This is a genomic window from Mesorhizobium sp. 131-2-1 (assembly GCF_016756535.1).
Lineage (GTDB): Bacteria > Pseudomonadota > Alphaproteobacteria > Rhizobiales > Rhizobiaceae > Mesorhizobium.
On the sequence record NZ_AP023247.1, the window covers coordinates 5,329,167 to 5,444,509 of the forward strand.

Sequence of the window (115,343 nt, forward strand, 5' to 3'; positions counted from 1 at the left end):
TGTCCGAAAGATCCTGCAGCGGATAGGCGCAGACGCGGCGGTTGACCTCATGATCGACCGGGCGGCCCTCCGCGTCGATGAAATAGCAGAGCACGTCGCCGACAGCGCCCGCCGCCTGCAATTCCTCGAGCTCGCTGGGCTTGATGAAGCCGTAATTGGCGATCGGGCTGGTGCCGGAGAACGCGCCGACGCTGAGCACGGCGATGTTGGCGCGCCGGGCGCGGAAGACGACGTCCTGCACGCTGCGCTGGCTCATGAAGGCATCGCGCTGCTCCGGCCTGTCGGCATAGACCGGCACGGGCAGCAGATAGCATTCGGCGCCGATCTTCTCGGCGAACTCCCAGGCGCTCTCGGTCGGGTTGAGCGGCTGCGCGTGGGTGAGGCCGCCAAGCATCGAGACCACGGTGGTCCTGGCAATCGGCCGCCGGGGCAGTTCGTTGATGGCGAATTTCAGCGTGCGGCCCCAGCCGAGCGCGATGACGTCGCCTGGATTGACGTTGTCGGCCAGATAGGCTGCCGCGGCATGGCCGATCATCAGCGGGGCGTTGCTCCTGTCCGCGGCCGACGGCACGACCACGGCCTGGCTCAAGCCAAAGCGCTGCTTCAGGCTCTCCTCGAGTTGCACGCATTCCACGACGCTGTCGCGGATGCGGAACTGGACTACGCCCTCCTCGCGGGCGGCGGAGAGGATGCGATGCACCTTGATGCGGCCGATGCCGAGGATCTCCGAGATGCGCTCCTGCGTCAGGCCCTCGACATAATAGTGCCAGGCGGCGCGGGCCTTGAGCTCGGCATCCGGAAAGCGCGAGGCCTTGTCGTTCTCGATCACCGCCATCCTTTGCCCTCCTGCCGCTGTCGCCAGTCCCGGTCGTCTTGCTCCACCCACGACCTGAACGGCACCGGCTTCGGACCAGAAATCCGATTCCGGTCTCGCATCATGCCTTGCCCTCCCTAGGGCAATCCGGCGGGTGGCGCAAACCGCCGCCGAACGGCGCGACGGCCCTTGACAATTTTCTGATGAACAGTTTAGCTGAACAAAATTGCATATCAAAGATAAATTGTTCACAAGGGAGGATGCCTGGTGAACAAGAGCGGACGGCGACGCATCGCCCGTCCGTCGACGGAGGAGACGAAGTGGCTGTGAGCAACGATGCAAGCGAGCTGAAGGCCGCGACGAGCGCGCAAGGCGCGACCGGCGCGAAGCTTTCGGCGCTGTTCGCCGGAACCATGGGGCCGCTGATCGGGCTGGCGCTGCTGTGCCTGGCGCTGACGCTGACCACCGACACCTTCCTGACGGTACGAAACATTCTCAACGTGCTCGACCAGATCACCGTGCTCGGCATCATGGCGATCGGCATGACGCTGGTCATCCTGATCGGCGGAATCGATCTTTCGGTCGGCTCGGTGCTGGCGCTGGCCTCGATGGTGATGGGCTTCGTCGCCCACCCCGACTATCTCAATCTCGGCATGCCGGTCGGCGTTGCCGCCGCGCTCGTCGTCGCCGGCCTCTGCGGCCTCGTTTCGGGCCTGCTGGTGACGGTGACCAGGCTGCCACCCTTCATCGCGACGCTCGCCATGATGTCGGTGGCGCGCGGCCTTGCCAACATGATCACCGACGGCTCGCAGATCGTCGGCTTCCCCGACTGGTTCACCAACCTGTCGATCATCCGCCATTTCGGCTTCCTGTCGGTCACCGTCGGGCTGATGATCGTGCTGGCGATCGTCTTCGCCATCTTCCTCAACTACCGCGCCACCGGCCGCAGCCTCTATGCCATCGGCGGCAGCGCCGAGGTCGCGCGGCTGTCCGGCATTCCGGTGAAGTCGCTGACCAACTGGGTCTATGCGATCTGCGGCGTGCTGGCCGGGCTTGCCGGCATCGTGCTCGCCGCAAGGCTCGATTCCGTGCAGCCAAGCTCCGGCCTGGGTTACGAGCTCGACACGATCGCGGCCGTGGTGATCGGCGGCGCCAGCCTTTCAGGCGGCGTCGGCTCGATCGGCGGCACGGCGGTCGGCGTGCTGATCATCGGCGTGCTGCGCAACGGCCTCAACCTGCTCGGCGTCTCGCCCTTCATCCAGCAGGTGGTGATCGGCGTGGTGATCGCGCTTGCCGTCGCCACCGACACTTGGCGGCGCAGAGCGCAGTGAGGAGCCGGGCGCAATGAGAATTCGCCCGGACCTCCGGGCGATAGACGGATCGGTCGATCCGAGACTGGGAATGTTCGGCCAAGGGGCGCCGTGGTGCGCGGGCGGAACAGATTGAATATCAACGGAGGAAAACCATGCTGACCAAACGTTCACTCTTGCTTGCCGCCGCGGCCATCGTACCGCTGCTTGGCTTGTCCGACTTCGCTTCGGCCAAGGACGCCAAGAAGCTCGGACTGGCTGTCGCCAACCTGCAGGCCGACTTCTTCAACCAGATCAAGCAGTCGGTCGAAGCCTATGCCAAGGAGAAGGGCATCGAGGTGGTCACCGTCGACGCCAAGGGCGATTCGGCAACCCAGGTCAGCCAGGTGCAGGACCTGATCACGCAGAACATCGACGCGCTGATCTACATCCCGGCCGGCGCCACCGCCGCCACCGTGCCGACCAAGACGGCGAAGGCCGCCGGCATCCCGGTGGTCAATGTCGACCGCAACGCCGACGGCGCGCCGGGCGACACCTTCATCGCCACCAACAGTGTCGCCTCTGCCCAGGGCGTGTGCGACTACATCGCCAAGCAGGCCGGCGGCAAGGGCGAGATGATCATCATCCATGGCCAGAAGGGCACGACGCCGGAAGTCGACCGCTCGAAGGGCTGCGGCGAAGCGCTCAAGGCCTATCCCGACATCAAGGTGGTCGGCGAGCTGTGGAGCGAAGGCTGGCACCAGGACGAAGGCTTCAAGCTGACGCAGGACCTGCTGCAGTCGCATCCCGACGTGTCGATCGTCTTCGGCCAGGCCGACGCGCTGGCGCTGGGCGCCGCGCAAGCGGTCAAGGTCGCCAATCCCGGCCACAAGGTCTGGGTTGCCGGCTTCGATGGCGACGTCGCGGCACTGAAGGCCTTGAAGGACGGCGTGTTCGACGTCACCGCCACCCAGCAGACGCAGGGCATGGGCCGGCTTTCGGTCGACGCGGCGATCAAGCTGGTGGCCGGCGAGAAGATCCCCGCCGAGCAGCTGCAGGAAGCGACGCTGACCACCAAGGACAATGTCGCGCAGTTCATCGCCAAGCATCCGTAAGGACTGACACCCCTCTAGAGAGAGCCACGATGTCCCCTGACCCTCGCCAAAGCGGGAGCCCGCATAACGGGCTCTTCGTCAACGGCCTCTGCAAAAGCTATGGACCGGTGCAGGTCCTGGCCGATGCGAGCTTCGAGGTGCGGCCGGGCGAGGTCGTGGCGCTGCTAGGCGAGAACGGCGCCGGCAAGTCGACCGTCTCCAACATCATCGCCGGCTCGACCAAGCTCGATGCCGGCACCATCATCTGGCGGGGGAAGCCCTACTCCCCCGCCAACCCCGCCGCGGCCATCGAGGCCGGTGTCGGCATGATCCATCAGGAATTGAAGCTGCTGCCGGACCTGTCGGTGGCGGAGAATGTCTATGTCGGGCGCCTGCCGATGCGCGGCGGCCGCATCGACCGGGCGACCATGAACGCCAAGGCCTCGGCGCAATTGAAGCGCCTCGGCCTCGACGTCTCACCGGAGCGCAAGGTGCGCACGCTGCGCGTCGCCGCCCAGCAACAGGTCGAGATCGCCAAGGCGCTGACGCTGAATGCCGAGCTGCTGATCCTCGACGAACCGACGGCCGCACTCGGCGGCGAGGAGACGGAACTGCTGTTCCAGCAGATCCGCAAGCTCAAGGCCGAAGGCATGTCCTTCATCTACATCAGCCATCGCCTCGACGAGATCGCGCAAATCGCTGACCGCGTGGTGGTGATGCGCGACGGCCGCATCGTCGCCCGGCACGAGCGCGCCGACATCCCGGTGCGCACCGTGGTCGAGCAGATGGTCGGGCGCAGCGTCGAGCGCATGTTCCCGAAGCTCTCGCCGCCGCGCGACGAGACGCTGCTCGAGGTCGAGAACTTGTCCTCGCCGGAAAAGAGCTTCAATGCCGTCAGCTTCTCGGTGAAGGCCGGCGAGATCCTCGGCATCGCCGGGTTGATCGGCGCCGGACGCACCGAGCTGGTGCGGGCGATCGCCGGCGCCGACCCGATCTCTTCCGGTGCAGTGCGGGTGGCCGGCCAGCCTGTTCATCTCAGCGGCCCAGCCGCGGCGATCAAGGCCGGCGTGGTGCTGGTACCTGAGGACCGCAAGGCGCAGGGCGTGGTGCTGGAACAGACGATCGGCGAGAACCTGGCATTCGGCAATTTCGACCATGTCGCGCCGAAGGGCTGGGTGTTTCCAAAGGCAGTGCAAAAGTTTGCCGAGGCCGGCATCTCCCGGCTCGGCGTCAAGGGAAGACCCAACCAGGCGGTCTCAAAACTTTCCGGCGGCAACCAGCAGAAGGTGATCATCGCCAAATGGGTGTCGCGGCCACCCAAGGTGTTCATCCTGGACGAGCCGACGCGCGGCATCGACGTTGGAGCCCGCGCGGCGATCTATGACGTCATCGCCGACCTCGCCCGCTCCGGCATGGCGGTGGTGGTGGTGAGCTCGGATCTCGAGGAGGTGCTGGGGCTCTCGCACCGTGTGCTGGTGCTGAGCCGCGGCCGCCAGCGCGGCATCCTCGAGCGCAGCGAAGCCAGCAATGTCGCGGTCATGGAGCTTGCGACGAGCTGAGGTCGACGAGAGGAACCCGGGAATCGAAACATTGCGCAGCAGGTGATACCCTCCCAGGCACCGGACCGCGCGGGGCGCCAACAAAGCGTTGGCGCCCCTTGATTTGGGGAGAGCCGGGAGGAGGGAAGCAATGACCAAACTATTCGATCTTCAGGGCGACGTGGCGCTGGTGACGGGCGCCGGCAGCGGCATCGGCCAGGCGATCGCCATCGGACTCGCGGAAGCCGGCGCCGACGTCGCCTGCTTCGGCCACAGCTCGAAGGGCGGGCTGGAAGAGACCGCGCAAAAGATATCGGAGCTCGGCCGCAAGGCGCTGGTGCTGACCGGCTCGGTGACCTCCGAAAGCGATCTTTCGGCGGCGATCGAGCGCCTGGAGAAAGAACTCGGCGCGCTCACCATTGCCGTCAACAATGCCGGCATCGCCGGCGCCGAACCTGCCGAGACGCTGCCGCTGGAGAAATGGCAGAAGATCTATGACGTCAATGTCAGCGGCGTGTTCCTGTCCTGCCAGGCAGAGGCGCGCGTCATGCTGCCGCGGCGCAAAGGCTCGATCATCAACATCGCCTCGATGTCGGGTTCGATCGTCAATCGCGGGCTGACGCAGGCGCACTACAATTCCTCGAAGGCCGCCGTCATCCACATGTCGAAGAGCCTCGCCATGGAGTGGGCCGACCGCGGGTTGCGCGTCAATGTGGTTAGCCCCGGCTATACGCTGACGCCGATGAACAAGCGGCCGGAAGTGGCCGAGCAGATAAAGATCTTCAAGCGCGACACGCCGATGGGTCGCATGGCAACGCCGGAAGAAATGGTCGGGCCGACCGTGTTCCTGGCGGCGCGCGCGTCGAGTTTCGTCACCGGCATCGACCTCATCGTCGATGGCGGCTTCGTCTGCTGGTAGGAGAAGAAATGCAGAAGCGTTTTGAGGAAAAGACGGCAGTCGTCACGGGCGCCAGCGGCGGCATCGGCGCGGCCATGGCAAAGCGCTTCGCAGCGGAAGGCGCCGCGGTGGTCGTCAGCGCCATCGACCCGCGCGTCGACGAAGTCGCCGCCAGCCTCAAGGCATCGGGCGCGAAGGTCGCCGCGATGCGGATGGACGTGACGAAGAAGGACGAGGTCGCGGCACTCTACGACCTCGCCGAAAAGGAATTCGGCCGCGTCGACATTTCCGTGCAAAACGCCGGCGTCATCACCATCGCGAAGATCGAGGCGATGACGGAAGCCGAATGGGACAAGGTGATGGCGGTGAACACCAAGGGCGTGTTCCTGTGCTGCCAGGAGGCGATCGGGCGCATGCGCAAACACGGCGAAGGCGGCCGGCTGATCAACACGGCGTCGGGCCAGGCACGGCAGGGTTTCATCTATACGCCGCACTACGCGGCCTCGAAGTTCGGCGTCGTCGGCATAACCCAGAGCCTCGCCAAGGAAGTGGCCAAGGAGAAGATCACCGTCAACGCCATCTGTCCGGGCATCATCGACACCGACATGTGGGCCTACAACGACAGCGCCTGGGGCAAGCTGCTCGGCGACTACAAGCCCGGCGAGCTGATGGCCGAATGGGTGAAGAACATCCCGATGGGCCGCGCCGGCAGCGGCGAGGACGTCTCCGGTCTGGTGAGTTTCCTCGCCAGCAACGACGCCGCCTACATCACCGGCCAGACGATCAATGTCGACGGCGGCCTGATCATGTCGTGAGGCCGTCAGATTGCGCCCTGCTCAGTGAGTTTGTGCGTTGCACGACATGAACCTTGGTATATATAATTTCATCCTATGAAACGGCTTCGGCGCGCCAATGGGCTCGCGAACCGATAATCGGGGTGATGAGCCATCGATGGCGTACATGTCTGAGAACGTCGCAACCGCGGCGATCGATCCGCAGGTGGCTGCTTCGGCAGTCACTCACCTGATCTCATGACCCGGCCCCGTCCCGCACAGCATCTTCGTCAGATTTGCCATCAACCTGTCGCGCCGATTTCATCGACGATTGCGATATGGCGCCGACGCGCTTGCGCAGCGACCGGCTTTTCCAACACAATCATAAAAAGACCAGAAGAAGGGAACGACCGATAATCTTCACCAGAGCTTGACAGGAGAACAAGCATGTCACTTCGGAGCATGATTTCGACAGTATCAATGGGAGCCCTGACGCTTGCCTTGGCAAGCGCACTGACACCGGCGGCGCAAGCGGCCGTGCCTGAATCCAGCGACCCGATCAAGATCGCGCTGTTCGACTGGACCAGCGTCAACCTCAACGCCAAGATCCTCGGCGGCATCCTCGAAAAGCTCGGCTACACGGTCGAATACCCGACCGCAGATTACCTCTCCAGCCTGACCACCGGCCTCACCAATGGCGACCTCGATGTCGGCTTGGAATACTGGGACACGACGGCCGGCGAAGCCATGAAGGCCTCCGACGCCACCGAGCAGACGGAACGGCTGGGCAAGCTCGGCCCCAAGGCCAAGGAGGAATGGTGGTTCCCGGAATACATGAAGGAAAAATGCCCCGGCCTGCCCAACTGGGAAGCTCTGAAGGACCCGAAATGCGCCGAGGCCTTCTCGACGGCCGAGACAACGCCGAAGGGCCGCTATCTCGGCGGTCCGGTGACCTGGGAAGGCTTTGACGACGAACGCGTCGAGGCGCTGAAACTGCCCTTCACCGTCATCCATGCCGGCACCGACGCGGCGATGTTCGCCGAGCTGGACTCCGCCTACCAGCGCAAGGCGCCGATCATGCTGTGGATCTATTCGCCGCACTGGGCGCCGGCCAAATACAAGGGCGAGTGGGTGCAATTCCCCGAATACACGCCGGAGTGCTACACCGACCCGAAGTGGGGCACCAACCCGGACGCCAAATATGACTGCGGCAAGCCACATGGCGAGATCTGGAAATATGCCTGGGGCGGCATGCAGGAGAAGTGGCCGGTCGCCTACAAGGTGGCCAAGGCCTATACGATCGACACCGACGAGCTCAACAAGATGAGCGGCGACATCGACCTCAACGGCAAGACGCCGGAAGAGGTCGCCGCCGCCTGGATCGCCGCCCACGAAGCCGACTGGAAAGCCTGGGCGCAGTGATCGTTCCGGCTGGAAATAGCAAGACCCGGCCGGCCATGGCCGGGTCTCTACTCCCTATTCCAGAAGGACGCGTGCATGAGCGAAGCGACTGAACCGCAGGCAGCCGGCGCGCCAAAGGAGACGCGGCCGATCAAGCTCGCCTGCCGCAATGTCTGGAAACTGTTCGGCGCCAATGCCGAGAGCTTCATCCGCGAGCGCAACGGCAAAGCCAGTCCTGCCGACATGGCCGCGGTCGGGTTGGTTGGCGCGGTGCGCGCCGTCGATCTCGAAATCCGCCAGGGCGAGATTTTCATCATCATGGGGCTGTCCGGCTCCGGCAAGTCGACGCTGGTGCGCTGCATGTCGCGGCTGGTCGAGCCGAGCCACGGCAAGGTCGAATTCGAAGGCAAGGACCTGCTCAAGATCTCCGATGCGGCGCTGATCGAGCTGAGGCGCCACCGCATGGGCATGGTGTTCCAGAATTTCGCGCTCTTGCCGCATCTCAACGTGCTCGACAACATCGCCTTTCCGCTCAGCATCCAGGGGCAGGACCGGGCAACACGCGAGGCGCGCGCCCGCGAGGTGATCGAGCTTGTCGGCCTGCGTGGCCGCGAGCATTTCTATCCACGCGAGCTTTCGGGCGGCCAGCAGCAGCGCGTCGGCATCGCCCGCAGCCTCGCCACCAAGCCGGAGATCTGGTTCCTCGACGAGCCGTTCTCGGCGCTCGATCCGCTGATCCGACGCGAGATGCAGGATGAGCTGACGCGGCTGCAGACGATGCTGCACAAGACCATCGTCTTCATCACCCATGATTTCGACGAGGCAATAAGGCTGGCCGACCGCATCGCCATCATGAAGGATGGCGAGGTCATCCAGACCGGCACGCCGGAGGAACTGGTGGTCAATCCGGCAACCGACTATGTCGCCGAATTCACCCGCGACGTCGACCGCGCCAAGGTGATCTCGGCAAGGAGCCTAATGCGCGCCTGCGGCGGCGCCGAGCATGGCGGCACGGTTTCGCCCGAAGCCAAGATCGCCAGCTTCTCTGCCAGCATCGTCGCCGCCGGCAAGCCCTTCGCGGTGGTCAACGGCAGCGGCAAGCCGATCGGCGAGGTGACGCCGCAAGCGGTGATCGATCTGCTGGCCGGCATCGAGCGCAGCGGGGCTGGCGCATGACGGTGACGGCCAGCGCCAGTGAATCCAGGCCGCCGGTCCAGCGATGGCTGATGATCTGGGCCCTGGCGCTTCTCGCGGTGCTGGTTGTCTTCCTGCTGCAGGACAGCGTGCCGTGGGCGGTCAATTATCCGGCCGATGCCGTCGTGCCGGTCGCCGACTGGATCGGCGCGCTGATGAGCTGGATAAAGTCCAACCTGTCCTGGCTGACGCGCTCGATCACCGCCGTGCTCGGCGTGCCGCTCGACTTCGCGCTCGATCTTCTGGCCAAGAACTTCAAGATCGGCCACGGTCCGGACGCCTTCACCCTGCCGCGCCTGTCCTGGGTCGGCGTCTGCGCGGTGGCGTTCCTCGCCGGCCGCTCGGCCGGCGGCTGGAAGTTGGGCGTGCTGGTCGGCGGCTGCTTTGCCTATGTCGCGCTATTCGGCCAATGGACCAGCGCGATGCTGACGCTGGCGCTGATCTCGATCGCGGTGCCGTTCTGCATCGTCACCGGGCTGTTCGTCGGCATCTGGGCCTGGCGGAAGCCCTGGGCCGAGAGGCTCGTCGTCTCCCCTGCCCTCGATTTGATGCAGACCATTCCGACCTTCGCCTATCTGATCCCGATGCTGCTCCTGTTCGGCAACAGCCCGGTGTCGGCCATGATCGCCACCGCCATCTTCGCCACGCCGCCGATGGTCAGGGCAACCACGCTCGGCCTGCAGCGCGTGCCGTCCGAGATCGACGAATTCAGCGAGATGGCCGGCTGCACGGCCAGGCAGAAGCTGTGGCGAGTGCTTCTGCCTTCGGCGCGGCCGACGCTGATGGTCGGCGTCAACCAGGTGATCATGCTGGCGCTCAACATGGTGATCATCGCCTCGATGATCGGCGCCGGCGGCCTCGGCTACGACGTGCTCCTGGCACTTAGAGCCCTGAAGGTCGGCGAAGCGATGGAGGCCGGCCTCGCCATCGTGGCTCTGGCTATCGCGCTCGACCGGCTGAGCCAGGCGATCGCCCACAACCATGCGATGGGCCAGACGCATCAGGCGGCGAGCCCGATCTTCTGGCGGCGCTATCCCAACCTGACGCTGGCGGTTCTCATCCTTGCCGCCACCACGCTCCTCAGCCTGTTCGTGCCGGCCTTCGCGGCGGTGCCGAAGGCGATGACGCTGACCACTGCGCCGCTTTGGAAGGCGGCGGTGAACTGGGTGACGATCAATTTCTTCGACACGATCGAGGCCTTCCGCGTAGCGCTGATCCTCAATGTGCTCAATCCGGTGCGGGCCTTTTGCGAAGGCTTTCCGTGGCTTGGCGCGGTGTTCCTGCTAGGCCTTGCCGGCTACCAGCTCGGTGGCTTGCGGCTTGCCGCGCTGGTGGCGGGGCTGACCGGCTTCTGCGCCGTCACCGGGCTTTGGGAAAAGACCATGGCAACGGTCTATCTCTGCGGCATCTCGGCCTTCATCTCATGCCTGATCGGCATTCCAATAGGTCTTGCCGCCGCGCGCAGCGACCGTTTCGAGAAGATCGTCACGCCGATCATCGACACGCTGCAGGTGTTGCCGTCCTTCTGCTTCATCATTCCGGTAGTGATGCTGTTCCGCGTCGGCGACGTCACCGCGATGATCGCAACGATCGCCTTCGCCGTGGTGCCGGCGATACGCTACACCAACCACGGCATCCGCCAGGTGCCGCCGGCGCTGATCGAGGCGGCGAAGGTCTCCGGCTGCACGCCGCGCCAGACCTTCTTCCGCGTACAGCTGCCGCTGGCGCTGCCCGAGATCATGCTCGGCGTCAACCAGACCATCCTGATGGCGCTGGCGATGATCATCATCTGCGCCATGGTCGGCACGCGCGATCTCGGCCAGGAAGTGTTCATCGCGCTGTCCAAGGCCGATTCCGGCCGCGGCATCGTGGCGGGCCTGGCGATTGCCTTCATCGGCATCGTCGCCGATCGGCTGTTCAATGCCTGGACAGCGAAGGCCAGGGCGAGGCTGGGCTAAAGCCCAAACCGCCGAAACCACCCAAAGGAGAGAGAATATGACCAGCCGGATAGCCAGCTGCGCCTGCGGCCAATTGCAGATCCGCTGCCCGCAGGAGCCCGACATCATTTCGCTTTGCCATTGCCTGGACTGTCAGCGGCGGACCGGCAGCCCGTTTGGTATCGCGGCCTTCTTCGATGCCGCCGCGACCGAGGTCACCGGATCGTCACGGACATTCCAGCGCAACTCCGACAGCGGATTTCCGATCGCGTTCCACTTCTGCGAGACGTGCGGCTCGACGGTGTTCTGGTATCCCTCGCGCGTGCCGGCGGCGGTCGCCGTTGCCGTCGGCTGTTTTGCCGACCCGTCCTTCCCGGCGCCGACGCGGGCCGTCTACGACAAGCGCCGGCACGGCTGGGTCGCCGTGCCTGCCTGATGGCAAACGCACCGAGACGTGAACGCGCTACTCCGCCGCGACGCCTTTCACCTCCAGATAGCTCTCCATGGAATCGTCCAGCGCCTGCAGCCAGGGCGTATGGTGCAGCGGCGCCATGGTGCCGGTCATCAGCGAGCGGTAGGCGTGGTCGCGGAAGCTCATGATGTCCTCCACCTTGTGGTGCTCCCACTCCATGAAGGTGTGATTGACCGCCTCGACATCGAAGCCCGGATAGTCTGTCTGGTCCATCAGTTCCTTGGTGTAGTCGCCCTGGAACCAGATCATCTGTTCGGCGTCTTCCAGCGTCTCCTCGCGCGCGCGCCACTTGGCGCTATGCTCGGCCATCGCCTCGGCGGAAGGCAGCTTGATGCGGCCCATGATGACGTCGCGCGCGTACCAGGCCTGCGCGTCGAACATGTTGAAGGTGTAGAACTGGTCCTGCATGCCGATGTAGAACAGCTTCGGATTCTTCTCCCAGACGACGCCCTCATAAAGATCGAGCGGCCACATGCGGTTGGCGGTCTTGAGCTTGAGGTCGTCGGTGAGGAAGGGGAAGGAATGCAGGTAGCCGGTGCACAGGATGATGGCGTCGACCTCCTTGGTGGTGCCATCCTTGAAATGCGCGGTCTTGCCGACGACCTTCTGCAGCAGCGGCACTTCCTTCCAGTTCTCCGGCCATTTGAAGCCCATCGGCTTGGAGCGGTAGCTGGAGGTGATCGATTTGGCGCCGTATTTGTAGCATTGCGAACCAATGTCCTCGGCCGAGTAGGAACGGCCGATGATCAATATGTCCTTGCCCTTGAACTCCATGGCATCGCGGAAATCGTGGCTGTGCAGGATGCGGCCGTTGAAGGTCGAGAAGCCTTCGAAATAGGGCACGTTGGGCACCGAGAAATGGCCGGAGGCGACGACGACATTGTCGAACTCTTCCGAGTAGGTGACATCGTTGCTGCGGTCATGCGCGGTAACGGTGAATTTCTTCGTCGCGTCGGAATAGGTGACCATGCGCACCGGCGTGTTGAAGCGCACCCATTTGCGCACGCCTGACTTTTCGACGCGGCCCTTGATGTAGTCCCAGAGCACGGCGCGCGGCGGATAGGAAGCGATCGGCCGGCCGAAATGCTCCTCGAACGTGTAGTCGGCGAATTCGAGGCATTCCTTCGGCCCGTTCGACCAGAGATAGCGGTACATCGAGCCATGCACGGGGTCGCCATGCTCGTCGAGCCCGGTACGCCAGGTGTAGTTCCACAGCCCGCCCCAGTCGGACTGCTTCTCGAAGCAGACGACTTCCGGAATCTCGGCGCCCTTGTCGGCGGCCGATTTGAAGGCTCGAAGCTGAGCCAAACCCGAGGGTCCAGCTCCAATGACGGCAACGCGACTGTTCATGGCGGGTCTCCCGTTCTCATTTCCCTAGCGAAACAAATTTCACTGTCAGTGACAGTAATTGGCCCTCTTGTGCTGTCAATAACCAACTGCGTGAACGGTGTTGGCGTGCAGCGGATTTCACCCGGAAAACCGGCGATGGACAAGTTGGCGAGGAATGACCCTGCGACATAAGATGGCTTGCCGTCGCGGTTGCCCTCTTGTATCGCCGCCGAATATGTTCACCATGAGTGAAATTCTCGCAGAATCTGGGGGCGACATGGCGAAGAAGACTTCCGATCTCAAGCACGCTGCCGGCGCCGCCAAGGACAAGCCCTCGCCGAAGGGGGTGTCGGCCGACGGGCGCACGATCCGCACGCTGCTGACCCAGAACCCGCACGCCATTCGCGACACGCGCGAGAAGGTGCTGGAAGTGGCGATCGGGCGCGAGGTGCGGGCGTTCCGCAAGAAGCTCGGCATCACCGTCGCTGACCTGGCGGTCGCCACCGACATTTCGCTCGGCATGCTGTCGAAGATCGAGAACGGCATCACCTCGCCGTCGCTAACGACGCTGCAGGCGCTGTCGCGCGCGCTCGGCGTTCCTGTCACCGCCTTCTTCCGCCGCTTCGAGGAGGAGCATAGCGCCGTCTTCGTCAAGGCCGGCGAAGGCCTCGATGTCGAGCGCCGCGGCACGCGCGCCGGCCACCAGTACAATCTGCTCGGCCATATCGGCTCCAACACCAGCGGCGTCGTCGTCGAGCCCTATCTGATCACGCTGACCGAGGATTCGGACGTCTTCCCGACCTTCCAGCACGCAGGCATGGAGTTCCTCTACATGCTGGAGGGCGAGGTGGTGTACCGGCACGGCAGCAATCTCTATCCGATGAAGCCCGGCGACAGCCTGTTCTTCGACGCCGACGCACCGCACGGACCGGAACAGCTGACGCGGCTGCCGATGCGCTATCTGTCGATCATCTGCTATCCGCAGAGCAGCGCTGGGTGAGGTGTACCGACATTCGGGTGAGGCCGGCCTGCAAATGCCGGCTTCCTGCGCTTCCGGTGCTCACGTACGAAAGTACGCTCCGCTCCGGTTCTCGCATGCCACCATTTTCGACTCGGCCTGACCTGAAATCTCGAGACACCTCAGTCCGGCCCGAAACCCGGGCTGGTCGGGCTGCCGTCGTCAAGCTTCGACAGCCACTCGACCAGCGTCGGGCGATAGCGGGTCAGGCCCTTGTAGGTGGCGAGTTCTTCGGGCAGGTCGCGGATGACGCGGTGCAGGCGCCTTGCCCATTTGGGTTGCGTGACCAACTCATCCATCTTGATCAGGTAGCAGCGGATCGGGAAAACGATGCCGTTCGAGCGCGGCAGCCGCCAGAAGCTCTGCAATTCGACGCGCAGATGTACCTTGTCGCCGACATTCTCCGGCGTCACCGTCGCGCGGTCGGGACCCCATTTGTGGTAGTTCTCCGGGCTGGTGTCGAGGCGCGGATTGATGGTCATCGTCCAGTTCAGGCGCCGCGCCGGCTTGCCCTGCTGGATGTTGGTGAGGAACTTCAGCGCGCGGATGAAAATCCCCTTCTCATGCGCCAGCGGCACCGGCGCGTGCCATTCGAAGAAATTCATGCCGATGTCGAAATCAAGCGACCAGTCGGCCTGGGTGGTGACCATGCCGGCATCCATCCACAGATTGCCGTCGCGCTGGTCGAGGATGCAGAAATCACCCTGGCTCTGGCGGGTGATGTATTCCATCGGGCCATAGGGCAGCGTCGAGGTGTCGCCGAAGGTGAAGGTGTCGTCGATGCCGAGCGGCCGGTTGATCCAGCGCCAGCGGTCGCCGTCGCGCGTCAGCGTGAAGTGCTCGGGATAACCGAGCGCCTGCTGCTCCATCAGAAGCTCGAGCAGGTCCCAGCCGGCCAGCGTCATATGCGGCAGCGACTGGCAGCGCAGCGGATCCTCGGCCAGCACCAGGGCGCGGTCCTGCATCTCGGCGACATAGTGCTCGTCGACGTCGATCAGGTTCTCAAGCACGCTGCCTTTCGGTCCGACGACATGCGGCTCGATGTTGACCGCATACATATAGCTGTCTTCGTTGAACGGGAACGGAAAGCGCCTGATGTGCTCGGGGCTGTTCCTGAACGTGAAGTCGTCGCGGAAGGTTTCCTTGCGAAAGGTGATGCCCAAGCTCGCCTCCTATCTTTCCAAGACCAGCGACTTGCCCTCGAAGCGTGAGACGCAAGGCATGATCTTGCAGCCGGAGCGATGGTCTTCCTCGCTCAGCCAGTGATCGTTGTGGATGAACTTGCCGTCATGCGAGATGACATTGGTCTCGCACTGGCCGCAGACGCCGCCGCGGCAGAGATAGGGCGGATCGACGCCCGCCGCCTCGATCGCTTCGAGCAGGCTCTGCTGTGAACCGACACGGATGGTCTTGCCGCTGACGGCCAGCGCCACATCGAACGGCGCGCCCGGCTGCGGCGCCGCGAAATGCTCGAAATGCACGGTCTCCGACGGCCAGCCGAGAGCGGCCGCGCGGTCGCGCACCCAGTTGATCATGCCGGCTGGGCCGCAGACATAGAGATTCGTGCCGAGCGGCTGCGTGGAGAGCAGACGGTCGAGATCGATGCGCTCGTCGCGATCGTCGTGATAGAGCTTCACCCGGCGGTCGTAGCGTTGCTGCAGGACATCGGCATAGGTACCGAGCGAAGCCGTGCGGCAGGTGTAGTGCAGTTCGAAATTGCCGCCGGACCCCGCCAGCTGCGCGGTCTGCGCCATGAACGGCGTGATGCCGATGCCGCCGGCCAGCATCAGGTGCTTCTTTGCCCTGAGATCGAGCGAGAACAGGTTGACCGGATAGCTGATCACCATCTCCAGGCCGGGCTTGACGGACCTGTGCATGAACAGCGAGCCGCCGCGACCGACATCGTCGCGCCGCACCGAGATCGTGTACTCCCTGGTGTCGAGCGGCGAGCCCATCAGCGAATAGGGATTGAGCCTGGTGCGATCGCCGTCGCGCATCTCGACCACGACGTGGGCGCCGCCGGAAAAGGTCGGCAGCAGCTCGCCGTCGCGGCGGCGGAAATGGAAGCGGGTGACCAGGTCGTTGACCGGGACGACATCGCTCACCACGACGTCGAGCTTGGTGGTGCCGGTGCTCATGGGAAGGCCTCCTCCATCGGAGGAATCTCTGTGCGATCCTCGGCGTTGATGCACACTCCCTGGAAGGCGGCGAGGCGCCGCGAATAGTGGTCGCGCACCAGAAGCAGCAGGCCGCAATGCGCGCACAGCGCCGGCTGCGTCGTCACATTCTCGGTGATGCCCTTGCAGTGCACGCATTGCATGCGGCGCGCCAGCGAGCCGCGATGCTCGGTCTGCATGGAGGTGTGGTCTATGCCGGCCTCGAGCGCCACCTGCATGGCCTGGCCGATCAGCCCTTCTGTCCCGCAGAGATAGAGGCGCAGGCCCATATGGGCGTTGGTCAGTGTCTGCTTCAGCCGCGGCAGCAGGCTGGCGAAGGATGGCGGCATGTGGAGCTGTGCCGGCTTCAGGGCTTCGAGAGCGGCAATGTGCTTGCCGTCGGAACCCGGAATGAAGACGATCTCGGCGCCGTCGAAGAAGCCGGCCGGCGCCTTGCCAGCCATGTCAAGGATCGCGAGCGCGCCTTCGGCATCCGCCACGAAAAGATGGTGCTTGCCGGGCTGCGGAGACAGGGTTCCGTAAACGGGCCGGCTGATGATCGTCTTGGCTGCCATTCTTCCTTCGTGCCTTAAAAACCCCTCCCGTTGATAATGCCTCAGCCCTTGGCGGTGCGCTTGGTTTTCTTGGGATCGTCGAACGGCAATGGCTGCGCGGTCGCCTTGATCGGGCCGCTCCTGTTGCGGATCTCAAGCCTGGTGTCCTTGACCGCGCAGTCGACATCAAGGCGGGCGATGCCCATCGATTTCTCGACCAGCGGCGAATACATGGCGCAGGTCACCACACCGACCTTCTTGCCGTCGCGGTAGACCGGCGCGCCTTCGTCGGCCGGCTCCTTGCCGTCGAGCAGAACGCCGTAGATCTTGAAGCGCTCCTTGCCTTTCAGGCGATAGTGCTCCTCGGCGCCGCGGAAGCCGGTCTTGCCGGGACTGACGGTGAAGTCGAGGCCGAGTTCCCACAGCGTGTCGCCGGGGCCTTCACTGTCGAACGGGTATTTCTGCGAATTGTCGTAGGGGTAGAACAGCAGGTAGCTCTCGACGCGCAGCATATCGAGCGTGGTGAAGCGGCAGGGGATAATGCCTGCGCTCTTGCCCTCGTCGAGGATCCTGTCCCAGATCGTGCCGGCATCCTGGCCACGGCAGAAGATCTCGTAGCCGCGCTCACCGGTATAGCCGGTGCGCGAGATCATCACCGGGAAACCGAACAGTTGTGTCTGCATGTGGTGGAAATAGTTGAGGTCGCGGATGCCCGGCACGTGCTTGGCGAGATAGTCGACCGCAGTCGGCCCCTGCAGCGACAGGTCGTGCAGATTGTCGTCGAAGCGCAGCGAGACGTCGCGGCCCATGGCGGCGCGCTGCAATTCCTCATGGCCGGTGCCCGAGCCGTGCACGACCATCCAGGAGTTCGGACTGATGCGGTAGATGATGCAGTCGTCGGTGAACTTGCCGGCCTCGTTCAGCATGCAGGCATAGGCCGACTTGCCGGGATAAATCTTCTCCACATCGCGCGTGGTGGCGAGGTCGATGAGGTGCGCGGCATGCGGCCCGGTGATGTGGACCTTCTTCAGGCCGGAGACATCCATCAGCCCGGCCTTGGTGCGGATGGCGACATATTCCTCGTCGGCGTCCTTGTCGTAGGTCCAGGCGGTGCCCATGCCGCTCCAGTCCTCGAGCTTCGAGCCGAGCGCGCGGTGGCGGTCCGCCAAGGTCGAAAATCTCCAGGATGCCGTCATCCGATCGTCCTCCGTCCGAAAGTCATTGCTGTTCCCTGCCCCTTGGCCCGATGGCTGGAGCTTTGAGCGAATATTGATCGCAAACACCGGAGCGCCGCAATCCCCTGCAAGCAAATAATTTCATTGTCAGGCAAAATTGTTGACACGAAACGAACGGTTCACAAATCGTAAATGCGGCTTGACAATTCCGGAATTCGGTCGGAATTTATGAAAAAAATTTCACTCTCTTGAAAGAGAGGGACGCCCGCTCGATTCGGGGCCGGACGTCGAGAGAAGGGGAAAAACCGATGTCCGACCTGCAGCAGCGCATCGAAGCGCTGTACCGTTCCGACGTGCGCGGATCCGCGCTGCTCATCATCTGCCTGTGGGCGACAATCCTCTTCGTCCTCATCATGACATGGCCATACATTCCAGACGCCGGCATCAAGCTCGTCGTCGCGATCGCCGCCGCCGCCGTGCTGATCTTCAACACGGCCGCCATCCTGGCCATGGTCAACCACTACAAGGAAGACAAGGACTTCATCTACGGGCTCGACATCAAGAACGCCGACGCTTTCCGCAACCGCAAGTCCTGAGGGGTAGTAAAGCATGTCCCGCTACACACCGCCGGAACAGAGCAAAGCCGGCCAGATCCTCGACATCGCCGTCGTCGTGGTCGCCATTTTCGTCGCCCTTTGGCTGCCGCTGAAACTCGGCCTCGCGGGAGCGGCGAAATCCATCGATCCGCTCGACGCCAAGACCTGGGACGCGCTTGGCCAGAACGCCACCATGGCCTCGATCTGGGAGAAACTCGGCTACACGCCCGAGACCGCGCACGACATCATCCAGAACCGGTTCCATTATGTGATCGACTGGCCGACGCTGATCATCATGGCGGCGGTTCTGATCGGCTATTTCGTGTTCCTGTTCCGCGCATCGGACCGTGAATATCGCGACGTCATCAAAGAAAAGTTCGACGACAAGTAATCCGGGGACACGATCATGTGGATACCGCTCTCTTACGCATGCTGGGGCATCTCGATCGTGCTTGCGCTGTGGATGCTCTACGACTGGTTCAAGATCGATACCACCTACCCCGAGGAGGTCCTGACCTCGTCGCGCGAAGGCGAGCTTGAGGCCGTTTCCGAAAAGCACCGGATCTGAGCGGGGATTGATCGATGACGGTCGCGCTTGACAACACCACCACCATTCACGGCGACAGGGTCTCGCTGCTCCGGGTGCTCGGCCCCGCCCATGTCTGGGCGCTCGGCGTCGGCATCGTGCTGGTCGGCGAATTCACCGGCTGGAACTTCGCCGCCGACAAGGGCGGCGCGCTGGCCGCGCTGATCGTCTGCTGGCTCGTCGGCCTGCTCTACACCTCGGTCGCGATGATCGATTCCGAGGTGACGTCGACCGTCGCCGCCGCCGGCGGCCAGTACGCACAGGCCAAGCACATCGTCGGGCCGCTGATGGCGTTCAATGTCGCGCTCTTCCTGGTGTTCGCCTACACGATGCTGGAAGTCTCGGACGCGATCCTGCTCGGCGACACGATCGTCGCCAAGGCCGGGGTCGAGGGCCTGACCCACAATTCCTTCATCGCCGCCACCATCGTGGTGTTGGCATGGCTCAACTATCGCGGCGTGCTGATGACGCTCAACGTCAACTTCATCATCACCGCGATCGCCTATGTCTCGATCGTCATCCTGTTCTTCTCGGTAAGCCCGTGGACGCAAGGGGCTGTGCTGAAGCTCAACGAACTGGTCACCCCCGGCAATGCGCTGCCCTATGGCTGGATCGGCGTGATCGCCGCCTTCCAGTTCGGCATCTGGTACTATCTTGGCATCGAGGGCACCACGCAGGCGGCCGAGGAAGTGCGCTCTCCGGCCCGCTCGCTGCCCTACGGCACCATGGCCGGCATGATCACGCTTCTGATCGCCGCCGCGATGACCTGGTATGTCTGCGCCTCGATGATGCCGTGGGAATATCTCGGCATCACCTATTACCCGCTGTGGGACGCCGGCAAGCTGACCGGCAGCCCGCTGCTCGAGAACCTCTTGTTCATCGCGACGCTGCTTGCAGCACTGGCGTCGGCCAATGGCTGTATCAACGACGCGGCGCGCGCCTGGTTCTCGCTCGGCCGCGACCGCTATCTGCCGATCTGGTTCTCGGCGGTGCATCCGAAATACCGCACGCCGTACCGCTCGATCCTGTTCCTGCTGCCGATCGCCCTTGCCTTCGCCTTCATCGCCGACCTCAACCAGGCGATCACCTTCTCGATCCTGTCGGGCGTGCTGCAATACACCTTCATGAGCATCAACATCCTGATGTTCCGCAAGAAGTGGCCGCTCGGCTCGATCCGCCGCGGCTACACGCATCCGTTCCATCCGCTGCCGGCGATCGTCTTGTTCTGCCTGTGCGTGGTCACCTTCTTCGCCATCTTCCTCGGCTTCGGCTCGCAGCTGATCGCGATGACCATCTTCTATTTCCTGATCTCGCTGTGGTTCCACTTCTACCGCTACAAATTCGTGCGCCGCGGCGACCAGTTCACCATGCCGTGGCCGAAGCCGCAGGGCTATTGAGTGGAAAGAAGGCCCGCCGGCCGACGGCGGGCCTGGCGTGTCCGAGATGTCTGAGTTGACGTCAGCTTTGTTTGCCGGGGCGATTGCGTTCGCCGTCGTCGCCCACCTCGCCTGGCTCGCGCGCAACAGCCGCGACCGGGCCAGGGCGGCGCTTGCCGCCGACACGGCCAATGTTGGCGCTGTCGTCGCCGACGCCGTCGATGTCTCGGATGGCACGGCGGGCGTCGCCACCTGGGCAGGGACCTGGAACAGGCAACGCGTGCAGGTACGCACAATCGTCGACACGCTGGCGACCAGGAAGCTTCCGGTGCGCTGGCTCAGCATCTCGATCACCGAACCGGTCGATGTGCCTGCTACCTTCGACATGATGATGCGGCCGGGCTCGGCGACCACCTTCTCCAATTTCGATCATCTCGATCACACACTGCCGAAGGCCATCGGCTTTCCCGTCGAGGCGGTGCTGCGCACGGATCGCAAGGGTGTCACCTTCCCGCTGGACATCGTCGCCGGCCATCTTGGCATCTTCGCCGAGGGGCGCGCCAAGGAACTGCTCCTCACGCCGAAGGGCGTGCGCATCGTCTGGCTGCTGGCCGAGGCGGAGCGGGCGCGCTACGGGGTGTTCCGGCAGGCCGCATTCGGCGACGCCGGACTCGATCCGGCGCTGGTCGAAAGGCTGCTGCACTCGGCATTGGCGCTTCGCGATGCGATCAACGAGCGCAAACGGCAGGCCGCATGACCGACAGAACCGCCTCCCCTTCCCCGACGAATCCGTATCTGGTGCTCGGCGCGGCGGTCGTGCTGCCGGGGAGCGGACACGTCATCCTTGGCGTACCGACGCGCGGCCTGCAGTTCCTGTTCTTCATGGTGATCCTGGCCTGGGTCACCACCAAGGTCGCGCCGCCCGACGCCAGCTTCGTCGGCCGCCATGCCGGCGGCTTCCTGATCTATGCGCTATCGATCCTCGACGCCTACAGGATCGCCCGTATCCGCTACGCGCAATGGGCTCACAAGGATCGCCAGGGCGATGAAGGCGCGGGCAGCGGCGTAGGGCCGCATGCGTAACTAGAGGAAAATTTTTTTCATATGGTTGAATTCCAATCCCTCATTCGGTACATCAAATGGAAGCCATAAACATCGGAGGCTGACATGTGTGGAATTGTCGGATTGTTCCTGAAGGACAAGTCGCTGGAGCCCAAGCTTGGCGCGATGCTGTCTGAGATGCTGATCTGCCTTACCGACCGTGGACCGGACAGTGCCGGCATCGCCATCTATGGCGCCGCGACCGGCAACGAGGCCAAGATCACCATCCAGTCCGCGAAACCGGAACGCGACTTCCACGGCCTCGACGCCGAGCTTGCCAAAGCAATCGGCGCGCCGGTGAGCGTCGCGGTCAAGTCGACGCACGCGGTGATCAGGACCACGCCGGACAAGGTCGACGCCGCGCGTGAGGCACTGCAATCGCTTCGGCCCGATATCCGCATCACGGGCGCCGGCGAAGCCGTCGAGATCTACAAGGAAGTCGGCCTACCGGAAGCCGTCGTCGAGCGCTTCGGCGTCCGCTCGATGACGGGCACGCACGGCATCGGCCATACCCGCATGGCGACGGAATCGGCGGTGACGACGATGGGCGCGCATCCGTTCTCGACTGGCGCCGACCAGTGCCTGGTGCACAATGGCTCGCTGTCTAACCACAACAATGTGCGGCGCGAGCTGGTGCGCGAAGGCATGAAATTCGAGACCGAGAACGATACCGAAGTGGCGGCCGCCTATCTCTCCTCCAAGATCGCGCATGGCAAAAACCTCGGCGAGGCGCTGGAGGGCACGCTCTCCGACCTCGATGGCTTCTTCACCTTCGTCGTCGGTACCAAGAATGGCTTTGGCGTGGTGCGCGACCCGATCGCCTGCAAGCCCGCGGTCATGGCCGAGACCGACCAGTATGTCGCCTTCGGCTCGGAATATCGCGCGCTCACCAAACTGCCCGGCATAGACAATGCGAGGGTGTGGGAACCCGAGCCCGCAACCGTCTATTTCTGGGAGCATTGAGTTCATGCCGGCAACCAAGATGTCCACCGCCAAGCGCGACCAAAGCCATGCCAGGGTGTTCGACCTTGCCGAGCTGTCGCTGCGCGAGTTGAACCAGGCGCTGCATCAGCTGACCCCCGGCTCGAACGAAACGGCCTGGGAAGTGCTCAACCCCAAGGGCAGTCATTCGGTCGCCGTCGGCGTCGACCAGCCGGTCGCCATCGATGTGCGCGGCAGCGTCGGCTACTATTGCGGCGGCATGAATGCCGGCGGCGCGATCACCGTGCATGGTTCGGCCGGTCCCGGCGTCGGCGAGAACATGATGTCGGGCTCGATCGTCGTCAAAGGCGACGCCAGCCAGTACGCCGGCGCAACGGGCCGCGGCGGGCTGCTGGTCATCGAAGGCAACGCCTCATCGCGCTGCGGCATCTCAATGAAGGGCATCGACATCGTCGTGCATGGCAATATCGGCCACATGTCGGCCTTCATGGCGCAGTCGGGCAATCTGGTTGTGCTGGGCGACGCCGGCGATGCTCTCGGCGATTCCATCTACGAGGCGCGGTTGTTCGTGCGCGGCAAGGTCGAAAGCCTTGGCGCCGACTGCATCGCCAAGGAGATGCGGCCGGAGCATCTGGAATTCCTGCAGGGCCTGCTCGACCGCGCCGGCGTCACTGGCGTCAAGCCGTCGGAGTTCAAGCGCTACGGCTCGGCGCGCACGCTCTACAATTTCAATATCGACAACGCCGACGCGTATTGAGGCAGCATGACCTACAAGAACCCGCCGACGACGCCGCGCAAATCCGCGACCTTCGACGACTACACGCTTTCCGAAATCCGCCGCGCCGCCGCCACAGGCATCTATGACATCCGCGGCGCCGGCGCCAAGCGCAAGCTGCCGCATTTCGACGACCTGCTGTTCCTCGGCGCCTCGATCTCGCGCTATCCGCTGGAAGGCTATCGCGAGCGCTGCGACACCAGCGTGGTGCTGGGCACGCGCCATGCCAAGAAGCCGATCGAGCTGAAGATCCCGATCACCATTGCCGGCATGAGCTTCGGCTCGCTGTCCGGCCCGGCCAAGGAAGCGCTCGGCCGCGGCGCCACGCTCTCCGGCACCTCGACCACCACCGGCGACGGCGGCATGACCGAGGAAGAGCGCGGCCATTCCAAGCAGCTGGTCTATCAGTACCTGCCGTCGCGCTACGGCATGAACCCGCGCGACCTGCGCCGCGCCGACGCCATCGAGGTGGTCGTCGGCCAGGGCGCCAAGCCAGGCGGCGGCGGCATGCTGCTCGGCCAAAAAATCTCCGACCGCGTCGCCGAGATGCGTACGCTACCCAAGGGTATCGACCAGCGCTCGGCCTCGCGCCATCCCGACTGGACGGGGCCCGACGATCTCGAGATCAAGATCCTCGAGCTGCGCGAGATCACCGACTGGGAGAAGCCGATCTACGTCAAGGTCGGCGGCGCCCGCCCCTACTACGACACCGCGCTCGCGGTGAAGGCCGGCGCCGATGTCGTCGTGGTCGACGGCATGCAGGGCGGCACCGCCGCCACCCAGGAAGTGTTCATCGAGAATGTCGGCCAGCCGACGCTTGCCTGCATCAGGCCGGCGGTGCAGGCGCTGCAAGACCTCGGCATGCACCGCAAGGTGCAGTTGATCGTCTCCGGCGGCATCCGCAACGGCGCCGATGTCGCCAAGGCGCTGGCGCTCGGCGTCGACGCTGTTTCGATCGGTACGGCCGCGCTCGTCGCGCTCGGCGACAACGACCCGCGCTGGGAGGCGGAGTACAATGCGCTCGGCTCCACCGCCGGCGCCTACGACGATTGGCACGAGGGCCGCGACCCGGCCGGCATCACCACGCAGGACCCCGAGCTGATGAAGCGGGTCGACCCGATCACGGCCGGACGGCGGCTGGCGAACTACCTGAAGGTGATGACGCTGGAGGCGCAGACGATCGCGCGCGCCTGCGGCAAGAACAGCCTGCACAATCTCGAGCCGGAAGATCTCGTCGCGCTCACCATCGAAGCCGCCGCCATGGCCGGCGTGCCGCTCGCCGGCACCAACTGGATACCGGGGAAGAACGGCTTCTAACACATCACCAAAAATACCATCTGCGAGGAACTATAATGGGGAACGATCTCGCCGCTTTCGCCAAAGAGAAAGGCGTCAAATACTTCATGATCTCCTACACCGACCTGTTCGGTGGGCAGCGCGCCAAGCTGGTGCCTGCACAGGCGATCTCGGACATGCAGAAGGACGGCGCCGGCTTTGCCGGCTTCGCCACCTGGCTCGACATGACGCCGGCGCATCCGGACATGCTGGCGGTGCCAGATCCGGATTCGGTGATCCAATTGCCGTGGAAGCCGGAGGTCGCCTGGGTCGCGGCCAACTGCGTGATGGAAGACGAGCTCGTCGCCCAGGCACCGCGCAACACGCTGAAGCGGCTGATCGCCGAAGCCGCCGGCGACGGCATGCATGTCAAGACCGGCGTCGAGGCCGAGTTCTTCCTGATCTCGCCCGACGGCAGCGCCATCTCCGACCAGTACGACACCGCCTCGAAGCCCTGCTACGACCAGCAGGCGGTGATGCGCCGCTACGACGTCATCGCCGAAATCTGCGACCACATGCTGGCGCTCGGCTGGAGCCCGTACCAGAACGACCATGAGGACGCCAACGGCCAGTTCGAGATGAACTGGGCCTTCGACGACGCGCTGGCGACCGCCGACAAGCACTCCTTCTTCAAGTTCATGGTCAAGTCGGTGGCGGAGAAACACGGCCTGCGCGCGACCTTCATGCCGAAGCCGTTCCAGGGCCTGACCGGCAATGGCTGCCACGCGCATATCTCGGTGTGGGACAAGGCCGGCAAGACCAACGTCTTCGCCGACAATGCGATGGAGCTCGGCCTGTCCGCCAAGGGCAAGAACTTCCTCGGCGGCATCATGAAGCACGCCTCGGCCCTGGCCGCGATCACCAACCCGACGGTCAATTCCTACAAGCGCATCAACGCGCCGCGCACCATCTCTGGCGCGACCTGGGCGCCGAACACGGTGACCTGGACCGGCAACAACCGCACCCACATGGTGCGCGTGCCCGGCCCCGGCCGCTTCGAGCTGCGTCTGCCGGACGGCGCCGCCAACCCGTACCTGTTGCAGGCCGTCATCATCGCCGCTGGCCTCGACGGCATCCGCTCCAAGGCCGACCCCGGCAAGCGCTACGACATCGACATGTACCAGCATGGCCACACGGTGAAGGGCGCGCCGAAGCTGCCGCTCAACCTGCTCGACGCGCTGCGCGAATTCGACAAGGACAAATCGCTGAAGGCGGCGCTGGGTGAGGAATTCTCGTCGGCCTACCTAAAGCTGAAGCACCAGGAATGGAATTCCTATGCTTCGCACTTCACGCAGTGGGAGCGCGACCACACGCTGGACATCTAGCCTACCCAGCGGTGCGAGCGACCTCGGAATGACCTTATGAAATATTCGATCTTCTCGCTCGCCCGCGCCGCCCTGTCCGGGCACAAGAACTGGCAGCGCACCTGGCGCGACGCCAGCCCGAAGGATCGCTACGACGTGGTGATCATCGGCGGCGGCGGCCATGGGCTGGCGACAGCATGGTTCCTTGCCAGCGAGTTCGGCATCCGCAATGTCGCCGTGCTCGAAAAGGGCTGGATCGGTTCCGGCAATGCCGGCCGCAACACCACCATCATCCGCTCCAATTACGGCCTGCCCGGCAACACCGGCTTCTACGAATTGTCGATGAAGCTGTGGGAGCGGATGGAGCAGGACCTCAATTACAACGCGATGGTCAGCCAGCGCGGCGTCATCAACCTCTACCATTCCGACGCCCAGCGCGACGCCTATGCACGGCGCGGCAACACTATGCGCATCAACGGCATCGACGCCGAGTTGCTCGACCTCGCCGCGGTCAAGAAGATGATGCCGTTCCTGAACTTCGACAATGCGCGCTTTCCCGTGCAGGGCGGGCTCCTGCAGCGGCGCGGTGGCACGGCGCGGCACGACGCCGTGGTCTGGGGTTATGCGCATGCGGCCAGCGAACTCGGCGTCGACATCATCCAGAATTGCGAGGTCATCGGCTTCGTACGCGACGCCAACGGCAAGGTGACCGGCGTCGAGACCTCGCGCGGGCGGATCGGCGCCGGCAAGGTCGGCATGGCAGTCGCCGGGTCCTCATCGCGGGTCGCGGCGATGGCGGACCTGCGCCTGCCGATCGAAAGCCATGTGCTGCAGGCCTTCGTCTCGGAAGCGATCAAGCCGCTCTTGCCCAATGTCATGACCTTCGGCGCCGGCCACTTCTACGTCAGCCAGTCCGACAAGGGCGGGCTGGTCTTCGGCGGCGACATCGACGGCTACAATTCCTACGCCCAGCGCGGCAACCTGCCGGTCATGGAGGACGTCTGCGAGGGCGGCATGGCGCTGATCCCGATGATCGGTCGCGTGCGGCTGCTGCGCCAGTGGGGCGGCATCATGGACATGTCGATGGACGGCACGCCGATCATCGACAAGAGCCCGGTGGACGGACTCTATCTCAACGCCGGCTGGTGCTATGGCGGCTTCAAGGCGACGCCTGGCTCAGGCCTGGTCTTTGCTCATCTTCTCGCCCGCGACGAATCCCACAAGGAGGCCGCGCGCTTCCGGCTCGACCGGTTCCAGCGTGGCGCCATGATCGACGAAAAGGGCCAGGGCGCCCAACCGAACCTGCACTGAAGGCCCTGCCATGCGCATAGTCTGTCCCTTCTGCGGCGAACGCGAACTCGGCGAGTTCACCTATCTCGGCGATGCCAAGCCACAACGGCCGGCGGCGGATGCCGGTGAGGACGCGGTCTATGACTACGTCTATCTGCGCGACAACATCGCCGGCGCAATGAGCGAGCACTGGTACCATGGCGGCGGCTGCCGGGCCTGGCTGAAGGTCACCCGAAATACGCTGACGCACGAGATTTCGGCCGTCGAGCCGGCGGCCGGCGCCGGCGCGGCAAAGGTGGGCGCGTGATGGTGGGCGGCGCGCAGACACACCGGCTGGCATCCGGCGGCCTCATCGACCGCTCGACGCCGCTCAGCTTCCGCTTCGACGGCAGGACCCTGCTCGGCTTCCAGGGCGATACGCTGGCCTCGGCGCTGGTCGCAAACGGCGTCAAGCTGGTCGGCCGCTCGTTCAAGTATCATCGCCCGCGCGGCATTCTCACCGCAGGCTCGGAAGAGCCCAACGCGCTGGTCGAATTGCGCAGCGGCGCAAGGCGCGAGCCGAACACCAAGGCGACGACGGCGGAGCTCTATGACGGCCTCGAGGCCGCCAGCCAGAACCGCTGGCCGTCGCTGCGCTTCGATGTGATGTCGGTCAACCAGCTGTTCGCGCCGATCTTTGTCGCCGGCTTCTACTACAAGACCTTCATGTGGCCGGCAAAATTCTGGGAAGCGGTCTACGAGCCGGCAATCCGCCGCGCCGCCGGCCTTGGACGTGCCGCCGGCATCGCCGACCCCGACCACTACGACAAGGCCTGGGCGCATTGCGACGTGCTGATCGCAGGCTCCGGCCCGGCGGGTCTGGCAGCCGCGCTCGCTGCCGGTCGCAGCGGCGCGCGCGTCATCCTTTGCGAGGAGGATTTTGTCCCGGGCGGCCGCCTGCTTGCCGATGGCGGCACGATCGACGGGCTATCGGCGGCGGACTGGATTTCGCGCACGCTCGCCGAACTTGCCGCGCTTCCCGATGTCCGGATCATGACGCGCACGACGATGTTCGGCGTCTATGACGGCGGCACCTACGGCGCGATCGAGCGCGTCAATGACCATCTGCCGGTTCCGCCTGAACATCAGGTGCGGCAGCGGCTGTGGCGGATCGTGGCGAAGCGCAGCATTGTTGCGGCAGGCGCGATCGAGCGGCCGATCGTCTTTGCCGGCAATGACACGCCGGGCGTGATGATGGCTTCCGCGGTGCGGAGCTATATCGGCCGCTATGCGGCCGCGCCGGCAAAACGCATCGCCCTGTTCACCAACAATGAGGATGGCTGGCGCACGGTCGAGACGGCGCTCGCCGGTGGCCTTCAGATCGCCGCCGTGATCGAAGCGCGGCCGGACGTGTCTGCCGCCCACCGCTCGCTCGCTTCCAAGAACGGCTTCACGGTGCTGCACGGCTCGGTCAGCGGCGTCGACGGCGGCAAGGACGGTGTGAGCAAGATTTCGGTCGCGCTGACCGGCGGCGCCCGCGCCGAAGTCGAGGCCGACGGGCTTGCCGTCTCCGGCGGCTGGAATCCTTCGGTCGGGCTCACCTCCTATCATCGCGGCCGGCCGAAATGGCGTGACGACATCGCCGCCTTCGTGCCGGATGGCGCGCCGCCCGGCATGGTGGCGGCGGGTGCGGCCAACGGCGCCTTCGGCCTTGGCGCCTGCCTGCGCGAAGGATTCGAGGCCGGCGCTGCCGCGGCATCTGATGCCGGGCGCAGTGGCGGCACGGGCTCGATGCCGGTCGCCGACGATGAGACCTTTTCGCTCACCCCGCTCTGGCATGTCGCCGGCAAGGGCAAGGCCTTCGTCGACCAGCAGCACGACGTCACCGCTTCGGACGTCGAGTTGGCGCAGCGGGAAGGTTTCGAATCGGTCGAGCACCTGAAGCGCTACACCACTCTCGGCATGGCCACCGACCAGGGCAAGACTTCCAACATCGCCGGGCTCGCCATCATAGCGGCGGTGAGCGGCAAATCGATCCCCGAAACCGGCACGACGATCTACCGGCCGCCTTACGTGCCCGTCGCCATCGGCGCCTTCGCCGGCCACCATCGCGACGAGACTTTCCACGCAACCCGGCTGACGCCGTCGCATCACTGGGCGGCCGAACAGGGCGCCGTGTTCGTCGACACCGGCCTGTGGAAGCGTGCGCAATGGTATCCGCGCGCCGGCGAGAAGGACTGGCTGGAATCGGTGACCCGCGAGGTCAAGGCGGTGCGCGGCGGCGTCGGCTTCTGCGATGTCTCGACGCTCGGCAAGATCGACGTGCACGGCCCTGACGCCGGCACCTTCCTAGACCGCGTCTATATCAACTCGTTCTCCAACCTCGCCGTCGGCAAGGCGCGCTACGGTCTGATGCTGCGCGAGGATGGCATCGTCTATGACGACGGCACGACCTCGCGACTGGCCGAGGATCATTATTTCCTCACCACCACGACCGCCAAGGCGGGACTGGTGATGCAGCACCTCGAGTTCTGCCGGCAAGTGCTGTTTCCCGAACTCGACGTGCAACTCACGTCTGTCTCCGACCAGTGGGCACAGTTCTCGATCGCAGGACCGAGCGCGCGGGAATTGCTGAAGCAGGTCGTTGATGAGTCCGAGGACCTGTCGAACGAAGGTTTTCCGTTCATGGGTGCGCGCGAAGTCAAACTGCGCGGCGGCATCAAGGGGCGGCTGTTCCGCATCTCCTTCTCCGGCGAGATGGCGTTCGAGATTTCGGTGCCTGCCCGCTATGGCGAGGCGCTTGTGCGCAATCTGATGATCGCGGGAAAACCCTTGGGCGTGACGCCCTACGGCACCGAGGCGCTCGGTGTCATGCGCGTCGAGAAGGGCCATGTCGCCGGGCCGGAGCTGAATGGCACCACGACCGCCGCCGATCTCGGCCTCGGCAAGATGATGTCGACCAAAAAGGATTTTGTCGGCCGCGTCATGGCCGGCCGCGAGGCGCTGGTGGCGCCGGACCGGCAGGTTGTCGTCGGTATCAAGCCGATCGACAATGCGCGTCGCCTGCGCTCAGGCGCGCACATCATTCCGAAGGGCGAGGTTCCTGGCCCGGGCAACGACCAGGGCTATGTCACCTCGGTCTGCTTCTCGCCGACACTCGACCAATGGATCGGACTCGGCCTGGTCGAACGCGGGCGCGAGCGCATCGGCGAGACCGTGCGCGCGCACGACCCGCTGCGCGGCGAGGAGTATGAGGTCGAGCTCTGCAATCCCGTCTTCCACGATCCGGATGGAGGGCGCCAGCGTGGCTGAGTTTTCCTGGGATATCCGCAGCCCGCTCGATCGCACGCTCGTCGCCGGGCCATATGGTGGGCATGGCGATGCCGGCGTGTCGCTGACCGAGATCCGCAATTTCGATCTCGTCCAGGTGATGGCGCGACGCGGCAAGGAGATGGCCAAGGCGGCGACGGCCTGCTTCGGTGTCACAGCACCCGAAACGCCGAAGGCGGTCGGCACCGCCGACGCGACACTGATCTGGTCGGGGCCGGATCAGTTTCTTGTCCTGTCGAAGGGCGGCAGGCATGGGATGGAGGCGCTTGCGCTTGTCTTTGCCGGTTCCGCTTCGCTTTCCGACCAGTCGCATGCGCGAGCGCTGATCAGCGTATCCGGGGAGAAGGCGCGCGCCATGCTGGCCAAACTGTCGTCAATCGATCTGCATGCGGCAGCGTTTCCGGTTGGCGCCGCAGCCGCGACTTCGATCGATCACACCAGCGTCACGCTCTGGCGCGGCAACGACCGGGACGGACAGGCCGTGTTCAATCTGCTGGTGTTCGCGACCTTCGCCGAAAGCCTGTGGCACACGATGCTCGACTCGGCGGCGGAGTATGGGATTGCGATCGGGCATTCGGAGGAAATGGCGTAGCGCATTGCGCGCCTCCCCTTCTCCCCTTGTGGGAGAAGGTGGATCGGCGCGCAGCGCCGAGACGGATGAGGGGTGTTCCAGCGGAATGAGACGTCGGCTTTCCCTGGAGGACTCCTCATCCGTCGCCTTCGGCGACGCCTTCTCCCACGAGGGGAGAAGGGGGAGCCAGCACACCTTGGCCTTGCCAAACGCCATCGCGCTGCTATTCTTGCTGCTAAAATAATTTCACACACAGGCAAACTTGTTTCTCGAATTGCAGAGGTGAGATGAGCCAGTCGCCCTATCCCGCCGTCGCCTCCGGGCCACCCCGGCCGAGCCTGATCCTCAGGCCCGGACAAATTGCGCTGCCGGCCGGCATGGAGCGCTACACGGTGCAGGGCAATGGCGCGGCGCTGATCGACATCGAGGCCGGCGACACCGTCAGCGTACGCAATGTCGAAGGCGGGCAAGCCTGCGAATTGCTCGCCTGGGGCGAAGACGGCGTCACCGATCCCGGCATTTTCGGTGAGACCGCGAACAGCAATGCCGCCGGCATCAAGGCGCTGCTCGTCGAAGGTGATGACAGCCTGTCGGCGCTGCGTCTCGGCCTGCAGCGCCGACAGGTGCAGCTCGACCAGCCGAAAGCCGTTCGAGTCTTCAGCGGCGCGACGCCCGCCGGCACAGAGCAGAGCTTTGCCGTACAGCGCGACGGCGCGATGCTGATCGCCGCGCCCGGCGGGCCGATGCTGGTCGACGGCCATGACACCGCGACACCGCTTACCATCATCGTGCGCCGCGCCACAGTCCGCCTCAAGGCGAAGTCGCGGCTTGCCGATCCGCTCGCCGATCCAGTGCTCGACCTCCGCGTGCATTCGGCCACCGCCGAATCCTATTTCGTCAAGGCCGGCGACTATCTGCAGATCATCGATGTCGACGGCCGCCAGTGCACCGACTTCCAGTGTTTTTCGGCGCGCAAGCTGGACAAGGGCCACGACCATCCGCTCGACGTGACGACGACCCGTACGCTGATGGGCGCGGCCTATCCGATGCCCGGCCTGCATTCGAAATATTACGACCAGGACATGGAGCCGCTGGTCGAGGTGGTGCAGGACACATGCGGACGCCACGACGCCTTCGCACTCGCCTGCGCCGCCAAATACTATGACGACATCGGTTATCCCGGTCACACCAACTGCTCGGAGAATTTCAACCGGGCGCTCTCGGACAAAGGCGTAAATCCCCGCGCGGGCTGGATGGCGATCAACTTCTTCTTCAACACGGCGATCGACGCGCATGGCGTGATGGTGTCGGACGAGCCTTGGTCGCGGCCGGGCGACTATGTACTCTTACGCGCGCTGACCGACATCGTCTGCGTGTCCTCGGCCTGCCCGGACGACACGACGCCCGCCAATGGCTGGAACCTGACCGACATCCATGTGCGCACCTATTCCGGCCAGCACAAATTCTCGCGAGCGATCGCCAGACGCATGACGCCCGATTCGGAACCCAAAATGACCCGCGAGACAGCCTTTCATTCGAGCTTTGCCAAGCACACGCGCGACTTCGTCGAGTACAGGGGCTACTGGCTCGCCAACTCCTTCGCCAAGGAAGGTCCCATTGCCGAATACTGGGCCTGCCGCCAGGCCGCCGTGATCATGGATCTCTCGCCGCTGCGCAAGTTCGAGGTCACCGGGCCGGATTCCGAAGCGCTGCTGCAGTACACGCTGACCCGCGACGTCAAGAAGATCGGCGTCGGCCAGGTTGTCTATACCGCGATGTGCTACGAGCATGGCGGCATGATCGACGACGGCACCCTGCTGAGGCTCGGCAAGGACAATTTCCGCTGGGTCGGCGGCGACGACCTGTCCGGCGAATGGCTGCGCGAGACGGCGAAGAAGCTCGGCCTCAACGTGCTGGTGCGCTCCTCCACCGACCAGATGCACAACATCGCCGTGCAGGGACCGAAGAGCCGCGATATCCTCAAGGAGGTCGTCTGGACCTCGCCGCTCCAGCCTTCGATCGGCGAGCTCGAATGGTTCCGCTTCGCGGTCGCCCGCATCGGCGGCAGCAACGGCGTTCCCGTCGTCGTTTCCCGCACCGGCTACACGGGCGAGCTCGGCTACGAGGTCTGGTGCCATCCGCGCGACGCCGAAAAAGTGTTCGACGCGATCTGGGAGGCCGGCCAGCCGCATGGGCTGAAGCCAATGGGCCTGCAGGGGCTCGACATGGTGCGCATCGAGGCCGGGCTGATCTTCGCCGGCTACGAGTTCTCCGACCAGACCGATCCGTTCGAGGCCGGCATCGGCTTCACCGTGCCGCTGAAGACCAAGACCGACGACTTCATCGGCCGCGACGCGCTGATCCGGCGCAAGGAAAATCCGCAGACGAAACTGGTCGGCCTCGACATCGACGCTAACATCCCTGTCGGTCATGGCGACTGCGTGCATGTCGGTCGCGCCCAGATCGGCGTCGTCACCTCCGGCATGCGCTCGCCGCTGCTCGGCAAGACCATCGCCTTGGCTCGGCTCGACGTCACCCATGCCGACATCGGCACGGAAGTCGAGATCGGCAAGCTCGATGGCCATGCCAAGCGGCTGCCGGCGCGAGTCGTGCCCTTCGCGCACTACGACCCGCAGAAGACGAAACCGCGCTCCTGATCACCGTCTCCAAGGCCTGATCCGGCCGTCTTGGTGCCCGTCGCAGTGGCATCCGTGCCATGTTTCGCAAGCGTGATGTGCACGGCGCCACAAAACGCTTGACGTGAAAGCGCGCCGGATCAATCTTCACTCTTAAGAAAAAAATACGACTGAGTGGAAACATTACGGTCGGGACGGTCATGTTGCCGGGGGGAAGCTTCGCGTAGCCGAGGCACGCCGGCGGGGAACAGCAAAAAAGGGGAATTCATACATATGAGCACGATAAGCACGGCCCTGGAGCAGCCTGCGGAAGGCAAGCTGCTCAGGCACATCGACTGGCGTGGCGCCTTCTGGGTGGCAAGCGGCGTTCCCGCCCTCGTCCTGTTCTCGATCGGCGGCATTGCCGGCACGACCGGAACGCTGGCCTTCGTGATCTGGACGGTGTCCATGATCATGGGCTTCCTGCAGTCCTTCACCTATGCAGAAATCGCCGGCCTGTTCCCGAACAAGTCCGGCGGCGCCTCGATCTACGGCGCCACCGCCTGGCTGCGTTACTCGAAATTCATCGCGCCGCTTTCGGTGTGGTGCAACTGGTTCGCCTGGTCGCCGGTGCTGTCGCTCGGCTGCTCGATCGCCGCCGCCTATATCCTCAACGCGCTGGCGCCAATCCCGCTCTTCAGCGAGACCTCGCCGGAAGTGGTCGCCTACATCGCCGCGCATGCCGGGACGGCGCCCGCCGACGCCATCACGGCGGTGGCGGCTGCCGCCACGCCGGCGATCCGCACCTGGTCGCTGTGGGGACACACGCTAGGCCCGGTGTCCTTCACCTTCAACGCGACCTTCTTCATCGGCGCGGTGCTGATGCTGATCATCTTCTCGATCCAGCATCGCGGCATCCTCGGCACGGCCAATGTGCAGAAATATATCGGCCTGCTGGTTATCGTCCCGATGCTGATCGTCGGTGTCGTGCCGATCGTCACCGGCCAGATCAACTGGGCGAACTTCTCGCCGCTGGTGCCGCTGGCGGCCGCATACGCGCCGGATCCCGGCGCCTGGAACATCGCCGGCTGGACGCTGGTGCTCGGCGGCATGTTCATCGCCGCCTGGTCGACTTACGGCTTCGAGACCGCCGTCTGCTATACGTCGGAGTTCAAGAACCCCGGCACCGACACTTTCAAGGCGATCTTCTATTCCGGCCTGCTCTGCATGCTGCTGTTCATCCTGGTGCCGTTCACCTTCCAGGGCGTGCTGGGCCTCAACGGCATGCTGGCGACGCCGATCGTCGACGGCTCGGGCGTGGCGGACGCGCTGGCCGGCATGGTCGGTGGCGGCAAGATCATCCACAGCCTGCTGGTCATGCTGATGATCCTGGCGCTGGTGCTCTGCATCATGACGGCGATGGCCGGCTCCTCGCGCACGCTCTACCAGGGCTCGGTCGACGGCTGGCTGCCGCGCTATCTCAGCCACGTCAACGAGCATGGCGCGCCGACGCGGGCGATGTGGACCGACCTCGTCTTCAACCTGATCGTGCTGGCCATTGCCTCGGCCGACGCGACGAGCTTCTTCTTCATTCTCGCCGTGTCGAACTGCGGCTACATCATCTTCAACTTCCTCAACCTCAATGCCGGCTGGATCCACCGCATCGACAACGGCCATATCGCGCGGCCGTGGCGGGCGCCGACCTGGCTGCTCGGCATCGGGGCGATCTTCGCCTATGTCAACGCCGTCTTCATGGGCGCCGGCGCCAAGGTGTGGAACCCGATGGCGCTGTGGGCGGGCCTGATTACCGCGGCTCTGATCATCCCGGTGTTCTGCTTCCGCCACTACATCCAGGACGGCGGCAAGTTCCCCGACCACATGCTGGCCGATCTCGGCATGGCGGGAGCCGACCTCTCGGTCAAGAAGGCGGGCATGCTGCCCTACCTGACGCTCGCCGCCGGCGTGGCGGTGATGCTGATCGCCAACTGGCTGTTCGTCATCTGACGTGGCGACTGAAATGTGCGGGCGCGCTTCGGCGCGCCCGAACTTTTTCGTCCAACGGCCTCCCGTCAGCCTGCTTTGCGGATCGTCGTCTCGTCGAAGAACCGGTTGGGCGGCCGCTTCAGGCCGAGATTCTCGCGCAGCGTCGATCCTTCATATTCGCGCCGGAAGATGCCGCGCCGCTGCAGCTCCGGCACCACCTTCCCGGCGAAATCGTCCAGTCCGGCGGGCAGATAGGGGAACATGACGTTGAACCCGTCGGAGCCGTCGGTGTGCAGCCACTCCTCCATCTCGTCGGCGATGGTTCTCGGCGTGCCGACAAAGGCGAGACCCGAATAGCCGCCAAGCCGCTGGGCAAGCTGGCGGACGGTCAGGTTCTCCTTGCGCGCCAGCTCGATGACGCGCTCGCGGCTGCTCTTCGAAGCATTGGTGTCCGGTATCTCCGGCAGGGCCGCGTCCGGATCGAAACCCGACGCATCATGTCCAAGAGCGATCGACAGCGAGGCAATGCCGCTCTCATAGTAGACGAGACTGTCGAGCTTCGCCCGCCTGGCCCGTGCCTCCTCGACGCTGTCGCCGACGATGACGAAGGCGCCGGGCAGGATCTTGATGTCGTCGCGCGAGCGGCCAAGCTTTTGCGCGCGCCCCTTGACGTCGGCAAAGAAGCGCTGGCCTGACGCGAGATCGGGCGGCGCCGCGAAGATCACCTCTGCCGTTTCGGCGGCCAGTTGCCGTCCCGCCTCGGACGCGCCGGCCTGGACGATGACCGGCCAGCCCTGAACGGGGCGCGCGATGTTGAGCGGACCGCGCACCGACAGGTGCTCGCCCTTATGGTCGAGCACATGCAGCCTGGACGGATCGAAGTAGAGACCGCTCTCGGCATCGCGGATGAAGGCATCGTCAGCAAAACTGTCCCACAGCCCCGTCACGACATCATAGAATTCCCGCGCCCGAAGATAGCGCTCGTCGTGCTCGACATGCTCGTCGAGGCCGAAGTTCAGCGCGGCGTCCGGATTGGATGTCGTGACGATGTTCCAGCCGGCGCGGCCGCCGCTGATATGGTCGAGCGAGGCGAAGCGGCGAGCGATATGGTAGGGCGCGTCGAAGGTCGTCGAGGCGGTGGCGACCAGGCCGATATGGTCGGTGACGGCGGCCAGCGCCGACAAGAGCGTGAACGGCTCGAAGGAGGTGACCGTGTGGCTGCGCCGCAGCGCCTCGATCGGCATGTTGAGCACGGCCAGATGGTCGGCCATGAAGAAGGCGTCGAACTTCGCCGCTTCGAGCGTCTGCGCGAAGCGCTTCAGATGCGCGAAATTGAAGTTGGCGTCGGGATAGGCGCCCGGATAGCGCCAGGCGCCGGTGTGGAGACTGACCGGCCGCATGAAGGCGCCGAGCCGCAATTGCCGTTTTTCTGCCATGGGACCCAATCCATCGATGACGAGCGTCGCCGCTCCCATATCGCCCGAGGATCGGCCTGCATCAGCCCGCTGGAAAGGAATTCTGTTTTGCGAAGCCGCCACTGGCGAGCATTTTTCGCTCCGCCGGGCTCAAGGGAATGCGGATCATCCGCCATCGTCGCCGATGGCGGATGATCCGGGTTGCCACCATCTATTCCGCGGCCAGCGCCAGTTGCGGCTCTTCGTTGTTCTGCACCAGTTCGGACTCGGGCCCCTTGCCCTCGACCCCGGCCTTCTTCGGCTCACGACCGAAGAACAGGGCATAGCCTGCCGGCAGCACCAGGATGGTGAGCACGGTGGCGACCAGGATGCCGCCCATCATGGCGTAGGCGAGCGGCCCCCAGAAGACGGCGCGCGAGATCGGGATCAGCGCCAGTACCGCCGTCATCGCGGTCAGCACGATCGGCCGGAAACGACGGACCGCCGATCCAATGATCGCCTCCGAGCGCTCCATGCCCTTGGCTATGTCCTGGTCGATCTGGTCGACCAGGATGATCGAGTTGCGCATGATGATGCCGAGCAGCGCGATGACGCCGAGGATGGCGACGAAACCGAACGGCGCGCCGCTGATCAGCAGCGCTGCAGCCGCCCCGATGATGCCGAGCGGACCGGTGGCCAGCACCAGCATCGCCTTGCCGAAATGCTGCAGCTGGATCATCAGCAGCACAACGATGATGGCCAGCATGATCGGCGCCTTGGCGGCGATCGAGGCCTGGCTTTCGGCGGAATCTTCCGCCCCGCCCTGGATCTCGATCTTGTAGCCGGGTGCAAGGCCCGCACGCAGGTCCTGCATGTCGTTGTACATCTTGGTGACGACATCGTTCGACTGCACGCCGTCCGGCAGCGTGGCGCGCACCGAGATGGTCGGCAGGCGGTCGCGCCGCCATTCGATGCCCTGCTCCAGCACCGGAACGACCTTGGCCACCTGCGACAGCGGCACCGAGCCGCCGAAGTCGGTCGGGATGTAGACGGAGTCGACCGAGGACAGCAGCTTGCGGGTCGCCTCCGGCTCACGCGCGACGATGGAGACCGTCTCCTCGCCGTCACGGAAGTCGTCGAGCGGCGCGCCGGACATGGTGGCCTGCAGCATCTGGCGGATGCGCTGCGAGGAGACGCCCAGCGCCCTGGCGCGGTCCTGGTCGATGACCAGCTTCATCGCCGGCACCGGCTCCAGCCAGTCGTCATGGACGGCGCCAAGCAGCGGATTGGCCTGGAACTTCGCCTTCACCTCGTCGGCGATGCGGCGCACTTCCTGGCGGTCCGGACCCATGACGCGCATCTGCACCGGCCAGCCAGTCGGCGGACCGAGGAACAGGCGATCGACCTTGGAACGGATCGAGGGGAAATCCTGCGCCAGGATGGAGCGCAGCTTGAGGATGAGCCGCTCGCGCGCCGGCTCGTCCTTGGCCATCACCAGGAGCTGGGCGAAGTTCGGGTTCCTGAGCTGCTGGTCGAGCGGCAGGAAGAAGCGCGGCGCGCCCTCGCCGATATAGGTGGCGATGAAGCGCTTGTCCTGGTCGTCCATCATCTTGGCTTCAAGCGACTTGGCCTGCGCCTCGACCTCCTTGATCGAAGTGCCTTCCGGCAGCCAGAGATCAACCAGGATTTCCGGCCGCGACGACTGCGGGAAGAAATTCTGCGGGATGAACTGGAACGCCCACAGGCTGGTGGCGAAGGTCACCAGCGTCATCACCAGCACGATGATGCGGTGGCGCACGGCCCAGCCCACCGTGCCGCGAAGGCGCCGGTAGAAGCCGGTGTCGAAGGCATCGTGATGATTGCCGGCATGCTTGCGCTGCTTGAGGATCATGTAGCCGAGCCACGGCGTGAAATAGACCGCGACGAACCACGACACGACCAGCGCGATGCCGACGACGTAGAACAGCGTGCGCACATATTCGCCGGCGGTGGAGGCGGCGAAGCCGACCGGGATGAAGCCGGCGGTGGTGATCAGCGTGCCGGTGAGCATCGGGAAGGCGGTCGAAGAGTAGGCGAAGCTCGCCGCCTCGATCTTGACCAGCCCCTCCTCCAGCTTTCGCTCCATCATCTCGACGACGATCATGGCGTCGTCGACGAGCAGGCCAAGCGCGATGATCAGCGCGCCCAGCGAAATGCGCTGCAGGTCGATGCCGAGCTCGTACATGATGGCGAAGGTGGCGGCGAGCACCAGCGGAATGGCGATGGCGATAACCAGACCCGAGCGCCAGCCGATCGACAGCAGCGAAACGGCAAGAACGATCAGCAACGCCTCGCCGAGCGCCTCCATGAACTCCTTCACGGCATCGCGCACAACCTCCGGCTGGTCGGAGATCTGGTCGACCGCGACACCATAGGGCAGGCCTTCCTCGAAGCGCTGATAGGTCGCCTCGACATCCTTGCCGACATCGGTGACGTTGAAGCCCTTGGCCATGACGACGCCGAGCTGGACGCTCTCATGGCCGTTGAAGCGATACTTGCGCTGGAACGGATCCTCCAGCCCGGAAGAGACGGTGGCGATGTCGCCGAGCCGTGTCACCTGGTTGCCGGCGCGCAGGCGCAGTTCCCTGATGTCGGCCGCCCTGGTGACGTCACCCTCGACCGAGATGCGCACGGAGCGCTGTCCGGTGTCGACCGAGCCCGCCGGATCGACATTGTTCTGGCCCTTGATCGCGTTCTGCAGGTCGGTCAGCGTCAGGCCGCGCTCGGCCAAGGCCTTGGACGAGACGTCGATATAGATCTTCTCCGGCTGGTCGCCGATGATGACGGCCTTCTCGACGCCCGGCGTCGTCAACAGCATGTCGCGCGCCTGGATGGCGAACTTCTTCAGCTCAGGATAGCTGTAGCCATCGCCGCTGATTGAATGCAGCGTGATGAAGGTGTCGCCGAACTCGTCGTTGAAATACGGGCCAAGCAGTCCCTGCGGCAGGTCACCGGCGATATCGCCGACCTTCTTGCGCACCTGGTAGAAGGCATCCTTCACCTGCTCGGCATTGGTGTCACCCTTCACCTGGAGGGTGATGATGGCGCTGCCGGCGCGGGTGTAGGAGCGGACGAAATCGAGATGCGGCGTTTCCTGCAGCTTGCGCTCGATCTTGTTGACGACCTGGTCCTCCATCTCCTGGATCGAGGCGCCCGGCCAGACGGCCTGGACGACCATGACGCGGAAGGTGAAGTCCGGGTCTTCCTTCTGGCCCATGCGCATCAGGCCGAGCGCGCCGGCAAGGATGATCAGGCCGAACAGGAAGCGCGCGATGCTCGGGTGGCCGATTGCCCAGCGCGAAAGATTGAAGGGGCGCTTCTCAGTGCTGTCGGTGGTCATCGGCGTCAGTCCATTCCGATTGATCGGCAAGGCACGCATTCGGCGTGCCGCGAGATTTCCGATGCTGGCTTCCGGGCGGCGAGGCTTTCCGAGGCGGAGAGACACTCGTCGCGGTGGGACGCGAGGATCGATGTGGGGGTTACATCAACCTGACGTCTCGACAGCCGGGCGCTCGCCGCCCGGAAACCATGGTCCGCTCGCGCCTAGGCGATGACGAGCGGGATTTTCATTCGCCTGGGCCTCAGCGCAGGCTGCTGGTGAGGTCGCCTTTGTCGTCGGCCGACGCGGACTGCTGCGCCGCGGCGCCGGAGAGCTTGACCTTGAGGTTCTCGGTCATGAACTGGGTGCCGGCGGCAACCACGACGTCGCCCTGCTTCAGCCCGTCGGCGACATTGACGCCGTCGGCGGTGAAATCGCCGACCTTGACCTGGCGCTGATGAACCGTGTCGCTGGTGCGGTCGACGGTCCAGACGATCTTCTGGCCGTCCTTCTCGGCCAGCGCGCTGAGCGGGATCGACACCATCTGCTGCCGGCTCGCCACCGAGGCTTCGATATTTGCGGTCATGCCGAGCAGCACGCGCGGATCGTTGGGCAGCGAAACGCGGACGGCGAAGGTGCGGGACTGCGGATCGGCGCTGCCGGCGACTTCGCGGACCTTGCCGGCAAGGGTGAGTGCATCGTCGGACCAGAAGCCCGCCTTGACGTCCTTGCCCGGCCGGAATTCGGCGATGTCCATCTCGGGAACCGCGATCAGCACTTCCTTCTCGCCATCGACGGCAACTGTCATCACCGGCGTGCCGGCGCCGACCACCTGGCCGATGTCGGCGCTGATGGCGGTGACGATACCGTCCTCGCCCGCCTTGAGATCAGTGTAGCCGACCTGGTTCTTCGCCTGTGCAAGCGTCGAGCGGGCGGCATCGCGGGTCGCCACGGCCTGATCATAGGTCAGCGTCGCCTGGTCGAGCTGCGACTTCGATGCAAAGTTCTTGGTGAAGAGCTGCTCGGTCCGCTTCTTGGCGAGATCGACCGTCTCGACCTGGCGATCGGCGGCCTCGAGGCTCGCCTCGGCGCTCTTGACCGAAAGATCATAGTCGGTGGGATCGATGCGGGCGAGCACGTCGCCCGAGTTCACATGCTGGCCGATATTGACGAGGCGCTCGGTGACCTTGCCTGCGACGCGGAAGCCAAGGTTCATCTCGGTACGGGCGCGCACCGAGCCGGAATAGTCGAGCTCGCGGGTGGTCTGGGCACCACCGATCTCGACAACCTTGACCGGCCGGATGATCTCCTTGATCTCGACCTTCTCTTGGCTGCATCCGGCAAGGCCGAGGGCGGCGACGATCAGGCCAGCGACTGGCAGCCTGCGGATGATGGAACTGGACAAAGACACTTTGGCACTCCTGACTGGAGATGATCTGTCGGCCGGCGCCCTGCGGGCGGCGGCTATTTCTTCAAGGCTTTGATGGCGTAGTCGATGAGGTCGTCGGGCATCGCCCGGTTGGTCTTGGCAAGGCACTGCGCCACCATCTGCGGGTGGCACAGGATGACGGTGGCGGCGCCGAAGCAGCGCGAGGCGATCACCGGGTCCTGCTCCCTGAACTCGCCGGCTTCGATGCCCTGGCGGATCACCTCGGCAAACAGATCGTGGATGCTGTCGACATGCTTGTCGATGACGCCCCAGTCGCGTTCGAGGGCGACGACGACCATCTCGTGGACCTTCTGGTCATCGAGCATGACTTCCATGGTCATCTGGTACTGCGCGTGCACGTAGCGGCGCAGCCGCTCCTCGGCGCTGATCGGCAGGCGCGAAATCTCGTAGGCCATCTTGTAGCTGGCGCCGAGCATACGGCCGCAGACGGCCTGGTGGATTTCGACCTTGGAGGCAAAGAAGCGATAGATGTTGGCCGGCGACATGCCGAGCTCGCGGGCGATGTCGGCGACGTTGGTCTTGCCGTAGCCGTAGTGCCGGAACAGGCGCTCGGCGCAATCGAGAATGCGCGTCACATTTTCCTGGCGGGCTGGGTCGACCACGATGTTGGCGGCTTCGGACATTAGCTCTCTGTCAAATAACGAGTGACGAATTTCAATTTTCATCACTCGTAAATCGAAAGAGGGGAGATGTCAACGCAGATTCGACGTACGCGTACAATTGGTGACAGATGGTGACAGTCGCTATGATGGCAATGACCGACATCAGCGATTAGCCAACGGCGCTGATCCGGTAGTCATCCTAGGGCGAAGCAAGGAGCGAAGCGACGCGGCGCAGACCCTGGGATCCATGCCGTGACGTCGGCCAAAGAATGCAGCGGATCAATAAGTTAGACTGCTCAACGATCGCGATCCGCGGCGCGCCATTCTCCACCGCCGGTGCACTGCCGCGAGGTCACGGCATGGATCCTTGGGTCTTCGCTCCGCTTCGCGTCGCTACGCCCAAGGATGACGACTTCGCGAGCGGATGAGGCTAACAATAGATGTCACGGCCACGGCGGAAGGAACGAACTACGTCCCCTTCGCCATCTCCCGCAGCCTGAATTTCTGGATCTTCCCCGTCGAGGTCTTCGGAATCTCGGCGAACACCACCGCTTTCGGCACCTTGAAGCGGGCGAGCAGCGCGCGGCAGTGCTCGATGATCTCGGCCTCGGTCGCGCTCTTGCCGGGTTTCAGCTCGACATAGGCGACCGGCACTTCGCCCCATTTGTCATCGGACTTCGCGACGACACCGCAGGAGGCGACGGCGGCATGCTTGTAGAGCGCATCCTCGACCTCGATGGAGGAGATGTTCTCGCCGCCGGAGATGATGATGTCCTTGGAGCGGTCCTTGAGCTGGATGTAGCCGTCGGGATGCATGACGCCGAGATCGCCGGAATGGAACCAGCCGCCGGCAAAGGCCTCGTCGGTAGCCTTCCTGTTCTTCAGATAGCCCTTCATGACGATGTTGCCGCGGAACATGACCTCGCCGATCGTCTCGCCGTCCGCCGGTGTCTCCGTCATCGTCTCCGCGTCCATCACCGTCAGGCCCTCGAGCGCCGCATAGCGCACGCCCTGGCGCGCCTTCTTCGCGGTTCGTGGTCCCTTCTCGAGCTCGTCCCACTCATTGTGCCATTCGTTGACAACCGCCGGACCGTAGGTCTCGGTGAGGCCGTAGAGATGGGTGACGGCAAAGCCGGCATCGGCCATGCCCGAGAGCACCGCTTCCGGCGGCGGGGCGGCCGCCGTGTTGAAGGTGACGGTCTGCGCGAACTCGCGCTTGTCCTCGTCCCGGGCGTTGATCAGCACCGACATCACGATCGGCGCGCCGCAGAGGTGGGTGACGCCGTGGTCGGCAATCGCGTCATAGATCGGCTTCGCCCGCACCCAGCGCAGGCAGACATGGGTGCCGGCCTGGACGGCCAGCGTCCAGGGGAAGCACCAGCCGTTGCAGTGGAACATCGGCAGCGTCCACAGATAGACCGCGTGCTTGGCCATGCCGGCATGGATGGTGTTGGTGTAGGCCATCAGGGCCGCGCCGCGATGATGGTAGACGACGCCCTTGGGATTTCCCGTCGTGCCGGACGTGTAGTTGAGCGAGATGGCGTCCCATTCGTCGTCGGGCATCGACCAGGCGAAATCCTCGCCGCCGCCGGAGACGAAAGCCTCGTAGTCGAGCGTGCCGATCCGCTCGCCCTTCGGATAGGGAGCGTCGGTGGCATAGTCGGGATCGTCATAGTCGATGACCAAAGGCTTGGCCTTCGCCAATGCCAGCGCCTGACTGACCACGCCGGAGAATTCACGGTCGACAATCAGCACCTTGGTGTCGGCGTGGTCGAGCTGGAAAGCAATGACCGCGGCATCGAGCCGTGTGTTGAGCGAATGCAGCACCGCCCTGGTCATCGGCACGCCGAAATGCGCTTCCAGCATCGGCGGCGTGTTCGACAGCATCACCGTCACCGTATCGCCCTTGCCGATGCCGCGCCTCGCCAGCGCCGAGGCGAGCTTCAGCGAGCGCCGCCAGAAGTCTCGATAGGTGATGCGCTGGCTGCCATGGATGATGGCGACTTGGTCGGGATAGGTCTTTGCCGCCCGCTCCAGATAGGTGAGCGGCGTCAGCGGCTGGTGGTTGGCGGCGTTCCTGTCGAGATCCTGTTCGTAGGGATTGCCCATCCCATCCTCCCCAATGTCTATAATCAACTTCTAATCACAGGCTCCACGCCTCGTCACCACCAACGATGCCACGACAGGGCGCTTTTGGCACAATGATGATCTAGATTTCGCAGGCGAAAGGGAAACGCATACCTCCGCCCGGTTTGACTTTTGTCGAGAGCCGTGAATAATGTCAGCCGAGGAGATGCCATGGCGATCCGACCGGCAGAACAGCTTATCCATAAGGCCGCCTGGCTTTACTACGCGCACGGCCTGCGCCAGGACGAGGTCGCGACCCAGCTCAAGATTTCACGCGCTTCGGTCGCCATGTATCTGCGCAAGGCGCGCGAGACTGGCATCGTCAACATCTCGACCTCGACGCAGTTGTTCACCGACGACGTCATGGCGCGCAAGTTGGAAGATGCGCTGGAGCTCGACGCCGTCTGGATCGCGCCGGAGAATGCCTATGTCGTCGACCCGTCGACCGACATCGCCGTGCTGGCGGCCGGCGTCTTTCTCGAGCTGGTGAACAAGGGCGATCGCATCGGCGTCGCCTGGGGCCGTACCGTCTACACCATCGCCGACATCATGTCGTTCGCCGACCTGCAGGATGTGACGGTGGTGCAGCTCTGCGGCAATCTCGGCGCCCCCTACTCCTACCGGCCCGACCAGTGCACGATGGAGATCGCCCGGCGCCTCAACGCCAAAGGGCTGAACTTCTACGCACCGCTGGTGCTGTCGACGGAAGAGCTGGCGCGCGCCCTGCGCGCCGAGCCGGTGATCCGCGAGCAATTGGCCGGCATCAGCGATTGCAACCTCGCGCTCTTTTCCGTCGGCACCGTCGACGCCGACAGCCATGTCGTCAAATGCGGCGCGCTGACGGTCAATGAAATGGCAGCGCTGCGCAAGGAGGGGGCGGCCGGCGTCATTGCCGGGCAGATCATCGACGCCGGCGGCAAGGCGCTCGACTGCAGCTACAACCGCAGGGTCATCTCCGCCGAGCTCGCCTCGCTCGGTGCCATCGAAAAACGTCTGATGGTCGTGCAGGAGGACAGCAAGTTCGAGCCGCTGCTCGCGGCACTCGCCGGAAGGCTTTGCACGCATCTGGTGGTCGGCGCGCGCATGGCGCAGCGGCTGCTGGAACATGCCGGAGCGGTGACCCAAAAAGCTTCCTAGACAAACACCCCTCGCCGCCGGCGCATTGTCATCAAAGCGTCGCGGCATTCCTGTTCACAGCAATCAAAGACAAACGAAGCGGACGAAGCGACTATGAAGAATTTGTGGAATGACGGCGACGCCGAAAAGATGGTTGCCGACTATGCGAAGAAGGGCGTCGCCCGCGACCTGGCGCTGCGCGTCTACACGACGCGCCTGCTTGGCGGCGAGCCGCGGCTGGTGCTGCATGGCGGCGGCAACACCTCGTGCAAGACCAAGGCCACCGATCTCGTCGGCGACGAATGGGATGTGCTCTGCGTCAAGGGCAGCGGCTGGGACATGGCCGTCATCGAGCCGCAAGGCCTGCCGGCGGTGAAGATGGGCGCGCTCCTCAAGGCGCGCGCGCTGGAGAGGCTCGCCGACGAGGACATGGTGGCGCTGCAGCGCGCCAACCTCATCGACCCCGCCTCCCCCAATCCGTCGGTCGAAACGTTGCTGCACGCCTTCCTGCCGCACAAATTCGTCGACCACACGCATTCGACCGCCATCCTCGCCATCGTCGACCAGGAGGACAGCGAGCCGCTGGTGAGAAAAGTATTCGGCGCGAAGATGGGCTACGTGCCCTACATCATGCCGGGCTTCGACCTGGCTAAGGCGGCGGGCGACGTCTTCGATGCCGACCCCAGCGTCGAGGGCCTGATCCTCGACAAGCACGGCATCTTCACCTTCGGCGACGATGCCAGGCAGGCCTACGACCGGATGATCCACTATGTGACCGTCGCCGAGGAGTATGTCGCGAAGAACGGCAAGCCAAAGACGGCCAAGGCGGCGCTACCGGCCAAGCTCGCCAAGCCTGGCGACATCGCACCGGCGCTGCGCGGCGCGGTGGCCGTGGCGCGCGGCGAAGGCCGCTTCGACCGCATGATCAGCGACTTCCGCACCTCCGACGCGATCGTCGATTTCATCAACTCGGCCGGGATCGCCGACTATGCCGGCCGCGGCGTCTCGACGCCGGATCTCTCGATCCGCATCAAGACCGGGCCGATGGCGGTGCCGGCACCGGACGCCGACAGGATCGGCGACTACAAGGCCGTCATCCGCAGCCATGTCGAGACCTTCGCCAAGGATTATCGCGCCTATTTCGAGACCAATGACGCGCTGGACGACGTCAAGCGCACCATGCTCGATCCGATGCCGCGCCTGACGCTGGTGCCTGGCCTCGGCATGTTCGGGCACGGCCGCACGCTGAAGGACGCCAAGATCGCCTCCGACGTCGGCGAGATGTGGATCGAGGCGGTGCGCGGCGCCGAGGCCATCGGCCATTTCCACCCGCTGTCCAAGGCCGACCTCTTCCCGCTCGAATACTGGTCGCTGGAACAGGCCAAGCTTGCCTCCAACAAGCCGAAGCCGCTGACCGGCCAGGTGGTGCTGGTGACCGGCGGCGCCGGCGCGATCGGCGCGGCGACGGCGAAACTGTTCGCTGACAATGGCGCGCATGCCGTCATCGTCGACCTCGATCCGGCCAAGGCAGCGGAAGCGGCCAAGAAGGCCGGCAACGGCTCGATCGGCGTCGGCGCCGACATCACCAATCCGGCCGAGTTGCGCGCCGCATTCGACAGAGCGGTCACCGTCTATGGCGGCCTCGACATCCTCGTCTCCAATGCCGGCGCGGCCTGGGAAGGCCGCATCGGCGAGCTCGACGACGCTACTTTGCGCAAGAGCTTCGAACTCAACTTCTTCGCCCACCAGTCGGCGGCGCAGAACGCGGTGCGCATCATGCTGGAACAAGGCACCGGCGGCGTGCTTTTGTTCAACACCTCCAAGCAGGCGATCAACCCAGGTCCGAAATTCGGCGCTTACGGCATCCCGAAGGCGGCGACGCTGTTCCTGTCCAGGCAGTATGCGCTGGACTACGGCGCGCACGGCATCCGCTCGAACGCGGTCAATGCCGACCGCATCCGCTCCGGGCTTCTGACCGACGCCATGATCGCCAGCCGCTCGGGCGCGCGCGGCGTGTCGGAGAAGGATTACATGTCCGGCAATCTGCTCGGCCAGGAGGTGACGGCCGAGGACGTGGCGCAGGCCTTCCTGCACCAGGCGCTGGCCGACCGCACCACCGCCGACGTGACGACCGTCGACGGCGGCAACATCGCCGCGGCGCTGCGCTAGCGGCAAGAGCATCGCGAACGACAAGGAGCGGCCCGCGTGCCGCTCTTTCTTTTTGCGCGCGGACCAAATTCGCGACCGTCTTGCAATCGCCCTCGCCAAACCATCAAAAATCCCGCTTCGGATCGTTGCTGGCGGGTTGAACCTCACCGTCGAATTTTAGGCCTTTCAACACCGGATATTTGGAGACAGTCGTGGCCGCGAAAAAATTGCGTATTGCCGTGCTCTATGGCGGTCGTTCCGCCGAGCATGAGGTGTCGGTGCTTTCGGCGACCAATGTCATGCGTGCATTGGAGCCGGCGAAATACGACGCCCTCCCTGTCTTCGTCACCCGCGACGGACGATGGCTGCTCAGCCGCTTCGAGGACGGCACGCTGGCGGCGCCTTCCGGCGGCACGGAGATCTCCCTGGTGCCGGGCGGACATGGACGGATGCTGGCGATCCCGGCCGAGGGCACCCCCTACGCGTTGCCCAGTATCGATATTCTGTTTCCCGTCCTGCACGGCCTGCATGGCGAGGACGGCGCGGTGCAGGGGCTGGCGGAAGTGGCGCAGGTGCCGCTCGCCGGCTGCGGCATCCTCGGGTCGGCGACAGCGCTCGACAAGGACATCGCCAAGCGGCTTCTGAAGGCGGCGGGACTGCCCGTCGCCCGCTCGGTGACGATCCATGAGGGTGTGGCGCCTTCCCTCGCCGCGCTGCAAGATCAGCTTGGCCTGCCGCTCTTCATCAAGCCGGCGCGGCAAGGCTCGTCAGTCGGAGTCGCAAAGGTCAATGCCAGCCAGGAATTCGATCGAGCGCTTGCGGAAGCCTTCCTGCACGATCGCAAGCTGTTGGCGGAGGAATTCGTCCGTGGCCGCGAGATTGAGTTTAGCGTGCTGGAGGATCCCGCGGGCGGACTCTTCGTCTCGCGGCCGGGCGAGATCGTGCCGGCGGAAAGCCACGGCTTCTACAACTACAATGCCAAATATATCGACGAGAATGGCGCGGCATTGATCGTGCCGGCCGAACTGCCGCCTCAGATCGAGGAAGCCATGCGTGACATGGCCGCAAAGGCCTTCAGGGCCGTCGGTTGTGACGGCATGGCGCGTGTCGACTTTTTCCTGTTGCCGGACATGACGTTCCTCATCAACGAGCTCAACACCATTCCCGGCTTCACCGACATCAGCATGTATGCCAAGGCGATGGCGGCAAGCGGCGTCAGCTACCCGGAAGTCATCGACAGGCTGGTGGCGCATGGGCTGGCGCGCGCCGGCCGCTCGGTCTGAAGACAACGCCCGTCGGATGGACGAACAAAAAGAGCGGCCCGCGGGCCGCTCCTTTCTCTTTGCCGATAGGCCGAGGTCACTTGGCGTTCGGGTTCGGCATCCAGGCGGGCATCGCGACATCGGCATGGGCGAACTGCGGCAGCTTGGCCGACAGGTCCTCCATGTTCTTGATATCCTTGTCGACAAGCTCCTTCTGGGTGATCAGCGTCGGCGGCACGATGACGTTGTGGCCGGGATCCTCGCCGGCCAATAGCTGCGCCAGCGCGCGCACCGAGACCTGGCCGACGACGGCCGGGTTGGTGGCGGCGGTGGCGGCCCAGGCGCTGTCCGGCTCGCGCATCGCGGAGATGTCCGAGGTCGAGATGTCGGCCGAATAGATCTTGATGTCCTTGTTCAGCCCCGCCTCGTCGACCGCGATCTTCACGCCCTTGGCGAACTCGTCATAGGGCGCGAACATCACCTTGATATCGGGATGGGCCGACAGCACCGAACGCGCCTGGTTGGCGACGGAGTTGGCGATCGGGTTGTCGAGCGTGCCGAACATGGCGACCTCGCTGATGCCCGAATGCTTCTTCTTGACGTCGACCCAGGTCTCGTTGCGGCGGTCGAGCGGCGCGATGCCGGCGACATAGACATAGCCGGCCTTCCAGCTGTCGCCATTATCCGTGACCGCCTGCTCCAGCGCCAGCCGCGCAAGGTCGCGGTCGGACTGCTCGATCTGCGGGATCTTCGGGTTCTCGACATTGACGTCGAAGGCGACGACCTTGATGCCGGCGTCGACCGCGCGCTGGGCTGCGTCCTTCATCGATTCCGTCAGGCCGTGCTGGATGATGATGCCCTGAACGCCGAGCGCGATGGCCTGGTCGACCATGTCGGCCTGAAGGGCCGCGTCCTGGCGGCTGTCGAGCACGCGCAGGTCGACGCCGAGCGCCTTGGCCTGCGCTTCGACGCCGGAGAGATAGGCCTGGAAGAAGTCGCCGGTCGACAGATAGCGCACCAGCGCGATCTTGACGCCAGGCTTGTCCAAGGGCGCCGGCTTGTCGGCGGCAAGCGCCGGGGCCTGCATCAGCATCGTGGCGCCGGCAAGCCCTAGCGCCATTTTTCCTAGAAGTCTTCTTGTGATGTTCATGTCGTTTTCCTCCACTGTTTTGACCGGTCGAAATCCTATTTCCTGCCCCTGCCGGAAAGGGCGAAGGTGAAGACAAGGGCGACGACGAGAACCCCGCCCTTGACGAAATCCTGCGTGTAGTAGGGCGCGTTCATCATCGTCAGGCCCTGCAGCAGCACGCCGACGAACACGGCGCCGACGGCCGTGCCGAAGGCGTTGGGCTTGGCCGCGCCAAGCACCGCGTAGCCGATGAGGGCTGCCGCCACCGCGTCGAGCAGCAGATTGTTGCCGGAGGCGATGTCGCCGCGGCCGAGCCGGGCGGCGAGCAGGATGCCGCCGATCGAGGCAAAGACGCCCGAAATGACATAGGCCCAGATCTTGTAGGCCTTGACCGGCGCGCCGGCGAGCTCGGCGGCGCGCTCGTTGCTGCCGACCGCATACATCATGCGGCCAAAGCGCGTGTATTCGAGGAAGAACCAGATCAGCAGCGCCAGCACGATCAGCACCACGACCGACACCGGAACGAGGTTGGGCACGAAGAAATCGAAGCGATGGCGGCCGAGCGCCAGGAAGGCCTCGCCGAACTTGCCGTTGGCGACCGAGCCGTCGGGCATGGTCATGCCGGTGGCGATCGAGCGGCCTTCGGTCGGGATGCGCTGCAGGCCGACGAGCAGGAACATCATGCCGAGCGTGGCGAGCAGGTCCGGCACCCGCATGTAGACGATCAGCCAGCCATTGATCAGCCCGACGACGGCGCCGATGAGCAGGCAGACGACGACCGCGACGACAGCGTTCTGCTCCAGCACCACCATGACATAGGCGGCCGCCATCATGGCGCTGGTGGCGACCGAGCCGATCGACAGGTCGAAGCCGCCGACGACCAAAGTGGCGGTGACGCCAAGCGCCAGCACGCCGGTGATGGCGACCGACTGGAAGATGAAGACCGCGCTCTGCGGAGAGACGAAGCCGTCGGCGGCGACCGCGAAATAGGCGATCAGGCCGAACAGAAGGACGATGAAGCCGTAGCGGATGGCATGGTCACGCACCATCATGCAGCGCACTCCGGCGCTGTCGCCGTGTCAGTCCAACTCATGCCCGCTCCATTCCTGTCCATGCTCTCACGCCGCGCTGTGCAGCGGGCCGCCGGCCACTTCGGCAAGCAGCCGCTCGAGATCGATGTCTTCGTTCCTATGCTCGCCGACGATCGTCTGTTCCGACATCACCAGGATGCGGTCGGCCGTCTCGAGCGCCTCGTCGAGCTCGGTGACGAAGAGCAGCGTGGCGCGGCCGTCGGCGCTGGCCCGAAGCTTGGCGGCGATGTCGCGGCGAGCCGAGATGTCGACGCCCTGGAAGGGTTCGTCGAGGATGAAGAGCCTGGCCGGCTGCGACATCCAGCGGCCGACCATCACCTTCTGCTGGTTGCCGCCGGAGAGTGCGCCCATCTCGTCCTTCTCGGAGCGGCAGACGATGGCGAGTTCCTCGATCTGGCGACGGGCGGCGGCGCGTTCGATGCGGCGCTTGAGAACACCAAGGCCGGACATGCGCTTGAGGAACGGCAGGCTGACGTTGCGCTCGATGTTGAAGTCGCCGACGATGCCGCTGGTGGCGCGGTCCTTGGCGACAAGGAATACGCCGGCGGCAATCGCCTCGCCGGCCGACGACGGGGCGTATGGCCTGCCGTCCATGGTCATGGCGCCGGACAGTGGCCGGCGCACGCCGAACAAGGTCTCAGCCAACGCCGTCTTGCCGACGCCGACGAGCCCGGTGACGGCGACGACCTCGCCGGCGCCAAGCGTCAGCGAGAACGGCCGCGCGCCAGGCGCCAGCCGCAGCCCGTCGACGGTCAGAACCGGGTGCGCCGAATTCCTGGCGACGACACGGTCGAGATGGATCTTGCGGCCGAGCATGGCGTTGACCGCGCCCTCGTAGTCGAGCGGCTTGTTGTCGAACACGCCACTCACCACGCCGTCGCGCATCGAGACGATGCGGTCGGCGAGGCGGCGGATGTCGGACATGCGGTGCGAGATGTAGAGGATCGCCACGCCTTGTTCGCGCAGCCTGTCGATCAGCTGGAACAGCCGGTCGGCCTCGGCACTGGACAGCGACGAGGTCGGCTCGTCGAGGATCAGCACTTTCGGCCGGTGCGCCATGGCCCGAGCTATCGCCACCATCTGGCGGTCGGCCAGCGACAGGTCGCTGACGCGGGCCTTGAGGTCGATGGCGAGCCCCATGCGATCGGCGACCACCTTGGCCTCGCGGCGCACCCGGCCCGGATTGAAGAACGTCGGCACGCCGCTGCCGCTCAAGCGGTCCAGCGTCAGGTTGGTGGCGACGTCGAGGTCGGCGACGACGCCGTCATTGATATTCTGATGCACGGTGACGACACCGGCGCGGATCGCCTCGGCCGGCGTGTTCGGCGCGAAGTCCTGGCCGGCGAGCTGCATCGTGCCGCCACCGCGCTCGTAGACGCCGCTGATGATCTTGACCAGGGTGGATTTGCCGGCGCCGTTGGCGCCCATCAGCACGGTGACTTCGCCCGCATGCAGTTCGAGCGAGATGCCGCCAAGCACCTCGATATGGCCAAAGGATTTCCTTAAGCCGTCCACGCGGAACACGGCATCAGTGCCCATTCATTCCTCCCTGACCCTGACGCTATGGGCTAGATCGGCAATTGTCAACACGATTGACAATTGCCAGCATGCTTCCTAGCTTGGCCCCGCCGCCATGGCTCCTCTATGATTTGAGCATCTGAGCGGGAGAGGTGAGGATGACTGGGAAATTGCCCTTCGAAGCACTATCGGTCGAAACGCTGCCGGCGCGCCTCGGCGCCAACGAGGCCGTCACCGCGCAGATCGGCAAGGACACCCGAAGCTGGAGGGTGCGCGAGGTCGGCGACGGCAATCTGAACCTGGTGTTCATCGTCGAGGGCGACAAAGGCGCGGTCGTCGTCAAGCAGGCCCTGCCCTATGTGCGGCTGGTCGGCGACAGCTGGCCGCTGCCGTTGAAGCGCTCCTTCTTCGAGTATCACGCGCTGACGAGGCAGCAGGCGCGGGCGCCGGGTTCGGTGCCGGCGATCCACCATTTCGACGAAAGCCAGGCGCTGATCGTCATGGAGTACCTGTCGCCGCACATCATCCTCAGGCGCGCGCTGATCGAGGGCCGGCAGCTGCCGAACATTGCGCGCGACATCGGCCTGTTCATGGCCCGCACCCTGTTCCGCGGCTCCGACCTGTCGATGGTGACGCGGGAGCGCAAGGCGGACCTGGCGCTGTTTGCCGACAATGTCGAGCTTTGCGACATCACCGAGAACCTGGTGTTCACCGACCCCTATTTCGACGCCAAGATGAACCGTCACACCAGCCCGCAGCTCGATGGGCTGGTCGCCGAATTGCGCGCCGACCGCGACCTCAAGGTCGAGGCGCAGCGGCTGAAGCATCTGTTCGCCGCCAACGCCGAAACGCTGTTGCATGGCGACCTGCATTCGGGCTCGATCATGGTCACCGACAAAGAAACCCGGATGATCGATCCCGAGTTCGCCTTCTACGGCCCGGTCGCCTTCGACGTCGGCATGCTGCTCGCCAATTTCTGGATGGCCTTCTTCTCGCAGCGCGGCCATGAGGAGAAGGGCAAGCGCGACGCCATGCGCACCTATCTGCTCGAGGTCACCACCGAGACCTGGGCGGTGTTCCGCGCCGAGTTCTCGCAGCTGTGGCGCACCGAGCGCACCGGTATGCTCTATCACAAAAGCCTGTTCGAGGATCAGGGCGACAGGCTGGGCGCCGAGCAGGCGCTCGACCACATGCTGCATGAAATCTGGACCGACCTGCTCGGCTTTGCCGGCATCGAGGTGCACCGTCGCATCCTCGGCCTCGCCCACAATGCCGACTTCGAGACCATTGCCGATCAGGACCTGCGCGCCACATGCGAGGCGAAGGCGCTGAAGTTCGGCCGTCACATCGCCGTCAACCGGCGCCAGATCCACAGCATCGACGAGGTCAACGCTCTGGCCGCGCTGATCGAACAGGAGAACGGGATTTGAACGTCGGCGACCGCCATTACCGGACCATCTGGCTGAGCGATGACGGCCGCTCCGTCGAGATCATCGACCAGCGTTGGCTGCCGCATGAGTTCCGCGTCGAGAGGATCGGCACGGTTGCCGGCGTCGCCACCGCGATCCGCGACATGTGGGTGCGCGGCGCGCCGCTGATCGGCGTCACCGCCGCCTATGGCGCCGCCATCCAGATGGCGGACGATCCGTCGGACGCGGCGCTCGACGCGGTCTGGGAAACATTGCACAAGACGCGGCCGACGGCGATCAACCTGCGTTGGGCGCTCGACGAGATGCGGCGCTTCCTTCGGCCGCTGCCGCCCGAACAGCGCGCCAAGGCCGCCTACCGGCGCGCCGCCGAGATCGCCGATGAGGATGTCGGGCTGAACCGCGCCATCGGCGAGAACGGGCTTGCCATCATCAAGCAAATCGCGGCGCGCAAGCAGCCGGGCGAGACGGTCAACATCCTGACCCACTGCAATGCCGGCTGGCTGGCCACCGTCGACTACGGCACCGCCACCGCGCCGATCTATCTCGCCACCGAGGCCGGCATTCCCGTCCATATCTATGTCGACGAGACGCGGCCGCGCAACCAGGGCGCCCAGCTGACCGCCTGGGAGATGGCCGGCCACGGCGTGCCGCACACGCTGATCGTCGACAATGCCGGCGGACACCTGATGCAGCGCGGCCAGGTCGACATGGTGATCGTCGGCACCGACCGCACCACCGCCGACGGCGACGTCTGCAACAAGATCGGCACCTATCTCAAGGCGCTCGCCGCGGCCGACAACGACGTGCCGTTCTACGTCGCGCTGCCCTCGCCGACCATCGACTGGACAGTGGGCGACGGGCTTGCCGAGATCCCGATCGAGGAGCGCTCCGGCGACGAGGTGTCGCTGGTCTGGGGCAAGAACGCCAAGGGCGAGATCACCCAGGTGCGGGTCTCGCCGGAAGCAACGCCGGCGGCAAACCCCGCCTTCGACGTGACGCCGGCGCGGCTGGTCACCGGCCTGATCACCGAACGCGGCGTCGCCAAGGCCTCGCGCGAGGGCCTGAAGGCGATGTTCCCCGAACGCGGGTGAAGGCTGATCTCCCCCTGCGCTTCGTCATCCTCGGGCTTGACCCGAGGATCCATGCCGCGACGGTCGCCGAAGGGTGCAACGGAGCAGAATTCTTAACCGTTACAATGCCTTAGCGTCACGGCATGGATCCTAGGGTCTGCGCGCGTCGCTTCGCTCCTTGCTTCGCCCTAGGATGACGACCGAGATGTGATCGCCAATTGACAGAGCCGCAGCGTCCTTCCATAAGAACCGCCGTCAATGTTCTCAGGGCGGGGTGAAAGTCCCCACCGGCGGTAAGGGTCTCGACCCAAGCCCGCGAGCGCCTTCCGGTGACAGAAGGGTCAGCAGATCCGGTGCGATTCCGGAGCCGACGGTCACAGTCCGGATGGAAGAGAACGAACGGAAGGACGGGCCGCTCGCGCGGGCCGGGTTTTCGTATCGTGCGTCCTGATTCTGGTTCGAAACGGAAGGATGGACCCATGAATCAGCATTCCCCAAAAGACTATGAAATCGTTCGCGTCGCCGTCATTCGGGCGCGCTGGCATGCCGACATCGTCGACCAGTGCGTGACGGCGTTCGAGGCGGAGCTTGCCGTTCTCGGCGGCGGCCGCTTCGCGGTCGACGTCTTCGACGTGCCCGGTGCCTACGAGATCCCGCTGCATGCCAAGACCTTGGTCGAGACCGGCCGTTACGCCGCGATCCTCGGCGCCGCCTTCGTCGTGAATGGCGGCATCTACCGGCACGATTTTGTCGCCGGCGCCGTCCTCGAGGGCATGATGACCGTGCAGTTGGCGACCGGCGTGCCGGTGCTGTCGGCGGTGCTCACGCCGCATAATTTTCACGACAGCGCCGAGCATCACCGCTTCTTCTTCGAGCACTTCCAGGTCAAGGGCAAGGAAGCGGCCAATGCCTGCGTGCATATCCTTGCAGCGCGTGAAAAGATCGCGGCGTGAAGCGCCGTTGCTGGGTGGAAATCCCGGTAACAGCCTGTAATATCCCGGAAAAACCGAAGTCGGGAGGATGCCGGTGCAGACCAAGAAGATCATCAACGACGGCAACCGTTCCGTCGACGAGATGCTGGAAGGGATACTCGCCGCGCATCCTCGCCACCTCAGAAGCGTGGACGGCAGCCCACGCTCGATCATCGCCCGTGACGGGCCGCGGCCAGGCAAGGTTGGGCTCGTCATCGGCGGCGGCTCGGGCCACGAGCCGACCTTTCTAGGCTTCGTCGGTAAGGGGCTGGCGGACGCCGCGGCCATCGGCAACGTCTTTGCCTCGCCGCCGCCGGACCCGATCCTCGAATGCGCCAAGGCAGTGAGTGGCGGCGCCGGCGTGTTGTTCATGTACGGCAACTATGCCGGCGACGTGATGAATTTCGACATGGCGGCCGAGATGGCGGCGATGGACGACATCGAGGTGCGCACGGTGCTGACCACCGACGACGTGGCCTCGGCGCCGCGCGACCAGCGGCAGAAGCGGCGCGGCGTCGCCGGCAACTTCTTCATCTTCAAGGCGGCGGGCGCGGCCTGCGACCGCATGCTCTCCTTCGACGAGGTCGAGCGGGTCGCCCGCAAGGCCAACGACCACACCTTCACCATGGGCGTGGCGCTGTCGCCCTGCTCGCTGCCGCAGACACGGCGGCCGAATTTCGAGATCGGCGCGGACGAGATGGAGATCGGCATGGGCATCCATGGCGAGCCGGGCATCGCGCGCGGCAAGCTCAAGACCGCCGACGAGATCACCGACGAGATGCTGGACAAGATCCTCGCCGAGATGGCGCCGTCGCGCGGCGACAAGGTCGCCGTGCTGGTCAACTCGCTCGGCTCGACGCCGTTGATGGAGCTCTACATCATGAACCGGCGAGTCAAGCAGCGGCTCGACGACATCGGCGTTTCGGTGCATGCGACCTGGGTCGGCAATTACTGCACCTCGCTCGAAATGGCCGGCGCCTCGGTGACGCTGGAGCATCTCGACGGCGAGTTGCAGACCTTGCTCGACCACCCTTGCGACTGCGCCATGTTCCGCGCCGGCTGAGGAACTCTCCATGACCGCCATCGGAACGGCAGAGCTGAAAAAAATGTTCGACGCCATCGCCGCGGCGATCGAGGCCGACAAGGACCGGCTCTGCCGGCTCGATGGCGTCATCGGCGACGCCGATCACGGCATTGCCATGGCACTCGGCTTCGGGGCGGTGCGCGATGCGCTGGCGGCGCTCGACCTTTCTGCGATCGAGCCGACGGCGCTGCTCAACACCGCGGCGAAATCCTTCCTCAATGCCGTCGGCGCCTCGTCGGGCCCGCTCTACGCGACCGCCTTCATGCGCGCCGCCGCCGCTGTCAAAGGCAAGGCGACGCTGGCGGCCGACGATGTGGTCGCCATGGTCCAGGCGATGGCGCAAGGCATCAAGGATCGCGGCAAGGCCGAGATCGGCGAAAAGACGATGATCGATGCCTGGCAACCGGCGGCCGAGGCGGCGGCCGCCGCGCATGCCGCCGGCCAAAGCCTGGCTGAGAGCCTGCAGGCCGCGCTGACCGCCGCCGAGCGCGGTGCGGAAGCGACCAAGGACATGATCGCGGCCAAGGGCCGCTCCTCGCGGCTCGGCGAGCGCTCGCTCGGCCATATCGATCCGGGTGCTGCCTCGGCCGTCACCGTCATCGCAGCTATCCGGAAAAGCCTGGGTTAGCCCTTCGCCGCGTCGAGCCTGTTGATCGCCTGGACGTTGCCGGCCGACGGACCCTTGTCGTCGAACTCCGAGGCGAGCCAGGTATCGACGATCGCCTTGGCCAGTTCCGGACCGATCACGCGGGCGCCCATGGTGATGATCTGGGCGTTGTTGGATTTCGCCGCGCGCTCGGCCGAATAGGTGTCGTGGGTGAGCGCGGCGCGGATGCCCGGCACCTTGTTGGCCGAGATCGAAACGCCGATGCCTGTGCCGCAGAACAGGATGCCGCGATCGTTTTCGCCGTCGACGATCGTCTGCGCAAGTTTCTGCGACAGGTCGGCATAGTAGCCGGCCTGGCTGAGGTCGCTGACGGTAAGGCCGGATTTGGTGGCGAGGTGGGCGGCGATAACGTCGAGCAGCGGCTTGCCGGCGCTGTCGGCTCCAATGGCTATTCTCATGGTCGTGTCCTTTCCTGGTCGAATGGTTTCAGATCGCCGCCGAGGCGCGCTGGAGGATGTCGATGTAGCCTTCCGCCTGCCAGGCGGAGCGGCCGATGAAGAGACCGTCGATGTTTGGCTGGCCGACCAGCTCGGCGGCATTGCCGGGGTTGACGCTGCCGCCATAGAGCACCGGCGGCACCGAAGGCAGCAGGCCGCCGGCGACCTTTTTGATCAGCGCCTGCTGTCTGTCGGCATAGTCGGAGCTGGCCGGAATGCCCTTGTCGCCGATCGCCCAGACCGGCTCATAGGCGAACAGGACTTTTGCTCCCCTCGCCTCGCCTTCGAGGAATTGCAGCGCGCCTTCGACCTGCGCGGTCAAAACGGCATCGGCCTTGCCGCTCTCGCGCTCGGCCAGTGTCTCGCCGACGCAGATCAGCGGGATTAGGCCGTGCTTCACCGCCGCCGCAGTCTTCAGACCTACAGTGTGGTCGGTCTCGCCGAAATGCTCGCGCCGCTCGCTGTGGCCGAGCTCGACCAGATCGAGGCCGCAATCGCCGAGCATCAGCGGCGAGATCTCGCCGGTCCAGGCGCCGGCATCGGCCCAATGCATGTTCTGGGCGCCGACCTTGATGCGCGTCGACGCCAACACCTGCTTGACCTCGCGCACCGCCGTGAAAGGCGGGATGACGAAGGGCTGGATGCGCCCGTCGAACCCCGGCACGAAGCCGGCAAGCACCTGGGCGAAGTCGAGCGCCTCGCCAAGCGTCTTGTTCATCTTCCAGCTTGTACCGACCCAGTAGACCACGCGTAGCGCTCCCTTATTCCTTGCCGTCGACAACCGTCAGTGAGACTCCGGCGACCTCCAGCGCATCACGCACGGGCTGGCTGAGCTCGCTGCCGGTGAAGACCGTGTCGAACGCCCTGAGGTCGGTGAGGAAATGCAGCGCCGTGCGGCCGAACTTGCCGTGATCGACCAGCAGGTATTTGCGCCCGGCCGCCGCCATCATCAGGCGCTTGGTCTGCACCACCTCCTCGTCCTGGTGGAAGGCCGAGGCGCCGTGAATGGCTGAAGACGACAGGAAGGCGACGTCGGCGCGCAGCGATTTCAGCGTCTCCTCGGCAAGCAGGCCGAAGAAGCCGTGGAACTTCTTGCTGTACTGGCCGCCAAGCGCGATCAGCGTGATGCCGGCGACACCGGCAAGGTCCTGGATGACGGCAAGATTGTTGGAGATGACCGTCAGAGGGCGAAGGTCGGCGAGGTGCCCGGCGATGCCGCCAGCCGTCGAGCCGTCGTCGATGATCACCGTCTGGCCGGGCTCGATCATAGCGACGGCGGCGGCGGCAAGACGTCGCTTTTCGTCGATCGCCTGTTTCTGCCGATAGCGGAAATCGCTCTCGAACAGGCCGCTCGGCTGGATCGAGGCGCCGCCGCGCACCTTCCGCAGGAAGCCGCTCTCCTCCAGTTCGTCGAGGTCGCGATGCACGGTCATCTTGGAAACGCCGAAGCGCGCGGCGAGATCCTCGACGGAGGCCGTGCCGGCCTCCATCAGGAAATCCATGACGCCTTGCCGGCGGCTGTCGCTCTTCATAGCGCAATCTCTCCGCGATCCTGGCGTGCTTTGATCCCCTGTCGATATATAGCAACCGATGTCGCATTCATACCAAAATATCTGTGATAATGTGACAATCTCGTGGGATTTTCTTTCGCTGGAGATTGCCGCCCTGTAACAAGAATTGCTCCCTGCGACGCGCCGGACTGTTGCGGTCCGGCGGGATTCCGGCCAGAAGCATCGACGGGCTGGACGACGGTCGAACAGCCAGCAACCGAATTCGAAACCAGTTACGGGAGACTATTGGGTGGCTCGCATCACACTGAGACAATTGCTCGACCATGCCGCCGAACACGGCTATGGCGTGCCGGCCTTCAACATGAACAACATGGAGCAGGGCCTCGCCATCATGGAGGCGGCCGAGGAGACCAAGTCGCCAGTCATCCTGCAGGCCAGCCGCGGCGCACGCGCCTACGCCAATGACGTGGTGCTGGCCAAGCTGATCGACGCGCTGGTCGAAATCCACCCCGACATCCCGGTCTGCATGCATCTCGACCACGGCAACAATGAAGCGACCTGCGTCACCGCGATCCAGTACGGCTTCACCTCGGTGATGATGGACGGCTCGCTGAAGGAGGACGGCAAATCGCCGGCCGACTACGCCTACAATTCCGGCATCACGCGGCGCGTCGTCGACATGGCGCATTGGGGCGGCGTCTCGGTCGAAGGCGAGATCGGCGTGCTCGGCTCGCTTGAGAGCGGCGGCGGCGAGCAGGAAGACGGCCACGGCGTCGAAGGCGCGCTCAGCCACGACCAGCTTTTGACCGACCCGGAACAGGCTGTGCAGTTCGTCAAGGACACGCATGTCGACGCGCTGGCGGTGGCGATGGGCACCAGCCACGGCGCCTACAAATTCTCGCGCAAGCCGGACGGCGCGGTGCTGGCCATGAACGTGATCGAGGAGATACACCGCCGCCTGCCGAACATGCATCTGGTCATGCACGGCTCGTCGTCGGTGCCTGAGGATCTGCAGGAGATCATCAACAAGTATGGCGGCCAGATGAAGCCGACCTGGGGCGTTCCCGTCGAGGAGATTCAGCGCGGCATCAAGCACGGCGTGCGCAAGATCAACATCGACACCGACAACCGCATGGCGCTGACCGGCGCGATCCGCAAGGTGCTGACCGAGAACCCGTCGGAGTTTGATCCGCGCAAATATCTGACGCCGGCGATGGCGGCGATGAGGAAGCTCTGCAAGCAGCGCTTCGAGGAGTTCGGCACCGCCGGCAATGCGCAGAAGATCAAGCCACTGCCGGTCTCGGAAATGGCCAAGCGCTACAAGTCTGGCAGCCTCGACCCGAAGTTCGGCTGAGTTCTGTCCTGACCGATTCAAAAGGGGGCGTGAGCCGCAGCGGCTCGCGCCCTTTTACTTTGCCCTCAGATCCGCCCTGCCTGCATCGATGAACGGCGCCCAGTAGTCGACCGATTCACGGATCATGGCGACGACCTGGTGATCGACCGGCTCGCGCTCGCGGAACGACAGTTCCAGGCAGATCTCGTTGTCGGTGCCGCCGCCACGCCGCACCGTCTCCAGGAATTTCTCCGGCGTGATGCGGCCATCCTTGTTGTAGGCGGCGGTAAAAGGCCAGTGGCCGCCCTTGTTCATCGACGACTGCTTGATGTGGATGATCGGCGATTGCCTCGGGAAGGCCTCGGCCCAGGCATAGGGATCGATGTCGGCCGGGTTGCTCGACGTGACGTCGCCATGGTCGATGTCGACCATCATCTTCAGCGGGATGGCGAGGCCAGCGGCTTCGATCTCCTCATGCAGCGCCCGGCAGCTTTCAATGGTATGGCCGAATTCGCGGCCGACTGACATCGGCTCCCAGAACAGATAGCTCAGCCCGGCCGCCTTGGCATGCTCGGCGACCTCGCGCCAGCACTCCATCGCGATGTCGAGCAGCCGGGCGCGGCGCTCGGGATCGTCGTAGTCCCGGTGGGTGAAGATGGCGAACTGCGTGCCCATGCCGCTGGCGCCGAGTTCGGCCGAGATGTCGGCGAAGGTCTTGAACCAGTCGACATAGTAGCGGCGCACATCGGCGTCGGGATGACCGAAATGGTTCAGCCGCCCGTAAGGGCCGGTCATGCCCGAGGTGACGCGCACGCCGGTGCGAGCAAGCGCGGCCTGGAACAGGCGGACGAATTTCGCGATGGTCGCAGCCGGCCAGCCGGGATTGACGAACTCATGCGTGAGCTGAACGTCCCTGATGCCGATGCCATAGGCGATCGCATCGATCAGATCGTCCGGATCAGCGAAGCGGTTGACCAGCGGATTGGTGTTGAGGGAAAGCGTGAAGGCCAAATCGAGACTCCCGTTCAGGCTGGCCTGACGACATCGCGCCCGACGCGGTGATCCAGCTCGCTGATGCCGGGTGCCGTCATTGCAGCGTGGTTCCACTGCGCCGGTTGAGCTCCTGACGGTATTTCTCGGCGTCCCAGTTCAAGAGCTCGCCATTCTGCTCGACACTCAGATAGTTGATGCGCGCCGCCGGATCGACGCGGATGGCGACATCGGCAAGGCAGCGCGCCATCGCCTCGGCGCCGGCATTGGCATCGCGGCGCATCAGTATCCCCTTGCCGGGAAAGAGGATGGAGGCCGGTGCCGGCTGCCCGGCTGCGGCTATCCGCGCCACGACAGCCGCGGCATTCTCGTTCGGACCGGCGATCACCGATCCGACGCCGAGGAAGATCACATGATCCGGATAGAGACTGCCGGACGCGGCGATGCGGCAACTGGCAAGATCGGTGGCGGCGGCATGCGCCTCGACAGCAATGGGGAGCCGGTAGCCGCTGCCCATGGCGAGCCGGATCAGAGCGTCGAGGTCGGGCGCCGGCGCCTTGCGCGGCGTCCGGGCGAGCAGCCCGGTGACGCGCCTCAGCAGCAGGTTTGCTTCGACGACGGTGTCGGCGGCAACGACCAGCCCATGATTGCCAAGCACCAGCACATCGGTGCGCGGTTTCAGCCGTTCGGCGATGCCCTGTGCCAGCGGCAGCCCTGGGCGGCGATAGGGCACGAAGGCCCAGTCGAGGCCGCGCAGCCGCTCCTCCAGCAAGGTCTCGGCATTGGCCTGCACGGCGATGGCTATGGTCTCGACGCAATGGACATGGACGACGATCTTCTGCGGCAGCAGCGCATGCACCGTGGTCTCGATGGACGGCCGCAGGCGATGCGGATTGAGATGCGCCGGGGTGAATTGATCGGCCTTCTCGGCTTCCGGGCTCTTGCGGGCCACCGCATCGAGCAGGGGCGCCAGTTCCACCGGCACCATAATGTCGGCGGTGGCTGCATTCATCAGCCAGGTGCCGGAGGCCTTGATCCACAGCAGGCCTGCCTCTTTGAGCGAGGTGTTGCCGCCGGCGCCTTGGACCAGCAAGGGATCCGCGCCAACGCTGGCCGACAGCACGCGCAGTGCCTGCAGCTCGGCGGCTTCGTGATCGACACGTGCAGCCATCAGCCGGCCTTTGCCAATCGGTTCGCGCACCAGTCCTCGAAGGCCGCCCGCTCCGCGGCCGAGAGATGCAGGGCGTGCTTGGTGCGTCGGTCGAGGATGTCGGCAGCAGTCAACGCCCACTCATGCTCGAACAGGTAGTTCGCCTCGCGTTCGAAGAAATCCTTGCCGAAGCGCCGCCCGAGCTGATCGAGCGAGCCGGCGTTGCCAACCAGGGCGCGTGTGCGCGTGCCGTAGAGCCGGCCGTAATGCTTGAGCAGCGAGGCCGGCATCCAGGGATAGTCGCGGCCGAGATCGCCGAGGAACTGCTCGAAGTCGGCGTCGGCGATGTCGCCGCCCGGCAGATGCGCACCGGAAGTCCACGCCTTGCCCATCTTCGGAAAGAACGGCTGGATGCGGTCGAGCGCGTGCTCGGCGAGCTTGCGGAAGGTGGTGATCTTGCCGCCGAAAACGGAGAGCAGCGGCGCCTGCCCGGTCGGCGCGTCGAGCTCGAAAATGTAGTCGCGCGTCACCGCGCTCGGATTGTCGGCGTTGTCGTCGTAAAGCGGCCTGACGCCGGAGAACGAGTAGACGACGTCGCCGCGCGTCAGCCCGCGCTTGAAGTAGCGGTTGACGACCTTGATCAGGTAATCGATCTCGCTCTCGTCCGCCGTCACGTCTTCCGGCCGTCCGTCATAGGGGATGTCGGTGGTGCCGATCAGCGCCAGATCGTTCTGATAGGGGTTGATGAAGATGACGCGCTTGTCGTTGTTCTGGACGAGATAGGCCTGCCGCCCTTCCCAGAATTTCGGAACGACGATATGGCTGCCCTTGACCAGGCGGACGTTGCGCTTGGAATTTTGCCCGGCGACGCGGTTGACGACGTCGTTGACCCAGGGGCCGGCGGCATTGATCAGCGCCCTTGCCCGCACCGTGGTCTTCACACCGATCCTGCCGTCGCGCATCTCGACGACCCATAGGCCGTCCTCGCGACGGGCGGCGGTGCAGGCGGTGCGGGTGAAGACCTTCGCCCCGCGCTCCCCCGCGTCCAGGGCATTGATGACGACGAGGCGGGCATCGTCGACCCAGCAATCGGAATATTCGAAGCCGCGCTTGAAGGCATCCTTGATCGGCGCGCCCTCGGGCGCGGATCGCAAGTTCAGCGTGCGCGTGGCCGGCAGCCGCTTGCGGCCGCCGAGATGGTCGTAGAGGAACAGGCCGATGCGGACCAGCCAGGCCGGGCGGTCGTCGGGACTGTGCGGCAGCACGAAGCGCATCGGCCAGATGATGTGGGGCGCGGATTCGAGCAGCACCTCGCGCTCGATCAGCGCCTCGCGCACCAGGCGGAACTCGTAATATTCGAGATAGCGCAGGCCACCATGGACCAGCTTGCCGGAACGCGAGCTTGTGCCTTCAGCGAGATCGTCCTTCTCGCACAGGATGACGGACAGCCCACGGCCGGCGGCGTCGCGCGCGATGCCGGCGCCGTTGACGCCGCCACCGATGACGAAAAGATCGACAATGTCGCCGTCACCGCTCATTTCGCCGAACCCTCTCCAAAACGCTCCATGGCGGTCAGCACGGATTGACCGGCGGCAGGCCGGCAAGATAGCGGCGCACTTCCTCGGCCGCCTGCTCGGCCGCGTAGGTGACGGTGCGCACCGACGCGCCGGCGATATGCGGGGTCAGCGTCACATTTGGCAGCTGAAGCAGCAGCCAGTCGGAAGGCACGGGCTCGACGGCGAAGGTCTCCAACATGGCACTGGCGATGCGGCCGGAGACCAGCGCCTCGTAGAGGGCGTCATAATCGACCAGCGGCCCGCGCGCCGTGTTGATGAAGATCACGCCGGGCTTCATGCCGGCCATGGTGTCCTTGTTGATCAGGCCACGGGTTTCCGCGGTCACCCGGGAATGCAGGGTGACCACGTCGGAGCGCGACAGAAGATCATCGAGAGGCACCAGCTCGACGCCGGCATTGCGGTCGTCCGCGCTCAACTGAACATAGGGATCGCAGACCAGGACGCGGCAGCCGAAAGCGCGCAGCAGACGCACCACCTTGGTGCCGATATTGCCGTAGCCGATGACGCCGACGGTCATCTCGCTGAGCTCGCGGCCGGTGCGGTCGGCGCGGTAGAGATCGCCGCGCCATTCGCCCTTGCGCAAGGCCTCGTGGCCGACGCGGATTAGTCGGGTCTCGGCCAGGATGGCGCCGATGGTGAACTCGGCGACGGCGCTCGCGTTGCGGCCGGGAACGTTGACCACACGGATGTCGTGAGCCTTGGCGGCCGCCATGTCGATGTTGATCGGACCGCCGCGCGACACGGCGACCAGCTTAAGCCCCGGCAGGCGCCCCATCATTGCTTCGGAGAGCGGCGCGAGCTGGGTGACCAGGATCTCGGCGTCACCGATGAAATCGACCACCTCGTCCGGGTGGCCGAAATACTCCTTCACCTTGTCGAGGCCGAGCGCGGCGTTGCCGAATTCCATCGGCTCGTCGGGCCATGCTGTCTCCAGCGTGCGGATATCGAGGCTGTTGCCGCAAGCTTTCTCGATCTGCGTCCGAAAAACCTCCGGAAGCATGAAACGGTCGCCGATGATCGCAATTTTCCTGTGCATGCTCGACTTCTCAATTTGCCTTCGTCGCGGCCATCGACCGCCAGACCGGACGCAGCGCCTCATGCGCCATTGTGTAGGATGGCGCCATTTTGTCGTAGATGGCGGCGAGTTCCGGGTCGCTCGGCTCAGCCTCGCCAAGCAGGGGCGTGACCCATTCGGCGACGCAATCGTCCATCGACCGGTAGAGGCCGAGGCAGACCGCCGCGATCATCGCGGCACCCGCAGCGCCCGCCTCCTCGCGCTCGCTGGTGCGCGTGGCGGCGCCGACGGCGGCGCCGAGGATCTTGCGCAAGGCCGGGCTGCGCGCCGCGCCGCCGGTAAGGCGGATCTCGCGCGGCAGCGGGCCCATGGCGGCGTAGCAATCGCGCGAAGCGAAGGCTAATCCCTCGAAGACGGCGCGTACCATGTCGGCATAGCCGTGGCGCGAGGAAATGCCGACGAAGCCCGCCCTGGCATTGGCATCGACGAAGGGGCCACGCTCGCCGGCCTCCGACACATAGGGCTGGTAGATCAGCGACGCCGGCTTCGACGACGATATCCAGCCGTCGACCAGCGCGATCATCTCGCCGTTCGAGCGCGAGATGCCTTGCGAGGCAAGGATGCCGGAGGCGAGGCCGAGCACCCAGTCGATGTTGAGCGTCGCCGCCATGTTGGATTGTAGCTGTGCGAAGACGCCGGGCGCCGGCATGGTCATGGTGTAGCCGGTCTTGGCCTCATTGAGCTGCACCTCGTCCGGCGTCTCGGCAAGCCGCATATGCATGCCAGTGGAGCCGATGATGGTGCAGCCAGGCTTGTTTTTTCGGTCGAACAGGCCGGCGCCGAGCGCGGTGCAGACGACGTCGACATAGGTCAGCACGACCGGCGTGCCGGCGGTGAGCCCGGTCGCGTCGGCCGCAGCCTTCGACAAGCCGGCACTGTGCCTGGTGCCGTCGACGATCGGCGGCAGCAGATGCCTGAGGTCGGCGACGCCGAGCACATCGAGCACCTCGTCGCTGTAGTCGCGCGTGCGGAAATCGCCGAAGGTGAACGTCCCTTCCGACGGGTCGGTGGCGCGCTCGCCGGTCAGCTTGAAATACAGCCAGTCCTTGCAGTGGAACGCCGTCGCGGCCCTCGCAAGCATGGCCGGCATGTTGCGCTTCATGAAAACGAACTGCGATCCCTGCTGGCAGGCGGCGAGCCCGCTGCCGGTCTTTTCGAAACGCAGCCGGTCCTCCGGCCGGGCGCGCATCTCCTCGACGATGTTGGCGGCGCGTGCGTCGAGCCACAACCAGCCCTTGGCAACCGGCTCGCCAGCCTTGTCGATCAGCCAGGTGCCGTCGCCCTGCCCGGTCACGGCAATGGCGATCACCCTATCGGCGAGGTTCGGCACCTTGTCGGCCAGCTGGCGCAAAGTGGTCGCCGCGTCGACCCAGGTGCGCGCCAGATCCTGCTCGGCGCCGCCGCCCGGCAGCGTCTCGTAGCGGTTCGGCAGCGCGGCGGCCGCAATCTGCCGGCCCGCCCTGTCGAAGGCGACGGACTTGATGACAGACGTGCCGGCGTCGACGCCGATCAGCACATCCCGCATCAGGCAAGCTCCATCCCGTGCGAAATCGCCTTGCCGTCGGCCTGGTCGAAGACGTGCAGGTTCTTCGGATCGATGCTGACATTGATCGGCTGGCCGAGCTCGAGGCGGGTGCGGTCGTGCTCGACCAGCACCAGCGAGCCGCCAGCGAAATCGGCGGCAATATGCGTCTGGTCGCCGAGCCATTGATTGGCGGAGACGGTGGCCGGCACGCCGTCCTTCGAGCGTCGCACGGCATAAGGCCTGACGCCGATGACAACGCGCTCGCGGGCAAGCAGCTGGTCGCGCACCGGGCCGCTGAAGGCGTCCTTGTCGTAGTCGAGCGACAGGCCGTCCGGGAGCCTCAGGCTGATTTTGCCGGCGGCCGAGCCGACAAAGGCCTCGAACACATTCATCGGCGGCTCGCCGACGAAGGTGCCGGTGAACAGGTTCGCCGGCCGCCGCTTGATCATGTCGGGCGTGTCGAACTGCTGCAGCACGCCGCCCTCCATCACCGCGATGCGGTCGGCGAGCGCGTTGGCCTCGGTCTGGTCATGGGTGACGAGGATCGCGGTCAGGCCGCGCTCCTTGATGAAGTGCTTGATGCGGCCGCGCAGCACGGCGCGCAGCTGCGGCTCGAGCTGGCCCATCGGCTCGTCGAGCAGATGCAGGTCGGCATTGCGGATCAGCGCCCGGCCGAGGCTGGCGCGCTGCTGCTGGCCACCGGAGATCGAACTCGGATAGCGCTCGAGGATGTCCTCGATCTCGAGCAGCTTGGCGATGCTGGCGACCTTGGCGTCGACGTCGCTCTTCGAAAGCCTGGCCGCCTTCAGCGCGAAGGCCATGTTCTCGCGCACGGTGAGCGGCGGATAGAGCGAATAGCCCTCGAAGGCCATCGCCACGTTGCGCTTGACCGGCGCCAGCGTGTGCACCTTGCGGCCGGCGACCGAGATCGCGCCGCGCGAGACCTCCTCGAAGCCGGCGATCATGCGCAGCGTCGAGGTCTTGCCGCAGCCCGACGAGCCGAGCAGCGCCACGATCTCGCCCCTGGCGATGTCCATCGTCAGCTGCTTGACCGCATGCACGCCGCGGTCGATCGGGCCGTAGAACTTGTCGACGCCGGAAATGGTGAGGGCGGTGGCGCTCATGCCGCTTCTCCGCTGCGCAAGTTGACGACCTTGTTGGCGCCGATGCGCTCGCCGCTCGCACGATCGAACAGCAGCGCGCTCTTGCCATCGACGGCGATGTCCGCCTTGCCCTCGGCCTGGCCCGGCGTTCCAGCCGGGCGGGAGACCAGGATTTCGCGGCCGCGCACGGTGCGCACCAAAGTGACGATCTTTTCGTTGAGTGGAGTCTCGGCCTCGACCGTCACCGGAACGGCGCCGGGCGTGCCCTCGCCGACGAAGCTCAGCGCCTCGGGCCGCAGACCGATGATGCAGTCGCGGCCGACCGCCGCCTCATAGGCGCCGGCAAGATGAACCTGGACGTTCGACAGGCCGACAAAGATGCCCTTGGCGTCACGGGCCGGCTTGACGTCGAGCAGGTTGATGGTCGGGTCGCCGAACAACCTGGCGATCTCGACGTTGGCCGGCTCGCCATAGATCTGCTCGGGCGTGCCGAGCTGCCGGATGACGCCCTGCGACATCACCGCGATGCGGTTGCCGAGCGCCATCGCCTCCTTGTAGTCCTGGGTGACGTAGACGACGGTCGCGCCGCGGTCATGCAGGAGCCGCGGCAGTTCGAGCCGCATCTCAAAGCGCAGTTTGGCATCGACGTTGCGCAGGGGATCGTCGAGCAGGAGCAGCGGCGGCGAACCGACCAGCGCGCGGGCAAGCGCGGTGCGCTGCTTCTGGCCGTTGGACAGCGCGCGCGGCTTGTGGCTCAGCACATGGTCGATCTTGAGCAGCTTGGCGACGCTCTCGACGCCGGACTTGATCGTACCCTGCGAGGAATGCCTGGCCTCCAGCGGCGTTGCGATGTTGTCGAAGGCGGTCATATGCGGGAACAGCGCGAAATTCTGGAACGCCATGCCGACGCCGCGGAATTCGGCGTCGACGTCGGTCATGTCCTCGCCGCCGATCAGGATCTTGCCCTCGTCGGGGTCGATGACGCCGGCGACCATGCGCAGCAGCACCGTCTTGCCGGCGCCGGAAGGTCCGAACAGCACCAGCGTTTCGCCGTCGGCGACGGTCAGCGACAGATTGTCGAGGACTGTCTGGCTCTTGTAGCGCTTGACGACATTCCTGAGTTCGAGGCTGGCCATCAGAGCTACCCTTTCACGGCGCCGAGCGAGAGGCCTTCGACGAGATAGCGCTGCGCGTAGAGCGCCAGCGCCAGCGTCGGCGTGATCGACAGCACGATCGCGGCCGAGATCTGGCCGTATTGAATGCCGGACGAGGTGATGAAGGCGAGCGCGCCCACCGTCACCGGCTGCTTGTCGGCGGAGGCGAGCACCAACGCGAAGACGAAATTGTTCCAGGCGAAGATGAAGGCGAGCAGGCCGGCGGCGGCGATGCCGGGGCCGGCAAGCGGCAGCGCGATCTTGCGGAAGGTGGCGAACCAGGAATGGCCCCCGATGCGATAGGCGTATTCGATGTCGGCCGGAATGTCCTCGAAATAGCCGCGCACGATCCACAGGATGAGCGGCAGGCAGATCAACTGGTAGACCCAGATCAGCCCGATATAGGTGTTGGCGAGCCCGAGCTTCTGGAAATACAGGGTGAGCGGCAAAAGCACCAGCAGCGCCGGCGCGAAGCGGAACGACAGCAACGTGAAGGCGATGTCCTCCGAGCCGCGGAACTTGTGGCGGGCAAAGGCATAGGCCGCGGGCACGCCGAGCACGAGCGCCAGCGCGACCGAGGTCACCGACAGGAATACCGAGTTCCAGAGGTTGCGCATGAAGGCGATGTCGAGCGTACCGGCCGCCGTCACCAGCTTGCCGGTGATCAGCGCCGTGTAGTTGGCGAGCGTCGGCTCGAAGATCAGCTGCGGCGGGATGCGCAGGATCGTCTCGTTGGTCTGGAACGACATCATGAAGATCCAGACGATCGGGAACATGAAGAAGATCACCACCAGCGTCAGTGCTGCGCCGCGCAGGATGCGTTCGAGAAGCGAGGTGTGCTCCATCCCGGCCTCCTATGCCTGGCCGCGGGCGCGTTCGCGCAGCCGGAGCCAGTTCTTGATGAAGATGTTGGAGAGGAAATAGGTGATCGCCCACAGGATGATCATCAGCGCCGCCGAGCGGCCGACATTGGTCGACTGGAAGAAGTTGAGATAGGCCTCGACCTGGAACACGGTCAGCGTGTCGCCGGGCCCTCCCTGGGTCATCGCGTAGATGATGTCGAACTGCTGGATGGAATCGAGCAGGCGGAACAGCGTCGCCGTCAGGATGTAGGGCGTCAGCATCGGCAAAGTGATGCGGAAGAAGACGAAGCTCCTCGGCACGCCGTCAAGCGCGGCCGCCTCGAAGGGCTGCGTCGGCAGGCTGCGCAGGCCGGCGAGCAGAAGGATCATGATGAAGGGTGTGTAGACCCAGATGTCGACCAGCACGACGGTGAGCAGCGCCGTCGACGGCGAGGACGCCCAGCGGAAATCCTGCAAGCCGATGAGGCTGGCAAGATAGCTCAGCACGCCGAAGCCCGGATTGGTCATCAGCTTCCACATCAAGGCGGCGAGCGCCGGCGCCGTCATCAGCGGCATCAACAGCATGATCGAGATGAAATTGTTCAGCGTCGAGCGCTTCTGCAACAGCATGGCGATGCCGAGGCCGAGCAGCAGCTCGAGCACGACGGTGATGCCGGCGTAGAGCAGCGACACCTCAAGCGTGTTCCAGAACTTCGGGTCGGTGAAGAAGGAGATGTAGTTGTCGCCCCAGTTGAACTGCCTGGCCCAGGGCTGGCTCAGCCGGTAACGCTGGAAGGAATAGACCACCGAGGTCAGGAACGGGATCAGGATGCCGATGCAGACCAGAAGCGCCGGCAGGCTGAGGAGATAGGGCAGCACCCGCTTGCTGATCCTGAAGCCGGAGGGTCTGTGGATTGTCGTCGCCGCGGTCATCGCGCTGTTCCGTTCTCCCGGTTGCTCCGCCCTGCCGGCCGCCCAAGGGAGCAAGGCGGCCGGACGGGCGAGATGGCGGTGCCATCTGGCACCGCCTCGCGATTTTTGTCGAGATCGAGGCCGGCCCGCATTGCGAGCCGGCCGCCGTCCGCTATCAGCCGAGCCCGGCTTCCTTGAGCTGGCCGTTGATGCTTTCGGCCAGCTTGTCGAGGCCTTCGTCGACCGGCACTTCCTTGGCCACCATCTTCTGCAGCGTCGCCGCCCATTCGGTGGTGAGGTCGAAGAACAGCGGCTGCGCCGTGAACTTGATACTGGCGCCGGGCGCCGAGGCGTCGAACATCTCGACATAGCCCGGATAGCTCTTGTTCAGCTTCTCACGGAACATCTCGTCCTTCCAGACCGACTGCCGGACCGGGTTGACGAAGTCCATCTTGGTGGCGCCGAACAGGCAGTGGTCGAGCCCGGAGGCCCACTGCATGAAGTACCAGGTGGCGTCCTTGTCCTTGGAGAAGTTGGACATCGACAGCGACCAGATCCAGATGTTGGGCGTCGGAGCCTTGGCCGCCGGATTGGCCTTGAAGCCGGCGAAGGCGAGCTGGCCGGCCATCTTGTTGGTGCCGCCATTCATGAAGTAGCCGAGGATGTCGGCGTCGAAGATCATCGCCGAGGCGCCGGCGCCGAGATCGGTGCCGACCTGGTACCAGGTGTAGGTCGACCAGTCCTTCGGACCGCTCTCCTGGATCATTTGCACCCACTGCTTGTGGAAGGCCTTGGATTCGGTGGTGTTCATTGCGGCGGACAGCTTGCCGTCGGCCGACACGTTCAGGTCCTTCTGGTCGAAATTGGCGTAGGCCGACAGGAAGCCCGGATGGATCGTCGCCCAGGAGCGCGAGCCACGCACGCCGATGCCGTAGACGCCGCCACCGACATCCTTGGTGAGCTTGGCGGCCGCGGCCACCATCTCGTCCATGCTGCCGGGAACCTTGACGCCGGCCTTGTCGAACATCGCCTTGTTATAGGTGATGTTGTTCTGCTCGAAGCCCCACGGAATGCACCACTGCTTGGCGTCCTCCGAACCCAGCGCCCCACCCGGCTTGCCGTTCCAGGCGCAGGAATTCTTGACGCCGGGCAGGAAGTCGTCCCAGGCATATTTCGGATTGGTCTTGGCCGGGTCCTTGATCCATTCGTTGAGGTCGGTGATCCAGCCGGCCGGGCCATAGGTCCAGGTCATGTACGCGCCGGTCATGAAGGCGTCGTATTCGGAGGAGCTGGCCGAGAGCGCCGCGGTGACCTTGTCGAAATAGACGTCCTCCGGGAACACGTCATAGACGACGTCCATGCCGGTCAGCTGCTTGAAGTTGTCGAGGTCGGCGATCATCGCATCAGCGTAGGGATGCTTGTTGAGCAAGAGCTTGATGGTCTTGCCCTTGTGCGCCTGCCAGTCGAAATCGGCGGCGAGCGCGCGCGTCTGGCCCAGATTGAGCAGAACACCAGCGGTGCTTGCGGCAAGGCCCATGGCGCCCAGCCCCCTGATCAGTCCACGGCGGTCGACTTGTCCACGCAAGAACGCGTCGATCAGGTCTTTTTCTTTCTCATGCATGTCCTCTTCTCCTCCACAGGGTAGTTTCAACCAAAGCGGTGCCGGCTACCCGACCGGCGTCTGTTCCACGAGCGATCGCGCCGTCCGCTCGTCGGTTATCAGGCCCTTGAGATACCGGCCCTCCAGCACTGACTTGATGGCGCGAACCTTCACCTTGCCGCCGGCGACGGCGACGATCCTGCGGTTGGCAATGTCCTCGCGGGCGAGCGCCAGGGCGCGGCTGGAAACCGTGGTCGCCACCGGCTTGCCGGCCTCATCGAAGAAATGGCCGAGCAGTTCGCCGACGGCGCCGTTGCGGCGGGTCTCCTCCATCTCGCCCTTGTCGATCATGCCGGTGGCGACCAGCGAGGCTTCCTGCTCGGCCGTGCCGATGCCGGCCAGCAGCAGGTCGGCGGACTTGGCGAGATCGAAGACCTCGCTAACGCCCTTCTGGCCGAGCAGCACGGCGCGGTCCTCGACCGTGTTGGCGAACATCGGCACCGGCATGACATAGGCTTCGGCGCCGGTGCGCTCGGCAAGGCGGTGGATGACGTCGTGCGGATTGGCCGAGAACTTGCGCGTCAGGCCGCCGAGCAGCGAGACGAAGCGGATTCCGTCGGCCGAGATGCGCGGCAGGTATTCGACGCAGGCGGCAAGCGTGCGGCCATGGCCAACGCCGATGAGGGTGCCCTCGCCGCGCTCGATCTCGCGCTTGAGGAATTGCGCGCCGGCGATGCCCAGCGCCTTGAGCGGCAGGTCCTCCGGATCGAAGTCCGGCACCACTTCGCAATAGTCGAGACCGTAGCGGCCGGACAGCTCGTCCTCCAGCGCCACGCATTCGGAAATCTCGCCGTCGATATAGACCTTAACCAGCCCTTCCTGGTTGGCCTTGGTGATGAGGCGGTGCGCCTTGAGGCTGGTCAGCCCGAGCCGCTTGGCGACCTCCGCCTGGGTCAGGCCGCCGGCATAGTGAAGCCAGGCGGCGCGGGCGGCCATGCTGGTCTCATCGTCGCGCAGGAGGCCGTTGCCCAATCCAACCATTTCCGCCCTTTTGATATTTTTATCAGTTGCTGCAAAATTTTTCACAAGGCTTGGCCGGAGTCAAGCGGCGCTTGTGTGAAATCGCATTGCAGGAGCGAACGGCAGGCAGGCTCCGCGCTTCTCGTCACGCACGGTTGGAAACAGCCCGAGGCGGTCCGGCCTTCAGCGGAAGCGCCGGATTGGTTGCGAGGTGGAACAGTTTGGGCAGGTAGGCGGAAAGGCGTCCCAGGCGACGGCCCGACAGGGCGGCTACTCGCCCGCCTTGAGCGCTTCGCTGTCGGCCCGGATCAGCTTGATATCGGCCCCCGCCGCCCAGGAGGCGATATCCTCCCGGCGCAGAGCCGCTGCCATCATGTCGGGAAAATGATCCGGCGTGCATGCAAAGACCGGAATGCCGAGCGAAGCGACCGAGCCGGCCATCGCGGGATCATAGCCGGGACGGCCCTGATCGGTCAGCGCCAGCAGCACGACGACATTGACGCCCGAGCGGACCAGCGCGGCCAGCCGCTGCAGAAGCTCCTGGCCGTTGCCGCCTTCGTAGAGGTCGGTGATCAAAATGAAATGCGCCTTGGTCGGCCGTTCGATCCGCTCGGCGCAATAGGCGACCGCCTGGTTGATGTCTGTACCGCCGCCAAGCTGGACGCCGAACAGCACCTCGACCGGATCGCTGAGCTCCTCCGTCAGGTCGACGATCGCCGTGTCGAAGCAGACCAGCTTGGTGCGCACCACCGGCAGCGAAGCCATCACGGCGGCGAAGATCGAAGCGTAGATGACCGAGCTTGCCATCGAGCCCGACTGGTCGACGCACAGGACGACTTCGTCGAGATCGATCAGCCGGCGCTGGCGGCGCATGAAGCCGACCAGCCTTTCCGGCACGACGGTCTTGTGGTCCGGCTGATAATGGCGAAGGTTCGCCGTGATGGTGCGCGGCCAGTCGATGTCGCGCTGCCGCGGCCGGTTGGTGCGCCGCGACCGGTCGAGCGCGCCGCGGATCGCCTCGGCGGTCTTCTGCTCGAGGCGCTGCATCAGCTTGGCGACGATGTCGGAGATGATCGAGCGGGCGATGTCCTTGGTCTTGTCCGGCATCGCCGAACGCAGCGAGATCAGATCGGCGACGAGATTGACGTCCGCCTCGATCGCCTTAAGGAATTCCGGCTCCATCAGCATCTGCTTCAGGTTCAGCCGCTCGAATGCGTCCTTCTGCACGACCTGGACGACCTGTTCGGGAAAGAACGAGCGGATATCGCCCATCCATTGCGCGACACGCGGCGCCGAGCGGCCGAGACCACCGCGCCGCTTGCGCTGGTCGGCGGCCGTTTCGCCGCTGCCGTCGCCGTAAAGCGCGTCGAGCGCCGCCGAAAGCCGCCGATCCTCCGCCGACATGGCCGATGATGTTTCATCGTCGGCGCCGATCGCCAGCCGCCAACGGCGTTCCCGTTCGTCTCCCGTGGGAGCGAGGTCCGGCCCGATCGGTTCATCATCCATGGCTGGGCTCCCCGGCGAGCAGCTTCCCGAGGAGACCAAAATGCCTGCGCCAGGCCTCACCACCATCAGGCGCCGGCGTCAGCCCGGCGGGCAGGCTCGCTCTTTTGCCCAGCACGGCCTCGATCAGGCGCCGGCGCTCCATGCTGTCGAGGTTGGAGAAGACGCGGCGCAGCAAGGGCAGATGGGCGACGAAGGCCTTTTCGTCGAGTGAGGCCAGCCACGCATCGACGGCGCCACGCAGCCCCTCGTCATAGATCAGTTTTTGACCGGCGCCGCTGAAGAAGCCCTCGAAGAAGGCGGCCGCGTCGATGACCGGCGTCCCAGGCGACAGGCGCCTTGCCAAAAGGTTGGCTGCGCCCTCTGCGGACAGCCGCCCGGCCTCGTAGAGCAGATGCGCGGCGCAACCGGCAACGAGCGCCGTCGAGCGCGACGACTCGAGCACGGCTGCCAGGCCGCCGCGCCAAGCATCCACGACATCCTCGCCCGGCTCCACCAGCTTGATCGCCTCGTCGGCCTTGCGCAGCGCGCCCATCAGCGCCGCTGCGGCCTGCGCGTCGAGATCGCGCGCGGCGTAAGGCAGCGCGATCGAGCCTTCGATGATCAGCCGTTCCAGCAGGCCGGCAAGGCGCTCGGTTTCGGTCTTGCGCGCTTCGCCATAGCGAATGATGTCGGCGAGCGGCGGCACCGAGGCCAGGAGCTCCAAACACTCGCTGCTGTGTGCCGCCTTTTCCTCGAGGGCAGCAAGGCCAGCCGCCGATGCCTCGCTCAGCGCTGCCGTAATCGCGCTCTGGACCAGCGTGGCCAGGGTATCGAGCGAAGGGGCGGCGCCGATCATCTGGACCAGGCGGCCATTCGCGGCTTTCTCGATGGTCGGCCCGTAGACCAGGTTCTCGACCAGGCGAACCGCATATTCGGGCTGCCAGGCCAGCATCCACCGCTCTCGGAAAGTGCCGCGGCTGCGGCCAACATCGGTCAGCCTGCCCCAGTTGACGCCAAGCACGTTCAGCCGGTGCAGCAGCGTCGAGCGGAAGAGCCCGCTCTCGCTGCGCAGGTCGACGGAAAGTTCCCGCTCGAGCGCTTCGGGCTTCAGCCGCGCCGCCCTCTGATTCCGCTGCAGATCGTCGATCAGCGGCGCAAGGGGCGTGTCGGGCGGAATTTCGCCTACATCGGCGCCGAGCAGCAGTTCGGCTTCGACCATCTTCCACAGCAGGGCCTCGCCGTTGAAGAGGGCTGAAATCGAGGCGTCGCGCAGTTCCTCGAAGCCCGGCTTCGGCCGTTCGCGGATGGCGGCGAGCGCGCGCGCCAGACGCTCTGCCTCGATCAGCGATGCGGTGGAAATCATGTGGCCCTTGGCGCGAAGCACCGCGGCGATACGCGCGAGCCACAGGATGGAGGAGTCACCCTCCCCGCGGGTCTGCCACAGATGCTTGCACCAGCCTGGCGCGACGACGCCGGCGCCATAGCCGTAGCCCAGCGCCAGGCGCGGCCCCGTCCACGGCGCGAAGGTCATCATGGTCTTACGCCGGCCGATGCCCTTGAGCAGCGCCTGGTCGCTCTTTTGCGTGTGCGCCGCCCGCAAAGCGGGCACATGCCACGCGCCGCAGACGACGGCCAGCGGCCCCTCGAACTCCTTTCGCGCGGCGGCGATCTCCAGCCGCATATGCGCCTCGCGCATCGCCTCGAACCTGCCGATCGACGTCTCGCCATCGCGCAGCGTCGTCATCGCGTCGGCGATGGCCGCGAATATCGGGCCGGGTTCGGGGTTCTGCTCGATGATATCCGACCACCAGCTTTCGCCATCCTCATAGCCGGCGGCGCGCGCCAAGGTGCCGATCGGATCGTGAATCCGCGAGGCTTCTTCGCCCTGCGCTTCCGTGACGTCTGCTTCGGCGGCATCGGTGTCTTCCGGGCCGTCGGGCGCCTTCTCGGCCAGCCGCGCGGCGGACGGAAGATCGATGAAGCGCAGCGCCGCCTTGTTGGCGACGGCCCACAGGGCCGCCTGGTATTCGGGTGAGAATTCGGCGAAGGGCCAGAAGCTGGTCGAGGCCGGATCGTCCTCCGGATAGCAAAGCAGCGCCACCGGCGGCTTCATCTCGGCGCTGGCAAGCAGCGGCAGCAGCGGCGAGGCATCCACCGGCCCTTCGATCAGCACCGCGACAGGCTGCAATTCCTGCAACGCCTTGACCAGGCTCTCGGCGGAGCCTGGTCCATGGTGGCGAATGCCGAAATAGCTGATGCCGGCCTGCGTCATGGCTCAGACGGCCGCGTTTAGCGCCGCGTAATAGCCGGCATAGTCCGGCCGCTTCTTCAGCACCGTCTCCAGATATTCCTCGAGCACGACCTTGTCCTGGACCGGATCCTTGACGATCGCGCCGACAAGGCTGGGCGCCAGGCCTTCGGCGCCAAGCTTGCCGCCGTCGAACCATGCCGCCTGGCTGAGGCCGCTGATGACGGTTGCGATCGCTTCAGCGGTGGACAGCGAACCCGACGGCGTCTTCAGCGTCACCTTGCCGTCGGCGGTCGCGCCGGAGCGCAGCTCGCGGAAAATGGTGAGCACGCGGGCGATCTCCTCGCCGACATTCTTCGGCACCGGCAGGTCCAGTCCGCCGGCCATCTCGCCGACGCGCCTGGAGACGATGGAGACTTCTTCCGCCATGTCCTCGGGCAGAGGCAGCACCACGACGTTGAAGCGGCGCTTCAACGCCGAGGAGAGTTCGTTGACACCCTTGTCGCGATTGTTGGCGGTGGCGATGATATTGAAGCCGCGCTGCGCGTAGATCGAGGTGTTCAGCTCCGGCACCGGCATCATCTTTTCCGACAGCACGGTGATCAAGGTGTCCTGCACGTCGGAGCCCATGCGCGTCAGCTCTTCCAGGCGGCAGAGCTTGCCCTCCTGCATGGCGCGGTAGAGCGGGGTCGGCACCAGCGCCTCCTGGCTCGGACCCTTCGCCAGCAGCTGGGCGTAGTTCCAGCCGTAGCGGATCTGGTTCTCGTCGGTGCCGGCGGTGCACTGCACGATCAGCGTCGAGTTTCCCATGATGGCCGCGGCAAGATGCTCCGAGACCCAGGATTTCGCTGTTCCGGGAACGCCGAGCAGCAGCAGCGCACGATCAGTCGCGAGCGTGGCGACCGCGGTTTCCATCAATTGCCGTCGGCCGACATATTTGGGCGTGACAAGCGTGCCGTCGCCCGCCTTGCCGCCCATCAGATAGGTCAGCACGGCCTTGGGCGACAGGCTCCAGCCGGCGGGTTTCTGGCGGTCGTCGCCGCGCGCAAGCGCTTGCAGTTCGGAGGCATAGACCTGCTCGGCCGGGAGGCGGATGGCTGCGTTCATGCGATCTTCTCCGGGTTGATCATCTGTCAGATTGGGAAGGATTTTCGGTCAGTGCCGCGTTGAGCCGCAGCAGGCCGAGCGATGGGGATGCCGGCGGCAGGCCCGCGGCGACGACGTCGCCGATCAGTTTTTCCGCCGTCGCGGGCGTGGCGAGAAAGCCCATGGCCTCGAGATACTGTTCGGCGCTTCGTTTCATGACGTCGTTATCTCCAGCGACTGCGGAGCGCAGCGCCGAAAGCGTCTTGCCCTGTGTCAGGTCGTCCCATTCCAGCCAGCCTGCTTCCGCGCCTTCGACCAGGTTGAGTACGGCCAGATTTTGCGCATCTTTGAGAATCTGCCTGAACAGGAGACGCTTCCTGCCGCTGTCCAAACGCAACATTAGCTGAAGGACGAGAAGCGCCGGTTTGCCGCCTTCGGCGATAAGTATATCCGCCAAACAGGCCACCGCCGCATCGCTGCCGGACACCGAGACCATTAGAACGAGAAAACGATCGGCATTGTCATCGACGCCGAACTGCCATGCGCCGATGAAATCGGGCTCTGTCTTACCGAAATGGGCAGTGAGATCGCCGAAAAAGCAGGATGCGAACAAGTCGGCGCGACGGGCTTGTTGCGCCGGCGACTTGAGTTTTATCGGTGCGTAGGTGGTGCGGCGACGAATGAAGCCGGACTTACCTTCCTCGATGAAAGCGGCGAGCTCGGCTGTCGGATCTTGCGACCCACCATCCGCCGGATTGCCATGCTCCCCCAACCTTGCCAGGAGCCGACCGGCCATTTCGCGCACCTTGCCGGAGCGATCGGCGGACAGGCTCTTCAGGAACGGCACGTCATCGGCACCCAGGCCGAAGCGCAAGAGTTCAATAAGCGCAAGCCTGACCTCGGCGGGCTCGCTTGCCCCTTTTGTCTCGATAAGAGTCCTCGCCAAGGCAGGCATGGTGCGCCTTAGATCGACCAAAGCAGTACGGCGCGCCGCGGGATAGAAATCATCCCAGGTCTCCGCCGTCAGTTGCTCGCGTCGGGACTGCTTTTCGCCATCCGCGCCTGCCTGCCAGTCGACCCAGAGAGCATAGACCTCCGGACTTTCCGGATATGACGCGGCGGGCATCCAATCCATCGGATGCAGCGCGAAGCCGCGGCTGGCGACGAGCGTGGCCACCCGTGTCTTGAGCCTCGCATCGGCTGCATACTTCAGTGCCCCGCGCAGCAACGGCCGCAGCCGCTCGGGGAGCGTCGGCAAAGCCAACACCGGTAGCGGCGGACGGCGTTTCAAGGTTTTCGGCGCTGCCGGCCGAAGCGCGACATCGAGCGCCTGCGCGGCAATCGCCAACAGCCGCCGTTCCTGCTCGTCCGCGTCGGCGCCTGCGGCGATATCCTTCCACTCGACAGGCGCCAGTTCAAAAGCGGGGCCGCCCGAAATCCAGCCGTCGCGCAATCTCGCCAGCCCTGCCTGCTCGAGTTCGTTCATGACAGGTCGAGCCTCCCCATGTTGCTCTGCGACGCAAGAAGCTCGAGCCTGGCGCCGTTCCAGAGCGCCGCCGTGGCCGCGAGGTCGAGACCGAGCAAGGTCTGGTTGACCGAGCCCGCGAGAGGCAGAGCGATGCCATGCGGATCGCCTGCTGCCTGCCACCAGGCGCCGTCCTTCTCGTCCAGCGCGATCACGCCAGCCGGCAGGATCACCGGGCAATCCGAGAGCCATGGCGCGCCATCCTGGAAAGCGGCATAGGCGGCAAGCGGATCGCCGGCAGTCTGCCCGGTGAAGGCCGGCCAAGCGGCGGCTGCCGCATCGCCGAGCCGCTCCGCGACCAGGGCCCGCAGCGGATTGCGCGATGGATAGAATACGAGCCTGGCCTTGAAGCGATCTCCCGGCGCGAAGGCGCCGGACCGCCGCCCGGCCGAAGCCGGGAAGAAATCGAGCAGGACGGCAAATCGCGGCGTCGGGCTCTTCAGATCGAGCAGCCATGTCGCATGGCTGACGAGACCGTCGCGGCGGGTTTCGATCTTTTCGCCGAGTACCTCCCAGTCGCTTTCGACCTGAACGGCATCGGGGTTGGCGAGGGCCTGCTCGCGAGTCTCCGATGTCGACACAAGTCGTTTCAGCTCGGCATCGTCGGGCGTGGCGCGCCAGGCCTTGGCGAGCAGCACCAGCTTGCCCAGCTCGCGGATCGCGGCATCCGGCTTCTCCTCGCCGCGCAGCGCCATCAGCCGTGCCGGCAGCTCGTCGATGCGGCCGGCGAGCGCGGTCGCCTTGAGGTCGACCAGCCTGGCTGCGATCCGCCGGCAGCGCTCGCTGCAGGCGTCGACGAATCCGGCAAGGCCGAGCCGAAGCTGGTCGGCTATCCACTGGTCGAGCTCATCGAGCGCCGCCGAGACGGCGCTGCGCGTGTCCTCTGCGCGCTTGCGCTGTGCCGCCTCGCGGCGTTCGGCGGCCGCGGCGTCCTCGACCGGGGCGCTTTCCTCCGGCCGCGCCGCCTCGTCGATGCTTTTGCCTTCCGCACGTGCTGGTGCTTGTGCCGGCGGCTGCCCCGGCTTGCGGCGCCGGCCAAGCCAGTCGTTGACCCAGTCCGGTGTCTGATCGACGCGATCGAAGCTGGCCGGCGCCGTGGCGCCGATCCACATCAGCCCAAGTATGTGCTTGCACGGGAATTTTCGCGACGGACAGGTGCATTTGTAGCCATGGTCGCCGGTATCGAATGCGACACGATAGGGATTCGATCCCGAGCCCTGGCATTCGCCCCAGATGAGCCCCAGTTGCTCATTTGTCTCGAGCCGTGGCCAGTTCGACCGCTTGGTCAGCTTGGAGGCGGCGCTGAGCGAGGCCTGGTCAGGGGCAAGCGCTTCAATGGTTTTCAGGTCCAGTTGCAAGCCGCGCCTCTCATGATCCCCGAAGCATGATTCCGCGACGATAGATAACCGTTTGCGGCGCGCTGGTGTAGCTCCAGCCGCTGCAAAGTTGATGACTTGTCTAACGTTCCGTTTTCCTGATCCTCTACCCTACGACCATGCTGGGACTGTGGTGGCGGCCTCAAACGACGCCCGCGCCGCGGACGAGGTCGACGAAGCGGCCGAAGATCTCCGTATGGCGGTCGACGTCAGCCTGCGAGGTCGCCGGGCACGTCAGGAACATGGTGTGGAACGGCGTCACCAGTATGCCCTCGTTCATGTAGAAGGCATGCAGCAGCGTTTCGAGATCGCCGCGCCGGCCGGCAATGACGTCGGCGCCGGTTTTCGGCGGCGCGGGCATGAACATGATCTCGGCGCGGGCGCCGATCTGCGTCACATGCCAGGGCAATTTGTTGTCGCTGATGATCCCGCGCGCCGCTTCTGCCAAACGCGAGGCGTTGGCGATCATGACCTCGAAATTGGCCGGGGTGAGCACCTCCTCCAGCACCGCGCGCATGGTGGCGACGGTGAGCGCATTGCCGGCCAGCGTGCCGCCGATGCCGAGATGCGCCGACTGGCGCACGCGCGGATTGACCATCGGCACGATCGCCCACAGCCGCTCGGCGATCTCCCGCGAAACGCCGAAGATACCGGCCGGAATGCCGCCGGCGATCGCCTTTCCCGCCACCAGAATATCCGGCGCCAGCCCGTGCTGAGCGGTATAGCCGCCGGGCCCGCTGGAGATGGTGTGGGTCTCGTCGATGATCAGGACCGTGCCGGTGCGGCGCGTGATCTCGCGCAATGCCTGGTGAAAACCGTCGGCGACCGGGATCATGCCGAAATTGGTCATCAGCGGCTCGGTCAGCACGCAGGCGACATCGCCATGCGAAAGCGCCTCATCGAGCGCGGCAACGTCGTTGAACTCGACCACCCTGGAGACGCTGGAATGGTCGACGCCATTGGGATGGATCATGTTGCGCATGCCGACGCGGCCGTCGCGGATCTCGACATGCGCCTCCTCGACACCGCCATGGTAACAGCCAGAGAACACCAGCACCTTGTCGCGGCCGGTGATCATGCGCGCGATGCGGATGGCGCCGCGATTGGCGTCGGTGGCCGAGGTGGTGAGCGTCCAGTAAGGCAAGCCGAAGCGGCGCGCGAGTTCGGCGCCAACCCAGAGACTGTCCTCGGTCGGCAGCATCATGGTGGCGCCGTTCTGCAATTGGCGAAGCGCGGCGCGGGTCACCGCTTCCGGCGCGTGGCCGCACATGCCGCCGGTATCGCCAAGCGCGAAGTCGACATAGTCGTGGCCGTCGATGTCAATGATGTGGGCGCCGCTGGCCGAGTCGACATAGACGGGGAAGCCGCCGGCCCAGCGCCGCATCCAGTGCGATGGCCCGCCATAGAGGAAGTGCTTCTTGCCCTCTTCCCACGCCGCCGCCGAGCGCGGACGCCTCTCGAGGAAGCGCTGCTGCTCGTGGTCGAGCAGATCGCCGATTGTCGTTGAATGCAAAGCGTTTTTGGCAGCCATCACGAAGCGAAGTCTCCCTTGTGTGCCGTCTGTTGGGCACGAGATGGTTTTCGTCTCGGTTCACTATTTGAACCATCGTTTTGTATGTTATAGACAAACTGAAGACAGGATCGGCCGCCGTCAAGTTATTTCACACGCGAAGTATCTTTGGGAGCGCACAATGAGCACAGTCGGCAAGGCGGTTTCGCTGCTGGAGCTGTTTACGCTCGACGAACCGGAGATCGGCCTGTCAGAACTTGCCCGCAAGGCCGGCCTCGACAAGGCCACCGCCCGGCGGCTGCTGGTGGCGCTGGCCGCGCACCGGCTGATCGAGCAGGAACCGCAGAGCCGCCGCTACCGGCTGGGCGCCGGCCTGTCGCGGCTCGCCCGCATCCGCGACGCGCATTTCCCCTTCGTGCGCGTGGCGGCGCCGGTGCTGCGTGACCTTGCGCTCGAAACCGGCGAGACCGTGCATCTGTCGGAGTTCAGCGCCGGCGCGCTGCTCACCGTGCATGTCGAGCTGTCGGCGAAGGCCAACCGCGTCAATGTCGATGTCGGCCAGATCCTGCCGCTGCATGGCACGGCCTCCGGCATCGCCTTCCTCGCCGCCTCGCGACTGGAGGCGGTCGGCGCCTATCTCGAAAGGCCGTTGCAGGCCTTCACCGCGCATACGATGACGCAGCCGAGCGAGTTGGCAAAGGCAATCGCCCTTGCCGCGGCAAGCGGCTATTCGCGCAGCTCACAGGGCTATGAGGAAGGCGTGCACAGCATCGGCGTCGCGATCCCCGGCGCCGGCGGCCAGCCGATCGGCGCGCTGGCGATCGCCTCTCCCGTCTCGCGCGTCGACGACCAGGTCGCGGCCAGCCAGGGCACGGCGGCGATCAGTGCGGCGCGGCTGATCACGGCGCGGCTGACCGGCGAGACTTAAGTCGCCCCTATCGAGGCCCTCAATGGGGCCTTGCGCCTCGAATGACCTCAGGCACCAGGGTGCCGGAGATCAAATCCTGGCTGCATCACACCTCCCCTCTCGTCTCTACCAACGGGAACGGCACTTTTGAACGTTGTTCATTTTTCTCTTGAACGCCGTTCATAATGTGCTATGGTGCGATCGTGAACATCGTTCATGGAGGAAACGAGGCTGACTGGAATACGGCGCCGCGCTGGAAGTCGCACGGCCACCAGGCCTGGCCAATTGTATCCGGCCTGAAACAGGCGCGCGCCGACCCAAACTAACCCTGAAACGAAAGGACCATATCGATGATCGCCGACAGCCATGCCCGCAACTGTTCAAGCGCACGCACGACCCGGAGACCAATCGCCGACAGCAGATACGAGGCGCCAAGAACAAGAAGCAAATGGATTGGAATCAACCGCAGTAACGAAGTTTAACCGGCTCACGCTAAAACGGGGCTCAAACCGCGCAAGCGACCGCTGATCGATCCGCTTGGATTGCTCGATGTCCTTGCCCAATGGAACTAGCCATGAACACCCATCTGATGATGTCGCGGCGCTTCGCGCCTCTTTTCTGGACGCAGTTCCTCTCCGCATTCAACGACAATTTCCTGAAGAACACGCTGGTGTTCCTGATCCTTTTCACGCTGGCGGCTGACCGGGCGGAGTCCCTGGTGACGCTGGCTGGCGCCATCTTCATGGCCCCCTTCCTGCTTTTGTCCGCGCTTGGCGGCGAGATCGCCGACCGCTTCGACAAGGCTTTCGTGGCGCGTAGGCTGAAGTTCGTCGAGATCGGCGCGGCCCTGCTCGCCGTGGTCGGCATCGCGCTCTCGTCCATTCCGGTGCTGCTCACGGCGCTGTTCCTGTTCGGCGTCATTTCGGCGCTGTTCGGCCCGATCAAATACGGCATCCTGCCGGATCACCTCGAGCGCAAGGAACTGCCGCGCGCCAACGCCTGGATCGAGTCGGCCACCTTCGCCGCCATCCTCGGCGGCACGATCGTCGGCGGCGTCGTCTCGGCCGACGGCATCGGCGTCGTCGTGTTCGGCCCGATGATGATGATCCTGGCGATCGGCTGCTGGATCGTCAGCCGCTACATCCCGGCAACCGGCTCGGCGGCGCCGAATCTCGTGATCGACAGGAACATCTTGCGCTCCACCTGGCGTCTGGTCAGCGAGCTGCGCACGAACCAGCGCATCTGGCGCGCGGCGCTGATGGCGTCGTGGTTCTGGCTGGTCGGAGCCATCGTCCTTTCCATCCTGCCCCCTCTGGTCAAGAATTCGCTCGGCGGCACAGAGATCGCCGTGACCGCCTATCTAGCCGTCTTCGCGGTTGCCGTCGCCGTCGGCTCGGCCATCGCGGCATGGATGTCGCAAGGGCGCATGGTGCTGTTGCCAGCACCGGTCGGCACGGCGCTGATGGCCGTGTTCGGGCTGGACCTCGCCTGGAGCGTGTGGGGCCTGCATAGCTCGGTCCAGGCCCAGACGCTCAGCGCCTTCTTTGCCGGCCAGAACACCATCCGCGTCGCCATCGATCTCGCCGGCCTGGCGATTGCCGGCGCCTTCCTCGTGGTGCCAACCTTCGCGGCCGTGCAGGCCTGGGCGCCGGAGGATCGCCGGGCCCGCGTCGTTGCCGCGGTCAACGTCGTCAGTGCCGGCTTCATGACCGTCGGCGGCGGCCTCGTCGCCGCCATCCAGGGCGCCGGCGTCTCCATCGCCGGCGTGCTGGCCGGCCTTGCCGTGGTCAATGCCGTAGCCGCCTGGCTGATGCTGAGATACCTGCCGACGAATGCTTTCCGCGATTTCGTCTCCATCCTGTTCCGCGCCTTCCATCATCTGGAAGTCGAGGGGCTGGAGAACCTCAAGGCCGCCGGTCCGGCGCCGATCCTGGCGCTCAACCATGTCAGCTTCCTCGACGGTCCGCTGGCCCTGACGCTGACCGACGAGGAACCGGTCTTCGCCATCGATTACACGATCGCCCAGGCCTGGTGGATGAAGCCGTTCATGAAGCTCGCCCGGGCGCTGCCGCTCAATCCGGCCAAGCCGATGTCGACCCGGACGCTGATCAAGATCGTGCAGGGCGGCGATCCGCTGGTCATCTTCCCCGAAGGCCGTATCACTGTCACCGGAGGCCTGATGAAGGTCTATGACGGCGCCGCCATGGTGGCCGACAAGACCGGCTCGATGGTGGTGCCGGTGCGCATCGACGGGCTGGAGAAGAGCTACTTCTCGCGGCTGACGTCCCAGCACGTGCGTCGCCGCCTGTTCCCGAAGGTCAAGGTGACCATCCTGGAGCCGGTGAAGCTCGCGGTTCCGCAGGAGCTCAAGGGCCGCAAGCGCCGTGCCGCGGCGGGCGCCGCCCTCTATCAAGTCATGTCGGATCTCGTCTTCCGCACCGAGGACATCGACAAGACCGTGCTTGAAAAGATCATCCAGACCGCGAACGAGCGCGGCATGGGAGAGCTCGCCGTGCAGGATCCGGTTACCGGCTCGCTCAGCTACGGCAAGCTGCTGACGGCCGCCGCTGTCCTCGGCGAGACGTTCGAGCACCTCTATGCCGGCCAGCAGACGATTGGCATCATGCTGCCCAACGCCAACGGCGCCTGCGCGACGCTGCTCGGCGTCATGTCGGCCGGCAAGGTGCCGGCGATGCTCAACTTCACCGCGGGCGCGGCGAACATCCTCTCCGCCTGCAAGGCCGCCGAGGTGCGCACGGTACTCACGTCCCGCGCGTTTGTGGAACAGGCCAAGCTCGGCGCGGTGGTCGAGGAAATCGGCCGCTCGGTGGAGATCGTCTGGCTCGACGATCTGCGGGCCGGCATCGGCCTCAAGGACAAGCTGCTCGGCCTGCTGCGCAAGAGCACGCCGCGCGTCGCCCGCAAGCCCGACGATGCGGCGGTGATCCTGTTCACCTCCGGTTCCGAAGGCACGCCCAAGGGCGTGGTGCTCACCCACCGCAACATCCTGGCCAATGCCGCCCAGGCCGCCTCGCGCATCGACTTCCACTCGGGCGACAAGGTGTTCAACGTCCTGCCGATCTTCCATTCCTTCGGCATGACGGCGGGCATGGTGCTGCCGCTGATCTCGGGCGTGCCGGTCTACTTCTACCCCTCGCCGCTGCATTATCGCATCGTGCCGGAACTGGTCTACGCGTCGAACGCGACGATCATCTTCGGCACCGATACGTTCCTGTCGGGCTATGCGCGCACGGCGCATCCTTACGACTTCCGCTCGGTGCGCTACTGCTTTGCCGGCGCGGAGCCGGTCAAGGCCGCGACGCGCATGACCTATATGGAGAAGTTCGGCCTGCGCATCCTCGAAGGCTACGGCGTGACCGAGGCAGCGCCGGTGATCTCCATCAACACGCCGATGTACAACAGGTCCGGCAGCGTCGGCAAAATCATGCCGGGCATGGAGTATCGCCTGGATCCGGTGCCTGGCGTCGACGATGGCGGACGGCTCTTCGTACGCGGGCCCAATGTCATGTCGGGCTATCTGCGGGCCGAGAAGCCGGGCGTGCTCGAGCCGCTGGAAGACGGCTGGCATGACACCGGCGACGTCGTCACCGTCGACGAGGCGGGCTTCATCACCATCCGCGGCCGCGCCAAGCGCTTCGCCAAGATCGGCGGCGAGATGATCTCGCTGGCTGCCGTCGAGGCCCTTGCCGGCGAACTGTGGAAGGGATCGCTGTCGGCCGTCGCCACCGTGCCGGATGCCCGCAAGGGCGAGAAGCTGATCCTCATCACCGAGGCCGCCAACGCCACACGCGCCGAATTCCTGGCCTTCGCCAAGGCCAACAGCGCCATGGATCTGATGGTGCCGGCCGAGGTGCGCGTCGTGCCGAAGGTGCCGGTGCTCGGTTCCGGCAAGCTCGACTTCGCTGGCGTGACGAAAATGGTGCGCGGCGAGGAAGAGCTCAAGGTCAAGGCGGCCTGACGCGGATACGCGAACGGGCCGGCGCAAAACGCCGGCCCGCCAAGGCTTCCGCCAGCGACCCAGGCCGCGCCGCTTTTCGCTAAGCAGCGTGAGCTCGGCCGTCCCGACATTGCATTTCTTTCATTTGCGCGAGTCGACGGGCAAGGCGTCGCGCTTCGGACTAGCTTGCCCCTCCGCGCCTGAAGATTTTCTGCAGCACCAGCTTCAGCCTCTTGAATTCGTAGCGGCGCCGCAATTTGGCCAGGGCCGCCCGGTGAGCGGCGTCGATTTCGGGCAGCGAGTCCTGCGCCGTCGCCTGGGGCAGCGCGAGCAGCGCGTCGGCGTGGAGGTCGGCGAAAGGCTGCGGGTCGTAGGTGGCGAACGGCGTCGGCGGATCGCTGAGCACGGTCGGATTGCTGTTGATCTCGAACACCGTGAGCTTGCCGTCCGTCAGCGTGTAGTCGACGCGCCCGTACTGCATGCGGGCCTTTTCGAAGACCTGCATCAACTGCCCGGCATGCGGGTTCTCGGCGATGTAGGCCCTGATCTCGTCGACATGCGCCGGCAGGAGCTCCTGGTTCGAATTCTTGACGAACCACGATTTCGACATCGCAATATGCTGGGCGTAGGTCTTATCGCCGACCCGATAGGCGGCGAATTTCCGGTAGTATCCATCCGGCCATGGCGTGCCGGTCATCTCCACCACGATCGGCCGGGCCAGCCTGCGACCGTCCGGCCGGGCGAGTGCCGCGTCCAGCGCCGGCCGGTCGCGCAAAAGCGGCGGCTCCTCATAGAGCGCGCCCACCTCGTCGCGGATGAAGACGGGATAGCGGACCGTGTCATTGAGCTGGTCCGGCCTGAATGCGCGGAAATAATTGCCACCATCGTCGCGCAGCACGCGCAGCAGATCGAAGCGCTGCAGGCTGGCGGTCGGGTGGTTGAGCTGCGTCAAGCCCGTCTGCCGCGCCAGCTCGGCGCTCAGGTCGGCTGCCCGCTTCAGCTCCTCGGCGCTCAGCCGGTCCATGTCCGACCAGATCACCACACCAGCGCGGACGCCGCGCAGCAATCCGGCATCCTCATAGCGAACCAGTCGGAACGATGCTTGCAGATCTGTGCGGTGATAGAGAAGCACAACCGCATGGGTATAGGCGTGCTTTCTATGCGTAACGTAGAATATCAAGTGATCGCGTCCCCCAATCCGCAGAATTGCAAACGGCGGTCTTGTTGACTAGCAAAAAGCTGCGACGCGCCCTATAGCGCGGGGGCAAGCCGGGTGGCCGAGAGATGAACGTCGAGAGCAATGCGCTTCCAATCCGGAAGTTGGACGCGGACGACATGCCGCTGCTGATGGAGCTTGAAGCTGCGGCCTGGGCCGGCCCGCTGCAGGCCAGCGAGGCGACCATCCGCCGCCGGCTGGCGCTTGGCCACACCATGCTGGGGGCGATCGACGGTGACCTGCTTGCCGGCACGCTCTGCTTCACCGAAACCAGCCAGGACCCGCTGGTGCGGGCCGACTTTCCCGCGGATTTCGATGCCTTTGCGTCGCTGCCGCGCAGCGAGCCGGTGCACTCGCTGTATGCCTACAATCTCTGCGTCCGCCCCAGCCACCGTGGTGGCAACACGGCGATCCGGCTGCTGAAGGAAATGGAGCGCCATGGCCGCCGCCTCGGCGCCCGCTGGCTGATCGGCGACGGCCGCTGCTCGGCCTATGCCGGTTCATCCGGCGACGACGACGACCAGGTCAGGGCCGACCCGCAGTTTCGCGCCACCATCGACCGCTGGAACGAGACCGGCATACGCCCGCCGCTGGAAGAGATCATCCGCGATCCGCTGCTGCGTCTGCACTACCGGGTCTACGACTGCGAATTCCTCTACGTGATGCCGGATTTCTTCCCGCAGGACGCCGCGTCCGGTGGTTTCCGGGTCATCTCGGCCAAGGATCTCAGGAAATGATATGCGAGCCGGCCGCGGCATGACGGCTCCGTTCTTCGACCCATTCGCGCTAGGCGACGACCCGTTCGCGCATTTTGCCCGGATGCGCGCTTCGGGCGGCATCGCGCGCGGCGCGGCGCCCTATCCAGAGCTTGCCGACGCGCATTACGTCTTCAGCCATGAGCTGGTGTCTCGCGTTCTGAAACATCCCGCCCTGCTGCAGGCGCCGCCCGGCAGGTATGAGGAGGTCCGCCGCAAGCTTGTCGATCAGGCGCCGATGGCGCTGCTCAGCCGATCGGTGCTGCTCGCCGATCCGCCGCAGCATGGCGAGCTGCGCCGGCCGGTCGCGGGCTTCCTCTCCAGATCCAGCACCGAGACGCTGACAGAGGGCCTGCGAACGCTGAGCCGCGAGCTGGTCGAGGGGGCGCTGGCGGACGGCCGCATCGACGCCGTCGCCGGGCTCGCCGTGCCGGTCTCCTTCTGGCTGCTGCAGGAAATCCTCGGCACCGAGATCGAGGATCCGTGGGCGTTGAAATCGGTGACCCGTCGCATGGCCGGCGCGTTCGACCTGCGAAAGGACCAGCCGTCGCCAGCCAGCGCCGAGGCCTATGGCGAATGCCGGGCCTTTGTCGAGGAGCGGCTGGCGCAACAAGCCTTCCGGCCGGGCGGAATGGTCGCCCGCATGGTGCGGGAAGTCGCCGAAGGCCGCTGGTCGCGCGAAGACATGGTGGCCAATGTCGTGTTCATACTGTTTGCCGGACAGGAGACCGTCGTCGACGCTTTCGGCAACGCCATGGTCGCGCTGCACCACTTTCCAGAACAGCGCGCCCTGATCGAGCGCCGGGTCGTCGACTGGAGCAGCGCCGCCGCCGAACTGCTGCGCTATGGCGCCTCCGTGCAATACGCGGTTGCGCGCATTGCGGCCGAAGACATCGAGCTCGGCAACGTCGGGATCGCGAACGGCGAGGCGGTGGTAGCGGTGCTGGGCAGCGGCAACCGCGACGATGCGGTCTTCGCGGACGGTGACCGGCTGGACCTGACGCGCTCGCCGGCCTTGTCGTTGACCTTCGGCACCGGCCTGCATGTCTGCCTCGGCCAGCATGTCGCCCGCATCGAGATCGCGGCGATGCTCGAGGCGCTGTTCACCCGTGCCCCCGGCTGGCGGCTTGATGCCGCCGGCGCCAGGCGCCGCCCGTCGCTGTCGTTCCACGGGATGAGCACCGCGCCGCTTATCCTCGCTTAGAAGGATCACGCGCCAGGCAACCTCAGTCAAGCCGTTGGAAAAGCGGCCGCGTCTGGTCGAGGATCGCCGGATCGAGCGACCTGACTATCTCCGCGACCTTGGCCCGCAGGACCTCGATCGCCGCATCGTCGAGCGGATCGAGAATGTCATTCTGATCCCTCGTCGCGATATACTCATCCAGGGAGGGCGCCTCGCTCGCCGGCGTGAAGCCTCCTCCGCGGGCATGCTTATTCAACAATTCCTGCCGCGACTTCACCGCATAGTGGCGAATCCAGCCGACTTTCCATTCCATCGGCATGGCGGCCGGATGCCTGTCGAGGGTCATGCCGTCGACCAGCGTCCTGCGCTGCCCGATCGGGAAGCCATGCGGATGTGCCATGAACTCCTTCGGGTTCCGCACCGCCTTCGGCAGGCATGACGCCACGCGCGCAAACGCCTTCTTCCAGCGCGCCGTCGAGGCATCATGCCTGCCGCGTCTCGGAAACCGCACGGTGACGAGCTCGTCGTCATAGGCCTCTCTGCCGTCGCTGCCGAAGTTCGCCCAGCGGAAGGCGACGCTGCGCACGCCGCGCCGGCTGAGCAGCGAGCGGACCAGCTCGGCTCCGCTCCAGGGCGGTCCGTCGAGCGGCTCGAGAAATTCGTCGGCGTCCAGGAAGCCGAGATAGCGATAGCCCTGGAGCAGCGCCCGCCAATAGAGGTGCGAATAGGCCCGCCGCTGCGGCTGCTGCGGATCGTGCCGCCAATCGACCAGCTGGATCCAGCCGGCGTCGCGCAACGCCGAAAGCACCGCCGTCTGCGGCCCGGCGACGCAATTGTCGGCGATCATCAGATCGAAACCATGCAGCTTGTGCCACGCGGTCCACTCGATCACATAGGGCTGCTCCAGCTTCATGATCGCACAGATCACGGGCCTGTCGACGGAAAGTGGAAATCTCATCGCAACTCTTTCATTGCGCTATTTGCCGGAGTTCGACCTGCCGAAACGCGATGGCATCGCCATAGAAGGCCGCGAGCTGCTCGGCGGACGCCGTCCAGTCGCCGATGTCCAACTGATGGAAGCGGTAGCGTGCGTCGCCAGGCGGAAGCAGGTCGACATCCGGCCTGATTGCAGGGTCGAAGATGCCGGCCACCGGCATGTGGATGGTGCGCGCCGACGACAGCCAGCAGGCCAGCCAGGAAAAGCTGCCGACCGACGCGACGAGATGGCTTGCCCGGCGCAGCGTCTCGAAATCGGTCAATGGCGATGCCTTCGGCGCGAAGGCGGCATCGGGAAAGCGCTGGCGCAGGCGCCGGCAATAGTCGTTGTCGTCATGGACCTGCCCGACGAAGACCGGCTTGCGGCCGCTGTCCCGGATGAGGGTGTCATAGAAGGCGAACGGCATCGGGCAGTAGTTTCGGTGGGAGCCGTCGAGGATATCGCCGGCGCGCACATGGATGACGAGGAATTCGTCGCCATAGGTCGGCGCCTCGACCGCACGCCCGTCGAAAAACCTGGAGACCTCCGCCCGGTCGTAATAGCCCAACCTCTGCGCGAAGCCCTTGAACAGGATGCTCCGCGCGCGTTTCTCGCTGAACGCGGCAGCGATCGCGTCGAGGTCGTAGCGATGATAGCCTTCGACGCGAAGCGCCCGGTATCGCCACAGGAGAGGCGGCCGCAGCCTGGCGATGGACCATTCCGGCAGGTGGGCGTTGCAGACATAGCCGCCGGGAATGCGCCTGGCCAGCACATGGCTGAACATGTACTGGAACATCCTGTTTCCCATGCCGCCAAGCGGCCGCATGACGATCGGTACACGCCGCATCGAACCCTCATGAGGCCGGCACCGGATCGAGCCCGTCGACCGCGACCCGGCATTGTTCGCCGGAATAATCGCGTGAGGATCGTCCGATACGCAAGCCGTGCCTGTTGTCGCGTATCGGGGCCTGGTGCAGCCTAGGGATATTTCTGAACCGCGATCGCGTCCCGGGGATCGCTCTCCAGGTTCTTCGGCAGCGGCAGGCTCGAGCAGTTCAGGTGCACCTCGCGGGCGAACAGCTTTCGCTGCTTCTGCTCGTGCTCCTTGATGGCCGCGACGAGCCCCATACTGTAGGGGCCGAGCAGGACGCTGAAGCCCCAGCCGGGGTGCTCCTTTTCGCGAGCGACGTAGTTCGAGGCATCCATGCGGGCCTTCTGGCATTCCGGCGACGCCCATTTCGGGTCCTGCTGCGAAAGCGACGTTTCATAGTCGACCGGAGAAGTCACGCACCCGGCCAAAGTCGCCGCCAGCGCGACAAGCACTACAATTCTCATCCACAAGCCTTTCCTAAAGCATCGCGGAGAAACCACAGAACGCTTGCTTCGACAAGCCATCGGGTCGGACAAGGCAGCGGGAAACAGGGTCATCGTCGTCGATCGCCCGGCTCAGAACTTGCGGCTGAGATAAGGCGGGCCGGCAAGGCCAAAGCGCCATCGTGACCGGGCTCGGCGCTCATTGCCGGCAGGCACGCCTCGGACGCGCCTTCAAGCGGTGTCGGCTGAAGATTGCGCTTCGTATGCATGACTGTTCTTGTCAGATGTAACATTCGAAGGCAGTGATATATTGCCCGCTTGGGCTGACGTTTCTTGAACGGGGGGTCATGGCATGCAGGCAATACCGATATCCCATCCAGGAGACCGGCCCGCCGTCGAGCCGGTATCCTCCCCGGCCGGATCCTTCCCGACTTCATCCTTGACCGGCTATCCGGCCGCCGTGCTCTGCTGGCTGCTTTCGGCCGGCGTCTACATCGCGGCCAAATGGGTGGCCCCGGAAATGCCGCCCTGGGGCCTCTGCTTCTGGCGGCTTACGCTCGCCTGCGCCATCCTTGTGCCGATCGTGCATCGCCATCACGGCGCGATGATAGCGCTGCTCAAATCCCGCGCCGTCGAGATCGTCGCCGTCGGCGCGATCGGCCTGACGCTCTGCCAGGGCATGATCTACCACGGCCTCAACGACACCGACGCCACCACGGCCGGCATCATCATGGCGCTGTCGCCGGTGATGACGATGGTGCTCGCCCGTTTCGTGCTCGGCGAGCCGCTCGGGCTCTGGAAGTCGCTCGGCGCGCTGGCGGCGCTTGCCGGGATGATGGTCATCGTCGCGCACGGCAACCTGACGGCGCTGCTTCAGCTCCGGTTCAATCCCGGCGAATTGTGGATCGTCGGCAGCGCGTTCTGCTGGGGGCTCTACACTGTGCTGCTGCGCCGTTCCAAATTCGGCCTCGAGCTGCTGCCGCTGGTCGTGCTGCTGCTCGGCGCCGGCGCGCTGGTCGCCCTGCCCTTCCATCTGTGGGAACTGTTCAACGACGAACGCTCGGCCATGACCTTCAACGGCCTGCTGGCGCTCGCCTATCTGGCGGGTCCGGGCGGCGCCCTGATGTATTATCTCTACAACCGAAGCGTGGAAACGCTCGGCGCCAGCCGTGCGAGCATGCTGCTCTACCTGCAGACGGTGTTCGTGGCGATACTGGCCTATCTGCTGCTCGGCGAGAGCCTGCATGACTACGACCTGGTCGGTGCTGCCTTCATCGTCGCCGGCATCGTGCTCGCCACCGTGGTGAAGCCAATTCCGGGAAAAGCCTGAAGCGGTTTTCCGACCGGAATCGTGCGGAACACATGGCCGAGCCCCCGGGTTGTGCAGGATTTCACCTGAGCAGCGGGGAGTGGCCGTTCAGGACATTCGGTTGGTGCAAACCGGACATCATGAAACCTTCTGATTTGTAAGCCGTTGTCGGCTGATGTCAGAAGTTCACGCGAGGCCGAAGCCGGCCGACGACGCCAAACGTCGGCCCCGGAAGCCACGCCCGGACAAACAGGGCGAAAAGAAGCCACGCCCAAAGGCGTCGGGCGAGGAAGAAGCCTTGGCTGCCAAGGCCGCGCCCGAGGTCAACGGCGAGGCCGCGCCGCCGCCGGAGGCGGTCGAGCCCGATCCGGGGCTGACGCCCGAAGAGGCCGAGCAGGCGCGCAGGAAATACCTGCTGACGCGCTTCTGGATCAGTGCCCGCGGCTATTGGAGCCGGCGCGGCGACAGGCTCGCCTGGCCGTTCACGATCGGGCTGTTGATCCTGATCTGCATCAATGTCGGCGTCCAGTACGGCATCAATGTCTGGAACCGCTCGATCTTCGACGCCCTCGAGCAGCGCGACGCCCACACCGTCTATCTGCTCAGCGCCGTGTTCCTGCCGCTCGTGTTCGCCAACGGAAGCCTGGTCGTCGCGCAGGTCTACCTGCGCATGACGATCCAGCGCCGGTGGCGTTCCTGGCTGACCACGGCGGTCATCTCGCGCTGGCTGGCCAACGGCCGCTACTATCAGCTCAACCTCGTCAGCGGCGACCACCAGAACCCCGAGGCCCGCATGACCGAGGATCTGCGCATCGCCACCGATTCGCCGGTCGATTTCATCTCAGGCGTCCTGGTGGCATTTCTGGCCGCCTCGACCTTCATCGTCGTGCTGTGGACGATCGGCGGCGCGCTCACCTTGCCGATCGGCGGCGAGACCATCACCATTCCCGGCTTCCTGGTCATCGCCGCTGTCATCTATGCCGCGATCACCTCGACCTCGATGGTGGTCATCGGCCGCAACTTCGTCCAGCTCTCCGAGCGGAAGAACCAGGCGGAGGCCGAACTGCGCTACACGCTGACGCGGGTGCGCGAGAACGGCGAGAGCATTGCGCTGCTCGGCGGCGAGGACGAGGAGCGCAGCGGCATCGACAAGAATTTCGGCCATGTGCTGAAGCAATGGGCGCTGCTGACCGGCCAGCACATGCGCACCGCGCTGGTGTCGCAGGGGTCGAGCCTGTTTGCGCCGGTGGTGCCGATCCTGCTGTGCGCGCCGAAATTCCTCGAAGGCAACATGTCGCTTGGCGAGGTGATGCAGGCGGCGTCCGCCTTCGGCATCGTGCAAGGCGCGTTCGGCTGGCTGGTCGACAACTACCCGCGTCTTGCCGACTGGAACGCCTGCGCGCGCCGCGTCGCCTCGCTGATGATGTCGCTCGACGGGCTGGAGCGCGCCGAACAGAGCGACACCTTCGGCCGCATCCAGCGCGGCGAGACCGGAGACGGCGCCATGCTCAGCCTCGACAATCTCTCGGTGACGCTCGACGACGGCACCTCCGTGGTCAAGGAGACCGAGGTCGCGATCGAGCCGGGCGAGCGGGTGTTGGTGGCCGGCGAATCCGGCTCGGGCAAGTCGACGCTGGTGCGCGCCGTCGCCGGCCTCTGGCCATGGGGCGGCGGCAGCGTCAATTTCCACGCCGACAGGCGGCTGTTCATGCTGCCGCAGCGCCCCTACATCCCCTTCGGCACGCTGCGCCGCGCCGTCGCCTATCCCGCTCCCGCAGACAACTGGACGATCGAGGAGATCAACGCCGCCCTCGACAAGGTCGGCCTCGCCTATCTCACCGCCAGGATCGAGGAAGATGCGCCGTGGGACCAGACGCTGTCGGGCGGCGAAAAGCAGCGCCTCGCCTTCGCGCGCCTGCTGCTGCACACGCCCGATATCATCGTGCTGGACGAGGCGACGTCGGCGCTCGACGAGAAGAGCCAGGACAGGATGATGCAGACCATCATCCACGAACTGCCGAAGATCACCATCATCAGCGTGGCGCACCGCGCCGAGCTGGAAGCTTTTCATAGCCGCAAGATCACCCTGGAGCGCCGCAAGGGCGGCGCGAAACTGGTCAGTGACATCGAGCTCGTCCCGCGCAAGGGCAAACGGAGCCTGGTGGCACGGGCGCTGTGGGGGAGTGGCACGCGGGGCGGGACGGTTGGGTGACCGGATGGCCACCTTGACGTCGCCCGACGCCCCAGTCTGTAATCGCCGCGGGCCCGGCCGACAGGGAGGACGCCACCCATGGAAAAGATCATCCTGGATTGCGATCCGGGCCACGATGACGCGATCGCCATCCTGCTTGCGGCCGGCAACCCGAACATCGACCTTCTCGGCATCACGACGGTTTCGGGCAACCACAATGTCGAGAACACCACGCGCAATGCGCTTTCGGTCTGCACGGCCTACGGCATCAAGGTGCCGGTCGCGAAGGGCTCTCCCGGCCCGCTCATCATCGATCAGGTGCTGGCTGTCGAGATCCACGGCGAAACCGGGCTCGACGGCCCCGTACTGCCGCCGGCCTCGTTCGACCTCGACAAGCGCCATGCCGTCGACTTCATCATCGACACGGTCATGGCGCATGAGCCGAAAACCGTCACCCTCGTGCCGGTCGGTCCCTACACCAACATCGCGCTCGCCATCCGCAAGGAACCGCGCATCGTCGAGCGGGTGAAGCGGGTCGTCGCGATGGGCGGCAGCTACACGCGCGGCAACATCACGCCCGCGGCGGAGTTCAACGTCTATGCCGACCCGGAAGCCGCCGACGTGGTGTTCCGGGCCGATTGGGACGTCACCATGGTGGGGCTCGACCTGACGCACCAGGCGCAGGCCACCCCGGACCTGCAGGACAGGGTGCGCGCCGTCGGCGGCCCGATCGCCAGGTTCATCCTCGATATCTGGGAGTTCATAGCGACCACGCATGGCGGCCTCCTGCAGATCGCGTATCCTGCTGTGCATGACGCATGCTGCGTTGCGGCCATGATCGACGGAAGTGTCTTCACCACCGAGAAGGCCGATATCCGCGTCGAGATTGCCGGCCGGTGGACCAAGGGCATGACGGTCTGCAATTTCGAGAAGATGGGTGGCATGCACCATTTCGGCGGCACGGCGAGCGAGCAGGTCGACTTCCGCCACACCGTGGCGATGCAGCTCGACCATCCGAAATTCTGCAACCTGATCGTCGATGCGCTCGAGCGCCTCGCCGGGCAAAAGGCGTGAGCCGCCTGGCAATTCCGGGAAAAGTGCGAAGCGGTTTTGCGTCCGGAATTGCTTTACATCGAAGCGGCGCTGCAATCATCGAAGGGGAGCATCGAGATGAACGAAAACGCCAGTCCAAGGCCGATCGCGGAGATCGCCAGCTATCACGCCCATATCTACCATGACGGGCCGGCCGAGCGGCAGCACGCCGAATGGCTGCGCCTGCGCATCGGCGAACGTTTCCGCGTGCGTCTCGGCAACTGGCGCGACGAGGCGGTCGGCCCGCACCAGCAGGCGATGTACCAGGTCTCGTTCGCCAACGAGATTTTCGCCACGCTGGTGCCATGGCTGATGCTGAACCACGGGGGCTTAAGCATCCTCATCCACCCCAACACCACCAACCCCAAGCGCGACCATCTGATCGACCCGGTCTGGATCGGGCGGGCGCTGGCGGTGAAGGGGGAAATCCTCGGCGAGGAGGATGAGGCGGAAGAAGCGCTGGAGGTGAATACGGAGCCGACGCTGGGGGCTTAGGGCGGCGTCAGTCCGACAGAGGGCAGGTCTGGTTGAACAAGATCGCCGGGCTCATGTTCGTTGGCTTTGGCGCTTAGGCTGGCGACGTCGCATCGTTAAGACGCAGCACGCGCTGCTGCTTTGGCTGCAGCCTCGCAGCTTTTTGGCGGAATCGCCGACCCGCTTCGAGCATTTGCCTTGACGCAATTCAGATCGAAACCGCTGCGCTTTCTGGAATTTTTTTAAAATGCTTCTTCGGTCTCAGTATACCCCTTTCGGCTTAGTCCATTTGAGATAGATGCTGGCCATCGACTCACGCGCGAGTCAGGCCAATACTTCACGCTCGTAAATTGAGCGAAGCGGGGGCTCGCAAACATGGATTCCGATATCATCACGGGAATAGCTGTTACTTCGATTGTCGTCGGCCTCGCCGGTCAAGCCGTTTTGCTTTGGATCGCATGGCGCGACCTTGGGTGGACGCCGGCGATAGTTGTCGCGAGCAACCGAAGAGCCCGCATCGCCGATGGCCGGAATGGCTCGTCGCGCCGATGAATCGGCGCCGCAGGACTTGCGGCATGCGGACAGCTCCCTTTGCCTAAAGGTGCAACCGATCGCGCCGGGACTATGCGACCGCCGATTACGCTTCCTGAAAGGTACGGACATGGCTTACGAACAATTCGTCATACTGAAACAGAGCGCCGTGGCCGGAATCGGGATAGAGGATCAGCTGGGCGTTCCTTAGAGCCTTGAACATTGCGTAGGCGTTGTCCGCCGGCAGCATGGTGTCGTGGCTGCCGCTGACCACAAGGGCGGGCTGGCGGATGGCGCGCAGAATGGCGTGCTCGGGATCAGGTGTGGCGCACCAGGTAATAAGCGCCTTGGCCTGCGGATCAGTCACCGCGCCGCCATTATCGGTATCCCGATCTTCCGTGCGCACCTTCGCCCGCTCGAGGAACGCCAGGCCGGCCGACTGGCTGGCGGACGACTTCGTGAAGAATAGCGGCAGGCGGAGGTCCGGCGCGTCGGTTTGGGAAAACGCGTCCTGGAGAACCGCCAACAGATGCTCCTCTCCGCCTCTCGGAGCCGTGCCGACGAGGATGAGCTGCGGACCAGCCGTCCGTGCTCGGCAGCGATCTGCTGGGCGACGCAGCCGCCGAGCGAAAAGCCAAGAAGGTCGACTTCGGAGAGGCCGAGCAGTTTAATAAACGCGACCGCGTCTCGGGCCATCGCCGCGACATTGTCGGGCGTTTGGCCTGTCGAGCGGCCGACCCCGGCGTTATCGAAAGCGATCACCGGTCGATCGGCGGCCAGGGCATTCACGACGGCAGGGTCCCACGCATCGATGTTGCCCGAGAAATGCTGCAAGAGGACTAGCGCCGTTCCGGTCGATGGGCCGAGGCGGCGATAGGCGAAGCGGATTCCGCTGCCTTCGATGTAGCGGGTGGGCGCCGTTTCCAGCGTGGCGGCTTCCTGGTTCGCGGTGTCGAATTCAGTCACGTCATCCTCCGGATGCTGGGCATAAAATAGTCGAGTGGGAGCAGGCGTTCCGTAGTCCGCCGAGCACGCGTGGTGCTCCCGGCACGAAAGTGCCGGGAGCGGTATCGTCACTTCTCGAGTGCGGCCTTTTCAATCACTGCGGCGACTTCCTTCGCGTGGACGACGAGGGAGGCATGGCTGCCGGCGACCTCCGTCGTCTGGGCCTTCATCCTGTTGGCGAATATCTTCTGGACCTCGGGTGCGATGACCTTGTCCTTCGTGCTGATCACATAGAACGTCGGCTTATCGTGCCAAGCTGCCTCGTCGACGGGAGCCTCGAACGCCGTGTGGTTCAACGGGAGCTGATGGTTTGCCAAGGATTCGGCGATCTCCGGAGGAAGGTCAGCCGCGACAGCCGAAGGAAACACTTTGGGATCGATGTAGAGGTTACCCTTTTCGTCGGGATGAATCGCCACGGCGCCTTCGGTTGCCGGACCGCTCTTGGCCAGGATCGCCAGAGATTCTCCCACGTCGGGCGCGAATGCGGAGACGTAGACGAGCGCCGAGACGTTTGGATCGTCACCTGCCTGCGTGATGACCACACCGCCCCAAGAGTGGCCAACGAGAACGGTCTTGCCGCTCTGCTTCGCAAGCGCCTGTTTGGTGGCATCGACGTCGGCTGCGAGGGAGGTGAGCGGGTTTTCGACGAGCGTTACGTTGTAGCCCTTCTTCGTGAGGATATCGGCAACCGGCTTCCAACTCGTCTGGTCGACCAATGCGCCATGGACGAGCACGATGTTGTGAGCCGCCCCCTTGGGCAGTTGAGCTGATTGGGCGGGGGCGGCAACTGTTGCTCCGGCCATGAGGACAGCGGCGACTGAGAGTAGAAGATTTCGCATTCATTGCTCCTGTTGAGATGACGGACGACGCGGGTCCGCAGGCGTGTCGGCAAAAAGTCGCGGTTCTCCCATCTGCCGTTTGCGTGATGGTTTGCCGCGCGACCCGTTGGCTCGACTTGAGATCAGTTAGTACGTGGAGCACTTGGACGTTAGGCCTCAATCGTCCGAATATTGTGTCTGACCGTCCGTCGTATTAACATTGGGAGGATGGACATCCTCGCCCAAGTGCTCGATCGCGTCCGTCTCGGTGGGACTCTGCTCTTCCACTTCGAGCTCGGCCATCCATGGAATCTGGCATTGCCAGCGCGCCCCTACGCCCTGTTCCATTATCTCAGCCGTGGCTCAGCCACGCTCGCGCTCGACGAGGGACGAGAACTCCACATGACCGCGGGCGACTTTGTCGTCATCACACGCGGCGAGCCTCACTTGATTTATTCGGATCGCCGGACGAAGCCGTTACCGATCCCGGACCTCGATCGACTGCCCGGACGTCTTGGCGTCGTTCGTCATGGAGGCAACGCGCAGCCGCTCTCGACGATGATCTGTGGCAATTTCACTGTGGAGCGGCCCTCGCGCGGCAGCGTGTTAGAGTTACTTCCGCCCCTGCTTCTCTTGAAGCCGACGGAAGACGGCGGATGGCTCGAGGCTATCCTGCAACGCATGGTGAGCGAGTCGGCGCTTGCGCGCCCCGGCCAAGGCGTCGCACTCTCTCGACTGACAGAAGTGCTCTTCGTTGAGGTGTTGCGAAGCTGGATCAAGTCTCTCCGTTCCGGAGAAGGCGGTTGGCTGGGGGCGATGGCGGACCCGCACATAGGACCGGCGCTTCAGTTGATCCACGAACGACCGGATCAACCCTGGACCCTTGGCGACCTAGGGCAGCGCGTGGGGCTCGGTCGATCGGCGTTTTCAGCTCGCTTCACCAACCTCGTCGGCCAGTCCATGTACCGCTATTTGATCGCGCGCCGGATGTCGGAGGCTGCGTTTCTGCTCGAAACAAGCGACGAGGGGATTGCACGGATTGCGACCCGTGTCGGCTACGAGACCGCGGCCGCGTTTTCGAAGCTATTCCATAGACATCATGGCCTATCGCCTGGCCGTTATCGAGCAGTTCGCCGGTCTGACGGTGGCCGAGGGGCCGTTCTGGAAGCAGAAGTCGCCGACTGACCTCGATAGAGCTGGCTTCTGGAAGGTCTGGCTATGGGCGCAGGGCGTCACCGGCGGAAGCAGACTGAAGGAACCCAAGCGCAAGCATTCGCCGAGGGCCGCTGAATCAAGGCATCAACCTTATCGCTGAGGTTCGCTGTTCTGACGTCGGTCGGATCGTAGTCCGCGCTACCCCAACAGCTTGTCGCAACGTGTGCGGTACTCCCCGAATAACCCGTTCCGTAGTATGGCGAATCGACATTGAAAAATTTGGAGATTCCATTGCTTCGCCGCAGTCTTATTGCCTTTGTCGCTGTCGCTCTTACCGCTTGCACCACGTCCTCCATCGATCCGCAGAGCAAGGCCTCCATAGGCCTCGTCTACGTGGAGCCTGTGCAGTTATCAAAAGCCACTGTCTTTGCGCCAAATCTAAGTGAGGCAAATGAAAGTTCCGGGAAAGTGCCCGCCACGGTGGCAGAGGCTACTTCCCGTCTTCAAGAGGTCGTGGATACGCGCACCAACCTCCGCGAGCTCATCGAGAGTCAGGCGAAGGAAGACCTCATTGCCAAGGGATATCGCCTGACAGACGCGGCATCAGGCGCCTCCGCCACGCTGAAGATCAACGTGTACCACGCATTGAGCGTACCAATTGGCGATGGGCGAGGGATTGCAATGACCGTCAGCGCTGAGATGGTTCGTTCATCGGACGGTAAACGGTTGATGTTCGCAGGCGCCAGCCAAATCAAGGATTCAGAAGCGAAGGGAGTTCGCGTGGCACCCTATGCCGAATGGTTCACCAATGATGATTTCGTCGTAGAGCAGTACCGCTTGGTAGCTCGGCTGCTGACTGCTCAGGCCCTTGCGGGCCTGTAGGGACGTAAAAACTCGGTGGTCGACTGCTTCGCGCACCGCAGCGGACACTCGAAACGACGATGTTTGACTAGCTTGAGGTGCAATGCGCTCCAGGGTCGGCATCGCCAAGCGGCAAATCAGGCAGGGAGCCGCCACATTCGCACACGACCTGTGCCACGCAATTCCGTTTCCCCGAGCGGCTCGCAAGCGAAATCCGGCCCGAGCAATTGGCGGGTTGCATCCGAAATGCGGATTTCATCTGGCTCCGCGGCCTTTTGAAGGCGCGCGGCGAGATTAACGGTGTCGCCCCACAGGTCATAGACAAACCGCCTTTTGCCTATGACGCCCGCCACGATCGGTCCGGAGTGAATTCCAATTCTGAGACTTAGCGGTTCGCCCGCGAAGCGCTCTCGCCTGGCCGCCTCCCGCAGCTCAAGCGCATAGTCCACTAGGGCTTGCGCATGATCGGATCGCGCGACGGGCAGGCCAGCGACCGCCATGACACAATCGCCGATGGTCTTGATCTTTTCGCAGCCGTATTGTTCCGAGAGCTGATCCGCCGCCTTGAAGAAGTAATTCAGGATAGCGATCGTCGTCGCGGCTCCGACGCTGCGCGCTCTTTCCGTAAAACCGACGATGTCGGCAAAAAGCACACTGACCTCCGCGTGGTTGTCTGCAATTTGCTCGTCCGCTTTCAGCCGCTCCGCGATCGACGCCGGAAGTATGTTGAGGAGCAAGGATTCGGCGCGCCGGTATTCGCGCGACAAACCCTCCTGGCTCTCCCTCAATGCCTCGTTCGTCGATTGCAGCTTCGCATTGAGTTGACGCTCCCTCTCCTGCAGGAGCGTCATGTCATAAGCCTTCTGTTGAAGCCGCTGCTGGTTGTCGTGTTCGGGAGTGGCGTCGAGAAAGACCAGCCACACCGAACCGCCTTCGCCAAAGAGATGAAGGTCCGCGACACGCCCGCCGGGCAGTTCCATCATGGGCATATGGAATGGAAGCTCCGGGCAAGGCAGCAGGCCTTCCATGAATTCAAGCTGATCGGCAACAGGCTTGCCAATGCGAAGCGACGAGAGTCCGTAATGTTCAATGTTGCCGCCCTTCGCGGCCACGCATTGCCGGGCGTCAATTTTCAGATATGCGGCAGATCGCTCAGTATAGAAGAAATCGTAAATCCAGCTTCTGACTTCTTTCGGCACTCTGGGCATGGTCTATTTTGCGACCATCGAGGCAAGCTGACGAAAGGCATCGTCAACATGTTCGCCCGAAAGCGCGCTTGTCAGATAGATTTGCCATCCACGTTGCTTCAGTTCGTCAATCTCACCATCCGATATAGCCCACCGATCAGCCAGATCGGATTTGTTGAACAGCAATACGAACGGCATGGCGCCGAATTCGGCCTCGACCCGCTCGCGCAGCGTGAGCGCCACGGCAAGAGTAGCTGGCCGGGTTCCATCGACGACAAGCACGAGCCCGGTCGAACCTCGCACATAGCTGACGCGGAAGGAGCCGATGTCGTCCTCGCCGGCCAAATCCCACAAAATCAGATCCACGGTTTTGTCCGCAAGTGCGACGCTCTTCTTGTCGATCTTCACTCCCACCGTGGTCAAATAGGTATCTGAAAAGATGCTTTGCACGAACCTGCGTACCAGACTCGTCTTTCCGACGGCAAACCCGCCCAACATGCAGATCTTTTTTTGCAACATCCTAGGCCCCGCCCCTAGTCCAGGTTTACCGTAAACGAAACCCGGCGATTGGTGGAGCTCCCAGTTTTACTATTTTCAGGCACCGCCGGCTCAAAGGTGCCCGCGCCCCGGACCAGCAGCAGTTCCGGAGCGACGCCGCGCTTGTTGAGAAGCGCACGAACTGTCTCGGCGCGGGCCGCGCTGATCGACGCGTTGGCTGTCTCACGGCCCGTGGTGTCCGAATGGCCGGTCAGCATGAACCGCGCTGTTACGCCTGCCTTGCGGGCATTCTCGGCGAATTCCTTTATTTGATCCGCCAATCTGTCGAGAACCGGCGTCTGCTCCGGTCCCGGCACAACTTTGCCGGAAGAGAAGAAAATATCGGTCGTCTGGATGGCCTCTCTCAAATAATTAAGTTCTGCAAGGTTCAGCTCACGCAGCTGCGAGACATCCAGAACCACTCCGTCCGCCGAAAGTTGGTCGGCGGCCGCCTGCGCCCGGCTGATCCAGCCGGCGGGAGCCTCACCCATGACAACGATGCGACCCTGGACGATCGAAAGCCGAACCGATTTCGGCGGGGACAGCGACGCCGTCAGCCGCTTCACCACGAACTTCGGATCAAGACTCTGATAGAATTGCCACTGTGAATGAACGCGGGCGGGATCAACCTGCGTTCCGGACAGCAGAGCTTGCGGGTCGGCAGCAAGCGGGTCTCTCAGACCGGAAATGTAGAAATGTCCGCCCCTCGTCGTTTGTTGGGCGACGATGATTCCCGATTGGGCCTCAAGTCGCGACACATAATACTGCCAATGCTCCGCCGCGCGTGCATCGGGGCTTACATCACGAACCTTGGAGATGTCGAACTCCGGTCCGCCTGCCGAAAGCTGTCGAGCCGCTGCGCGCGCCCGATCTATCCAGGTGTCGGGAGCCTCACCCTCGGCAACGATGCGGTCATTGACGATCGAAAGCCGTACTGTATCCGGCGGATACAGCGACGCCGTCAACCGCTTCAACACGAACTCCGGCTCAAGGCTCTGATAGAATTGCCACTGTGAATGAACGCGGGCGGGATCGAGCTGCGTTCCCGACAACAGCGACTGCGGGTCGGCGGCAAGCGGGTCTCTCAGGCCGGCAATATAGAATTGGCCATCGCGCACCTTTTGTTCGGAAACAACGACGCCCGGCTGGGTCCCCAGTCGCGACACATAGGCCTGCCAGCGTTCCGCCTCGCGTTCCTCGGGGCTCATCACATCGCGGACCCCGGCGATATCGAATACCGGTCCGCCTGCCGAAAGTTGCTGGGCGGCGGCCCGCGCCAGGTCGATCCACGTGGCAGTAGCCTCGCCCTCGGCAACGATGCGATCATTGACGATCGAAAGTCGTACTGAATTCGGCGGAGCCAACGACGCCGTCAGCCGCTTCAGCACGAACTCCGGCTCAAGGCTCTGATAGAATTGCCAGTTTGAATGAACGCGAGCCGGATCGACCTGCGTTCCCGACAACAGCGACTGCGGGTCGGCGGCGAGCGGGTCTCTCAGCCCGGCAACATAGAATTGGCCGCCGCGCACTTTTTGTTCGGCAACGATGATGCCCGGTTGAGCCTCCAGTCGCGACACATAGGCCTGCCAGCGCTGCCCGGATTGCCAGGAAAGGAAGAACCAACCGCCTGCCGGAATCAAAATCAGCAGGGCTGCAGCAACCACCAGCCACGGAAATCCCTCGTTTGAATCCTCCTGCTTCAGTTCAACACAGGTCTGCAACTGCGTCTCTACGCCGGCCAACTGCGAACTGTCGCCGTCAAACTCCTCTAAAGCCTGTGAGGATTCCTCATGGAGGCGAAGCGATACATCGCGAATTATTTCATGGAGTTCCTCTGGCGGATTTCCCCGGATCACCGCGACCAAGGTCGCAAACGGTCCAACTTCCGACCAGAGACGAAGCTCGCCGAACCGGATGGTGTCCAGGCCGCTTTGTTCTTTCTCGTTGAACGAGTCCCTCACAAAATCCTGAATGGCGCTGAGCATCGAGGAAATCAGCTGAGGGTCTTCGCTGGTTGCGTTTTCGGCCGTTACATGGGCGATCAGAAGCCCGGAACTGCGGCTGATGAGAAAGACATGCTCTACGCGATAGACAAGAGAATGCTTAAGAACAACCTCCGAGAAGCTTACTCCAGTTCTCCAAGCTTCAAATCTCCACTTAAGTCCATGCCAGGTAAATATATGTCTTAAAGATTCATTCAGGGACTGAAAGGTCTGGTCGATCTTTTCGCCGATCGACTTGCGAATTGCCGGCAGAAACACCGGGTATAATATATCCGTCAGCGTGCGCGGGTTCTTCTGGATGGACCGTTGCGCGGCCCTCTCGACAGCCGGGGCAAGGGCATCGCCGAGTTGCGCATGAGCCGCGCGCGCGGCTGCATCGGGCAGAACGTTGCCCACTGCGGCTGCAAGCTGCTCGGGTTCATCGAGCAGGTGCGTAACTCGTGAAAGTTCCGATATTTCGCCGCCAACGAGCAACTGGCGAAGCTTTTCCAGCCGATGATCGGCGGTTGGAATTCCTTCGTAAAGCGCATGGTGGTCCGGATCGACGTTCCGGGCAATTTCCACCAACAGGCGGGCCAAAGCCTCGCGATCAATCTTGGTATCGCTCGAAGCTGTTTTTTGGGGAAGGCTGATTGGTTCGACGGTCGACGTCAAGTTCCGATCAACTCACTTTCCAGCCACGCTCCGAATTGCCCTTGCTGCCGACGGGGTCCTGATTGAGACATTTCGCGACCTCGACGAACAGGCCGGCCAAAAGATTTCGGTCGGTCTTGACGTTGCTGAGATCAGAAAAGATCTTCTCCATCAGCATTTGAGCGCTTTCGTTCTTTTGCTTGATTTCCTCGCGCAGCAAATGGTCGCTTCTGTTCATGCGATCCGCTATTTCGCGCTCAAGCTCGCTCAATTGATCCGACAACGCGCGCACCTGCTTTTCGAGCGCCTGATTCTGATCGCGAAGGGTGCGGTCGATCTCCTTGTCGGCCTCGGCTCGCGCATCTTTTTCGTTGCGCAACTGCGTCGCCAGCGAGTCAACCTGCTTCTTCGCATTCGACTCATAGGTTTCAAGATTGCGCTTGGCTTCGGATTCGACATCCTTGAAGCGTTGCAGGAACCGCTCTTCAAGCTTGGAGAAGCGGCGGTCATAGTCCTGCATCTGATTGCCGAACAACAGGTCGCGTATCTTGTCAACGCCTGGAGCGTCAGTGCCGGCCCCGCTATCGCGAGCCTGGGCGGCCATGAAGTTCAGCCCGTTGCCCTCTGCATTTCCTATCAGATTTGCGTCCGCTTTACTTGCTGAAGAAGCGGTATTCGAAGAGTCTTTTGCCATCCTTACACCCCATCGCCCAATGAGAAATTCGGAAACGAGAATTTATGTCAGACAAATACCCGGGCCGCAAGCCGGAATCCTGTTGGCCTTAAGTCGATTCGTGCGTCCTCGGTTCGTCTCTTTGACCAGTAACAAATGCACCAGTTCCGATTGGTCTCGCTCTTGTACGGCAGTCGCGCCGACGGTGCAGACAGCACCGACAGCGGCCACGGTCTCGCGAGTGACGATGGCGACCGCAGCAACATCCGGTAGTCGCCGCTGCCTTGGGGCCTTGGTCCTAAGATAAAATCTACGCCGAAAACGTGCTAGGGTGGCCGCCGCAGGGCGCGGCTTGCAGCGCTTCAAGTCGGTCAGGAACGATCGTCATGCTCAATCCAATCTCCATCATGGCCGACCGGCTCGGCGACTATCTGTCGGAACTCTATCTCCAGTATTTCTCGCATCGCAATCCGGAATATGCGGCCTACATGGGCGGGGCGGCGCGCCTTGTCCTGGAGCGCATCGGCAATTCGAACGCGCTCTATCACAACATCGAGCATACACTGATGGTTACGCTCGCCGGCCAGCAGATCATCCGCGGACGGCTGCTTTCGGAATCCCTGACCCCCGATGACTGGCTGCACTATACCTGCGCGCTGCTTGTCCACGACATCGGCATGGTGCACGGCGTGTGCGAGGGCGACACCCAGGACAGCTTCGTCATCAACGAGGCCGGCGACCGCTATACGCCACCGCGCGGCGCCTCCGACGCGGTGCTTGCGCCCTATCATATCGAGCGCGCCAAGATCTATGCGCGCCAACGTTTTGCGGCCTCGAAGTTCATCAACGAGGAGCGCATCGTCGAGGCGATCGAGATGACGCGCTTTCCGGTGCCGGACGACCCGGCCTACCAGGTCACCAACACCGAGCCTGCGTTGGTCAGGGCCGCGGACCTGATCGGCCAGCTCGCTGATCCCTTCTACCACCGCAAGCTGCCGGCGCTGTTTGCCGAATTCTCTGAGACCGGGATGGTGGAAAAGCTCGGCTGCAGGACCGCCGCCGATCTCGGCGCCCTCTTTACCGATTTCTTCACGCTGCAGGTCGAGCCCTATATCGGCGACGCGATCCGCTATCTGGAGCTGACGACGGAAGGCAAGCAATGGATCGCCAACCTCCACAGCAACCTCTTCCAGGCCGGGCATCGCCCGGCCAAGATCGGGCCGTTCCCCGGCTTGTTGCAGCCGACCTCGGCGAGCCTTTCGGTGGTGACCTAAGAGCCGGGGGATAGTTTCCTTTTTTCCGCCGGTGCCAAGCCGGCAGAAGGGCAGGTTCTGACCCGAGCACTCGTCGGCCGGTCAGGCATTGTCCTTGGGCCTGCATATGCCGTGGTCGGTTACCCCCCCGCCAACCGCGGCAGCAGGAAAATCTCCGCCCCCTCCGGCAGTTCCTTCGACCAGGTATCGCGGTAGATCGTGCCGTCGATCGCCACAGCAATGCCGCGGTCGATCCAGGGCTCGAGGCCGGGATACTGTTCAGCCAGCTTCCTGAACAGCTCCCTGATGTCCTTGGCCTCGACCTCGACCTTGCTCTTGCCTCCGGCAAGCTGGCCGAGCGCTCCCCAGAGGGTGACTTCGACCATTGCCGCAGGACTCCCCTAGCCTTCCCGTTCAGCCTCGATGGCCGCCAGGATGCGCGGCGGCGACATCGGGATGTGGGTCATGCGCACGCCGGCGGCGTTCGACACCGCATTGGCGATCGCCGCCAGTGGCGGCACGATCGAGGTTTCACCGACGCCGCGCACCCCGTAGGGGTGGTTGGGGTTGGGGATCTCGAGGATCTGCGTGTCGATCATCGGCAGGTCGGAGCAGACCGGGATGCGGTAGTCGAGGAAGCCGGGGTTCTGCAGCCGCCCGTCCTTGCCGTAGATATACTCCTCGTTGAGCGCCCAGCCGATGCCTTGCGCCGCACCGCCCTGGTACTGGCCCTCGACATAGGTCGGGTGCACTGCCTTGCCGGCGTCCTGCACCACGGTGTAGCGGATGACCCTGGTGGCGCCGGTCTCGGGGTCGACCTCGATGTCGCAGATATGGGTGGCGAAGGAGACGCCGGCGCCGTCGGCGACCAGCTCGCTGTGGCCGGCGATCGGCCCGCCGGTCTTGCCGGAATCGGCCGCGATCTCCTTCAGCGACAGTTTTCCCAGATTGCCGTGCTTCTCGCCCTTGGCGACCGCATGGCCCTTTTCCCAGGCGACGTCGTCGACCGAGATGTCCCACATCTGCGCGGCGCGCTCGCGCAGGATCTTGATCGCGTTGCGGGCGGCCGAGATGGTCGCCATCGAGGAGGAGAAGGTGCCGCGGCTGCCGTCGGTCATGTCGTTGTAGCCGAGGCTCGACGTGTCGGCGACGATCGCCTTGACCTGCGAATAGTCGATGCCGAGCTCCTCCGCCGCCACCAGCGACAGCGAGGCGCGGGAACCACCGACGTCGACCGTGCCGACGGCAAGCGAGACCGAGCCGTCCATGCCGATGTTGAGGTCGGTGCAGGTCTGGCCGCCGAAGTTGAACCAGAAGCCGCAGGCCATGCCCCTGCCCTGGTTCTCCTTGAGCGGCGCCCTCATGTGCGGATGGTTCTTCACCGCTTCCAGCGTCGGGCCGATGCCGATCGGGCCGTAGACCGGGCCGTAGGAGGAGCGTGTGCCCTCCTGGGCCGCATTCTTGATGCGGAAGTCGACCGGGTCGATGCCGATCTCCTTGGCCAGCTCGTCGACGGCGCTTTCCACGGCGAAGGCCGCCATCGGCGCCGAGGGCGCGCGATAGGCCGCGGTCTTCGGCCGGTTCACCAGCACCTCGTAGCCGACGGTCTTGACGTTTTCGAGCTTGTAGCAGGCGAACGCCGTCATGGCGCCGATCTCGGCCCACATGCCGGCATAGGGGCCGCACGAATAGCGCAGCGTCGCCTCGGCGGCGGTGATGGTGCCGTCCTTGCGGGCGCCTATTCTGACGTCGATCGAAGTGGCGCTGGTCGGGCCGGAGGCGCGGAACACCTCGTCGCGGGTCATCACCAGCTTCACCGGCCGTCCGGCCTTGCGCGACAGAGCGAGCGCCACCGGCTCGGCCCAGACATGGGTCTTGCCGCCGAAACCGCCGCCTATCTCCGAAGAGGTGACGCGCAGCTTCGAAGCTTCCATGCCGAGCAGCTGGGCGCAATGCTGGCGATAGACGAAATGGCCCTGCGTGCAGACCCAGAGGTCGGCGGTGCCGTCGGACGACACGCTCGCCACGCAGGCATGCGGCTCGATATAGCCCTGGTGCGTCTGCTCGGTCTTGAAGGAGCGTTCGACGACGAAATCGGCCTGGCCAAAACCCGCATGGACGTCGCCATGGCCGTATTGCGTGCGCTTGGTGACGTTGGACGGCTTTACCGGCTTCTCCTCGAGGCCTTCGGTGAAGATGGCGTCGTTGATCAGCGGGGCGGAGTGCTTCATCGCCTCGTCGACATCGGTCACATGCGGCAGCACCTCGTATTCGATCTCGATCAGCTTCAGCGCCTGCCGGGCGGTGCGAGCGTCGATCGCCGCGACCGCGGCCACCGCATGGCCGTCATAGAGCGCCTTGGTGCGCGCCATGCAGTTGTCGAGGATGTCGTACATGGCGGCATCGCCGTCGGTCAGGTCCGGGAGGTCGGCGGCGGTGATCACCGCCTTCACGCCGGCGAGTTTTTCCGCTTTCGAGGTGTCGATCTTCTTGATGATCGCATGCGCGTGCGGGCTGCGCAGCACGCGGCCCACCAGTTGCCCCGCCATGTTGAAGTCGGCGCCGTAGCGGGCGCGGCCTGTCACCTTGTCGACGCCGTCGGGACGGATGGGACGCGTGCCGACGGAAGAGAAATTGCGTCCGGAGTAGCGCGGATCGAAATTCATCTCAGGCTCCCTTCATCACGTTTGCGGCGTCCTGGACGGCGCGCACGATCTTGTCATAGCCGGTGCAGCGGCAGAGGTTGCCGGCCAGGCCGAAGCGGATTTCCTCCTCGGTCGGGTCGGGATTCTTGGCGAGCAGGTCCTTGGCCGCGATCAGGAAGCCCGGCGTGCAGATGCCGCATTGCAAGGCGGCGTGCTCGAGGAATTTCTGCTGCAGCGGATGCAGCTGATCGCCATGCGCCATGCCCTCGACGGTTTCGATGCGCCGGCCTTCCGCCTCGGCGCCCAGCACCAGGCAGGAACAGACCAGCCGGTCGTCGAGGATGATGCTGCAGGCGCCGCAGTCGCCGGTGCCGCAGCCTTCCTTGGCGCCGGTCAGCCCCAGGCGGTCGCGCAAAACGTCGAGCAGCGTCTCGTCCGGCTGGCACAGGTATTCGACGTGATCGCCATTGATTGTCGTTGAAACCGCTACACCGGCCATCACTTGCCTCCTGCACGCTGATAGGCGGTCGTGGCGGCTCTCCTGGCCAGCACACCCGCGACTTTCCGTCTGAACTCGATGGTGCCCCGCTTGTCGTCGATCGGGCGGCAGGCGCCCGCGCAGACCTTGGCGAGCCGCTCGAGCGCGGCCTCGTCGAGCGTCCTGCCGATAAGCGCCTCGGCGGCCTCTTCGACCAGCAGCACCGTGGGTGCCGCGGCGCCCAGCGCCACGCGGGCGGCCTTGACGACGCCCTGCTCGTCGAGCGTCAGGTTGACGCCGGCGCTGACCACAGCGATGTCCATCTCGGTGCGCGGAATGAAGCGCAGATAGGCATCGCCCGAACGCGGCGCGCGCTTGTCGAGCAGGATCGCGTCGATGATCTCGCCCTTGGCGAGCGAGGTCCTGCCCGGCCCGGTCGGCACGGCCTCCACGGCAATCGTGCGGCGGCCACCCGGCCCGGCAATCGATGCCCTGGCGCCGGCGGCCACCAGCGCCGGCACGCTGTCGGCGGCCGGCGAGGCGTTGCAGAGATTGCCGACGATGGTGCAGCGTCCCTGCACCTGCTTGGAGCCGATCAGCTTGGCCGCCTCGACGACGCCCGGCCATGCCTTCCTGACGGAAGCGTTCTCGCCCAGAACGGCGCAGGGCACGGCGGCGCCGATGCTGAAGCCTTCGGCGGATTCGCGGATTTCGCTCAGGCCGTCGATGGCCTTGATGTCGACAATCAGGTCGGGTTCGATGAAGCCGCCCTTCATCCTTACCAGGAGGTCGCTGCCTCCGGCGAGGATGGCGGCCGTGCCGGACGACCCGGCCAGCAGGCCAACGGCGTCGTCGATTGAATGCGGACGTATGTAGCGCATCGTCTCCTCATGTTTATCGCAATTTCGTCGACCGTTATAAAGGGTCTCCTCATAATGGCCATCCTCTTCCGCACCGGCGGCGATTGGGCCAGCCACTGCAAAATTAGGTCCAAGGCGGCAACCGACATGTGCCAGCGCCGGCGCGCCGCACGAGGATGTCCTTGCACTCAGCCCAGCAAATTGCGCGCCGCGCGCATGAATATTTTCGAGCCGACCGGGATCAGGTCGTCCGGGAAGTCGTAATCCGGGTTGTGCAGCGAAGGGTACCGCTCGCCGGCGCCGAGGAAGAACATGGCCGACCTGGCATTGTGGCCAAAGATGCCGAAATCCTCCGAGGCGCGCATCGGCAGGCCTTCCTCGCCGCGCGGCACGCCCTCTTCATCGAGAGCGCGGGTCAGATGCTCCACCGCGTCCGGCGCGTTGACGCTGGCGACGAATATCTCGTGATAGTCGCAACTGACGGCAAGGCGGTGCTCGTCCGCGATCCTAGTGGCCAGCGCTTCCGCGCCCGCGACGAGCTCCGCCATGCGGTCGTCGCGCCGGGTGCGCAGCGTCGCCCACACCTCGGCATGGGCGGGCGCGATGCCGAACACCGCCTCGCCCATCGCGGCATGGGTGACGGTCACCATACTGAACTCGTCGTCGGCGAAGGTTCCGCGCCCGAGCGCCGGAAGCTGCGGCATGAGCTGGCTAACCGCCAGCATCGGCGAGACGCCGGTTTCGGGCATCGAGGAATGCGCGGTCTTGCCCTCCAGCACGATGCGCATGCCGCGCGAGGCGCAGTTGACCACGCCGGGCTTGACCCGCACTTCGCCGAACGGCACGCCAGGCAGATTGTGCAGCGAGAAGGCGAAGTCCGGCGCGATCTCGCCGAAGCGCGGATCGGCGACGACGCCGGCCGCGCCGTTGCCGGTTTCCTCGGCCGGCTGGAACATCAGCACGACGCGGCCGCGGGCGGGCCGTTCGCGCCCAAGCTGGCGGCCGAGCGCCGCGAGGATCGCAGTGTGGCCGTCATGGCCGCACATATGCGACTTGCCCGGCACCTGCGAAGCATGTTCGACGCCCGAAAGCTCATGGATCGGCAGCGCGTCGAGCTCCGAGCGGAACAGCACCGTCGGCCCTGCCGTGCCGCTGTCATAGACCGCCGCCACGCCATGGCCGCCGAGGCCGGTCAGCACTTTGTCCGGCCCGGTGTCGGCGAGGAAGTCGACGACCTCCTTGGCCGTCCTCTCCTCCTCGTTGGAGATTTCCGGCTGCTGATGCAGCCTACGGCGCCATGCCGTAAGCTCGACAATGTCTCGATTGGTCAGGGTCACGTCTTCCGGCTCCGCTTGGCTGGGCGGTCTTCATAGCACGCGACGCTGTCCTGGTGAGCCAGAAACTCGACGGTTTCCCCCTGAGGGACGACTATCCGAGCGCGATCCAGGCGGTCTTGAGATCGACGTATTTCTCGATGGCGTGCAGCGACTTGTCGCGGCCGAAGCCGGACTGCTTGACGCCGCCGAGCGGCACCGTGATGTCGGCGCCGCCATAGGTGTTGACGTGGACGACGCCGGCATTGATGGCGCGCACCATGCGGTGCGCCGTCGATAGGTTCGAGGTCCACACGGCGGAAGCCAGGCCATAGACGGTCGAGTTGGCGAGCCGCACCGCCTCCGCCTCGGTGTCGAAGCGCATGACGCCGAGAACCGGTCCGAAGACCTCCTCGCGGGCGAGCTGCATCCTTTCGGTGACGTTTTCGAAGATGGTCGGCGCCATGTAGCTGCCGCCGGTCTCGGCCAGGATGCGGTCGCCGCCGGTGACGAGGCGGCCGCCCTCCTCCGCCGCCCTGGCGACGAAGCCGAGATTCTTGTCGAGCTGCTCGGCGCTCGACACCGCGCCGATGTCGCTCGCGAGATCAAGCGGATCGCCGACCTTGAGCTTCGTGGTTGCGTTCAGGAGTTCGTCCATGAAGCGGTCGTAGACCGACGACTGGACGAGCATGCGGGAGCCGGCGACACAGACCTG

At 64.7% G+C, this 115,343-nt stretch carries 98 protein-coding genes and 1 riboswitch (2 of these 99 cut by a window edge); of the genes, 46 read left to right on the forward strand and 52 right to left on the reverse strand.

Translation table 11 applies throughout. The annotated features are described in order from the left end of the window. Positions 1-835, reverse strand: partial view of a sugar-binding transcriptional regulator gene (locus JG743_RS25970; RefSeq protein ID WP_202293993.1) — the 5' portion only. Its footprint begins 128 nt before the window's first position; only the first 835 of its 963 coding nucleotides appear in the window; it begins with the start codon at positions 833-835; its stop codon lies off the left edge, out of view. Positions 836-1,134: 299 nt separating this feature from the next. On the opposite strand from JG743_RS25970, the gene JG743_RS25975 reads away from it, so the two are divergent. From JG743_RS25975 to JG743_RS25995, 5 genes are all read left to right on the forward strand, one after another. Continuing rightward, a complete protein-coding gene (locus JG743_RS25975) occupies positions 1,135-2,145 on the forward strand; it encodes an ABC transporter permease (protein WP_244672914.1) in 1,011 nt (336 codons plus the stop codon). Positions 2,146-2,279: 134 nt separating this feature from the next. Continuing rightward, positions 2,280-3,218 (forward strand): sugar ABC transporter substrate-binding protein, encoded by a 939-nt coding sequence (locus JG743_RS25980; protein ID WP_202293996.1) that lies wholly within the window; start codon positions 2,280-2,282, stop codon positions 3,216-3,218. Positions 3,219-3,247: 29 nt separating this feature from the next. Continuing rightward, positions 3,248-4,756, forward strand: a complete 1,509-nt coding sequence (locus JG743_RS25985; RefSeq protein WP_202293999.1) for a sugar ABC transporter ATP-binding protein — start codon at positions 3,248-3,250, stop codon at positions 4,754-4,756. A gap of 130 nt (positions 4,757-4,886) precedes the next feature. Continuing rightward, positions 4,887-5,654, forward strand: coding sequence for an SDR family oxidoreductase (locus JG743_RS25990; protein WP_202294002.1), 768 nt, complete (start codon positions 4,887-4,889; stop codon positions 5,652-5,654). Between the two features lie 8 nt (positions 5,655-5,662). Continuing rightward, the gene (locus JG743_RS25995; protein ID WP_202294005.1) at positions 5,663-6,448 is read left to right on the forward strand and encodes an SDR family oxidoreductase; all 786 of its coding nucleotides are present in this window, start codon (positions 5,663-5,665) and stop codon (positions 6,446-6,448) included. A 260-nt stretch (positions 6,449-6,708) separates the two neighbouring features. Here JG743_RS25995 and JG743_RS26000 read toward each other — a convergent pair whose 3' ends face one another. Next, complete coding sequence (locus JG743_RS26000; RefSeq protein WP_202294008.1) at positions 6,709-6,855, reverse strand: hypothetical protein; 147 nt, start codon at positions 6,853-6,855, stop codon at positions 6,709-6,711. Here JG743_RS26000 and JG743_RS26005 point away from each other — a divergent pair. The 4 genes from JG743_RS26005 (at position 6,854) to JG743_RS26020 (ending at position 11,374) form a co-directional block, all read left to right on the forward strand. After that, a complete protein-coding gene (locus tag JG743_RS26005; protein WP_202294011.1) occupies positions 6,854-7,828 on the forward strand; it encodes an ABC transporter substrate-binding protein in 975 nt (324 codons plus the stop codon). The genes JG743_RS26000 and JG743_RS26005 overlap by 2 nt on opposite strands. A gap of 75 nt (positions 7,829-7,903) precedes the next feature. Then, on the forward strand, positions 7,904-8,983 hold the full coding sequence (locus JG743_RS26010; protein ID WP_202294014.1) for a quaternary amine ABC transporter ATP-binding protein: 1,080 nt from the start codon (positions 7,904-7,906) through the stop codon (positions 8,981-8,983). Further along, positions 8,980-10,959 carry an ABC transporter permease gene (locus tag JG743_RS26015; RefSeq protein ID WP_202294017.1) on the forward strand — a complete coding sequence of 660 codons (1,980 nt, stop codon included), beginning with the start codon at positions 8,980-8,982 and terminating at the stop codon, positions 10,957-10,959. Before JG743_RS26010 ends, JG743_RS26015 begins: the two co-directional genes overlap by 4 nt. A gap of 37 nt (positions 10,960-10,996) precedes the next feature. Further along, complete coding sequence (locus tag JG743_RS26020; RefSeq protein ID WP_202294020.1) at positions 10,997-11,374, forward strand: GFA family protein; 378 nt, start codon at positions 10,997-10,999, stop codon at positions 11,372-11,374. 27 nt (positions 11,375-11,401) lie between these two features. Here the strand turns inward: JG743_RS26020 and JG743_RS26025 are convergent, their stop codons facing one another. After that, positions 11,402-12,760: an NAD(P)-binding domain-containing protein gene (locus JG743_RS26025; RefSeq protein WP_202294024.1), complete on the reverse strand. Its 1,359-nt coding sequence runs from the start codon at positions 12,758-12,760 to the stop codon at positions 11,402-11,404. 256 nt (positions 12,761-13,016) lie between these two features. On the opposite strand from JG743_RS26025, the gene JG743_RS26030 reads away from it, so the two are divergent. Next, entirely contained in the window at positions 13,017-13,739 is a 723-nt protein-coding gene (locus JG743_RS26030; RefSeq protein ID WP_202294027.1) for a helix-turn-helix domain-containing protein, read from the forward strand. A gap of 140 nt (positions 13,740-13,879) precedes the next feature. Here the strand turns inward: JG743_RS26030 and JG743_RS26035 are convergent, their stop codons facing one another. From JG743_RS26035 to JG743_RS26050, 4 genes are read right to left on the reverse strand one after another with little or no spacing between them, the layout of a single operon-like run. Beyond that, positions 13,880-14,920, reverse strand: coding sequence for a heme-dependent oxidative N-demethylase family protein (locus tag JG743_RS26035; protein WP_202294030.1), 1,041 nt, complete (start codon positions 14,918-14,920; stop codon positions 13,880-13,882). Positions 14,921-14,929: 9 nt separating this feature from the next. After that, positions 14,930-15,895: a PDR/VanB family oxidoreductase gene (locus tag JG743_RS26040; RefSeq protein WP_202294033.1), complete on the reverse strand. Its 966-nt coding sequence runs from the start codon at positions 15,893-15,895 to the stop codon at positions 14,930-14,932. Next, on the reverse strand, positions 15,892-16,488 hold the full coding sequence (locus tag JG743_RS26045; protein ID WP_202294036.1) for a dimethylamine monooxygenase subunit DmmA family protein: 597 nt from the start codon (positions 16,486-16,488) through the stop codon (positions 15,892-15,894). The genes JG743_RS26040 and JG743_RS26045 overlap by 4 nt, the downstream gene beginning before the upstream one ends. A 41-nt stretch (positions 16,489-16,529) precedes the next feature. Beyond that, positions 16,530-17,663 (reverse strand): aminomethyltransferase family protein, encoded by a 1,134-nt coding sequence (locus JG743_RS26050; protein WP_202294039.1) that lies wholly within the window; start codon positions 17,661-17,663, stop codon positions 16,530-16,532. A gap of 287 nt (positions 17,664-17,950) precedes the next feature. On the opposite strand from JG743_RS26050, the gene JG743_RS26055 reads away from it, so the two are divergent. The 16 genes from JG743_RS26055 (at position 17,951) to JG743_RS26130 (ending at position 35,446) form a co-directional block, all read left to right on the forward strand. Further along, a complete protein-coding gene (locus JG743_RS26055) occupies positions 17,951-18,238 on the forward strand; it encodes a hypothetical protein (RefSeq protein ID WP_202294042.1) in 288 nt (95 codons plus the stop codon). A 13-nt stretch (positions 18,239-18,251) separates the two neighbouring features. Continuing rightward, positions 18,252-18,629: a hypothetical protein gene (locus JG743_RS26060; RefSeq protein ID WP_202294045.1), complete on the forward strand. Its 378-nt coding sequence runs from the start codon at positions 18,252-18,254 to the stop codon at positions 18,627-18,629. 15 nt (positions 18,630-18,644) lie between these two features. Then, positions 18,645-18,806: a hypothetical protein gene (locus tag JG743_RS26065; protein ID WP_202294048.1), complete on the forward strand. Its 162-nt coding sequence runs from the start codon at positions 18,645-18,647 to the stop codon at positions 18,804-18,806. A 14-nt stretch (positions 18,807-18,820) separates the two neighbouring features. Next, entirely contained in the window at positions 18,821-20,221 is a 1,401-nt protein-coding gene (locus JG743_RS26070) for an APC family permease (RefSeq protein WP_202294051.1), read from the forward strand. Between the two features lie 46 nt (positions 20,222-20,267). Beyond that, positions 20,268-20,957: a hypothetical protein gene (locus JG743_RS26075; protein WP_202294054.1), complete on the forward strand. Its 690-nt coding sequence runs from the start codon at positions 20,268-20,270 to the stop codon at positions 20,955-20,957. After that, a complete protein-coding gene (locus JG743_RS26080) occupies positions 20,954-21,283 on the forward strand; it encodes a hypothetical protein (RefSeq protein WP_202294057.1) in 330 nt (109 codons plus the stop codon). The genes JG743_RS26075 and JG743_RS26080 overlap by 4 nt, the downstream gene beginning before the upstream one ends. An 84-nt stretch (positions 21,284-21,367) precedes the next feature. Beyond that, positions 21,368-22,264, forward strand: a complete 897-nt coding sequence (locus tag JG743_RS26085) for a class II glutamine amidotransferase (RefSeq protein WP_202294060.1) — start codon at positions 21,368-21,370, stop codon at positions 22,262-22,264. 4 nt (positions 22,265-22,268) lie between these two features. Then, complete coding sequence (locus tag JG743_RS26090; protein ID WP_202294063.1) at positions 22,269-23,000, forward strand: GltB/FmdC/FwdC-like GXGXG domain-containing protein; 732 nt, start codon at positions 22,269-22,271, stop codon at positions 22,998-23,000. A gap of 6 nt (positions 23,001-23,006) precedes the next feature. Beyond that, positions 23,007-24,335 carry an FMN-binding glutamate synthase family protein gene (locus tag JG743_RS26095; protein WP_202294066.1) on the forward strand — a complete coding sequence of 443 codons (1,329 nt, stop codon included), beginning with the start codon at positions 23,007-23,009 and terminating at the stop codon, positions 24,333-24,335. Between the two features lie 35 nt (positions 24,336-24,370). Beyond that, on the forward strand, positions 24,371-25,678 hold the full coding sequence (gene glnT / locus JG743_RS26100) for a type III glutamate--ammonia ligase (protein ID WP_202294069.1): 1,308 nt from the start codon (positions 24,371-24,373) through the stop codon (positions 25,676-25,678). 36 nt (positions 25,679-25,714) lie between these two features. Next, positions 25,715-26,968 carry a sarcosine oxidase subunit beta family protein gene (locus JG743_RS26105; protein WP_202294072.1) on the forward strand — a complete coding sequence of 418 codons (1,254 nt, stop codon included), beginning with the start codon at positions 25,715-25,717 and terminating at the stop codon, positions 26,966-26,968. 10 nt (positions 26,969-26,978) lie between these two features. Further along, the gene (locus tag JG743_RS26110) at positions 26,979-27,254 is read left to right on the forward strand and encodes a sarcosine oxidase subunit delta (protein WP_202294075.1); all 276 of its coding nucleotides are present in this window, start codon (positions 26,979-26,981) and stop codon (positions 27,252-27,254) included. Then, positions 27,254-30,238, forward strand: a complete 2,985-nt coding sequence (locus JG743_RS26115) for a sarcosine oxidase subunit alpha (RefSeq protein ID WP_244673223.1) — start codon at positions 27,254-27,256, stop codon at positions 30,236-30,238. Before JG743_RS26110 ends, JG743_RS26115 begins: the two co-directional genes overlap by 1 nt. Continuing rightward, complete coding sequence (locus JG743_RS26120) at positions 30,231-30,848, forward strand: sarcosine oxidase subunit gamma (protein WP_202294078.1); 618 nt, start codon at positions 30,231-30,233, stop codon at positions 30,846-30,848. The genes JG743_RS26115 and JG743_RS26120 overlap by 8 nt, the downstream gene beginning before the upstream one ends. A gap of 266 nt (positions 30,849-31,114) precedes the next feature. Then, positions 31,115-33,484 (forward strand): DUF1989 domain-containing protein, encoded by a 2,370-nt coding sequence (locus JG743_RS26125; protein ID WP_202294081.1) that lies wholly within the window; start codon positions 31,115-31,117, stop codon positions 33,482-33,484. Positions 33,485-33,736: 252 nt separating this feature from the next. Continuing rightward, positions 33,737-35,446: an APC family permease gene (locus JG743_RS26130; RefSeq protein WP_202294084.1), complete on the forward strand. Its 1,710-nt coding sequence runs from the start codon at positions 33,737-33,739 to the stop codon at positions 35,444-35,446. 65 nt (positions 35,447-35,511) lie between these two features. Here the strand turns inward: JG743_RS26130 and JG743_RS26135 are convergent, their stop codons facing one another. The 5 genes from JG743_RS26135 to JG743_RS26155 all read right to left on the reverse strand — a co-directional run bounded on the left by JG743_RS26135 (position 35,512) and on the right by JG743_RS26155 (position 44,338). After that, a complete protein-coding gene (locus JG743_RS26135; protein WP_202294087.1) occupies positions 35,512-36,861 on the reverse strand; it encodes an LLM class flavin-dependent oxidoreductase in 1,350 nt (449 codons plus the stop codon). Positions 36,862-37,051: 190 nt separating this feature from the next. Further along, positions 37,052-40,198 carry an efflux RND transporter permease subunit gene (locus JG743_RS26140; RefSeq protein ID WP_202294090.1) on the reverse strand — a complete coding sequence of 1,049 codons (3,147 nt, stop codon included), beginning with the start codon at positions 40,196-40,198 and terminating at the stop codon, positions 37,052-37,054. Between the two features lie 241 nt (positions 40,199-40,439). After that, positions 40,440-41,588, reverse strand: coding sequence for an efflux RND transporter periplasmic adaptor subunit (locus tag JG743_RS26145; RefSeq protein ID WP_202294093.1), 1,149 nt, complete (start codon positions 41,586-41,588; stop codon positions 40,440-40,442). Positions 41,589-41,641: 53 nt separating this feature from the next. Continuing rightward, complete coding sequence (locus JG743_RS26150) at positions 41,642-42,250, reverse strand: TetR family transcriptional regulator (protein ID WP_202294097.1); 609 nt, start codon at positions 42,248-42,250, stop codon at positions 41,642-41,644. 447 nt (positions 42,251-42,697) lie between these two features. Then, positions 42,698-44,338, reverse strand: a complete 1,641-nt coding sequence (locus JG743_RS26155) for an acyl-CoA synthetase (protein ID WP_202294100.1) — start codon at positions 44,336-44,338, stop codon at positions 42,698-42,700. A 189-nt stretch (positions 44,339-44,527) separates the two neighbouring features. Here JG743_RS26155 and JG743_RS26160 point away from each other — a divergent pair, with 189 nt between their 5' ends. From JG743_RS26160 to JG743_RS26170, 3 genes are all read left to right on the forward strand, one after another. Further along, positions 44,528-45,493, forward strand: coding sequence for a sugar-binding transcriptional regulator (locus tag JG743_RS26160; protein ID WP_202294103.1), 966 nt, complete (start codon positions 44,528-44,530; stop codon positions 45,491-45,493). Between the two features lie 93 nt (positions 45,494-45,586). Further along, a complete protein-coding gene (locus JG743_RS26165) occupies positions 45,587-47,641 on the forward strand; it encodes a bifunctional aldolase/short-chain dehydrogenase (protein ID WP_202294106.1) in 2,055 nt (684 codons plus the stop codon). Between the two features lie 191 nt (positions 47,642-47,832). Continuing rightward, positions 47,833-48,903, forward strand: coding sequence for a D-alanine--D-alanine ligase family protein (locus JG743_RS26170; RefSeq protein ID WP_202294109.1), 1,071 nt, complete (start codon positions 47,833-47,835; stop codon positions 48,901-48,903). Positions 48,904-48,979: 76 nt separating this feature from the next. Here JG743_RS26170 and JG743_RS26175 read toward each other — a convergent pair whose 3' ends face one another. The 3 genes from JG743_RS26175 to JG743_RS26185 form a co-directional block, all read right to left on the reverse strand. Then, complete coding sequence (locus tag JG743_RS26175) at positions 48,980-50,032, reverse strand: substrate-binding domain-containing protein (protein ID WP_202294112.1); 1,053 nt, start codon at positions 50,030-50,032, stop codon at positions 48,980-48,982. Positions 50,033-50,067: 35 nt separating this feature from the next. Further along, entirely contained in the window at positions 50,068-51,063 is a 996-nt protein-coding gene (locus JG743_RS26180; protein WP_202294115.1) for an ABC transporter permease, read from the reverse strand. 66 nt (positions 51,064-51,129) lie between these two features. After that, positions 51,130-52,641 carry a sugar ABC transporter ATP-binding protein gene (locus JG743_RS26185; protein ID WP_202294118.1) on the reverse strand — a complete coding sequence of 504 codons (1,512 nt, stop codon included), beginning with the start codon at positions 52,639-52,641 and terminating at the stop codon, positions 51,130-51,132. Between the two features lie 137 nt (positions 52,642-52,778). On the opposite strand from JG743_RS26185, the gene mtnK reads away from it, so the two are divergent. The 5 genes from mtnK (at position 52,779) to dhaL (ending at position 57,803) form a co-directional block, all read left to right on the forward strand. Next, positions 52,779-54,050, forward strand: coding sequence for an S-methyl-5-thioribose kinase (mtnK, locus tag JG743_RS26190; RefSeq protein ID WP_202294121.1), 1,272 nt, complete (start codon positions 52,779-52,781; stop codon positions 54,048-54,050). Beyond that, positions 54,047-55,141, forward strand: a complete 1,095-nt coding sequence (mtnA, locus tag JG743_RS26195; protein WP_202294124.1) for an S-methyl-5-thioribose-1-phosphate isomerase — start codon at positions 54,047-54,049, stop codon at positions 55,139-55,141. Before mtnK ends, mtnA begins: the two co-directional genes overlap by 4 nt. A 235-nt stretch (positions 55,142-55,376) precedes the next feature. Beyond that, positions 55,377-55,521, forward strand: a riboswitch (FMN riboswitch). A gap of 78 nt (positions 55,522-55,599) precedes the next feature. Further along, positions 55,600-56,073, forward strand: a complete 474-nt coding sequence (locus JG743_RS26200) for a 6,7-dimethyl-8-ribityllumazine synthase (RefSeq protein ID WP_202294127.1) — start codon at positions 55,600-55,602, stop codon at positions 56,071-56,073. Between the two features lie 67 nt (positions 56,074-56,140). Then, positions 56,141-57,154 (forward strand): dihydroxyacetone kinase subunit DhaK, encoded by a 1,014-nt coding sequence (locus JG743_RS26205; RefSeq protein WP_202294130.1) that lies wholly within the window; start codon positions 56,141-56,143, stop codon positions 57,152-57,154. A 10-nt stretch (positions 57,155-57,164) separates the two neighbouring features. Then, positions 57,165-57,803 (forward strand): dihydroxyacetone kinase subunit DhaL, encoded by a 639-nt coding sequence (gene dhaL / locus JG743_RS26210; protein ID WP_202294133.1) that lies wholly within the window; start codon positions 57,165-57,167, stop codon positions 57,801-57,803. Here dhaL and derI read toward each other — a convergent pair. From derI to JG743_RS26225, 3 genes are read right to left on the reverse strand one after another with little or no spacing between them, the layout of a single operon-like run. Then, positions 57,800-58,240 carry a D-erythrulose-4-phosphate isomerase gene (gene derI, locus JG743_RS26215; RefSeq protein ID WP_202294136.1) on the reverse strand — a complete coding sequence of 147 codons (441 nt, stop codon included), beginning with the start codon at positions 58,238-58,240 and terminating at the stop codon, positions 57,800-57,802. The two genes, dhaL and derI, sit on opposite strands and share 4 nt — an antisense overlap. 28 nt (positions 58,241-58,268) lie before the next feature. Next, on the reverse strand, positions 58,269-59,027 hold the full coding sequence (locus JG743_RS26220; RefSeq protein ID WP_202294139.1) for a triose-phosphate isomerase: 759 nt from the start codon (positions 59,025-59,027) through the stop codon (positions 58,269-58,271). Between the two features lie 13 nt (positions 59,028-59,040). Next, positions 59,041-59,811 (reverse strand): DeoR/GlpR family DNA-binding transcription regulator, encoded by a 771-nt coding sequence (locus tag JG743_RS26225; RefSeq protein ID WP_202294142.1) that lies wholly within the window; start codon positions 59,809-59,811, stop codon positions 59,041-59,043. Between the two features lie 268 nt (positions 59,812-60,079). On the opposite strand from JG743_RS26225, the gene fba reads away from it, so the two are divergent. Further along, entirely contained in the window at positions 60,080-61,144 is a 1,065-nt protein-coding gene (gene fba / locus JG743_RS26230; RefSeq protein ID WP_202294145.1) for a class II fructose-bisphosphate aldolase, read from the forward strand. A 54-nt stretch (positions 61,145-61,198) separates the two neighbouring features. On the opposite strand, the gene JG743_RS26235 is transcribed toward fba, so the two are convergent. From JG743_RS26235 to JG743_RS26315, 17 genes are all read right to left on the reverse strand, one after another. Next, positions 61,199-62,134 carry a sugar phosphate isomerase/epimerase family protein gene (locus JG743_RS26235; RefSeq protein ID WP_202294149.1) on the reverse strand — a complete coding sequence of 312 codons (936 nt, stop codon included), beginning with the start codon at positions 62,132-62,134 and terminating at the stop codon, positions 61,199-61,201. A 76-nt stretch (positions 62,135-62,210) separates the two neighbouring features. Further along, positions 62,211-63,284: a class II aldolase/adducin family protein gene (locus JG743_RS26240; protein ID WP_202302975.1), complete on the reverse strand. Its 1,074-nt coding sequence runs from the start codon at positions 63,282-63,284 to the stop codon at positions 62,211-62,213. Continuing rightward, complete coding sequence (locus JG743_RS26245; RefSeq protein ID WP_202294152.1) at positions 63,284-64,801, reverse strand: glycerol-3-phosphate dehydrogenase; 1,518 nt, start codon at positions 64,799-64,801, stop codon at positions 63,284-63,286. The genes JG743_RS26240 and JG743_RS26245 overlap by 1 nt, the downstream gene beginning before the upstream one ends. A 34-nt stretch (positions 64,802-64,835) precedes the next feature. Then, positions 64,836-65,876 carry a 2-hydroxyacid dehydrogenase gene (locus JG743_RS26250; protein WP_202294155.1) on the reverse strand — a complete coding sequence of 347 codons (1,041 nt, stop codon included), beginning with the start codon at positions 65,874-65,876 and terminating at the stop codon, positions 64,836-64,838. 10 nt (positions 65,877-65,886) lie between these two features. Continuing rightward, the gene (locus JG743_RS26255; protein WP_202294158.1) at positions 65,887-67,440 is read right to left on the reverse strand and encodes an FGGY-family carbohydrate kinase; all 1,554 of its coding nucleotides are present in this window, start codon (positions 67,438-67,440) and stop codon (positions 65,887-65,889) included. After that, complete coding sequence (locus tag JG743_RS26260) at positions 67,440-68,564, reverse strand: ABC transporter ATP-binding protein (protein ID WP_202294161.1); 1,125 nt, start codon at positions 68,562-68,564, stop codon at positions 67,440-67,442. The genes JG743_RS26255 and JG743_RS26260 overlap by 1 nt, the downstream gene beginning before the upstream one ends. Then, positions 68,561-69,679 carry an ABC transporter ATP-binding protein gene (locus JG743_RS26265; RefSeq protein ID WP_202294163.1) on the reverse strand — a complete coding sequence of 373 codons (1,119 nt, stop codon included), beginning with the start codon at positions 69,677-69,679 and terminating at the stop codon, positions 68,561-68,563. Before JG743_RS26265 ends, JG743_RS26260 begins: the two co-directional genes overlap by 4 nt. 5 nt (positions 69,680-69,684) lie before the next feature. Beyond that, entirely contained in the window at positions 69,685-70,542 is an 858-nt protein-coding gene (locus tag JG743_RS26270) for a carbohydrate ABC transporter permease (RefSeq protein WP_202294166.1), read from the reverse strand. A gap of 9 nt (positions 70,543-70,551) precedes the next feature. Beyond that, positions 70,552-71,472 (reverse strand): carbohydrate ABC transporter permease, encoded by a 921-nt coding sequence (locus tag JG743_RS26275; RefSeq protein ID WP_202294169.1) that lies wholly within the window; start codon positions 71,470-71,472, stop codon positions 70,552-70,554. Positions 71,473-71,626: 154 nt separating this feature from the next. Next, the gene (locus tag JG743_RS26280) at positions 71,627-73,072 is read right to left on the reverse strand and encodes an ABC transporter substrate-binding protein (RefSeq protein WP_202294188.1); all 1,446 of its coding nucleotides are present in this window, start codon (positions 73,070-73,072) and stop codon (positions 71,627-71,629) included. 45 nt (positions 73,073-73,117) lie between these two features. Further along, the gene (locus tag JG743_RS26285; protein ID WP_202294191.1) at positions 73,118-74,092 is read right to left on the reverse strand and encodes a sugar-binding transcriptional regulator; all 975 of its coding nucleotides are present in this window, start codon (positions 74,090-74,092) and stop codon (positions 73,118-73,120) included. Between the two features lie 249 nt (positions 74,093-74,341). Continuing rightward, positions 74,342-75,577 (reverse strand): VWA domain-containing protein, encoded by a 1,236-nt coding sequence (locus JG743_RS26290; RefSeq protein ID WP_202294194.1) that lies wholly within the window; start codon positions 75,575-75,577, stop codon positions 74,342-74,344. Then, entirely contained in the window at positions 75,570-77,828 is a 2,259-nt protein-coding gene (locus JG743_RS26295; RefSeq protein ID WP_202294197.1) for a DUF5682 family protein, read from the reverse strand. Before JG743_RS26295 ends, JG743_RS26290 begins: the two co-directional genes overlap by 8 nt. A gap of 3 nt (positions 77,829-77,831) precedes the next feature. After that, positions 77,832-78,911: an ATP-binding protein gene (locus JG743_RS26300; RefSeq protein WP_202294200.1), complete on the reverse strand. Its 1,080-nt coding sequence runs from the start codon at positions 78,909-78,911 to the stop codon at positions 77,832-77,834. Positions 78,912-78,930: 19 nt separating this feature from the next. Then, positions 78,931-80,376, reverse strand: coding sequence for a DUF5691 domain-containing protein (locus tag JG743_RS26305; RefSeq protein WP_202294203.1), 1,446 nt, complete (start codon positions 80,374-80,376; stop codon positions 78,931-78,933). Then, on the reverse strand, positions 80,373-81,773 hold the full coding sequence (locus tag JG743_RS26310) for an SWIM zinc finger family protein (RefSeq protein WP_202294206.1): 1,401 nt from the start codon (positions 81,771-81,773) through the stop codon (positions 80,373-80,375). Before JG743_RS26310 ends, JG743_RS26305 begins: the two co-directional genes overlap by 4 nt. 160 nt (positions 81,774-81,933) lie before the next feature. Then, positions 81,934-83,322 (reverse strand): transaminase, encoded by a 1,389-nt coding sequence (locus JG743_RS26315; protein ID WP_202294209.1) that lies wholly within the window; start codon positions 83,320-83,322, stop codon positions 81,934-81,936. 160 nt (positions 83,323-83,482) lie between these two features. Between JG743_RS26315 and JG743_RS26320 the strand changes: the two genes are divergently transcribed. Then, complete coding sequence (locus JG743_RS26320) at positions 83,483-84,229, forward strand: IclR family transcriptional regulator (protein WP_202294212.1); 747 nt, start codon at positions 83,483-83,485, stop codon at positions 84,227-84,229. A gap of 553 nt (positions 84,230-84,782) precedes the next feature. Beyond that, positions 84,783-88,187 (forward strand): acyl-[ACP]--phospholipid O-acyltransferase, encoded by a 3,405-nt coding sequence (locus JG743_RS26325; protein WP_202294215.1) that lies wholly within the window; start codon positions 84,783-84,785, stop codon positions 88,185-88,187. A 160-nt stretch (positions 88,188-88,347) separates the two neighbouring features. Here the strand turns inward: JG743_RS26325 and JG743_RS26330 are convergent, their stop codons facing one another. Beyond that, entirely contained in the window at positions 88,348-89,346 is a 999-nt protein-coding gene (locus JG743_RS26330) for a hypothetical protein (protein ID WP_202294218.1), read from the reverse strand. Between the two features lie 155 nt (positions 89,347-89,501). Between JG743_RS26330 and JG743_RS26335 the strand changes: the two genes are divergently transcribed. Then, the gene (locus JG743_RS26335) at positions 89,502-90,119 is read left to right on the forward strand and encodes a hypothetical protein (protein ID WP_202294222.1); all 618 of its coding nucleotides are present in this window, start codon (positions 89,502-89,504) and stop codon (positions 90,117-90,119) included. A gap of 1 nt (position 90,120) precedes the next feature. Then, positions 90,121-91,341, forward strand: coding sequence for a cytochrome P450 (locus tag JG743_RS26340; RefSeq protein WP_202294225.1), 1,221 nt, complete (start codon positions 90,121-90,123; stop codon positions 91,339-91,341). 22 nt (positions 91,342-91,363) lie between these two features. On the opposite strand, the gene JG743_RS26345 is transcribed toward JG743_RS26340, so the two are convergent. The 3 genes from JG743_RS26345 to JG743_RS26355 form a co-directional block, all read right to left on the reverse strand. Then, complete coding sequence (locus JG743_RS26345) at positions 91,364-92,278, reverse strand: hypothetical protein (RefSeq protein ID WP_202294228.1); 915 nt, start codon at positions 92,276-92,278, stop codon at positions 91,364-91,366. A gap of 10 nt (positions 92,279-92,288) precedes the next feature. Beyond that, on the reverse strand, positions 92,289-93,143 hold the full coding sequence (locus JG743_RS26350) for an alpha-1,2-fucosyltransferase (protein ID WP_202294230.1): 855 nt from the start codon (positions 93,141-93,143) through the stop codon (positions 92,289-92,291). Between the two features lie 131 nt (positions 93,144-93,274). Further along, positions 93,275-93,631, reverse strand: coding sequence for a hypothetical protein (locus JG743_RS26355; protein WP_202294233.1), 357 nt, complete (start codon positions 93,629-93,631; stop codon positions 93,275-93,277). A 331-nt stretch (positions 93,632-93,962) separates the two neighbouring features. Between JG743_RS26355 and JG743_RS26360 the strand changes: the two genes are divergently transcribed. From JG743_RS26360 to JG743_RS26375, 4 genes are all read left to right on the forward strand, one after another. Continuing rightward, the gene (locus JG743_RS26360) at positions 93,963-94,940 is read left to right on the forward strand and encodes a DMT family transporter (protein WP_202294236.1); all 978 of its coding nucleotides are present in this window, start codon (positions 93,963-93,965) and stop codon (positions 94,938-94,940) included. A gap of 154 nt (positions 94,941-95,094) precedes the next feature. Beyond that, positions 95,095-97,131: an ABC transporter ATP-binding protein/permease gene (locus tag JG743_RS26365; RefSeq protein WP_202294239.1), complete on the forward strand. Its 2,037-nt coding sequence runs from the start codon at positions 95,095-95,097 to the stop codon at positions 97,129-97,131. A gap of 78 nt (positions 97,132-97,209) precedes the next feature. Continuing rightward, positions 97,210-98,184 carry a nucleoside hydrolase gene (locus JG743_RS26370; RefSeq protein WP_202294242.1) on the forward strand — a complete coding sequence of 325 codons (975 nt, stop codon included), beginning with the start codon at positions 97,210-97,212 and terminating at the stop codon, positions 98,182-98,184. A 96-nt stretch (positions 98,185-98,280) separates the two neighbouring features. Then, positions 98,281-98,697, forward strand: a complete 417-nt coding sequence (locus JG743_RS26375; protein WP_202294245.1) for a DOPA 4,5-dioxygenase family protein — start codon at positions 98,281-98,283, stop codon at positions 98,695-98,697. Positions 98,698-99,313: 616 nt separating this feature from the next. Here the strand turns inward: JG743_RS26375 and JG743_RS34790 are convergent. The 3 genes from JG743_RS34790 to JG743_RS26385 are packed head-to-tail and all read right to left on the reverse strand — an operon-like array spanning position 99,314 to position 101,051. Then, positions 99,314-99,613: an alpha/beta fold hydrolase gene (locus tag JG743_RS34790; RefSeq protein WP_446720875.1), complete on the reverse strand. Its 300-nt coding sequence runs from the start codon at positions 99,611-99,613 to the stop codon at positions 99,314-99,316. After that, positions 99,571-100,284, reverse strand: coding sequence for an alpha/beta fold hydrolase (locus JG743_RS34795; protein WP_446720876.1), 714 nt, complete (start codon positions 100,282-100,284; stop codon positions 99,571-99,573). The genes JG743_RS34790 and JG743_RS34795 overlap by 43 nt, the downstream gene beginning before the upstream one ends. After that, complete coding sequence (locus JG743_RS26385; RefSeq protein WP_202294248.1) at positions 100,281-101,051, reverse strand: alpha/beta fold hydrolase; 771 nt, start codon at positions 101,049-101,051, stop codon at positions 100,281-100,283. Before JG743_RS26385 ends, JG743_RS34795 begins: the two co-directional genes overlap by 4 nt. Positions 101,052-101,258: 207 nt before the next feature. Here JG743_RS26385 and JG743_RS26390 point away from each other — a divergent pair, with 207 nt between their 5' ends. Together JG743_RS26390 and JG743_RS26395 are read left to right on the forward strand one after the other, a co-directional pair. Next, on the forward strand, positions 101,259-102,215 hold the full coding sequence (locus JG743_RS26390; RefSeq protein WP_202294251.1) for an AraC family transcriptional regulator: 957 nt from the start codon (positions 101,259-101,261) through the stop codon (positions 102,213-102,215). A 240-nt stretch (positions 102,216-102,455) separates the two neighbouring features. Further along, on the forward strand, positions 102,456-103,067 hold the full coding sequence (locus JG743_RS26395) for a hypothetical protein (protein WP_202294254.1): 612 nt from the start codon (positions 102,456-102,458) through the stop codon (positions 103,065-103,067). A gap of 116 nt (positions 103,068-103,183) precedes the next feature. Here JG743_RS26395 and JG743_RS26400 read toward each other — a convergent pair whose 3' ends face one another. Genes JG743_RS26400 through JG743_RS26415 form a run of 4 tightly spaced genes read right to left on the reverse strand, consistent with a single transcriptional unit; the run spans position 103,184 to position 108,100 of the window. After that, a complete protein-coding gene (locus JG743_RS26400) occupies positions 103,184-104,254 on the reverse strand; it encodes an adenylate/guanylate cyclase domain-containing protein (RefSeq protein ID WP_202294258.1) in 1,071 nt (356 codons plus the stop codon). A gap of 3 nt (positions 104,255-104,257) precedes the next feature. Then, positions 104,258-104,752 (reverse strand): Rab family GTPase, encoded by a 495-nt coding sequence (locus JG743_RS26405; protein ID WP_202294261.1) that lies wholly within the window; start codon positions 104,750-104,752, stop codon positions 104,258-104,260. A gap of 14 nt (positions 104,753-104,766) precedes the next feature. Then, a complete protein-coding gene (locus JG743_RS26410) occupies positions 104,767-107,427 on the reverse strand; it encodes an OmpA family protein (RefSeq protein ID WP_202294264.1) in 2,661 nt (886 codons plus the stop codon). Between the two features lie 7 nt (positions 107,428-107,434). After that, positions 107,435-108,100, reverse strand: a complete 666-nt coding sequence (locus JG743_RS26415; RefSeq protein ID WP_202294266.1) for a hypothetical protein — start codon at positions 108,098-108,100, stop codon at positions 107,435-107,437. 365 nt (positions 108,101-108,465) lie between these two features. On the opposite strand from JG743_RS26415, the gene JG743_RS26420 reads away from it, so the two are divergent. Continuing rightward, positions 108,466-109,353 (forward strand): metal-dependent phosphohydrolase, encoded by an 888-nt coding sequence (locus JG743_RS26420; protein ID WP_202294269.1) that lies wholly within the window; start codon positions 108,466-108,468, stop codon positions 109,351-109,353. A 119-nt stretch (positions 109,354-109,472) separates the two neighbouring features. Here the strand turns inward: JG743_RS26420 and JG743_RS26425 are convergent, their stop codons facing one another. From JG743_RS26425 to JG743_RS26450, 6 genes are all read right to left on the reverse strand, one after another. Further along, positions 109,473-109,718, reverse strand: a complete 246-nt coding sequence (locus JG743_RS26425) for a MoaD/ThiS family protein (RefSeq protein WP_202294272.1) — start codon at positions 109,716-109,718, stop codon at positions 109,473-109,475. 15 nt (positions 109,719-109,733) lie between these two features. Next, positions 109,734-111,998: a xanthine dehydrogenase family protein molybdopterin-binding subunit gene (locus JG743_RS26430; RefSeq protein ID WP_202294275.1), complete on the reverse strand. Its 2,265-nt coding sequence runs from the start codon at positions 111,996-111,998 to the stop codon at positions 109,734-109,736. Between the two features lies 1 nt (position 111,999). Beyond that, positions 112,000-112,476, reverse strand: a complete 477-nt coding sequence (locus JG743_RS26435) for a (2Fe-2S)-binding protein (RefSeq protein WP_202294278.1) — start codon at positions 112,474-112,476, stop codon at positions 112,000-112,002. Further along, entirely contained in the window at positions 112,476-113,336 is an 861-nt protein-coding gene (locus JG743_RS26440) for an FAD binding domain-containing protein (RefSeq protein WP_202294281.1), read from the reverse strand. Before JG743_RS26440 ends, JG743_RS26435 begins: the two co-directional genes overlap by 1 nt. Before the next feature lie 167 nt (positions 113,337-113,503). After that, on the reverse strand, positions 113,504-114,652 hold the full coding sequence (locus tag JG743_RS26445) for an amidohydrolase (protein WP_202294284.1): 1,149 nt from the start codon (positions 114,650-114,652) through the stop codon (positions 113,504-113,506). 91 nt (positions 114,653-114,743) lie between these two features. Continuing rightward, positions 114,744-115,343 carry the end of an aldehyde dehydrogenase gene (locus JG743_RS26450; RefSeq protein WP_202294287.1) on the reverse strand. It continues 891 nt past the right edge of the window, so only the last 600 of its 1,491 coding nucleotides appear in the window; the start codon falls outside the window, past its right edge — the gene reads right to left on this strand; the stop codon is at positions 114,744-114,746.

What these genes read in the sequence shown, in the direction of transcription:
- JG743_RS25980 (WP_202293996.1), top strand. Translation starts at nt 2,280, where the DNA reads ATGCTGACCAAACGTTCACTCTTGCTTGCCGCCGCGGCCATCGTACCG.
- JG743_RS25985 (WP_202293999.1), top strand. Translation starts at nt 3,248, where the DNA reads ATGTCCCCTGACCCTCGCCAAAGCGGGAGCCCGCATAACGGGCTCTTC.
- JG743_RS25990 (WP_202294002.1), top strand. Translation starts at nt 4,887, where the DNA reads ATGACCAAACTATTCGATCTTCAGGGCGACGTGGCGCTGGTGACGGGC.
- JG743_RS25995 (WP_202294005.1), top strand. Translation starts at nt 5,663, where the DNA reads ATGCAGAAGCGTTTTGAGGAAAAGACGGCAGTCGTCACGGGCGCCAGC.
- JG743_RS26005 (WP_202294011.1), top strand. Translation starts at nt 6,854, where the DNA reads ATGTCACTTCGGAGCATGATTTCGACAGTATCAATGGGAGCCCTGACG.
- JG743_RS26000 (WP_202294008.1), bottom strand. Translation starts at nt 6,855, where the DNA reads ATGCTTGTTCTCCTGTCAAGCTCTGGTGAAGATTATCGGTCGTTCCCT.
- JG743_RS26010 (WP_202294014.1), top strand. Translation starts at nt 7,904, where the DNA reads ATGAGCGAAGCGACTGAACCGCAGGCAGCCGGCGCGCCAAAGGAGACG.
- JG743_RS26015 (WP_202294017.1), top strand. Translation starts at nt 8,980, where the DNA reads ATGACGGTGACGGCCAGCGCCAGTGAATCCAGGCCGCCGGTCCAGCGA.
- JG743_RS26020 (WP_202294020.1), top strand. Translation starts at nt 10,997, where the DNA reads ATGACCAGCCGGATAGCCAGCTGCGCCTGCGGCCAATTGCAGATCCGC.
- JG743_RS26025 (WP_202294024.1), bottom strand. Translation starts at nt 12,760, where the DNA reads ATGAACAGTCGCGTTGCCGTCATTGGAGCTGGACCCTCGGGTTTGGCT.
- JG743_RS26030 (WP_202294027.1), top strand. Translation starts at nt 13,017, where the DNA reads ATGGCGAAGAAGACTTCCGATCTCAAGCACGCTGCCGGCGCCGCCAAG.
- JG743_RS26040 (WP_202294033.1), bottom strand. Translation starts at nt 15,895, where the DNA reads ATGAGCACCGGCACCACCAAGCTCGACGTCGTGGTGAGCGATGTCGTC.
- JG743_RS26045 (WP_202294036.1), bottom strand. Translation starts at nt 16,488, where the DNA reads ATGGCAGCCAAGACGATCATCAGCCGGCCCGTTTACGGAACCCTGTCT.
- JG743_RS26050 (WP_202294039.1), bottom strand. Translation starts at nt 17,663, where the DNA reads ATGACGGCATCCTGGAGATTTTCGACCTTGGCGGACCGCCACCGCGCG.
- JG743_RS26055 (WP_202294042.1), top strand. Translation starts at nt 17,951, where the DNA reads ATGTCCGACCTGCAGCAGCGCATCGAAGCGCTGTACCGTTCCGACGTG.
- JG743_RS26060 (WP_202294045.1), top strand. Translation starts at nt 18,252, where the DNA reads ATGTCCCGCTACACACCGCCGGAACAGAGCAAAGCCGGCCAGATCCTC.
- JG743_RS26065 (WP_202294048.1), top strand. Translation starts at nt 18,645, where the DNA reads ATGTGGATACCGCTCTCTTACGCATGCTGGGGCATCTCGATCGTGCTT.
- JG743_RS26070 (WP_202294051.1), top strand. Translation starts at nt 18,821, where the DNA reads ATGACGGTCGCGCTTGACAACACCACCACCATTCACGGCGACAGGGTC.
- JG743_RS26075 (WP_202294054.1), top strand. Translation starts at nt 20,268, where the DNA reads ATGTCTGAGTTGACGTCAGCTTTGTTTGCCGGGGCGATTGCGTTCGCC.
- JG743_RS26080 (WP_202294057.1), top strand. Translation starts at nt 20,954, where the DNA reads ATGACCGACAGAACCGCCTCCCCTTCCCCGACGAATCCGTATCTGGTG.
- JG743_RS26085 (WP_202294060.1), top strand. Translation starts at nt 21,368, where the DNA reads ATGTGTGGAATTGTCGGATTGTTCCTGAAGGACAAGTCGCTGGAGCCC.
- JG743_RS26090 (WP_202294063.1), top strand. Translation starts at nt 22,269, where the DNA reads ATGCCGGCAACCAAGATGTCCACCGCCAAGCGCGACCAAAGCCATGCC.
- JG743_RS26095 (WP_202294066.1), top strand. Translation starts at nt 23,007, where the DNA reads ATGACCTACAAGAACCCGCCGACGACGCCGCGCAAATCCGCGACCTTC.
- glnT (WP_202294069.1), top strand. Translation starts at nt 24,371, where the DNA reads ATGGGGAACGATCTCGCCGCTTTCGCCAAAGAGAAAGGCGTCAAATAC.
- JG743_RS26105 (WP_202294072.1), top strand. Translation starts at nt 25,715, where the DNA reads ATGAAATATTCGATCTTCTCGCTCGCCCGCGCCGCCCTGTCCGGGCAC.
- JG743_RS26110 (WP_202294075.1), top strand. Translation starts at nt 26,979, where the DNA reads ATGCGCATAGTCTGTCCCTTCTGCGGCGAACGCGAACTCGGCGAGTTC.
- JG743_RS26115 (WP_244673223.1), top strand. Translation starts at nt 27,254, where the DNA reads ATGGTGGGCGGCGCGCAGACACACCGGCTGGCATCCGGCGGCCTCATC.
- JG743_RS26125 (WP_202294081.1), top strand. Translation starts at nt 31,115, where the DNA reads ATGAGCCAGTCGCCCTATCCCGCCGTCGCCTCCGGGCCACCCCGGCCG.
- JG743_RS26130 (WP_202294084.1), top strand. Translation starts at nt 33,737, where the DNA reads ATGAGCACGATAAGCACGGCCCTGGAGCAGCCTGCGGAAGGCAAGCTG.
- JG743_RS26135 (WP_202294087.1), bottom strand. Translation starts at nt 36,861, where the DNA reads ATGGCAGAAAAACGGCAATTGCGGCTCGGCGCCTTCATGCGGCCGGTC.
- JG743_RS26140 (WP_202294090.1), bottom strand. Translation starts at nt 40,198, where the DNA reads ATGACCACCGACAGCACTGAGAAGCGCCCCTTCAATCTTTCGCGCTGG.
- JG743_RS26150 (WP_202294097.1), bottom strand. Translation starts at nt 42,250, where the DNA reads ATGTCCGAAGCCGCCAACATCGTGGTCGACCCAGCCCGCCAGGAAAAT.
- JG743_RS26155 (WP_202294100.1), bottom strand. Translation starts at nt 44,338, where the DNA reads ATGGGCAATCCCTACGAACAGGATCTCGACAGGAACGCCGCCAACCAC.
- JG743_RS26160 (WP_202294103.1), top strand. Translation starts at nt 44,528, where the DNA reads ATGGCGATCCGACCGGCAGAACAGCTTATCCATAAGGCCGCCTGGCTT.
- JG743_RS26165 (WP_202294106.1), top strand. Translation starts at nt 45,587, where the DNA reads ATGAAGAATTTGTGGAATGACGGCGACGCCGAAAAGATGGTTGCCGAC.
- JG743_RS26175 (WP_202294112.1), bottom strand. Translation starts at nt 50,032, where the DNA reads ATGAACATCACAAGAAGACTTCTAGGAAAAATGGCGCTAGGGCTTGCC.
- JG743_RS26180 (WP_202294115.1), bottom strand. Translation starts at nt 51,063, where the DNA reads ATGATGGTGCGTGACCATGCCATCCGCTACGGCTTCATCGTCCTTCTG.
- JG743_RS26185 (WP_202294118.1), bottom strand. Translation starts at nt 52,641, where the DNA reads ATGGGCACTGATGCCGTGTTCCGCGTGGACGGCTTAAGGAAATCCTTT.
- mtnK (WP_202294121.1), top strand. Translation starts at nt 52,779, where the DNA reads ATGACTGGGAAATTGCCCTTCGAAGCACTATCGGTCGAAACGCTGCCG.
- JG743_RS26200 (WP_202294127.1), top strand. Translation starts at nt 55,600, where the DNA reads ATGAATCAGCATTCCCCAAAAGACTATGAAATCGTTCGCGTCGCCGTC.
- JG743_RS26205 (WP_202294130.1), top strand. Translation starts at nt 56,141, where the DNA reads ATGCCGGTGCAGACCAAGAAGATCATCAACGACGGCAACCGTTCCGTC.
- dhaL (WP_202294133.1), top strand. Translation starts at nt 57,165, where the DNA reads ATGACCGCCATCGGAACGGCAGAGCTGAAAAAAATGTTCGACGCCATC.
- derI (WP_202294136.1), bottom strand. Translation starts at nt 58,240, where the DNA reads ATGAGAATAGCCATTGGAGCCGACAGCGCCGGCAAGCCGCTGCTCGAC.
- JG743_RS26225 (WP_202294142.1), bottom strand. Translation starts at nt 59,811, where the DNA reads ATGAAGAGCGACAGCCGCCGGCAAGGCGTCATGGATTTCCTGATGGAG.
- JG743_RS26240 (WP_202302975.1), bottom strand. Translation starts at nt 63,284, where the DNA reads ATGGCTGCACGTGTCGATCACGAAGCCGCCGAGCTGCAGGCACTGCGC.
- JG743_RS26245 (WP_202294152.1), bottom strand. Translation starts at nt 64,801, where the DNA reads ATGAGCGGTGACGGCGACATTGTCGATCTTTTCGTCATCGGTGGCGGC.
- JG743_RS26250 (WP_202294155.1), bottom strand. Translation starts at nt 65,876, where the DNA reads ATGCACAGGAAAATTGCGATCATCGGCGACCGTTTCATGCTTCCGGAG.
- JG743_RS26255 (WP_202294158.1), bottom strand. Translation starts at nt 67,440, where the DNA reads ATGCGGGATGTGCTGATCGGCGTCGACGCCGGCACGTCTGTCATCAAG.
- JG743_RS26260 (WP_202294161.1), bottom strand. Translation starts at nt 68,564, where the DNA reads ATGAGCGCCACCGCCCTCACCATTTCCGGCGTCGACAAGTTCTACGGC.
- JG743_RS26265 (WP_202294163.1), bottom strand. Translation starts at nt 69,679, where the DNA reads ATGGCCAGCCTCGAACTCAGGAATGTCGTCAAGCGCTACAAGAGCCAG.
- JG743_RS26270 (WP_202294166.1), bottom strand. Translation starts at nt 70,542, where the DNA reads ATGGAGCACACCTCGCTTCTCGAACGCATCCTGCGCGGCGCAGCACTG.
- JG743_RS26275 (WP_202294169.1), bottom strand. Translation starts at nt 71,472, where the DNA reads ATGACCGCGGCGACGACAATCCACAGACCCTCCGGCTTCAGGATCAGC.
- JG743_RS26280 (WP_202294188.1), bottom strand. Translation starts at nt 73,072, where the DNA reads ATGCATGAGAAAGAAAAAGACCTGATCGACGCGTTCTTGCGTGGACAA.
- JG743_RS26285 (WP_202294191.1), bottom strand. Translation starts at nt 74,092, where the DNA reads ATGGTTGGATTGGGCAACGGCCTCCTGCGCGACGATGAGACCAGCATG.
- JG743_RS26290 (WP_202294194.1), bottom strand. Translation starts at nt 75,577, where the DNA reads ATGGATGATGAACCGATCGGGCCGGACCTCGCTCCCACGGGAGACGAA.
- JG743_RS26295 (WP_202294197.1), bottom strand. Translation starts at nt 77,828, where the DNA reads ATGACGCAGGCCGGCATCAGCTATTTCGGCATTCGCCACCATGGACCA.
- JG743_RS26300 (WP_202294200.1), bottom strand. Translation starts at nt 78,911, where the DNA reads ATGAACGCAGCCATCCGCCTCCCGGCCGAGCAGGTCTATGCCTCCGAA.
- JG743_RS26305 (WP_202294203.1), bottom strand. Translation starts at nt 80,376, where the DNA reads ATGAACGAACTCGAGCAGGCAGGGCTGGCGAGATTGCGCGACGGCTGG.
- JG743_RS26315 (WP_202294209.1), bottom strand. Translation starts at nt 83,322, where the DNA reads ATGGCTGCCAAAAACGCTTTGCATTCAACGACAATCGGCGATCTGCTC.
- JG743_RS26320 (WP_202294212.1), top strand. Translation starts at nt 83,483, where the DNA reads ATGAGCACAGTCGGCAAGGCGGTTTCGCTGCTGGAGCTGTTTACGCTC.
- JG743_RS26325 (WP_202294215.1), top strand. Translation starts at nt 84,783, where the DNA reads ATGAACACCCATCTGATGATGTCGCGGCGCTTCGCGCCTCTTTTCTGG.
- JG743_RS26335 (WP_202294222.1), top strand. Translation starts at nt 89,502, where the DNA reads ATGCCGCTGCTGATGGAGCTTGAAGCTGCGGCCTGGGCCGGCCCGCTG.
- JG743_RS26340 (WP_202294225.1), top strand. Translation starts at nt 90,121, where the DNA reads ATGCGAGCCGGCCGCGGCATGACGGCTCCGTTCTTCGACCCATTCGCG.
- JG743_RS26345 (WP_202294228.1), bottom strand. Translation starts at nt 92,278, where the DNA reads ATGAGATTTCCACTTTCCGTCGACAGGCCCGTGATCTGTGCGATCATG.
- JG743_RS26350 (WP_202294230.1), bottom strand. Translation starts at nt 93,143, where the DNA reads ATGCGGCGTGTACCGATCGTCATGCGGCCGCTTGGCGGCATGGGAAAC.
- JG743_RS26355 (WP_202294233.1), bottom strand. Translation starts at nt 93,631, where the DNA reads ATGAGAATTGTAGTGCTTGTCGCGCTGGCGGCGACTTTGGCCGGGTGC.
- JG743_RS26360 (WP_202294236.1), top strand. Translation starts at nt 93,963, where the DNA reads ATGCAGGCAATACCGATATCCCATCCAGGAGACCGGCCCGCCGTCGAG.
- JG743_RS26365 (WP_202294239.1), top strand. Translation starts at nt 95,095, where the DNA reads ATGTCAGAAGTTCACGCGAGGCCGAAGCCGGCCGACGACGCCAAACGT.
- JG743_RS26370 (WP_202294242.1), top strand. Translation starts at nt 97,210, where the DNA reads ATGGAAAAGATCATCCTGGATTGCGATCCGGGCCACGATGACGCGATC.
- JG743_RS26375 (WP_202294245.1), top strand. Translation starts at nt 98,281, where the DNA reads ATGAACGAAAACGCCAGTCCAAGGCCGATCGCGGAGATCGCCAGCTAT.
- JG743_RS26385 (WP_202294248.1), bottom strand. Translation starts at nt 101,051, where the DNA reads ATGCGAAATCTTCTACTCTCAGTCGCCGCTGTCCTCATGGCCGGAGCA.
- JG743_RS26390 (WP_202294251.1), top strand. Translation starts at nt 101,259, where the DNA reads ATGGACATCCTCGCCCAAGTGCTCGATCGCGTCCGTCTCGGTGGGACT.
- JG743_RS26400 (WP_202294258.1), bottom strand. Translation starts at nt 104,254, where the DNA reads ATGCCCAGAGTGCCGAAAGAAGTCAGAAGCTGGATTTACGATTTCTTC.
- JG743_RS26405 (WP_202294261.1), bottom strand. Translation starts at nt 104,752, where the DNA reads ATGTTGCAAAAAAAGATCTGCATGTTGGGCGGGTTTGCCGTCGGAAAG.
- JG743_RS26415 (WP_202294266.1), bottom strand. Translation starts at nt 108,100, where the DNA reads ATGGCAAAAGACTCTTCGAATACCGCTTCTTCAGCAAGTAAAGCGGAC.
- JG743_RS26420 (WP_202294269.1), top strand. Translation starts at nt 108,466, where the DNA reads ATGCTCAATCCAATCTCCATCATGGCCGACCGGCTCGGCGACTATCTG.
- JG743_RS26425 (WP_202294272.1), bottom strand. Translation starts at nt 109,718, where the DNA reads ATGGTCGAAGTCACCCTCTGGGGAGCGCTCGGCCAGCTTGCCGGAGGC.
- JG743_RS26430 (WP_202294275.1), bottom strand. Translation starts at nt 111,998, where the DNA reads ATGAATTTCGATCCGCGCTACTCCGGACGCAATTTCTCTTCCGTCGGC.
- JG743_RS26435 (WP_202294278.1), bottom strand. Translation starts at nt 112,476, where the DNA reads ATGGCCGGTGTAGCGGTTTCAACGACAATCAATGGCGATCACGTCGAA.
- JG743_RS26440 (WP_202294281.1), bottom strand. Translation starts at nt 113,336, where the DNA reads ATGCGCTACATACGTCCGCATTCAATCGACGACGCCGTTGGCCTGCTG.